Below are 115343 nucleotides of genomic sequence, written 5' to 3' on the forward strand. Positions count from 1 at the left end.
GAGCCCTCGCCCGCCGGATTGGGACGGGCGAGGGCTCGCGCGGCGGCTGCTCAGCGCAGCGCCGCCTCCAGCTGCCGGGCGGTCTCGGCCGCCCGGTGCGGGGGCAGCGCCTTGCCGTCCTTGCCGACGACGTAGAAGGCGTCCACCGCGTTCGCGCCCAGTGTGGAGATCCGCGCCGAGCGCACGGTGACGCCGGTCGCGGCCAGGGCGAGGCCGATGCGGTGCAGCAGGCCCGGGGCGTCGTGGGCGCGGACCTCGATCACGGTGGCGGTCTGCGAGGTGTCGCCGGGCGCCACCGTGACCCGGGGCGGCGGCGGGGTGATGCCGCGCCGCCGCGGGTAGGCGGCCTCCCGCTCGGCGAGCCGGGCCTCGATGTCGAGGGTGCCCTCGAACGCGCGGGCCAGGTCCGCGCGCAGCCGGGCGGCCTCCGGCAGGGCGCCGTACTCCGCCGAGACACGCCAGGTCAGCAGGGCGATCTGGCCCGCCCCCACCGGATCGACGGCCCGCAGGTCCGCCGCCCGCACGCCCAGCCGGTGCAACGCCAGCACACCGGCGGCCAGGGCCAGCAGCGCGGGCCGGTCGGGCACGGCCAGCAGCAGTTCCACGCCCAGCGCCTCGTGCGGCGCCTCGCCCTCCGCGTCGGGCTCGGCGTGCGCGCGCAGCGCCAGCACCGGGCCCCCGGTGCGCGCGGCCTCGACGGCGAGCCGCTCCTCCTCGGCGGTGCTCTCGCGCTCGGCGGCCTCCGGGAGCGCCCCGGTGTCCAGCGCGCCCGCGACCCGGTCGACCAGTTCGGCGAGCAGCGAGGCCCGCCAGGTGCTCCAGGCGGCGGGCCCGGTGGCGAGCGCGTCGGCCTCGGTGAGCGCGGCGAGCAGTTCCAGGGTGGAGGTGTCGCGGACGGTCTCGGCGACCGCGCGGACGGTCTCCGGGTCGTCCAAATCGCGGCGGGTCGCGGTGTCGATGAGCAGCAGGTGGTGGCGGACCAGCAGGGCGAGCGTCTCGGCGTCGGCGGCGGGGAAGCCGATACGGGTGGCGACGTCGCGGGCGATGACCTCGCCCGCCTCGCTGTGGTCGCCGGGCCAGCCCTTGCCGATGTCGTGCAGCAGCGCCGCGGTCAGCAGCAGGTCCGGGCGGCCGACCCGGCGGGTGAGCCGGGCGGCCTGCACCGCGGTCTCGACCAGGTGCCGGTCGACGGTGAAGCGGTGCACGGCGTTGCGCTGCGGGCGGCAGTGCACCCGCTCCCAGTCCGGCAGCAGCCGGGTGACCAGGCCTTCGGCCTCCAGCGCCTCCCACACCTGCACGGTGGACTCCCCGGCCCCCAGCAGCGTCAGCAGCTGCTCACGGGCCTCCGCGGGCCACGGCACGGGCAGCGGCCGCGCGGCGGCGGCGAGCCGCCGTACCGCGTGCGGCGACAGCGGCAGGCCCGCCTGGGCGGCGGCCGCGGCGGCGCGCAGCGGCAGCACGGGGTCGCGGTCGGGCTTGGCGGCGAGCGCGAGCACCGCCTCGCCCTCCTGCTCCACGACGCCCTCGGCGAGCGGCACGCGCTCGGGCACGCCCGCGGCGGGGGTGGTCCGGTTGCGGCCGAGCAGCCTGCGGCGGGGCCGGGACTCGCGGGCCTTGAGCACCCGGGCGACCTCGCGCCAGGTGACGTCGGAGGCGTAGGAGATGCGCCGGGCGGCCTCGTAGACCTGGCGCAGCAGCGCGTCGGCGTCCAGCAGCCCGAGGGCGGCGGCGACCTGGTCCTGCTCCTGGAGGGCGAGCCGGTCGGTGGCGCGGCCGGTGACGAGGTGCAGGGCGTCACGGGTGTCGAGCAGCCGGGTACGGGCCTGCTCCAGGCCGTCGCGGGGGGCGTCGGCGAGCCAGGAGGCGGCGACGGCACGCAGCGCGGTGGCGTCCCGCAGGCCGCCGCGGGCCTCCTTGAGGTCGGGTTCCAGCAGGTAGGACAGCTCGCCCTGGCGCTCGGCCCGCTCCTGGCACAGCTCGCGCAGCGCGGGCAGCCGCTTGGGGGCCTGGTTGCGCCAGTCGGCGAGCACGGTGGTGCGCAGCGCGGAGCCGAGGGCGGGGTCGCCGGCCAGATGGCGGGCGTCGAGCAGGCCGAGCTGCACCTTGAGGTCGTCGGCGGCGGCCTTGCGGGCCTCGTCGGGGGTGCGCACGGAATGGTCGAGCGCGAGGCCGAGGTCCCACACCGGGTACCAGAGCCGGTCGGCGAAGGCGCCGACCGAGCGCTCGGAGTCGTGCAGCAGCACCAGGTCGAGGTCGCTGCGCGGGGACAGCTCGCCGCGGCCGTAGCCGCCGACGGCGAGCAGTGCCCAGCCGGTGGCGCCGGTGGCCTCGGCGGCGGCGCCGGCGAGCCCGGCGAGCCAGCGGTCGGTGAGGGCCGCGAGCTCGGCGCGGCGCGGCGGCCCGGACCGCGCCTCCTGGGTGAGGAGGCGCAGCCGGGCCGCCGCGTAACTGTCGTCCTGCGCTTCGACGCTGTCGGTCACTCGTTCTCCAGCGCTGGTTCGGGGGTCAGAGCGCGTCGGGGCCGCGCTCGCCGGTGCGTACCCGCACGGCCGTGTCGACCGGGAGGCACCACACCTTGCCGTCTCCGATTTTGCCTGTTCTGGCGGCTTTCACCACGACCTCGATGAGCTGGTCGGCGTCGGCGTCCTCCACCAGGACCTCTATGCGGATCTTCGGCACCAGGTCGACGGTGTACTCCGCGCCCCGGTAGACCTCGGTGTGGCCGCGCTGCCGCCCGTAGCCGCTCGCCTCGGTGACGGTCAGGCCCTGGACGCCGAATGCCTGGAGGGCTTCCTTGATCTCGTCCAGCCGGTGCGGCTTGACGACGGCGGTGATGAGCTTCACGCGTCCACCTTCTTCACAGGAGCACCGGCGTCGCTGTCCGAGCCGGTCAGAGCGGTACGGGCGGCGCCGACGACGCCGGTGAAGTCGTAGGCGGTCTCGGCGTGCAGGACCTGGTCGACACCGGCGATCTCCTCGTCCTCGGTGACCCGGAAGCCCATCACCATGTCGACGAGCTTGGCGAGGATCGCCGAGCACACCAGCGAGTAGCCGAGCACCGCGCCGACACCGGTGAGCTGCAGGCCCATCTGGTGCCAGCCGCCGCCGTAGAAGACGCCCTTGGCGGTCTGGCCGACACCGCCGGTGGCCAGCAGGCCGATGGACAGCGAGCCGACGATGCCGCCGACCATGTGGACGCCGACGACGTCGAGCGAGTCGTCGTAGCCGAAGCGGTACTTCAGGCCCACGGCCGCCGCGCAGATGGCGCCGGTGACCAGGCCGAGCGCGATGGCGCCGAGCGGCGAGATCGAGCCGCACGCGGGGGTGACGGCGACCAGGCCGGAGACGGCGCCGGAGGCCGCGCCCAGGGTCGTGAACGAGCCGTGCCGCAGCCGCTCGTAGATCAGCCAGCCGATCATCGCGGCGGCCGTGGCGACCTGCGTGTTGGTGAAGGCGACGGCGGCCACGCCGTCCGAGCCGAGCCACGAGCCGGCGTTGAAGCCGAACCAGCCGAACCACAGCAGACCGGCGCCGAGCATGACCAGCGGCAGGTTGTGCGGGCGCATCGGGTCGCGCTTGAAGCCGTGCCGCTTGCCGATCACCAGGATGACGCCGAGGGCCGCCGCACCGGCGTTGATGTGGACCGCGGTACCACCGGCGAAGTCGATGACGCCCTTCTTGTACAGCCAGCCGTCACCGCCCCACACCCAGTGCGCCACGGGGAAGTAGACGACCGTCGCCCACAGCGTGATGAAGATCGCCCACGCGGTGAATTTGACCCGGTCGGCGAGGGCGCCGCTGATCAGGGCCGGGGTGATGATCGCGAACATCAGCTGGAAGACGGCGAATACGTAGACCGGAATGCCGTAGTTGGGCCACAGCTCGGCGATGCCTATGTTGCGCATGCCGAGCCAGTTGCCGCCGCCGAGGAATCCGTTGCCCGAGTCGAAGGCCAGACTGAATCCGTACAGCGTCCACAGGATGGTGATGATGCCGAGGCTGATGAAGCTCATCATCAGCATGTTCAGGGCGCTCTTCACCCTCACCATGCCGCCGTAGAAGAAGGCGAGACCGGGGGTCATCACCATCACCAGGGCCGCACTGAGCAGCATGAACGCCGTACTTCCGGTGTCGAGCGTGGGCGCATCCGCGGCCAGCGTCGTGATGGCTGGTGCCATCGGCGTCTCCTCGTCGTCCGAACGGCCCGAACGGGCTGTGCAGGGTGGGCCGGTTTTCGCCATGAGATTGGCTGAGCCGGGTTTCCGCCGATGCCGTACGGTGTTTCGCCGCGGTGACGAAGAAGTCGGGTGTGTTACGCCGGGGTGAACCGTCCCCCGGTTCGGTGAATTGTGTATACGGGTGGGAACGCGGGGGATCGGGAGATCACCGGAACACGTCCGCGGGCCGCACACCGGGAAGGCGTGCGGCCCGCGGAAGAGCCGGCCGGAAGGCCGGTCAGGCGGTTTCCGCGACCTCGGGGAGTTCCACCGAGAGGCGGTCGGCGAGTTCGACGACCGCCGGGAGGTCGCCGAAATCACGCACCGCGGTGCGGGTGGTCTTGCGGATGCGCGTGTTGACGCGCTCCGACCGCAGCCGCTTGGCGACGTTCATCGCCTGGTCGGTGCACAGCGCCGCCTCCTCCGGACGGCGCTGCAGCAGGTGGACGCTGGCCAGGCCGACCAGGTTGAGCGCGTACGCCCGCTGGTGGACGTTGTCGTCCCGGAATCCCGCCACGGCCTTCTCCATCACCGGGTGCGCCAGCGAGGCGTACGCGGGGCTGCGGCCCGCGACATAGGCCAGGTCGCGGTAGGAGTGGGCGTTCTCGGCGTGCAGCTCGGCCTCGTTGAAGAAGCTGATCCAGCTGGGGTCCTCACCGGGGCGGGCCTCGGTGAAGGTGTCCTCGGCGGCGCGTACGGCCCGGTGGCACTTGCTGACCTGGCCCATGTTGGCGTAGGCCCGCGCCTCCAGCGCGTAGAGCATCGCCTGGGTGGTGGCGGTCGCCGAGTCGCGGCTGCCGTACTGCGCGAGGTGGATCAGCTCCAGCGCGTCCTCGGGGCGGTCCAGATGGATCATCTGGCGGCTCATGGAGGACAGGATGAAGGCCCCCAGCGGCCGGTCGCCGGCCTCCTTGGCCGCGTGCAGCGCCAGCACCAGGTACTTCTGCGCGGTGGGCTGGAGGCCCACGTCGTAGCTCATCCAGCCGGCCAGCGAGGCGAGGTCGGCGGTGACCCGGTAGAGCCGGCGGGCGACCACCTCCGGGTGCGACTCCTGGAGCAGGTCGGTGACCTCGTGCAACTGGCCGACGACCGCCTTGCGGCGCAGTCCGCCGCCGCACTGGCTGTCCCACTCGCGGAACATGACGGTCGTCGACTCCAGCAGCTGGAGCTCCTGCTCCGACAGCCGCGACGGCCTGCTCGTGGACGCCCTGGGCGGGGCCTCCGGCGCGCCGAACCCGGCGGGCGAGGTCGGCACGAGCCAGCGCTGCATGGGCTCGATCAGCGCGGGTCCCGCCGACAGCGCGAGCGAGGCGCCGAGGAAGCCGCGGCGGCCCAGCATCAGGTCGCTGCGGGAGAACTCGCTGATCATCTCGACGGTCTGCGGGCCCGCCCAGGGCAGGTCCACGTCGCCGCCCGCGGGCGGCTGGTGCGCCGGACGCAGGCCCAGGTCCTCGACCGGGACCACACACCCGAAGCGCTCGGAGAACAGCTCCGACAGGATGCGCGGTATCGGCTCGCGCGGCTGCTCGCCGTCGAGCCAGCGGCGCACCCGTGAGGTGTCCGTACTGACGTGGTGCGCGCCCAGCTCGCGCGCTCTGCGGTTCACCTGACGCGCCAGCTCGCCCTTGGACCAGCCACTGCGTACGAACCATGAATTCAGCTGCGCGTTGGGCTGCTTGTCTGCTGCGCCGCCCACGGTCAAGCCCCCATCCTGGTCTTGCCCGACCCCGACACCCAGTGATTACCAGGGTCCGCCGAGTCCTGTCCTCCGGTTGCCGAAAGTGCCGGGGTCCGGTAGCGCGGCCTCGAACCGCCCGGAAATGCCCGCGGCATAGGCGCGCGGCACGCGCGGACGCATGCGGCCAGCCGCCGGGGACTCACCCACCGAAAGTAGTCCTACGATCACGCACCCCGGCAGCCCCCGTGGCGAAACGCCACCTTTCGCCACCCCAACGAATGAACTCCCCGGCTGCATCAGGCGATTCACTTGACACAGCGCTGGTCAGCGCGTCCCGTGACGGGCGGGCGGACGCGTAACCATCGGCGGCGGCGATCCGTTGGAGGTGCATGGTGTTCACGATCAGCGGGATGCGGGAGTCGCGCGAGTCGCGGCAGCAGCGGACCGGCGTCCGGGACCTTCCCCGGCCGCGCCCCCCAGTGCGCCCTGGCGTACGCCGTCGGTTGCACGCTGGGGTCTGCACCACAGTTGGTGACTACACGGGTCGCTGCGGATGGGCCGTCGTACCCGGCGCCCGGGTCGCCCGCGGCGGCGGTTCGTGCTCCTGCGGTGACGCCTCCTGCCCCGCACCGGGCGCGCATCCGCTGCCCTTCGCCGACGAGATCCCGGCCGGAGCGCCGGCCGCGTGCGCCGCGGAGGCGTGGGCGCGGGTGCCGGGCGCGGCGGTGCTGCTGCCGACCGGGCGGTCCTTCGACGTGATCGAGGTGGCCACCGGACCGGGGCGGCGGGCGCTGGTGCGGCTGGAGCGGATGGGGCTGCGGCTGGGCCCGGTGCTGGCGACCCCGGCCGGGCGGGCGCAGTTCTTCGTCGCCCCGGGCGCGGCGGCCGAGCTCCCGCACCTGCTCTACCGGATGGGCTGGGACGACGCGGACCTCGACCTGCGCTGCCTGGGGCCCGGCGAGCACGTCACCGCTCCCCCGTCGGACCTCGGCGGCCTGGGCCCGGTGCGCTGGCTGCGCGAGCCGCCGCCGGAGGGCGTGCCGCACGCGCCCGAGGCACGGCTGCTGCTGGGCACGCTGGCGTACGTCTGCCACCGCGACCGCTCCCCGGCCTGAGCGGAGCGGTCCGGCCCGGACGCGCGGAGGCCGGGGACATGGGTAAGGGGCACCCCGCCATGGCGGGGTGCCCCTTACACGTCCGGGCCGGCGCTGCTCGCTACTCGCCGATGAGCGCGTCCACGAAGGCCTCGGGCTCGAACGGCGCCAGGTCGTCGGCTCCCTCGCCCAGGCCGATGAGCTTGACCGGCACGCCCAGCTCGCGCTGGACCGCGATCACGATGCCGCCCTTGGCGGTGCCGTCCAGCTTGGTCAGCACGATGCCGGTGATGTCCACCACCTCGGCGAAGACCCGGGCCTGCACCAGGCCGTTCTGACCGGTCGTGGCGTCCAGCACCAGCAGCACCTCGTCGACCGGGCCGTGCTTCTCGACGACCCGCTTGACCTTGCCCAGCTCGTCCATCAGGCCGGTCTTGGTGTGCAGCCGGCCCGCGGTGTCGATGAGGACGGTGTCGGCGCCCTCGGCGATGCCCTCCTTGACCGCGTCGAAGGCGATCGACGCCGGGTCGCCGCCCTCGGGGCCGCGTACGGTGCGGGCGCCGACCCGCTCGCCCCAGGTCTGGAGCTGGTCGGCGGCCGCGGCGCGGAAGGTGTCGGCGGCGCCGAGCACGACGCTGCGGCCGTCGGCGACCAGCACCCGGGCGAGCTTGCCGGTGGTGGTGGTCTTGCCGGTGCCGTTGACGCCGACGACCATCAGGACGGCCGGGGACTCCTCGTGGCTCTCGGTCCGCAGCGCCCGGTCCAGGGTCGGGTCGACGAGCGTGAGCAGCTCGGTGCGCAGCAGGCCGCGCAGCTCCTCCGGCGTCCTGGTGCCGAGCACCCGCACCTGGGTGCGCAGCCGCTCGACCAGCTCCTGGGTCGGGGCCACGCCGACGTCCGCGGTGATGAGGGTGTCCTCGATCTCCTCCCAGGTGTCGTCGTCGAGACGCTCCCGGGAGAGCAGGGTCAGCAGGCCCTTGCCCAGGGTGTTCTGCGAGCGGGACAGCCGCGACCGGAGCCGGACCAGCCGCCCGGCGGTCGGCTCGGGCGTCTCCAGGGGCGGCGCCGGTTCGAGCTCGATCTCCTCGACGGTCTCGGGCGCGACGGTGGCCCCGGGCAGCGGGACCTCTTCGATGGTCCGCCGGGATTCCTCCTGCGGCGGCGCGGTCTCCTCCCCGACCTGCGGTTCCGCGGGCGGAGAGGTGATCGTCGGCGTGCTCGGCGGCTTGCCGGGCGGCAGCTGCTGCTTCCTGCGGCGGCTGCCCACCACCAGCCCGCCGGCCCCGAGGATCACGACCAGGGCGATGACTACGACAAGGATGACGATTTCCATAACCCGACCAGTATCCACGGTCGGGTTATGCCGTGGTGGTGCCCGCGTCGGCCCGCCGCGGGTGTCGGCGGGCTCAGCCCATTTCCTCCAGCGATTTGCCCTTGGTCTCCTTCACGAAGAAGACCACGAAGGGGATGGAGAGAATCGCGAAGCACGTGTAGATCACGTAGGTCGCCGACAGGTTCCAGTCCGCCAGTGTCGGGAAGCTCGCGGTGATCGCCCAGTTGGCGATCCACTGCGCGGAGGCCGCGACGCCGAGGGCCGCGGCACGGATCTTGTTCGGGAACATCTCGCCGAGGAAGACCCACACCACCACGCCCCAGGACAGGGCGAAGAAGAGCACGAAGACATGGGCGGAGGCCAGCGCGACCGCGCCCTGGGCGGTGGGGAGCTTGTCGCCGTGCTTGTACGAGAACGCCCACGCCTCCAGGGCCAGCGCCACGGCCATGCCGGCGGAGCCGATGAGGGCCAGCGGGCGGCGGCCGACGCGGTCGACGAAGACCATGGCGATGGCCGTACCGATGATGTTCACGATCGAGGTGGTGAAGGAGTAGAAGAACGAGCCGGACGGGTTGATGCCGACCGACTGCCACAGCGTCGAGGAGTAGTAGAAGGCGACGTTGATGCCGACCAGCTGCTGGAACATCGACAGGCCGATACCGATCCAGACGATCGGCAGGAAGCCGAAACGCGAGCCGAGCAGGTCGGAGAAGGAGGACTTGTGCTCGCGGCGCATCGCGGTGCGGATCTCGTCGACGCGCGCGTCCAGGTCGGTCTCCTCGCCCTCGACCTCGGCGAGCACCTTGCGCGCCTGGACGTCCTTGCCGACGGTGAGCAGGTAGCGCGGCGACTCGGGGATGGCGAAGGACAGCAGCCCGTAGACCACCGCCGGGATGACCATCACACCGAGCATGAGCTGCCAGGCCTCCAGGCCGATGATCTTGCCGCGCTGGTCGCCGTTCGCACCCTGCAGGATGGCGTAGTTGACCAGCTGCGACACCGCGATGCCGAGCACGATCGCGGCCTGCTGGAAGGACGCGAGCCGGCCGCGGATGGCGGGCGGCGAGACCTCGGCGATGTAGGCGGGGCCGATGACCGAGGCCATACCGATCGCGAAGCCGCCGATGATCCGCCAGAAGGCCAGGTCCCACAGGGCGAAGGGCAGCGCGGAACCGACCGCGCTGATGGTGAACAGGACCGAGGCGATCTGCATGCAGCGGATCCGGCCGATCCGGTCGGCGATCCGGCCCGCGGTGGCGGCGCCGATGGCGCAGCCGATCAGAGCGATGGCGATGACCTGCGCCAGCGTGCCCGAGCCGATGTCGTACTTGTCGCGGATGGCCTCGACGGCGCCGTTGATGACGGAGCTGTCGTAGCCGAAGAGAAAGCCGCCCATGGCCGCGGCGGCGGTGATGAAGATGACGTGGCCCAGATGCTCCGGCGGCGTGCTGTCGCCCGTTCCGGAGGCTCGCTCCGCGCTGGTGGTCACAAGATCTCCTCGCCTTCGGCGTCCGGCCCCCAAAACCGGGGACCGGAGCTTCAAGTGTTGGCGGAGCCCCCTGCGGCCACCACTCGGAGTAGGCCGTCAGGCGGTTTTCCGCTGCCCGTCTCGCAGCCGCTGGCTGATCACCTTGGACACGCCGTCGCCCTGCATCGACACGCCGTAGAGCGCGTCGGCGACCTCCATCGTCCGCTTCTGGTGCGTGATGACGATGAGCTGGGAGCTTTCCTGGAGCTCCCGCATGATCCGGATCAGCCGCTGCAAGTTGGTGTCGTCCAGCGCCGCCTCGACCTCGTCCATCACGTAGAACGGGCTGGGGCGTGCCTTGAAGATCGACACCAGCATCGCCACCGCGGTCAGTGAGCGCTCACCTCCCGACAGCAGCGACAGCCGCTTGACCTTCTTCCCGGGCGGCCTGGCCTCAACCTCGACGCCCGTGGTGAGCATATTGTCCGGATCTGTCAGCAGCAGCCGGCCCTCGCCGCCGGGGAAGAGCCGGGAGAAGACGCCCTCGAACTCCCGTGCGGTGTCGTGGAAGGCGGCGGTGAAGACCTGCTCGACCCGCTCGTCGACGTCCTTGACCACCTGGAGCAGGTCGGCCCGGGTCTTGCGGAGGTCCTCCAGCTGCTCGGTGAGGAACTTGTGCCGCTCCTCCAGCGCCGCGAACTCCTCCAGAGCCAGCGGGTTGACCTTGCCCAGCTGGGCGTAGGCCTTCTCGGCGATCCGCAGCCGCTTCTCCTGCTCGGTGCGCACATACGGGCGGGGCAGGTTGCGCGGGTCCTCCGGATCCTCCGGCAGCACCTCCCCCTCGGCGGGCGGCGAGGGCGGCACGGGCTGGTCCGGGCCGTACTCGGCGACCAGCCCGGCCGGCTCCATGCCGTGCTCCTCCAGCGCCTTGGCCTCCAGCTGCTCGATCCGCAGCCGCTTCTCGGCGCCCAGCACCTCGCCCTTGTGGACGTCGCCGGTCAGCTTGTCCAGCTCGCTCTTCAGTTCGCGTCCGCGGCGCCGCTCCTGCCCCAGCTCCGCCTCCCGCTCGGCCCGCGCCTGCTCGGCGGCGGCGCGTTCGGCCTCGGCCCTGGCCAGCGACACCTGGACGCACTCCAGCAGCCCGCGCGCACCGTCCCGTACGGCCGCGGCCACCGACGCCTCGTAGGCCAGCCGGCGGCGGCGCTGCTCGGCCCGGGCCCGGGTCTCGCGTTCGGCGCGCGCGGCGCGATCCAGGCCGTCGGCCCGGCCGGACAGGCCCTTGACCCGCTCCTCGTGGGTGCGCAGCTGGAGCCGGGCCTCCATCTCGGTCTGCCGGGCGTTGGCACCGTCGGCGGCGAGCCGGTCGCGGGCCGAGGTGTCCGGCTCCTCCTCGCCGGGTTCCTGCTGCGCCTCGCCGAGCCGGTAGGACAGCTCCTCGAACTCCTCGCGGGCCGCCGCGAGCGACTCCCGGCTGCGGCCGACCGCGACGGCGGCCCGGTCGGCCTCCCCCGCCGCCGCCCTGGCCTGCCCGCCGAGCCGGCCCAGCTGCTGGGCCACGGAGGACTTCGCCTTCTCCGCCTCCCGGCGCCGGCGGCCCAGCTCGTCCACGGCGCGGGCCGCGACCGCCCGCCGGTCCTTGGCCCCGGCCTGACGCTCGGCCAGCTCGGCGCACTCCTTGGCGAGCCGCTCCAGCTCCTCGGCCGCCTCGTCCACCTGGGCCTGCACCTCCAGCAGGCTGGGGGCCTTGGCACTGCCGCCGACCGCGGTGTGCGCGGCCAGCAGGTCGCCCTCGGCGGTGACCGCGGTCAGCTCCGGGCGGGCGGTGACCACGGCCTCGGCGTCCTCCAGCGAGCCGACGACCACCACGTCGCGCAGCAGGACGTGCACCGCGGCGGCCACCTCCTCGCCCGCGGTCACCAGCTCAGCGGCCGGACGCGCCCCGGCCGGGAGCCCGGCGGACGGGCGCGGCGCAGGCTCCGGGGCGCCCGCGAGCAGCAGCGCGGCCCGCCCGGCGTCCTCCTTGCGCAGCAGCCGCAGCGCCTCCGCGGCCGAGCCGACCGAGGTGACCGCGACCGCGTCGGCGGCGGCGCCGAGCGCGGCGGCGACCGGGACCTCGTAGCCCGGGGCGACCCGCAGCAGCGTGGCGGCCGGGCCCAGCACCCCGGCGACCGCGCCGCCGAGCAGCGCGCCGCTGCCGTCCTTGCGGCGCAGCGCGGGCTCCAGCGCCTCACGCCGGGCGGCGACCGCGGCGCGGCGGCGCTCGGCGGCGGTGGCGGCCTCGCGGGCGGCGGTGAAGTCCTCGTCGGCGGCGGCCTGCTCGGCGCGCGCGGCCTCGAAGCGCTCCTCCAGCTCGGTGTCGTCCGCCTCCAGGCCCTCGACCTGGGCGGCCAGCTCCTCGTACTCGGCCTGCGCGGACTCCGCGCGCTCGCGGGCCTCCTCCTGGGCCGCCGTCAGCCGCTCTATCTCCGCCTCGGCCGAGAGGGTCCGCGAGCGGGCGGCGTTGACCTGGCCGCCGAGCCGGGCCAGGCCCTCACGCCGGTCGGCGATGGCCTTGGCGGCGGTGCGCAGCCTCGTCTCCTCCTCGGCGAGCCGCCGCTCCAGCTCGGCGCGGTGGCCGACGGTGTCGTCGAGGGCGCGCTGGGCGGCGTCCAGCGCCTCGGTCAGCTCGGCTTCCTGCTCACGGATACGGGCGGCCTCGCGCTCCATGTCCTCCGGGTCGCGGCCGCGCCGCTCCTCGGCGGGCTGGGAGGTGGCGTGCCGGTGGCGCTGCTCGGCCAGGCCCACCGTGCCGCGGACCCGTTCGGTGAGCTGGGACAGCTCGTACCAGGTGGCCTGCGCCTCGTTGACCCGCGGGGTGAGGGCGCGCACCTGCTCCTCCAGCCGGGCCTCGCGCCGGGTGGCGGCGGCGAGTTCGGCCTCGACGGTGTCCCGGCGCTCCTTGAGGGCGGCCTCGTCGGCGACCTCGGCGCGCAGTGCCTCGCGCAGGGTGACCAGGTCGTCGGCGAGCAGGCGCAGCCGGGCGTCGCGCAGGTCGGCCTGGATGACGGCGGCCCGGCGGGCGACCTGGGCCTGCCGGCCGAGCGGCTTGAGCTGGCGGCGCAGCTCGCCGGTGAGGTCGGTGACGCGGGCGAGGTTCGCCTGCATGGCGTCCAGTTTGCGGAGCGCCTTCTCCTTGCGCTTGCGGTGCTTCAGGACGCCGGCGGCCTCCTCGATGAAGGCCCGGCGGCCCATCGGGTCGGCGTGCAGCACGGAGTCCAGCTGGCCCTGGCCGACGATGACGTGCATCTCGCGGCCGATGCCGGAGTCCGACAGCAGCTCCTGGATGTCCAGCAGCCGGCAGGTGTCCCCGTTGATCTGGTACTCGCTGCCGCCGTTGCGGAACATGATCCGGGTGATCGTGACCTCGGCGTACTCGATGGGGAGCACACCGTCGGCGTTGTCGATGGTCAGCGACACCTCGGCACGGCCGAGCGGCGGGCGCCCGGTGGTGCCGGCGAAGATGACGTCCTCCATCTTGCCGCCGCGCAGCGACTTGGCACCCTGTTCGCCCATGACCCACGACAGCGCGTCGACCACATTGGACTTGCCCGATCCGTTGGGGCCGACCACACAGGTGATTCCGGGTTCGAAGCGCAGCGTCGTCGCCGAGGCGAAGGACTTGAAGCCGCGCAGCGTGAGGCTCTTGAGATGCACGCCCGCCGACTCTACTAGCCGCCTGCGGTTTCACCAGGGAATGTGCAGGGCACATCAGACGGTAAGAGCCGGTGACCACCCGGTGACGGGAGGGGGGAGTACCACGACGAAGGGACGCCGAAGCGTCCCTTGGCGGTGCCGCGATGGTGCGAGAACTGCTGATGCCGTACAGCTGTTGAGTGCGTGTGCTGCGCGATGCGTGATACGGCGGCGGCGAAGGCTGCGCCGGCTCAGGCGAGGACGGGCTCCCCGTGAGCGACGTCGATGCTGAGCAGCGACTCTTCGTGCGACGCGACAGTCAGAGCGTCATTCCGGGCCTGCATCCTGACCAGCTCGGCTTCCAGGTCCTGAACGCGCTGCTGCAGCCTTCGCATCTCGGCGAGGAGTCGCGGGTCGGGACCGCCGACGTAACCGAGAAGCGCTTTTGCCATGATGAGTGGTCCTCCACGCTGAGTGACCGACCGAGAGCGGTTTGGGTCGTGGGTGAGGGGGTAAAGCCCACGCGCAGGGTGTATGTCGTGGCTCGCCGTGAGCATTCCATGGAGCCACGTTGCGCTGGGCTTCCAGCGTCTCACCAAATAAGGGGACGGTCAACACGATCACAGCCCAGCCGCGGGATCCGCCTCAGAAAACACGGCGCCGACACGCCGGGGGCCACCCGCCTGGAGTCGAGATCATTCTCGATGGGGGCAGCCTGACACGACATCCGGGATATGGCAACCGGTCGTCCTCATCAGTTCGCAAAACATCGGCCGTCCGGGTACTCCTCCCGCGGTCCGGCCGCGACGGTCAGCGGATCTCGAAGCCGGCGTAGCCGCCGCGCGGCTGCGACCAGATCTCGGTCACCCCGTCGACCCTTCCGGGCGTGTCGCCCTCCCCCAGCCAGTCGAGCAGGCGTTGGCACCGGTCACGGGCCCCCTCGGCGACGACCTGGACCCGCCCGTCGGCGAGATTGCTCGCGTAACCGGACAGGCCGCCGATCTCCAGCGCGGTCGCACGGGTCCACCAGCGGAAGCCGACACCCTGGACCCGGCCGCGCACCCAGGCGGTGAGCCGGACATTTTCGCTCATGCCCGCACGTTATCCGGTTCTCAGGGCCGCGGTTGCGACCGCATCACGGCACGGGCGGGCGCGATTCGCTACAGTCGCCCCGCAGCAGGACTTCACCCGAACGGGTGAGGCACCGTGGAGCATGAGGAGCGCAATCGTGGGCCGACACAGCCGCCACGCGCAGCCTGCCGCGCCGCAGCCGCCCGCCGCACCACGCGGTCACCGCGGTCGGCGCAAGCAGCACCCGCTGCGTACCGGGATGCTGACCACGTCCACCGCGCTCGCGGTCGGCGCGGTCGTCAGCTCCTCCGGGCTGCTGTCCCAGGTCGCCGACCGGCTCGGCTACGACGACGGCTCGGGCACGACCCAGGCCGACGCGCCCGACCGCCCCGCGCAGGACGGCAGCGACTCGCCCTCCCCGCTGAGCACCACCGGCTCCCCGCTGCCGGGCAGCACCACCCCGGCCGCCGGAAAGCCCTCCCCGAGCGCGAGTGCGACCGGCACCAGGACCGCGCCCACGGCGACACCGACCCCGCGGACCACGACCGCGAAACCCACCCCGACCCGCACCAGCGCGGCCCCCACCACCCCGGTGCGCACGGCGCCCGCGACGACCTCTCCGGCCGCCTCACCGAACACGGACAAGCTCACCGCGACCCGGGCCGCGATCCTCTCCCTGGTCAACCAGGAGCGCTCCACCGCCGGCTGCAAGCCGCTCACCGCCAGCGGCTCGCTGGACGGCCTCGCACAGGCCTTCAGCGACGACATGGCCGCCCGCGGCTTCTTCGACCACACCGACCCGGACGGCGACGACCCCTGGGACCGCGCCAAGGCCCGCGGCATCGGCAACCTCGGCGGCGAGAACATAGCCAAGGGCCAGGCCACCGCCGAAGCGGTGATGACCGCCTGGATGAACAGCCCCGGCCACCGCGCGAACATCCTGAACTGCGACTACACGACGCTCGGCGTCGGCGTCCACTTCGGCTCCGGCGGCCCGTGGTGGACCCAGGACTTCGGCTTCTGAACCCGGTGGGCGCGGTGCACCCGGTGCGCCCGGTGTGTCACACCGCGCGCGGCGGGCGCTGGCAGCGCGGGCAGAAGTAGCTCGACCGGTTCATCCACGGACGGCGCCGGATCGGGGTGCCGCAGCGGCGGCAGGGCCGGTCCTCCTGGCCGTAGGCGTCCAGCGAGCGGTCGAAGTACCCGGATTCCCCGTTGACGTTGACGTACATGCTGTCGAAGCTCGTGCCGCCCGCGGCCAGCGCGTCGCCCATCACCTCGCGGATGTGCCGCACCAGCTCGGCCGTACGGGGCCGGGTCAGCGTCGCGGTCGGCCGCTCGTAGTGCAGCCGGGTGCGCCACAGGGCCTCGTCCGCGTAGATGTTGCCGACCCCGCTGATCAGGCTCTGGTCGAGCAGCGCCCGTTTGACGGTGGTGCGCTTGCGGCGCAGCGCCGCGTGGAAGGCGTCCTCGTCGAAGGCGTCGTCCAGCGGGTCGCGCGCGATGTGCGCGAGGGGCTCCGGGAGGCTGTCCGGGTCGTCCGGCACGGTCGGCTGCACCGACAGGCCACCGAAGGTGCGCTGGTCGACGAACCGCAGCTCGGTGCCGAGGTCGTCGGCGAAGGTGAAGCGGACCCGCAGATGCGTCTCGGGCGGGGCGCCCGCGGGCTTGACCAGGAACTGGCCGCTCATGCCCAGGTGGGCGAGCAGGGCCGCGCCCGGCTGGAGGGGGATCCACAGGTACTTGCCCCTGCGGCGGGGCTCGCCGAGCACGGTGCCGCGCAGTCCCGCCGCGAAGTCCGCAGGGCCGGCCGCGTGCCGCCGCACGGCCCTCGGGTGCAGGACGCTCACCGTCTCGACGGTGCGCTCCGCCGCCCAGCGCGCGAGCCCGCGCCGTACGACCTCGACCTCCGGCAGCTCCGGCATGGGCGTCCCTTCTGCGAAGCGCTTGAGGTCAGAGGGTGCGCGTGCCGCGCCGGGCACCCGCCTCCCAGGGGCGCGGGCCACTGTGCGCTCAGCCCGCCAACGGGGCGCGGGCCGTCACGGCCCGAAGGGTCTCTTCGGTCCGATCCGGACCACCGGCCGGTGGCGGGTTGCTCGCGCAGTTCCCCGCGCCCCTTCGGGGCGCCGACCCCTACGCGGTAGCGACGCCCCCCGCGGCGGGCGCGGAGGTCTTGCGGATGGAGCGCCAGGCGGCCTCGGCCGCCTGCTGCTCCGCTTCCTTCTTGCTGCGGCCGGTGCCGGTGCCGTACTCGACACCACCGACGCGGGCGGCAGCCGTGAAGGTCTTCTCGTGGTCGGGACCGGACTCCGAGACGACGTACTCGGGCACGCCGAGGCTCTCGCTCGCGGTCAGCTCCTGGAGGGAGGTCTTCCAGTCCAGGCCGGCGCCGAGGTTGGAGGACTCCTCGATCAGCGGGTCGAAGAGCCGGTGGACCAGCTCGGAGGCGGCGTCGAGGCCGCAGTCGAGGTAGACGGCGCCGATGACCGCTTCGAGGGTGTCCGCGAGGATCGATGCCTTGTCCCGCCCGCCAGTGCCCTCTTCGCCGCGGCCCAGGCGGATGAACGCGCCGAGGTCGAGCCCCCGGCTGACGCCCGCGAGCGCCCGCGAGTTGACCACCGCGGCCCGCAGTTTGGCCAGCTGGCCTTCCGGCAGGTCGGGGTGGGTGCGGTAGAGGGTGTCCGTGACCACCAGGCCGAGCACGGAGTCCCCGAGGAACTCCAGCCGCTCGTTGGTGGGCAGCCCGCCGTTCTCGTACGCGTACGAGCGGTGGGTGAGCGCACGTACCAGAAGGGCGGGCTCGAGTCGGTACCCGAGCCGCCCTTCCAGAAGCGTGTGGGACGAGGCTGTTTCCGTCGCGGCGTCCTTCGCGGCCTGCTTGGGCGCTGAGGCGTCTGACATAAAGCCTGTCACCTGCCGATCAGACGTCGAGGACCTGACGGCGGTTGTAGGTGCCGCAGTTGGAGCACGCGATGTGCTGCAGCTTCGGCTCGTGGCAACGCTCGCACGCCACGAGGCTCACGGGCGCAGCCTTCCACTGCGAACGGCGGTGACGCGTGTTGCTGCGCGACATCTTCCGCTTCGGAACAGCCACGGCTACTTCTCCTGGTCGTCATCGGAGCCGTTTCCGGCACCGTTTTGCTGGATGGTCGGATCCGACGGGTCGAGCGTCAGATCCTGCAAGGCCGCCCACCGGATGTCGGTGGCCTCGTGGTGGTGGCCGGGGTCGTCCGCGAGGCGTGCTCCACAGGTGGAGCACAGGCCCGGGCAGTCGTCCCGGCACACCGGCTGCATCGGCAGTGCGAGCACCACCGCGTCGCGCAGCACCGGCTCGAGGTCGAAGAGATCGTCCTCCAGCACCGGCATGTCGTCGTCCTCGTCGGCCTCGGCGTCGGCACCGGCTTCGCTCTTGCGGGCGGTCCTGGTGTCGGCGTCGGGGTAGGAGAACATTTCCTGGATGTCCGCGTCCAGCTCACGCTCGACGGGCTCCAGACACCTTACGCACTCCCCCTCGGCGGTCGCGTGGGCGGTGCCGCTGACGAGCACGCCCTCCATGACCGACTCCAGGCGGAGGTCCAGTTCGATGGCCGCGCCCTCGGGCACGGCGATGACGTCGCGGATCCCGAGGTCGGCGGGGGCCGGTACCGAGCGGGCGACCTTCTTCATCGCGCCCGGACGCCTGCCCAGCTCGTGTGTGTCGAACACGAGGGGCTTGCGGTGGTCAAGGCGGGTGTTCAGGGCTCCTGCTTTCCTCGGTCACGCCTGCCCTGTCGCTCGATGCGGGTGGGCAGGCAGAAGCGCCGGCGATTCACACGGCTGGAAGTGACAGGATACTGGACCCGCCGCTCCCGCCCAAACGGGGCGGTCTCCCGCCCCTCCTCAGCGGCCCTGCTCCAGCTCGCGCAGCCGGTCGAGGTCGATCATGCCGGTGTCGAAGAAGCTGGTCTCGTCGAGCGCGGCGGGCTGGCCCTGCGGGTATCCCTGCTGGCCCTGCTGCTGGTACGGGATCTGCGGCGGGTACTGCTGCTGGGTGCCGTAGTCGGGCTGCTGCCCGTAGTCGTAGCCCTGCTGCTGCTCCTGGCCGTAAGGCTGCTGCGGGGCGTACGGGTCCGCGTAGCCGGGCTGCTGGGCGTACTCCTGGGGGTAGCCGTCGCCGTCCTGGCCGTAGCCCTGCTGGTAGGTCTCCTGCGGGTAGCCGCCGTAGCCGGGGTCGTGGGGGGCCTGGGCGGCCGGCTCCACGGGCTCCTGCGGGCGGTAGCCGTACTGCGACAGGTCGGCCTGCTCGGCGACGGGGGCGGCCAGGCCCGCGAGGTAGTCGGCGTCGGACTGCCGGTGCGGGCCGTCCTCCCCGCCCTCCCGGTCGGCCGCGGCGATCTGGGCGGCCAGGTCGTCGATGGGGTTGTGCCCGGTGAGCTTGAGCCGGCCGCGGCCGACCGCCTCCAGGGTCTTGCTGAGCACGGCCTCGAAGGCGCCGAGCTTGGCGTCGACGTAGTCGTCCGCGCGGCGGCGCAGCGTCTCGGGGTCGCTGCTGCGCTCGGGGGCCTCCGGGTCGTCCTCGGCGTACTCCTGCTCGTAGCCCTCGTCGTAGCCGGGGCGGCGGCCGAGCAGCTTCTCGCGGCCGCGGTCGACGGAGCCGATGGTCTTGGTGAGGACCACCTCGAAGTTCGCCAGCTTGCTGTCGACGTAGTCGTCGGCCTCGGCGCGGATCTCGTCGGCCTCGCGGCGGGCCTCGGCGAGGATGCGCTCGGCCTCGTCCCTGGACTGCCGGACGACGGCGGTCTCGGCGGTCAGCGAGCCGCGCTCGGCGTGCGCCTGCTCGATGATCCGCTGGGCCTCGCCCCTGGCCTGCTCCACCATCTGCTCACGGTCGCCGAGCAGGTCCTGGGCCTGGGCCAGGGAGTCGGGCAGCGCGGCGGCGAGCTCGTCGAGCAGGGCCAGCAGCTCGGCCCGGTTCAGCACGCAGGAGGCAGACATCGGCATCGACCGGGCGTTCGCCACGGTGGCCGTGATCTCGTCGAGCTTCTTCTGGACGTCCACGTCTCGACTCTAGCGCTGCCGCAGCCGGGAGTTCAGCGCCTCCAGGACGGGAGCGGGTACCAAGTGCGAGATGTCCCCGCCCCATTGGGCCACTTCCTTCACAAGAGACGACGAGAGGAAGCTGTAGGCCGGGTTGGTGGGCACGAAGAGGGTCTCGACGCCCGACAGGCCGATGTTCATCTGGGCCATCTGCAGCTCGTAGTCGAAGTCGCTGACCGCCCGCAGGCCCTTGACGATGGCCGGGATGTCGCGCTGCTTGCAGAAGTCCACCAGCAGGCCGTGGAAGGACTCCACCACCACGTTGTCGAGGTCGGCGGTGACCTCCTGGATGAGCGCGATCCGCTCGTCCACGTCGAAGAGGCCCTGCTTGGACTTGTTGATCATCACGGCGACGTGCACGACGTCGTACAGCCGCGAGGCGCGGGCGATGATGTCGAGGTGTCCGTTGGTGACGGGGTCGAAGGACCCGGGACAGACTGCGCGGCGCATGACAGGCTCCTCGCTCTGCTGACGGGCGTTACCTGTGGGTAACCGGGGCGGCGCGACCGTACCAAAGAGTGGCCTCGCCGTACCGCCGGGAGCGGAGCCCCTCGAAACCGGCCGGCCAGCCGAATTCGCCGCCCCTGGTCCTGCGTTCCACGGTGACCAGTGTGTCGTCGGCGAGCCAGCCGCCCGCACCGAGTGTGAGCAGGATCTCGCGCAGTTCGTCGTCCGGCACGTCGTACGGCGGGTCCAGGAAGACCACGTCGTACGGCTCGGCGGGCGGCGGTCCCGCGGCGATCTTCTCGGCGCGGCCGCCGCGCACCTCGGCGCCGGGCAGGCCGACGGTTGCAGCGTTCTCCCGGATGGCGCGCAGCGCGCGCGGGTCGGACTCGGCGAGCAGGACGTGCGCCGCGCCGCGGGACAGCGCTTCGAGGCCGACCGCGCCGGAGCCCCCGTACAGGTCCATGACGCGGGCGCCGCCGAGGGTGCCGCGCAGCGCCTCCAGGGTCGAGAAGAGGGCTTCCTTGGCGCGGTCCGAGGTCGGCCGGGTGCCGGTGCCGGGCGGTACGGCCAGCCGGCGGCCGCCTGCCGCCCCGGCGATCACACGGGTCATGAGCTGCTCACCCTCGGCACCCTATCCGCCGCCGCGGCGCCACGCGGCTCAGCCCTTGTCCAGGTACTGCTCGCGCTCGGCGTCGAGCAGGCTGTCCAGGGCGCTGCGCAGGTCGGGGTGGCCGGTCAGCTCCGGATCGGCGGCGACCACGGCGACGGCCTCCTGCCGGGCCTCCTCGATGATCTCCCGGTCGCCGATCACGGTGAGCATCCGCAGCGACGAGCGGCTGCCGGACTGCGCCTGCCCCAGCACGTCGCCCTCGCGGCGCTGCTGGAGGTCGATCTCGGACAGCTCGAAGCCGTCCAGCGTGCCGGCCACCGCGTCCAGCCGGCCGCGCGCCGGGCTCGCCTCGGGCGCCTCCGAGACCAGCAGGCACAGGCCCGGGGCGCTGCCGCGGCCGACCCGGCCGCGCAGCTGGTGAAGCTGCGAGACGCCGAAGCGGTCGGCGTCCATGATCACCATCGCGGTCGCGTTCGGCACGTTGACGCCCACCTCGACGACCGTCGTGGCCACCAGGACGTCCAGCTCGGCGGCGGCGAAGCGGCGCATCACGTCGTCCTTGACGTCCGGCGCCAGCCTGCCGTGCAGCACCCCGACGCGCAGGCCGCGCAGCGGGCCCGCCGCGAGCTGCTCGGCCACCTCCAGCACGGCCAGCGGCGGGCGGCGCTCGGCGTCGTCGGCGTCCGCGGCGGGCTTGCCGGACTTCGCGGACCCGGCGGTCTTCTTCGCGCTCCTGCCGCCCGCGGGCTCCTCGTCGTCGCCGATGCGCGGGCACACCACGTACGCCTGGTGGCCGCCCTCGACCTCCTCGCGCACCCGCTCCCACGCCCGGCTCAGGAAGTGCGGCTTCTCCTCGGCGGGCACGACGTGCGTGGCGATGGGCGAGCGGCCGGCCGGGAGCTGGTCGAGGACGGACGTCTCCAGGTCGCCGAAGACCGTCATCGCGACCGTGCGCGGGATCGGTGTCGCCGTCATCACCAGCAGATGCGGCGGTTTGGGCGCCTTGGCGCGCAGCGCGTCGCGCTGCTCCACGCCGAAGCGGTGCTGCTCGTCCACGACGACCAGGCCCAGGTCGTGGAACTTGACCTTGTCCTCGATGAGCGCGTGGGTGCCGATGACGATGCCCGCCTCGCCCGTCACCAGGTCCAGCAGCGCCTGGCGGCGGGCGGCGGTGCCCATCGAGCCGGTCAGCAGCACCACCTTGGTGCCCAGGTCGCCGCCGCCGAGCATCCCCGCGGACTCGGCCAGCTCGCCCATCATCTCGGTGACCGAGCGGTGGTGCTGCTGGGCGAGCACCTCGGTCGGGGCGAGCATCGCGGCCTGGCCCCCGGTGTCGACGACGCCGAGCATGGCGCGCAGCGCGACCAGGGTCTTGCCCGAGCCGACCTCGCCCTGCAGCAGCCGGTGCATGGGGTGGTCGGTGGCCAGGTCGGCGAAGATCTCGGCGGACACCGCCCGCTGGCCCTCGGTGAGGGTGAAGGGCAGCTTGGCGTCGAAGGCCGCGAGCAGCCCGTCCGCACCGGGGCGGCGCGGCACCGCGGGCAGCGCCGACTCCGCGGCGCGGCGCCGGGCCAGCGCGACCTGGAGCACGAAGGCCTCGTCCCAGCGCAGCCGCTGCTTCGCCGTCTCCTCGTCGGCCTTCGTCCGCGGCCGGTGCACCTTCTGGAGCGCCTCGGGCAGGCCCACCAGGCCGCGTTCGGTGCGCAGCTGCTCCGGCAGCGGGTCGCCGACGCCCGCCCAGCCGGTCGCCTCCAGCGAGTTCAGCGCCGTCTCGACGGCCTGGGCGATCTTCCACGAGGTGATCTGCTTGCAGGCCGGGTAGAGCGGCAGGCGGCGGCCCGCGAACGCGTCGGCGGCCTGCTTGCCGTCGTCGTCGGCGTCCAGCAGCTGGTAGTCGGGGTGCGCGAGCTGCCGGACGCGGTTGAAGACCGACACCTTGCCGGAGAACATGCCGCGGCGGCCCGGGATCAGGCGGTGCGCGTGCGCGTGGGCGGCCTTGCTGAAGAAGACCAGGGTGAGCGAGCCGCTGCCGTCGGTGACGACGACCTCCAGGCGCACTCCGGAACCGCCGCCGTACGTCCGCTTGTCGGCCTTGGCGATCTGCGCGACCACCGTCACGTACTCGTCGACGGGCAGGTCGGCGAGGCGGGTCAGCTCGCCGCGCTCGGCGTACCGCCGCGGGTAGTGGTGCAGCAGGTCACCGGTGGTGTGCAGGTCGAGATGCTCGCCGAGCACCTTGGCGGTGCGGTCCCCGACGAGCTTGCGCAGCGGTTCGTCCAACGGATTCGCGGTCATCGCCCCCATCCTCGCGCACCCCACCGACAACCGGGGCCCCGCCGCCCGGGTGCGGGCGCGGCGCTACTCCACACCGATGAGCAGCGGGCAGGACGGGTGGCCGCCCTCGTACATGACGGTGTCCACCGCGAGGTGGGTGTCGCGGACGTGGGCCTCCAGCCGGGTCGCCAGGCCCGCGGGGGCGGTCGCGCCCAGCACGAGGGTGACCATCTCGCCGCCGGCCGCGAGCATGCGGTCCAGGACGCGCGCGGCGGTGTCCGCGACGTCCGCGCCGATCACCGCCACGTCGCCGTCGATCAGCCCCAGGACGTCCCCGGCCTGGCAGACGCCCGCCATCGTCCAGGACTCGTGCTCGGCGACGGCCAGCTCCGCGTAGCGGGTGGCGCCCGCGGCGGACGTCATCGCCACCACGTCCTCGTCGAAGCGGCGGGACGGCTCGTGGACGGCGAGGGCCGCGATGCCCTGCACCGCGGAGCGCGTCGGGATGAGGGCGACGCGCACACCGTCCGCGCGGGCCTGCGCGGCCGCCGCGCCCGCCGCGGGGCGCAGCTCGGCGTCGTTGGGCAGCAGGATCACCTCGCGGGCGCCCGTGCGCCGGACCGCCGCGGAGATCTCGCCGCTGGCCGGGGCCTCCCCCGCGCCGACGGCGACCACCACGGCGCCCGCCTGTGCGCACAGCGCCGCCATGCCCTCGCCGCGCACCAGCGCGACGACCGCGCGCTCGGGCCCCCGGTCGCCCGGCGTGCGCTGGGTCTGGGCGCCGAAGTGGGTGACGCGGATGCGGTGCGGACGGCCCGCCTCGATACCGGCCTCGATGGCCGCGCCCACGTCGTCGACGTGCACATGGACGTTCCACAGCCCGTCGCCGCCGACGACGACGAGGGAGTCGCCGAGCGGGTCCAGCCGGGCCCGCAGCTGCGGGACGGCGGCGGGCGGCGCCTCCAGCAGGTAGATCACCTCGAACGCCGGTCCGCCCGGCGCGGCGTCCCCCTCCGGGCAGGCGGCGGCCTGTTCCGCCCGCGCCGCGGCGGGCCGGGCGGCGGCGCCCACGGCCTCCTGGCGGCGCGGCGCCTCCCCGGTCACGGCGTCGGCCAGCGCGCCCAGCACGGCGACGAGCCCGAGACCCCCGGCGTCCACGACCCCGGCCTCGCGCAGCACGCCGAGCTGCTCCGGCGTCGCGGCCAGCGCCTCCCGCGCCCCGCGGTGCGCGGCCCGCACGACCCGGCCGAGGTCCGCGGCGGCGCCCTGTGCCGGGCCGGCCGCGGTCGCCTCCAGCGCCGTCGCCGCCGCGGTCGCCGCCGCCGCGGCGACCGTGAGCATCGTGCCCTCCGCCGGGTGGGCGACCGCCTCGTAGGCGGAGTCGGCGGCCGTGCGCAGGGCCCGGCACAGGGCGGCGGCGTCCGGCTGGGGCGCCGGGTCGGCGGCGAGGGACTCGTTCATGCCGCGCAGCAGTTGCGCCAGGATCGTGCCGGAGTTGCCGCGGGCGCCGATGAGGGCGCCGTGCGACATCGCGCGGAAGGCCTCCGGCAGGGACGGCCGGGCCGCCGGGTCCGCCGCGGCGTGGGCGTCGCACACCGCGTCCACGGACTGGGCGGCGGATTCCACGGTGAGGTAGAGGTTCGTCCCGGTGTCGCCGTCGGCGACGGGGTAGACGTTGATCGCGTCGATCTCCTCGCGGGCGCGGCCCAGGGCCGCGAGGGCGAGCCGGCACCAAGTGCGCACCGTGGGTGCGTCGAGCGAGGGCGGCACGGATCCTCCAGCGAGCGCGACAACTGCGTCCGAGCCTATCCGGCCCCGCTCGGGCGGGGGTTCGCGGCGGCGCCCGCCCGGGGAGCGGGCCGGGGCGCAGGTCGCGGCGGGGAGGCCGGAGGGCGCGGGGCGGGGGCACCGGGCGGGGCATGGTAATTTCGTAGGAGCCGCGCAGGCGTTGTATGCTGCTCCGGTTGCCTGGGGTCTCTCCGGGCTTTTCCTCGTAAATGCATCTGAAGTCTTTGGAGTGTCCCGTGGCTGCCAACTGCGACGTCTGCGGCAAGGGGCCGGGCTTCGGCAACAGCATTTCCCATTCGCACCGCCGTACCCCGCGTCGTTGGAACCCCAACATCCAGCGGGTGCGCGCGGTCGTGGGGAAGACGCCGAAGCGGCTCAATGTCTGCACCTCGTGCATCAAGGCCGGCAAGGTCTCGCGCTAGCGAGTGGCCCGTTGCCGCGTGGGAACACGCGGCAGTCGTACCGCAGCGGCGCGGCCTTCCGGCTTCGCGAAGCCGGCTCACCAGTGGTGGGCCGGCTTTTTGCGTGCCCAGGTGCCCGGGTGCCGAGGTGCCACCGCGCCCCGCTATCCGCGGAACGCCGGGTCGACCGGACCCGTGCCCGTGCCGAGCGGGTAGCCGGCGGTGATCGCGGCGGTCACGAAGGCCTTGGCAAGCGCGGCCGCCTCGGGGACCGGGCGGCCGTGGGCGAGGTGGGTGGCCAGGGCGGTGGCGAGGGTGCAGCCGGTGCCGTGGGTGTGGGCGGAAGGGTGGCGCGGGGCGCGGAACCAGTGCTCGGTGCGGCCGTCGCTGAGCAGGTCGGGGGCGTCGGCGGCGGGCAGGTGGCCGCCCTTGACCAGGACCCAGCGCGGGCCGAGGGCGAGGACGGCCCGAGCCGCGGCGCGCATGCCGTCCTCGTCGGTGACGGTGACGCCGGTGAGCCGGGCGACCTCGTCGAGGTTGGGGGTGACGACGGTCGCGAGCGGCAGCAGCCGGTCGCGTACGACAGCGGTGGCGTCCTCGTGCAGCAGCGCCTGGCCGTGGCTGGAGACCCCGACCGGGTCGACGACGACCGGTACGCGGACGTCGCGCAGCAGGTCGGCGACGGTGCCGGCCGTCCGCGCCGAGCCGAGCATGCCGGTCTTGACGGCCTGCACCCCGATGTCGTCCACGACCGCGCGGAACTGCGCGCGCACCGCGTCCGGCGGCAGCTCCCAGGTGCCGTGCACGCCGTGCGAGTTCTGCGCGGTGACCGCGGTGACGACGGTCGTGCCGTGGGCGCCGAGCGCGGTCGCCGTCTTGAGGTCGGCCTGGACGCCGGCCCCGCCGCCGGAGTCGGATCCGGCGACGGAGAGCACCCGTACGGGCGTGGGCGCGGTCACGCCCGTCACGCGTCCGGGCCGAAGTGGTCCCAGCCGCCCGCCTTCTCCCAGGGCGCGCCGTCCACGGTGACCTGCGGGGCGCGTCCGGAGGGGGCGCTGACCGCGCCGATGACGCGCCAGCGGGCGGGGAGCTTCACGTCGGGCGGGAAGGTCGCGACGATGGCGTGGTCCTCGCCGCCGGTGAGCACCCAGTGCAGCGGGTCGACGCCGACGGCCTGCCCGATGTCGGTCATCTGGGCGGGTACGTCGATGTCGGCGGAGCGCAGGTCGATGTCGGCGCCACTGGCGGCGGCGATGTGCCCGAGGTCGGCGACCAGGCCGTCGCTGACGTCGGTCATGGCGGTGGCGCCCAGCTCGGCGGCGGCCGGCCCGGCGTGGTACGGCGGCTCGGGACGGCGGTGGGCCTCGACGAAGGCGCGGGGGGAGCGGAAGCCGCGGGAGAGGACGGCGAGCCCGGCGGCGGACCAGCCGAGCCATCCGGTGACGGCGACGACGTCGCCGGGACGCGCCCCCGAACGGGTGACGGCGGAGCGGTTGCGCAGGTCACCCAGCGCGGTGACGGCGACCGTGATGGTGTCGCCGCGGACGACGTCCCCGCCGACGACGGCCGCGCCGGCCACCTGGCACTCGTCGCGGATGCCGTCCATCAGCTCGACCGGCCAGGTGGCGGGCAGCTCGACGGGCACGACGAGGCCGAGCAGCACCGCGGTGGGGACGGCGCCCATGGCGGCGATGTCCGCGAGGTTCTGAGCGGCGGCCTTGCGGCCGACGTCGTAGGCGGTGGACCAGTCGCGGCGGAAGTGCCGGCCCTCGATGAGCAGGTCGGTGGTGGCCACCACCCGCCGGTCGGGGGCGGCGACGACGGCGGCGTCGTCACCCGGGCCGATCTTCACGGCCGGGGTCGAGGTGAGGCGCGAGGTCAGCTCCCTGATGAGCCCGAACTCCCCCAGCTCCCCCACAGTGCCCTTCATCTGTTCCGTCCCCTCTGGTTCTTCCGCTCGCGTGCTACCGCGCGCATCGGCGTCAATCGGCGTTTCTCGGCGTCAATACGGGGGTCAGGTACCGCGCGGGTCTCCCCGCCGTGCGCGACGACGCGATAACGTGGCGTCCCCCTTCCCACATGATCCTCGTAGCCGCCCTGGAGGTTCCGTGGTACAGGCCTACATCCTGATCCAGACCGAGGTCGGAAAGGCCTCGGCAGTCGCGGAGGTGATCTCCAAGATCGACGGCGTCATCCAGGCCGAAGACGTCACCGGACCCTATGACGTGATCGTCCGGGCCCAGGCGGACACGGTCGACGAACTGGGCCGCATGGTGGTGGCCAGAGTCCAGCAGGTGGACGGCATCACCCGGACCCTCACCTGCCCCGTGGTCCATATCTAGCCCCCGATATGCTCGCCCGGTGGCACTCTTCCACCGGGTCGTCCTCGTCAACATCGCTGCCGTCTCCTGCCTCGCGGCGGTGGCGGCGTACGGCTTCGCCGTCTCCGGTAACGGTGACGGTACGGTCGCTGTGCCGGTTCCTGATCCCCTGACGTCGAGCTACTGCCGCGCGCTGCACGAAGCTCTGCCGCAGCGCGTCGGCGGGCTCCCCCGGCATGATCTCAAGCCGGAGTCCGATCTGACCGCCGGGTGGGGTGATCCGGCGATCGTGCTGCGCTGCGGGGTGCCCCGGCCGGCGGTGGACGACGACCCGGAGGCCGACGGCGTCGACGTGGACGAGGTGGGCTGGTCCGTGGAGCACGTCGAGAACGGCGCGCTGCGCCTGACCACGACGTACCGCAAGGCGTACGTCGAGGTGACGCTGCCGGAGAAGTACGCGGGGGACGTCGGTCCGCTGACCGACCTGGCCGGCGCGGTGCAGCGGACCGTCCCCTCCACGGTGTGACGTCCCCGCGGTGCCTCCCGCACCGCGGGCGCTACCGCAGGGACGTTTCCGCGGGTGCGGCGGTTCAGCGAAGGCCGGTGGAGCGGCGCAGCGCCGCCTCGATGAGCCGGTCGACCAGCTCCGGGTACTCCACACCGCTCTCCTGCCACATCCGCGGGTACATCGAGATGGGGGTGAAGCCCGGCATGGTGTTGATCTCGTTGATCACGAACTCGCCGTCCTCCCGCAGGAAGAAGTCGGCGCGCACCAGCCCCTCGCACGACGCGGCCTCGAACGCCGCGACCGCGAGCCGCTGCACCCGCGCGGTCTCCTCGGGGGTGAGCGGCGCGGGCACGATGCCCTCGGCGGAGTCGATGTACTTCGCCTCGAAGTCGTAGAAGGCGTGCTCGGTGACCGGCGGGATCTCGGCGGGCACCGACGCGCGCGGCCCGTCCTCGAACTCCAGCACCCCGCACTCGATCTCCCGGCCGCGCACCAGCGCCTCCACCACGACCTTCGGGTCGTGCCGGCGGGCCTCGGCGATGGCGGCGTCCAGCCCCTCGGGGCCGTCGACCTTGCTGATGCCGAAGGAGGAGCCGCCGCGGGCGGGCTTCACGAACAGCGGCCAGCCGTGCTCGGCGGCGAAGGCCAGCACGCCGTCGCGGGCGGCGGCCCGGTCGCGCTCCCAGTCGCGCGGGCGGATCACCGTGTACGGGCCGACGGTCAGCCCGAACGAGGTGAAGATCCGCTTCATGTACTCCTTGTCCATGCCGATGGCCGAGGACAGGACGCCCGCGCCGACGTAGGGCACGCCGGACAGTTCCAGCAGGCCCTGGAGCGTGCCGTCCTCGCCGTACGGGCCGTGCAGCAGCGGGAAGACGACGTCCACCTCGCCGAGCGCCTTGGGCACCGCGCCCGCCTCGGTGTAGACGACCTCGCGGTTGCCCGGGTCGACGGGCAGGACGACGGCGCCCTCGTGGTCGGTGACCTGCTCCACGGTGGGCATGGTGCGGTCGGCGATGGCCATCCGCTCGGGCTCGTCGGCGGTGAGGGCCCAGCGGCCCTCGCCGGTGATGCCGATCGGCAGGACGTCGTACTTGGTGCGGTCGATGGCGCGCAGCAGGCTCGCCGCGGTCACCACCGAGACACCGTGCTCGGAGCTGCGGCCGCCGAAGACGACGGCGACCCGCGGTTTGCGGACGTACCCGCCCGGGGACGGGGCCGCGGGGGCGGCGGCGTCCGGGCTCTGGCTGTGGGGTGAAGGCAGGTTGGTCATGTCGCGTCGACCTTACCTTTCGGACTTCGCGGACCGTGACATCAATTCCCGCACGGCCACGACCGGCGGCTTTCCGTTGTGCACGATATCGACCACGGTCTCCGTGATCGGCATGTCCACGCCGTGGCGACGCGCGAGTTCGGCCACCGACTCGCAGGACTTGACGCCCTCCGCCGTCTGCCGGGTGACGGCGATGGTCTCGGCCAGGCCCATGCCGCGGCCGAGGTTGGAGCCGAAGGTGTGGTTGCGGGACAGCGGCGAGGAGCACGTGGCCACCAGGTCCCCCATTCCCGCGAGCCCGGCGAAGGTGTACGCGTCGGCGCCCATCGCCAGGCCCAGCCGGGTGGTCTCGGCCAGGCCCCGGGTGATGAGCGAGGCCTTGGTGTTGTCGCCGAGCCCCATGCCGTCGGCGATGCCGACCGCGAGCCCGATGACGTTCTTGACGGCGCCGCCCAGTTCGCAGCCGACCACGTCGGTGTTGGTGTACGGGCGGAAGTAGCCGGTGTGGCACACGGTCTGGATGCGCCGGGCCACGGCGTCGTCCGCGCACGCGACGACGGCGGCGGCGGGCTGCCGCTGGACGATCTCCGGGGCCAGGTTGGGACCGGAGAGCACCGCGACGCGCTCCGGACCCGCCTTGGCGACCTCCTCGATGACCTCGCTCATCCGCTTGGCGGTGCCGAGTTCGATGCCCTTCATCAGGCTGACCAGCACCGCGTCGGGGCGCAGCAGCGGCGCCCACACCGCCAGGTTGCCGCGCAGCGTCTGCGACGGCACGGTGAGGAAGACCATCTCGGCGTCCCGCGCCGCCTCGGCGGCGTCGGCGGTGGCGGTGACGGCGGCGGGCAGTTCGAGCCCGGGGTGGCAGTCGGGGTTGCGCCGCGTGGTGTTGATGGCCTCGGCGACGGACGCCCGGCGGCCCCACAGGGACACCTCGCACCCCGCGTCGGCCAGGATCATGGCGAAGGCCGTGCCCCACGACCCGGTGCCGAAGACCGCGCAGCGTGCCGTCACTTGCCCTCCCGTGCCGCGCGCGGGTCGAACAGCCCCTCGGGGGCGGGTTCGCCGCGCACCTCGGCGAGCAGCTCGGTCACCGCGCGCATGATGACCGCGGTGACCTCGCGCAGCACCTCGGCGGTGGGCTCCTGGTCGTAGTAGGCCGACAGGTCGACGGGCGGTCCGGCCAGCACCCGCAGCGTCTTGCGCGGGAAGAGCCGGACGCGCTTCTCCTTGGCGTAGGGCGGCACGGCCTCGTTGGCGCCCCACTGGGCGACCGGGACGACCGGGGCACGGGTCATGAGCGCGACGCGGGCGATGCCGGTCTTGGCGATCATGGGCCACTGGTCCGGGTCGCGGGTGAGGGTGCCCTCGGGGTAGAAGGCGACGCATTCGCCCTTCTCGATGGCCGCGACGGCGGCCCGGAAGGCGTTGGCGGCGTCGGCGCTGTCCCGGAAGACCGGGATCTGGCCGGTGCCGCGCAGCACCGACCCGACGAACTTCGGCTTGAACAGCGCGGCCTTGGCCAGGAAGCGCGGGACCCGCCCGGTGTTGTACTGGTAATGCGCGTACGACAGCGGGTCGAGATACGAGTTGTGGTTGACGGCCGTGATGAATCCGCCGTCGGCCGGAATGTGCTCCATTCCGCGCCAATCCCGCTTGAACAGCGCAATGAGCGGCGGTTTCACGATGACGGCCGCCAGGCGGTACCAGAAACCGATTCTGCGGCCAGACACCCGGACTCCTCTACGTTGCGGTGGCGCTGCCGCTCAGCATCGCGGCTACCAGAGACTAACGCCAGGGCCGCGGCCGCCGCGGGGCACCTCTGGCACTCGGTGACAATGGAGCGGTGGATGGTCCGGTGGATGTGACGCTGCGGTGGTCGCTGGTCGTGCCGCTCAAGCCGCTCGCGCTGGCCAAGAGCCGGCTCGCGGACGCGGCGGGGCCCGGGCGTCCGGCGCTCGCGCTGGCCTTCGTCCTCGACACGGTCGCGGCGGCGCTGGCCTGCCCGCGCGTGGCGGACGTCACGCTGGTCACCGACGACCCGCTGGCCGGGGCGGAGGCGGCCGCGCTGGGCGCGCTGGTGCTGCCCGACCTGCCGGCGGCGGGGCTGAACGCGGCGCTGCGGCACGGCTCGCGGCGGGTGCGCGACCGGCGGCCCGGTGCGGCGGTCGGGGCGCTCAACGGCGATCTCCCGGCCTTGCGGCCCGCGGAGCTGGACGAGGTGCTGGCACAGGCCGCGGGGGCGCCGGGGCGGGCTTTCCTGGCCGACGCGGCCGGTGTGGGGACAACCTTGCTGACCGCGTCGCCGGGCGTGCCGCTCTCCCCCGGCTTCGGCGGCGCCTCCCGGGCCCGCCACCTGGCGTCCGGGGCGCGGGAGATCACCCTGCCCGCGGTGCCCTCGGTGCGCCAGGACGTGGACACCGGCGCCGACCTGGACGCGGCCCGCGCACTGGGCCTGGGCCCGCGCACCGCGGCGCTCTTCCCGGCCCGTACGGCGTGAGCGGGCGCCCTCCCGGGCCTGCGGGCACCCCGTAGGCTTGGGGCCATGCAAGCCACCGCGTTCACCTTTGACCCCGGCACCCGCGAGGGCAGCGTGCTGCTGGACGACGGGACGCCGGTGCCCTTCGACGCGGCGGCCTTCGACGCGGGCGGCCTGCGGCTGCTGCGCGCGGGCCAGCGGGTGCGGATCCGCACCGAGGGCGAGGGGGCCGCGCGGCGGGTGGTCTTCGTGACGCTCCAGACGTATCCGGACCCGGGCGCGTGACCCGGGCACATAACCCCGGCACGGCGCGGGCCGGGTCACCCTGAGGGTGCCCGGCCCGGTGCGGTTGTCCGGCGGGGTCTTCCGGGAGCCCCCGGGTCCTGCGGGGCCGGCCGTGGCGGCCGCGCGGCCCGGACGGCGCCCCGGCGGCGGTGGAGGCGGCCTACCTGGCGGCCGCGCGCTTGGCGGTCGTCTTGCGGGCCGCGGTCTTCTTGCCCGGGGTCTTCTTGGCGGTCGCCTTCTTCGCCGGGGCCTTCTTGGCGGCGGTCTTCTTGGCCGCGGTGGTCTTCTTCGCCGCGGTCTTCTTGGCCGACGTGGTCTTCTTCGCCGCGGTCTTCTTCGCGGTGGTGGTCTTCTTCGCCGCGGTCTTCTTCGCCGCCGTGGCCTTCTTCGCGGCCGCCTTCTTGGTGGTGGTCCGCGCGGTGCTGGAGGCGCCGCCGGTCAGGCTGCCCTTGGGGGCCTTCTTGACCGAGACCTCGCCGCTGCGCGGGAGCTTCTTCGCGCCGCTGACCAGGTCCTTGAAGCCCTGCCCTGCGCGGAAGCGCGGCACGGAGGTCTTCTTGACCCGGACCCGCTCCCCGGTCTGGGGGTTGCGGGCGTAGCGGGCGGGACGTTCGACCTTCTCGAACGAGCCGAAGCCGGTGACCGACACCCGGTCGCCGGCCACCACCGCGCGGACGACCGCGTCGAGAACCGCGTCAACCGCGTCCGCGGCGTTCTGCCGCCCGCCCACCTTGTCGGCAATCGCTTCTACGAGCTGCGCCTTGTTCACGTCTTCCCCTTCGGAAACTTGCCCGGCGAATGAGTGCGGGCCTTTTCGCACGCTAGGGGGATATATACCGCAAATCAAATACGAAACGGGCGAATCACCCTTGTGCCGCAACACGATCAGGGTTTGGACGATCACCTGTCGGGGATTTTGAGGGCGTCCAACTCGGCGGTCAGCACGTCGAGACGCCGGGCCGCGTCGGCGAGGTCGTGCTTGGCCGCGGCGGTCACCGCGAGCAGCCTGCGGGTCAACTCCCGCCTGGTCTCATCAGGGACTTCGGGATTGGCGACGCGAGTGTGCGCCTGCTTCAGCCGCGCGGCGAGAACCCCGTAGAGCTCGAGTTGGCCGTCGGGTTCCATGCGTCGATTGTGCCATCTGCGGCGAGTTGTCAGGCCTGACAGGGCCAACCGGGTGTTCCGGGACCCGCGGACCGGTCTTTTGGACGAGCGCGCGCACCGCCGCGGGGCGCGCGGGAACGGCAGAGCGCCCCCCGCGGGATCGCGGAGGGCGCTCGGATGGTGCCTGGTGCCGGGGACCGGCAGGTGCTCAGACCCGGACGGTGCTGGGCTTGAAGGACGGCCGGCCGGCCTCGTAGGCGGCGATGTCCGCCTCGTTGGCCAGCGTCAGGCTGATGTCGTCCAGCCCTTCCAGCAGCCGCCAGCGGGCGTTGTCGTCCAGCTCGAAGGACGCGGTCACGCCCTCGGCGCGGACCTCGCGGGCGACCAGGTCGACGGTGATCTCCGCCGCCGGGTCGGCCTCGGTCAGCTTCCACAGCGTGTCGATGGTCTCCTGCGGCAGCACGACCGTGAGCAGGCCGTTCTTGAGCGAGTTGCCGCGGAAGATGTCGGCGAAGCGGGACGAGAGCACGGTCTTGAAACCGTAGTTCTGCAGCGCCCACACGGCGTGCTCGCGGGACGAGCCGGTGCCGAAGTCGGGGCCGGCCACCAGCACGGTGGCGCCCTGCCGCTCGGGGCGGTTCAGGACGAACTCCGGGTCCTTGCGCCAGGCCTCGAACAGCCCGTCCTCGAAGCCGTTGCGGGTGACCTTCTTGAGCCAGTGCGCGGGGATGATCTGGTCGGTGTCGACATTGCCGCGGCGCAGCGGCACGGCCCGGCCGGTGTGGGTGGTGAAGGCTTCCATCGGGGCTCAGACCTCCGTCAGTACGGGCGCGTCGGACAGGTCGGCGGGCGACGCGAGGTGACCCAGCACCGCGGTCGCGGCGGCGACCTGCGGGGAGACCAGGTGCGTGCGGCCGCCCTTGCCCTGCCGCCCCTCGAAGTTGCGGTTGGACGTGGACGCGCTGCGCTCGCCGGGCGCCAGTTGGTCGGGGTTCATGCCCAGGCACATCGAGCAGCCCGCGTGCCGCCACTCGGCGCCGGCCGCGGTGAAGACCTTGTCCAGGCCCTCCTCGACGGCCTGCAGCGCGACCCGTACCGAACCCGGCACGACCAGCATGCGGACACCGTCGGCGACCTTGCGGCCCTGCACGACGGAGGCCGCGGCCCGCAGGTCCTCGATCCGGCCGTTGGTGCAGGAGCCGACGAAGACGGTGTCCACGGCGACCTCGCGCAGCGGCTGCCCGGCGTTCAGGCCCATGTACTCCAGCGCCTTCTCCGCCGACAGCCGGTCGCCGGGGTCGGCGAACGAGGCCGGGTCGGGCACCGACGCGCTCAGCGGCGCGCCCTGGCCGGGGTTGGTGCCCCAGGTGACGAACGGCGACAGGGTCGCCGCGTCGATCCGCACCTCGTGGTCGAAGACCGCGTCCTCGTCGGTGCGCAGCGTCTTCCAGTACGCGACCGCCGCGTCCCAGTCCTCGCCCTGGGGCGCGTGGACACGGCCCTCCAGGTAGTCGAAGGTGGTCTGGTCCGGGGCGATCATGCCGGCCCGGGCGCCCGCCTCGATCGACATGTTGCACACGGTCATCCGGGACTCCATCGACAGCTTCTCGATGGCCGAGCCGCGGTACTCGATGACGTAGCCCTGGCCGCCGCCGGTGCCGATCTGCGCGATCACGGCGAGGATCAGGTCCTTGGCCGTGACGCCCTCGGGCAGTTCCCCGTCGACGGTGACCGCCATGGTCCGGAACGGTGCCAGCGGCAGCGTCTGGGTCGCCAGCACGTGCTCGACCTGCGAGGTGCCGATGCCGAACGCCAGCGCACCGAAGGCGCCGTGCGTGGAGGTGTGGCTGTCACCGCACACCACCGTCGTGCCCGGCTGGGTCAGGCCCAGCTGCGGGCCGACCACGTGCACCACGCCCTGCTCGACGTCGCCCAGCGGGTGCAGCCGCACGCCGAACTCGGCGCAGTTCTTACGCAGCGTCTCCAGCTGCGTGCGGGAGACCGGGTCGGCGATCGGCTTGTCGATGTCGAGGGTCGGGGTGTTGTGGTCCTCGGTGGCGATGGTGAGGTCGGTGCGGCGCACCGGCCTGCCGTTCATCCGCAGCCCGTCGAACGCCTGCGGGCTGGTCACCTCGTGCAGGAGGTGGAGATCGATGAAGAGCAGATCGGGCTCGCCTTCGGCGCGGCGGACGACATGGTCGTCCCAGACTTTTTCCGCGAGTGTCCTACCCATCGCTGTCCCTCCGGCCTGGAGCGTCGTCGACCCCGGCCAACTCGGTGTGGTGTTCCTGCGCTGTCCTCCCAGCCTGCCGGGTTCCGGGAGAAATTGAACTTGCGTTTCAGAGTGTGAGACGCGAATATCGTTGCATGGACAACTCTAGCGGCGTCGGCGTTCTCGACAAGGCCGCTCTGGTGCTCAGCGCACTGGAGTCAGGACCGGCCACCCTGGCCGGGCTTGTCGGCGCCACGGGTCTCGCCCGCCCCACAGCGCACCGGCTGGCGGTCGCGCTCGAACACCATCGCATGGTGGCCCGCGACATGCAGGGCCGCTTCATCCTCGGCCCGCGGCTCTCCGAGCTGGCCGCCGCCGCCGGCGAGGACCGGCTGCTCGCCACGGCGGGCCCCGTCCTCACGCATCTGCGGGACGTGACCGGCGAGAGCGCCCAGCTCTACCGCCGGCAGGGCGACATGCGCATCTGCGTCGCCGCCGCAGAGCGGCTGTCCGGACTGCGGGACACGGTGCCGGTCGGCTCCACGCTGCCGATGAAGGCCGGCTCGGCCGCGCAGGTCCTGATGGCCTGGGAGGAGCCCGAGCGGCTGCACCGCGGGCTGCAGGGCGCGCGCTTCACCGCGACCGCGCTGTCCGGCGTACGGCGCCGCGGCTGGGCGCAGTCGATCGGCGAGCGGGAGCCGGGTGTGGCGTCCGTCTCGGCCCCGGTGCGCGGGCCCTCGAACCGGGTGGTGGCCGCCGTGTCGGTCTCCGGCCCGATCGAGCGGCTGACCCGGCACCCGGGCCGTATGCACGCGCAGGCCGTCGTGGACGCCGCCGCGCGGCTCTCCGAGGCCCTGCGCCGCTCCGGCTGACCCCTCCCCCGTCCTTCCGCCCGCCCGGTCCGCGCCGACGACGCCGTGGACCGGGGGGACGCGTGACACGGGTCACCACGCGCGGGACGGATCCCGCGGACGCCTGTACCCGGCCCCGGAAAACACCGGAGCCCGCCGCGACTGGCGCGACGGGCTCGGTTTCGCATGTTCTGCGGATGCGTACCCCCGACCGGATTCGAACCGGCGCTACTGCCTTGAGAGGGCAGCGTGCTAGGCCGCTACACAACGGGGGCAGGCCTGGCGATCCTGTCATCGTCCTGACCGGGAGCGACCCGATGAGAACGGAGTGAAGGATCAGTACCCCCGACCGGATTCGAACCGGCGCTACTGCCTTGAGAGGGCAGCGTGCTAGGCCGCTACACAACGGGGGCTCGCACGAAACGCGCTGGGGTACCAGGACTCGAACCTAGAACAACTGAACCAGAATCAGCCGTGTTGCCAATTACACCATACCCCACCAAAACGCAACCCCTGCGGGTTTTGTTCGGCTTGCGCTTCCGGTCCGGGCCTTTCGGCCTCTCCGGCGGCGCAGGAAGAACATTACCCGATCAGGGACACCGCACCAAAACGAGTATCGGGACGGAGCATCGCGGCCAGCTCGCCGAGCCCGGTGATGCGGGTCAGGTCGGGGCGGCCGCCGCTGCCGCGACGGTCCAGCCAGATGCCCAGCAGGCCCGCGTCCATGGCCCCGCGGGCGTCGATGTCCGGCTCGTTGCCCACGTACGCGACCTCCTCCGGCGCCAGTCCCAGAGCGTCGCAGGCGGCGTGGAAGGCGCCGGGGTCGGGCTTGTGCAGGCCCAGCTCGGCGGCGCACAGCAGCACCTCGAAGCGGTCGCGTACGCCCAGGGCGCGCAGCTTGCGGTCCTGGTGCGCGAAGGCGGAGTTGGAGAGCACCGCGTGCCGGTAGCCGGCCGCCAGGCCGTCCAGCGCGGGCAGCGCGTCCGGGAAGAGCGCCCAGGCGGCCTCGTAGTGCAGCCGGTGCCGCTCGAACCACTCCTCGGCCTCGTCGTCGGGCAGCGGGGCGCCCAGGAAGTCCCGTACCCGGTCCCAGCGCTGCCCGTCGAAGCCGGTCTCACCGCCGGCGAACCGCTCCCAGTGCAGCACGGTCAGGTCCCGCCAACGGTCGAGGGCCTGCCCGACGTCGTCGTAACCGTCGGGCAGGCCCTCGCGTGCCAGGTGCTGCCGCATGCCGGCGCGCTCGGCACCGGCGTAGTCGAAAAGCGTGTCGTCTATGTCCCACAGCACCGCACGTATCGCCATACCGGCCAATCTAACCGGGCCTGGCGGCGGACGCCGGTGCTGCGCCCGCTGTGCGCCGGTGGCGTGCACCCGGACCGGCCGGGGCACGCCCCCGGTCAGCCCGCGAGCCGGGCCAGGGCGCGGTCGATCCGGGCCAGCGAGCGCTCCCGGCCGAGCACCTGGAGGGACTCGAACAGCGGCAGCCCCACCGTGCGCCCGGTCACCGCGACGCGCACTGGCGCCTGCGCCTTGCCGAGCTTCAGCCCGTGCGCCTCGCCGGCGGCCAGCACGGCCTCCTTGAGCGCCTCGGGGCTCGACCAGTCGGCGTCCGCCAGCTTCTCCCGCGCGGTGGCCAGCAGGGCGTCGGAGCCCTCCTTCATCGCCTTGGCCCAGGACGCCTCGTCGGCGGCGGGCTCGGGCAGGAAGAGGAAGTCGACGTTGGCGGTGATGTCGGACAGCACCGTCAGCCGGGTCTGCGCGTAGGGCGCGATGGCCTGCCAGGCGGCCTCGTCGAAGTCCTCGGGGGCCCAGGGCGCGTACGGGGCCCGCAGCCACGGGCCGCAGGCCTCGGCGAAGGCGGCCGGCTCCAGCAGCCGGATGTGGTCGGCGTTGATCGCCTCGGCCTTCTTCAGGTCGAAGCGCGCCGGGTTGGCGTTGACGTCCCCGATGTCGAACTTCGCGACCATCTCGTCCTTGGAGAAGACGTCGCGGTCGGCGGAGAAGGACCAGCCGAGCAGCGAGAGGTAGTTCAGCAGCCCCTCGGGCAGGAAGCCGCGCTCGCGGTAGAGGTTGAGCGAGGACTCCGGGTCGCGCTTGGACAGCTTCTTGTTGCCCTCGCCCATCACGTACGGCAGGTGCCCGAAGCTCGGGGTGTACTTCGCCACGCCCAGCTCGGTGAGCGCCTCGTACAGGGCGATCTGCCGCGGGGTGGAGGACAGCAGGTCCTCGCCGCGCAGCACGTGGGTGATGCCCATCGCGGCGTCGTCGACCGGGTTGACCAGGGTGTAGAGCGGAGCGCCGTTCGCCCGCACGATGCCGTAGTCGGGGACGTTCTCCGGGCTGAAGGACAGCTCGCCGCGCACCAGGTCGGTGAAGGTGATCGTCTTGTCCGGCATCCGGAAGCGGACGACGGCGCTGCGGCCCTCGGCGGTGTAGGCGGCCACCTGCTCGGCGGTCAGGTCGCGGCAGTGGCCGTCGTAGCCGGAGGGGCGGCCGGCGGCGCGGGCGGCGTCACGGCGGGCGTCCAGCTCCTCGGCGGAGCAGTAGCAGTCGTACGCGTGGCCGGCCTCCTTCAGCCGCCGGACGACGTCGGCGTACAGGTCCATCCGCTGGGACTGCCGGTAGGGCGCGTGCGGGCCGCCGACCTCGGGGCCCTCGTCCCAGTCGAGGCCGAGCCAGCGCAGCGAGTCCAGCAGCGCGGTGTAGGACTCCTCGGAGTCGCGCGCGGCGTCGGTGTCCTCGATGCGCAGTACCAGGGTGCCCTGGTGGTGGCGGGCGAAGGCCCAGTTGAACAGGGCCGTGCGGACCAGCCCGACGTGCGGGTTGCCGGTCGGCGAGGGGCAGAAGCGGACCCGGATGCCGGAGTCCGCGGGAACGGGGGTGGGGGCGCTAGCCACGCGAGATCACCTTGTTGGTGAGAGTGCCGATGCCTTCGATGGTGACGGCGACCTCGTCGCCGGGGGTCAGCGGGCCGACCCCGGCGGGAGTGCCGGTGAGGATGACGTCGCCGGGCAGCAGGGTCATGGCCTCGCTGACGTTGACGACCAGGTCCTCGATGCAGTGGATCATCTGACTGGTGCGGCCGGCCTGCCGCAGCTCGCCGTTGACGGTCGCGGTGATCGCGAGGTCTCCGGCGCCCGCCAGGTCGATGCCGGTCTCGATCCACGGGCCGAGCGGGCACGAGGAGTCGAAGCCCTTGGCCCGCGCCCACTGCTTCTCGGTCCGCTGGGTGTCCCGCGCCGTGACGTCGTTGGCGCAGGTGTAACCGAGGATGACGTCCTTGACCCGCTCGCGCGGCACCTCGCGGCACAGCCGCCCGATGACGACCGCCAGCTCCGCCTCGTGGTGCACCTCGTGCGAGAAGGACGGGTAGACGATGCTGTCGCCGGGCCCGATCACGGAGGTGGAGGGCTTGAAGAAGGCCCAGGGCGCGTCCGGCACCTCGTTGCCCAGCTCGGCCGCGTGGGCGGCGTAGTTGCGGCCGATCGCGACGACCTTGCTGGGGAGCACGGGGGGCAGCAGCCGTACCGAGTCGGACTGGCCCAGCGGCACCTTGGTGCCGGACAGCTCGAAGTCCGCGAAGGGGACGCCTTTGATGATGTCGACGACGAGGCCGTCCAGGCTGCCGGGACCACCCGGGCCGGACGCCGGGTCGCCTTCGACCGCGCCGAAGGCGACATTGCCGTCGATGGAGAACCTGGCGATGCGCATGAGCGCAAGCCTATCGTCCGGGGCCTTCTCGCCGGACGGAGCGTCGCCGCAGGTCAGCCCCGGGGTGCGGGGTTCAGGCGACGGGCGGCTTGGGCAGCTCGTTGAGGATGGTGCGCCGCGGGTTGGCCGTGGTGACGGGCAGCGGGCGCGCGGCGGCGGGGACCTCGGCAGCGACGGAGGTCACAGCCGCGGTGAGTTCCGAGGCGTCCTTCAGGTGCGCGAGAGTGGTACGCCGAGGGTTGGCGATCCGGCGGAACATCTGGGTGGTCTTCATCGGCGCTCGGGACCTCGCGGACTCGGGGACCCGCCGGGCGGGCCGCGGTTGACATACGGACGACTCGTGTAAACCACAACGTTAGCCGCGCCCTTTCCCCGCCCCCGAGGTCGCAGTCATCTGACGGGCTGTGATTTTGCTCACGAAGTGCGTACGTTTCCCGGCATCACGGACACTCCGGCCACGTACCGGAATCCGGCAAGCGGCACCAACGGGCGCAAACCACCCGCACAAGGGGATCATCGGGGGTGGTGCACCACCTGCGTGATCTTGTCCGGAATGCCCGCAACGAGCGGAATCCACAAGATCATCGGTATACCCACCGTGGGAGCGCTGCCACCGTCGGTCACGGATTCCAACAGGTCGGCTACGGGCCTTGTTGGGGGATCCGGCACTGTGCTGGAATCTCCCGGACCGCCGCATCACATCGAGCCGGCGCGCGCAGGGGGCGTGCACGAGTGCCGAGCGGCGGTGAAGGGCCCGCACGGCCTCCTCGACAGTCAGAGCGGGGTGGCCAGGGCCCCCATGACTCGACACCGTCCCTTCTGCCTCACCGCGGGGGACGCCTGGTCCAGAGGTTGCGACGCTAGTGCAGGGACGTTTCAAGAGGGACAGCGGCGCGGCGGGCGACCCGGAGCAGCAGCCCGGCGGGACCGGCAACGGCCCCGCGCAGGCGGCGAGCGACTCCGGGACGGCCACGCCGGGCACGGCCGCGGCCGGCGGACGGACGAGCACGCCCAGCGGTATCGAGGCGGGCCGGATCACCGGTCTGAACGGCAAACCCGGCACCCGAATAGCCATGCGCAACTGGCGCATCAGCACCCGGCTGGTCTCACTGCTGGCCCTGCCGGTGGTCACCGCCGGCGCGCTCGGCGGTATGCGCGTCAACACCACGCTGCAGAACATCGACCAGCTCAAGCGCCTGGACTCGCTCACCGAGATCGCCGAGAAGGCGACCGTGCTGGCCGACGCGCTGGCCGAGGAGCGCGACAGCTCCGCCGGACCGCTGTCCTCCGGCCACACCACGGACGCCGTGGCGCAGACCCGGGCCGCGACCAACCGCGCGGAGAAGGCGTACCGCACGGCGAGCGACAGCCTCAACCTCGCGTCGTCCGACGACCTCCACAGCGGTATCCGCTCCAGCCTCATCGCCATCGACGTCCAGCTCTCCGGCCTCGCGGCGCTGCGCGACAGCGCCTACGACTCCGAGACCTCGTCGATCGCCCAGACCGTCACCACGTACGACAGCTTCATCCAGTCCCTGCTGGGCCTGTCGGTCGACATGGCGCAGGCGACGCAGAACTCCGACATGGTGACCAGCACCCGCGCCCTGGCGGCCTTCTCGTCCGCCAAGGAGTACGAGTCGATCCAGCGCGCGGTGGTCAGCGCGGCGCTCGCCCAGACCAAGACCGGCTCCAAGCCGACCCTGCTGCCTGGTGACTACCAGGAGATGAAGCTGGCCTCGTCGCAGGAGGACCTCAACCTCCAGCGCTTCATGACCATCTACGGCGCCCGCAGCTCCGATCTGCTCAAGCCCATCCAGGGCGACAACGCCACGATCAACCAGCACGACAGCGACGCCGTGCGTGTCGCGCGCTCCCCCGACGGCATCGCGGGCCTGACCGAGTCGTACCTGGACTGGGACGACGCCGCCAAGGCGAAGATCGACGCGATGAAGCGCATCGAGCAGTCGCTGCTGGAGGAGATGCGGCAGAAGTCCCTGGAGCTCCAGGACTCCGCCAAGCAGGACGCGCTCATCTCCGGCGCGCTCATCCTGCTGGTCCTCGGCATCGCCGTGGTCGGCGCCTTCGTCGTCGCCCGCTCGATGATCCGCTCGCTGCGCCGGCTGCAGCAGACCGCCCAGGAAGTCGCCCAGAAGCGGCTGCCCGAGCTGGTCAAGCAGCTGTCCGAGAGCGACCCGCAGGACGTCGACACCTCGGTCGCCTCGATCGGCATCAACAGCCGCGACGAGATCGGCCAGGTGGCCCGCGCGTTCGACGAGGTCCACAGCGAGGCCGTCCGGCTCGCCGCCGAGCAGGCCCTGCTGCGGGGCAACGTCAACGCGATGTTCACCAACCTCTCGCGCCGCAGCCAGGGCCTCATCCAGCGCCAGCTGTCGCTCATCTCCGAGCTGGAGTCGCGCGAGGCCGACCCGGACCAGCTGTCGTCGCTGTTCAAGCTGGACCACCTCGCGACCCGTATGCGCCGCAACGGTGAGAACCTGCTGGTCCTCGCCGGTGAGGAGCCGGGCCGCCGGTGGACCCGGCCGGTCCCGCTGGTCGACGTGCTGCGCGCCGCGGCCTCCGAGGTGGAGCAGTACGAGCGCATCGAGCTGACGTCGGTGCCGTCCGCCGAGGTCACCGGCCGCGTCGTCAACGACCTCGTGCACCTGCTCGCCGAGCTGCTGGAGAACGCCACGTCGTTCTCCTCCCCGCAGACCAAGGTGCGGGTCACCGGTCACGCGCTGCCCGACGGGCGGGTGCTGATCGAGATCCACGACACCGGTATCGGCCTGTCCCCGGAGGACCTGGCCGACATCAACGAGCGGCTCGCCAACCCGCCGACGGTGGACGTCTCCGTCTCCCGCCGCATGGGCCTGTTCGTGGTCGGCCGGCTGTCCCTGCGGCACGGCATCCGCATCCAGCTCCGGCCGTCCGACTCGGGCGGTACGACCGCGCTGGTCATGCTGCCGGTCGACGTCACGCAGGGCGCGGCCAAGGCGAACGCCGCGGCCGGCGGCGGCCAGCGGCCCGGAGCCGCGGCCCCGGCGGGCGGCCAGCCCGCGGCGGGCGCGGTCCCGTCCGGCTCCGGCGGCCCCGGCCTCACCAGCGCGTTCGGCAACTCGCCCCAGGTCGGCCGGGCCGCGCAGCGCGGCCAGGTCGCGGGCGGCGGGCCGCGTCCGGCGCTCAGCCCCGGCAACGCGCCGGGCGGCCCGGCGGGCGGCGCCCCCGGCCGCAGCGGCGGCCCGCAGCAGCCCCCGGCGCCCCGCTGGGCGGCGCAGGACGGGCCGCAGGGCCAGGGCCAGGGCTTCGGCGACGACCGCGGCCTGCCGGACACCCCGCGCGGCCACGAGGACGTCGAGCAGGCGCCCGGCACCGGGGCCCGCGCGGACTTCCGGCAGGGCGGCGCCGACGACCCGTTCGGTGCCCGCGAGGACGGCCGCACCGGGCAGTTCCCGGCCCCGCAGCCGCAGGACACCGGCCCGAGCGGCTTCCGCTCCGATGTCTTCGGCGGCCGTTCCGGCCCGCGCCAGGGCCCCTCGGCCACCCCGAGCACCCAGCCCGGCCAGGGTCAGGGCCAGGGCGGCCGCCCCGGTCAGGGCGGTCCGGGCGACACCGCGCAGTTCCCGGCGATCCGCGCCGAGGACGACTTCGCGCCCGAGGGCTTCGGCCAGGACGCGCCGCGGCGCGAGGACACCGGACAGTTCCCGGTCCGGCGGCAGGGCGGCAACGACCGCGACGACCGGAACGCCCCCCGCGGCCGCACGCCGCAGGAGACGTACGGCACCGGGCAGTTCCCCGTCCAGGGCCGCCCCGGCGACACCGGCCAGTTCCCGGCGCCGAACGCCCCCGACGGCACCGGCCAGTTCCCGGTCCAGGGCCGTCCCGACGGCACCGGCCAGTTCCCGGTCCAGGGCCGCCCCGGCGACACCGGGCAGTTCCCGGCGCCGGGCGCTCCCGCCGACGGCGGGCAGTTCGCCCGCCCCGGCCACGAGCAGGCCGACGGCACCGGCCAGTACCGGCTTCCCGCCGGTCCCGGCGCCCCCGCGGACACCGGCGGCTTCCGGGCCCCGGCGGGTCCGGGCGACACCGCGCAGTTCCCGCCGGTCCCCGCCCCGCCCCGGCCGGTGCAGCCCGGCCAGGGCGGTCCCGGTGACACCTCGCAGTTCCCGGCGGTCCGCGCCGAGGACGGCTTCGGCGGCGCCACCGGCCAGTTCGCGGCCCCCGCCGCACGCCCGCAGGGCGGCCCGGCCGGGCGCGGACTGCCCCCGCAGCAGCCGTACGAGGTGCCGGGGCTCGACGGGCCGGACGGCCGTGACGCCGCCGGGCCGCAGCGCGGGCCGTTCCAGCCGCACCCGGGCCAGCCGCGCCAGGAGCCGCAGCACGCGGAGCCGATGGCGCTGCCGCCGGCCCCGACGCGCGGGGACGAGCCGACGCCGATCTTCTCGGCGATCGAGTCCGACTGGTTCCGCACGGGCCAGGCCGAGCGGATGCAGCAGATCCACGTCGAGCAGAGCGCCCAGGGCCGGCAGGCCCCCGCGCCGCGCCCGGTGGGCCGCACCGCACCGCCGCAGCAGCCCCGCACCACCGAACGCCCGGGTACGTCGGGACCGCAGGCGCGGCCCGCCGCCCCCCAGCAGGCCGCTCCCCCGCAGGCGCAGGCCGCGCCCGCGGGGCCGGTGGCGCAGCCGCTGCCGCGGGAGACGCCGAACTGGCGGACCTCGCCCAACGACGCGCTGCGCCAGCGCGCGGAGTCGGTGCGCGAGCCGTCCGCGGGCGGGGTCACCCCGTCCGGCCTGCCGCGCCGGGTGCCGCGGGCGAACCTCGTGGCCGGCGGCGCCGCCCAGGCGCAGCCGCAGCAGGGCGGTCCGCAGGTCTCCCGTGCCCCGGACGACGTCCGCGGCCGGCTGACCAACCTCCGGCGGGGTATCCAGCAGGGCCGGCAGGCCGGTGGCGGGACCACCGACGGCCGTGGTTTCGGTACGAATCATCAGGAGCGTTAGTTGAGTGCGATGAGCCAGGCGGCACAGAACCTGAACTGGTTGATCACCAACTTCGTGGACAACACCCCCGGGGTGTCCCACACCGTGGTGGTCTCCGCCGACGGCCTGCTGCTCGCGATGTCCGACGGATTCCCGCGTGACCGCGCCGACCAGCTCGCCGCCGTCGCCTCAGGACTGACCTCGCTGACCGCCGGAGCCTCCCGCATCTTCGAGGGCGGCACCGTCAACCAGACCGTCGTCGAGATGGAACGCGGCTTCCTCTTCATCATGTCCGTCTCCGACGGCTCCTCCCTCGCAGTACTCGCCCACCCCGAGTGCGACATCGGCCTCGTCGGCTACGAAATGGCCCTGCTCGTCGACCGCGCAGGCACCGTACTCACCCCCGACCTCAGGGCAGAACTCCAGGGCAGCCTGATGCAGTAGCCCGCTGCGGCGCGGGCGCGCGGACCTCCCTCCGCCGCCCGCGCCACCGTCCGAGATCCCGCCCGCACGTTCCCGTTTTTCCGCACCGCGACACGCACTGCCCGGACACGGAGGACCCTCATGACCCCGCCACCCGCCTCGCCGGGCCAAGGCCCGTACGGCGCGTCACACCACGCGCCGTACGGAGTGGAAGGCGACCAGCCGCTGGTGCGGCCGTACGCCATGACCGGTGGCCGCACCAGGCCCCGCTACCAGCTGGCGATAGAGGCGCTGGTGAGCACCACCGCCGACCCGGTGCAGTACGCGGGACTGCTGCCCGAGCACCAGCGGATCTGCCACCTGACGCGCGAGATCAAGTCGGTGGCCGAGATCTCCGCCCTGCTCGCCATCCCGCTGGGCGTGGCCCGCATCCTCGTGGCCGACCTGGCCGAGGCCGGCATGGTGGCCATCCACCAGCCGGGCAGCGGCGAAGCCGGCGGTCAGCCAGACGTGACACTGCTTGAGAGGGTGCTCAGTGGACTTCGGAAGCTCTAGAGCACAGTCGCAGCCGTCGTACGGCACGCAGTCGTCGGCGCGGTCGACGACCTCCGCGAAGATCGTGGTCGCGGGCGGCTTCGGCGTGGGCAAGACCACGTTCGTCGGCGCCGTCTCCGAGATCAACCCGCTGCGCACCGAGGCCGTCATGACCTCGGCGTCGGCCGGCATCGACGACCTCAGCCACGTCCAGGACAAGACCACCACCACGGTCGCCATGGACTTCGGCCGCATCACGCTCGACGACGACCTGATCCTCTACCTGTTCGGCACCCCCGGCCAGGACCGCTTCTGGTTCATGTGGGACGACCTCGTGCGGGGCGCGATCGGCGCCGTCGTCCTCGTCGACACCAGGCGGCTGGCCGACTGCTTCCCCGCCGTCGACTACTTCGAGAACAGCGGCCTGCCCTTCGTCATCGCCCTCAACGGCTTCGACGGGCACCAGCCGTACCGTCCCGAGGAGGTTCGCGAGGCGCTCCAGATCGGCCCCGAGGCGCCCATCATCACCACCGACGCGCGGCATCGCGCCGAGGCCAAGAGCGCCCTCATCACCCTGGTCGAGCACGCCCTGCTGGCACGTCTCAAGTAGCACATGCCATCGGCACCTTGCCCCTGACGGGGCCCTGGCGGGCCGTCCGTGTCGTACGACACGGGCGGCCCGCCTTCATAACATTTCGAGAGACTTTCCGCCCACGGCGACCACGGGACGCGCTCGATCGGTGCCGCAGCGCGTACACGCTTGCGGGCATATGTCCCGCTATCGGACGATCGTCGGCTCTCCGCACCGCCACCGCCCCTCCCCCGCACCGCCACCACACGTTTGGCTAGTGCCCCCATGACGTGCTGGAATTCGCAGAACCCGAGCGTAGGAACGGCCGTTGTTGCGCCGTCGCCGAGAGGTTGTTGGTCCAGTGAGGAACACCAGGCGAGCCGAGACGGGGACCGAGCACGGCCCGCGGGGGAATTTCACGCCGCCCCGGCGTCCCGGAAACACTCCCCCGGACGGCAGGGCCGAGGTTCCCGCACCGCCCGACCCGGGCGGCCGCTTCAGTGTGCGCAACTGGCGGGTGGCCACCCGGCTGAACGCGATCCTCCTGATACCCGTGCTCGTCGCCCTCGTCTTCGGCGGCTTCCGCGTCAACAGCGCCGTCAGCACCTGGCACCAGGCCGACGACGCGGTACGCACCGCCGAACTGGTCCGCGCGGCGGCGACGTACAGCAACGCACTGATCAACGAGCGGGACAACACGGTTGTTCCGCTGCTCGCCGGAAAGACCTCCGACCCGGCGGTGAAGGCCGCGCGGGCCGCCACCGACACCGCCGCCCAGGCCTTCGACGACGCGGCGGCCCGCATGCCGCACGAGGCCGGGCTGGTGCGCCGGATGGCCACCTTCCGCTCGGTCGAGCCGCAGCTCGCCTCGCTGCGCCAGGCCGCGTACACCAAGAAGCTCTCCGGGGTGCAGACCGAGGAGTGGTACGTCAAGATCCAGCACCCGCTGATGGAGCTGGCCAACGAGCTGGGCTACGGCACCAGCAACATCACCGCCTACGGCCGCACCCTCTACGCCGACTCGCTCTCCAAGGCCGCGGAGTCGCTGACCCGCGCGATCGGCATGCACATCCTGGTCGAGAAGGACCCCTCCCCCGACGAGCTGGCGCTGATGAAGACGGCGCTCGGCTCGTACCAGTACCTGGAGGGCATCGCCCTGGAGGAGTACAACAGCGGTGGCACCACGCAGGACGTGCAGCGGCTGAAGGACGCGCAGAACACCGCGCTCCAGAAGGGCCGGGACGCCACCGCGCAGGCCAAGGACAAGGCGGCCGCGGCCGGGCTGCCGTTCGTGGTGCCGCCGGCGCTGGCCAAGATGGTCACCGAGATCGCCACCCCGGGCCGCACCACCGAGCAGCTCGCCGCCGAGGGCATCACGCCGGAGACCTACTTCGCGGCCTCCACGCTGTCCTTCGACGCCTACCGCACGGTCGAGGTCGCGCTCGCCGACCAGGCGGCCTCGGACGCGTCGAAGATCGCCTCCAACGCCAAGCGGGACGCGATCGTCAACGCCGTGGTCGTGGTGCTCGCCCTGATCGCCGCCTTCGTGGTGGCCGGCATGGTGGCGCGCACGATGAGCCGCAGCATGCGGCGGCTGCGCGGCGCGGCCTTCGAGATCGCCGAGACCCGGCTGCCGGGCATGGTCGACCAGCTCTCGCGCACCGACCCGGGCCGGGTGGACACCGCGGTCGCGCCCATCCCGATCACCACCCGCGACGAGATCGGCGAGGTCGCCCGGGCCTTCGACCAGGTGCACCGCGAGGCGGTCCGGCTGGCCTCGGAGCAGGCGCTGCTGCGCGGCAACGTCAACGCGATCTTCACCAACCTCAGCCTGCGCAACCAGGGCCTCATCCAGCGCCAGCTGGAGCTGATCACCGACCTGGAGAACAACGAGGCGGACCCGGACCAGCTGGAGAGCCTGTTCCGGATGGACCACCTCGCGACGCGTATGCGGCGCAACGGCGAGAACCTGCTGGTGCTCGCCGGCGAGGAGCCGGTCCGGCAGTGGAACCAGGCGGTGCCGCTGGTGGACGTGCTGCGCGCGGCCGCCTCCGAGGTGGAGGCGTACGACCGCATCGAGCTGGTCGGCATCCCGGACACCGACATCCACGGCAGCGCCGTCAGCGACCTGGTGCACCTGCTGGCCGAGCTGCTGGAGAACGCCACCACCTTCTCGTCGCCGCAGACCAAGGTGCGGGTGACCGCGACCCGGCTGCCGGACGGCCGGGTGATGGTCGAGATCCACGACAAGGGAATCGGCCTGACCGCCGAGGACTTCGCCGACATCAACCACAAGCTGGCCGACCCGCCCACCGTGGACGTCGAGGTCGCCAAGCGCATGGGCCTGTTCGTGGTCGGCCGGCTGTCCGACCGGCACGGCATCCGCGTCCAGCTGCGGCCGTCCGGCGAGCAGGCGGGCACCACCTCGCTGGTGATGCTGCCCGAGCCGATCACCCACGGCGGTGGCGGCGAGGAGGAACTGGGCAGCGGCCAGGGCGACTTCACGGTGTCCCGGATCGTGCCGGAGACCTTCGGCACGGCCGAGCCGAGCGCCCGCACCGCGGCCGAGCTGGGCTTCGACGACTCCCGGTACGAGCAGGGCGGCACGGGCCTGGACCACGTGGGCCGCTCGCTGCGGCACGGCGACCGCCGGGCGCAGCTGGAGGCCGCGGTCTCCGGCGACCGCGGCGCCGAGCCGCCGGCCCCGCCGGAGCGGCGCCAGGCGGCCGCGCACGCCGCCCAGGCCCCCGCGGCGCCGCAGCCGGGCCCGGAGGCCCCGTACGAGCCGCACGGCGGTTACGAGGCCGCGCAGGGCTATCCGCAGGGCTACGACGCCGGTTTCCCGCAGCAGAGCTACGAACAGCCCCTCCAGGGCGGCTACGACGCGCAGGGCTACCCGCTGCCGCAGGAACCGGACGGCTACGCCTCCGGCGGCTACGAGCCGGGCTACGGCCAGGGTTACGGGCAGTCCTATCCGCAGGGCTACGAGCAGCAGCAGGGGCAGCCGCAGGAGCAGAACGGATTCTTCGCGCAGGCGTACGACCAGCAGGACACGGGCGCCTCCGCGTCCTACGACGCGGGCGGCGACGGCGGCTACCCGGCGGGCGGTTACCCGCCGGCCGCGGCCGCGGGCGGGCAGCAGAGCGACCCGGCAGACTACCGGCCTGCTCAGAGCGAGTGGCCGGGATCCGACGGGGGTGTAACCGAATCCGTTCCGCCGCTCCCCGAGCAGCCGTCCGACAGCGTAGGCTCCCCCTCGCTGACGGACGCCGGACTGCCGCGCCGGGACCGGAAGCCCCGTACGTCACCGCAGGATCAGCCCGCTCAGGAGTCGCCACAGCCCCACAACCAGCCCCGGTCGGAAGCCTCCGACTGGCGGTCGAACAACGACGAGAACTGGCAGCGGGCCGAGACGGTCCGCGAGCCGAAGGCAGGCGGGGTCACCCCCTCCGGCCTGCCACGGCGGGTGCCCAAGGCCAACCTGGTCCCGGGTGCCGCAACGCAGACCCCGCAGGGCGGCCCACAGGTCTCCCGCGCACCCGAAGACGTCCGCGGCCGGTTGAGTAACCTGCGGCGTGGCGTCCAGCAAGGGCGCACTGCTGGAACTGACACGAACGGACAGGCCTCCGACCCCCACTTCGGCGGCCCACAGAACCAGGAGCGCTAAGTTGAGTCCGATGAGCCAGGCGGCACAGAACCTGAACTGGTTGATCACCAACTTCGTGGACAACACCCCCGGGGTGTCCCACACCGTGGTGGTCTCCGCCGACGGCCTGCTGCTCGCGATGTCCGACGGATTCCCGCGTGACCGCGCCGACCAGCTCGCCGCCGTCGCCTCAGGACTGACCTCGCTGACCGCCGGAGCCTCCCGCATCTTCGAGGGCGGCACCGTCAACCAGACCGTCGTCGAGATGGAACGCGGCTTCCTCTTCATCATGTCCGTCTCCGACGGCTCCTCCCTCGCAGTACTCGCCCACCCCGAGTGCGACATCGGCCTCGTCGGCTACGAAATGGCCCTGCTCGTCGACCGCGCAGGCACCGTACTCACCCCCGACCTCAGGGCAGAACTCCAGGGCAGCCTGCTCGACTAAGCGCGTTACCAGCGAACGGGCGTGCGGGCCCGCGACCGTCCCGGACAGGGCCGGCAGCGGGCGCCGCGGCCGCAAGGAGGAGGACTCGTGAGCACGTCACCCGGCGCGCAGCCGTACGGCAGCTCGCACCAGCCGCCTGCGAACCCGTATCCCCCGCAGCCACCGGCCGCGGGGCGGCGCCCGCAGACGCCGAGCGGATTCGTACGCCCGTACGCGATGACCGGCGGCCGCACCAGGCCGCGTTACCAGCTCGCCATCGAGGCGCTGGTCAGCACCACCGCCGATCCCGAACGGCTGCGCGGGCAGCTGCCGGAACACCAGCGGATCTGCCTGCTGTGCCGTGAGGTCAAGTCGATCGCGGAGATCTCCGCGCTGCTGACGATCCCGCTCGGCGTCGTCAGGATCCTGGTGGCCGACCTGGCCGAGGCCGGACTGGTCACGATTCACCAGCCGGGCGGCGACGAGGCCGCCGGCGGACAGCCAGATGTGACACTGCTTGAGAGGGTGCTCAGTGGACTTCGGAAGCTCTAGCGGCCCGGCGCGCGCCACTACTTCCGCGAAAATCGTCGTGGCGGGCGGCTTCGGCGTGGGCAAGACCACGTTCGTCGGCGCCGTCTCCGAGATCAACCCGCTGCGCACCGAGGCCGTCATGACCTCGGCGTCGGCCGGCATCGACGACCTCAGCCACGTCCAGGACAAGACCACCACCACGGTCGCCATGGACTTCGGCCGCATCACGCTGGACCAGGACCTGATCCTCTACCTGTTCGGCACCCCCGGCCAGGACCGCTTCTGGTTCATGTGGGACGACCTGGTACGCGGTGCGATCGGCGCCGTCGTCCTCGTCGACACCAGGCGGCTGGCCGACTGCTTCCCCGCCGTCGACTACTTCGAGAACAGCGGCCTGCCCTTCGTCATCGCCCTCAACGGCTTCGACGGACACCAGCCCTACAGCCCCGAAGAAGTCCGCGAGGCGCTCCAGATCGGCCCCGAGGCGCCCATCATCACCACCGACGCCCGGCACCGCGCCGAGGCCAAGAGCGCCCTCATCACCCTCGTCGAGCACGCCCTGCTGGCCCGCCTGCGCTGAGCGCGCGACAGCACACGCGAGAGGGCCCCGCACCGTCCGGTGCGGGGCCCTCTCGCGTACGGCGCTCGGCGCGCGGGGCGTGCTCAGCCCTGCCAGGAGTGCGGCGCGCGGAAGCCCGGGGTGCGCTCCAGCCGGCGCCAGCCGGCGGTGGAGCGGGAGGGGCGGTCGGGGGCGGCGTCGCCGCCGGCCGCGGCCCGCGCGAGCAGGATCGCGGTGATCGCGGCCAGCTCCTCCGGGGCGACATGGCCCTTCTCGACGCGCACGAGGGAATCGGCGGGTGTGCTCACAGTGGTCTCCATGGGTGCTGGCTACCGGGTGGGTGCGGTTGCCGGGGTGGCAGGTTCGCGGGTGTGCGGCTGCGGTGCGGGCTACTGCGGCGGGTTGCCGTGCTTGCGCGAGGGTAGGTCCGCGTGCTTGGTGCGGAGCATGGCCAGCGAGCTGATCAGCACCTCGCGGGTCTGCGTCGGGTCGATGACGTCGTCCACCAGGCCGCGTTCGGCGGCGTAGTAGGGATGCATCAGCTCGGCCTTGTACTCCTTGACCATCGCCGCGCGCATGGCCTCGGGGTCGTCGGCACCGGCGATCTGCCGGCGGAAGATGACGTTGGCCGCGCCCTCGGCGCCCATCACCGCGATCTCGTTGGTCGGCCACGCGTAGGTCAGGTCGGCGCCGATGGACTGGCTGTCCATCACGATGTACGCGCCGCCGTAGGCCTTGCGCAGGATCAGCGAGATCCTCGGCACGGTGGCGTTGCAGTAGGCGTACAGCAGCTTGGCACCGTGCCTGATGATCCCACCGTGCTCCTGGGCGACGCCCGGGAGGAAGCCGGGGACGTCCAACAGGGTGATGATCGGGATGTTGAAGGCGTCGCACATCTGCACGAAGCGGGCCGACTTCTCGGACGCCTCGATGTCCAGCACACCGGCGAGCGAGGCGGGCTGGTTGGCGACGATGCCGACCACCTGGCCGTCGAGCCGGGTCAGGGCGCAGATGATGTTGGTGGCCCAGCGCTCGTGGACCTCCAGGTAGTCCCCGTCGTCGACGATCTCCTCGATGACCTTGTGCATGTCGTACGAGCGGTTCGGGTCGGCGGGCACCAGGTCGAGCAGCGCCTCGCCGCGCCGGTCGGAGGGGTCGTGGCTCTCGACGACCGGCGGGTTCTCCCGGTTGTTCTGCGGCAGCAGCGAGAGCAGGTAGCGGACCTCCTCCAGGCAGGTCTGCTCGTCGTCGTACGCGAAGTGCGCGACGCCGGAGACCGCGGAGTGGACGTCGGCGCCGCCCAGGCCGTTCTGGGTGATCTGCTCGCCGGTCACGGCCTGGACCACGTCCGGGCCGGTGATGAACATCTGCGAGGTCTCGCGGACCATGAACACGAAGTCGGTGAGCGCCGGGGAGTACGCGGCGCCGCCCGCGCACGGGCCGAGCATCACGCTGATCTGCGGGATGACACCGGAGGCGCGGGTGTTGCGCTGGAAGATGCCGCCGTAGCCGGCGAGCGCCGAGACGCCCTCCTGGATACGGGCGCCGGCGCCGTCGTTGAGCGAGATCAGCGGGGCGCCGGCCGAGATGGCCATGTCCATGATCTTGTGGATCTTCGTGGCGTGCGCCTCGCCGAGCGCGCCGCCGAAGATCCGGAAGTCGTGCGCGTAGACGAAGACCGTCCGGCCGTGGACCGTGCCCCAGCCGGTGATCACACCATCGGTGTAGGGGCGCTTCTCCTCCAGCCCGAAGCCCGTCGCGCGGTGCCGCCGCAGCGGCTCCACCTCGCGGAAGGTGCCTTCGTCCAGCAGCAGGTCGATCCGCTCGCGGGCGGTGAGCTTGCCCTTGGCGCGCTGTGCCTCGGTCGCCTTCTCACTGGGTCCGGCGACGACCTGGGCGCGGATGGCGAGGAGCTCGGCCACCCGACCCCGGGTGTCGGTCACCTCTGCGGGCACCTCTTCCGATGTGGTCATGCAACGACAGTACGAGCCGGCGGCCGCGAAAAGGGCCATCGACTTCGTACAGTGTCCGTCGCCGCTTCATGGCGGGATCCCACAGACGGTGGTGGACGGCAGCGTTCCGCTACGGCGTACGGGGCCCGCGCGATCCACGGGCCCCGGCCCCGCCTACCAGCCCGTACGGTTCAGCGGCCCTCGACCGCGGCGGCCAGCGCGAGGGTGCGGCGGGCCTCCTCGACATGCAGGTTCTCGATCATGCGGCCGTCCACCGTGACCACCCCGCGGCCCTGTGACGTGGCCTGATCGAAGGCCTCCACGATACGCCGGGCCCTTTCCACGTCCTCGGCCGCAGGCGCGAAGATCCGGTTGCAGGGGTCGATCTGCTTCGGGTGAATGAGGGTCTTGCCGTCGAAGCCGAAGTGGCGGGCTTGGAGGGTTTCCGCCTCGAATCCGGCCAGATCCGTGACGTCGTTGTAGACACCGTCCAAGATGGCCTTGCCCTCGGCGCGGGCCGCGAGCAGCGCCAGGGAGAGCGCCCCGAGCAGCGGGGCGCGGCCCGGCACATGCGCGGCGTGCAGCTCCTTGGCCAGGTCGTTGGTGCCCATGACCAGCACGGTCAGCCGCTCGGAGGCGGCGGCGACCGCGCGGGCGGCGAACATCGCGGCCGGGGTCTCGACCATCGCCCACACCGCGGTGCGGTCCGGGGCGCCGGCCGCCTCCAGCGCCTTCGCCACGGCGACGACGGTCCCGGGGTCGTCCACCTTGGGCACGACGACGGCGTCCGGCCCCGCCTCGGCGGCGGCCCGCAGGTCGTCGGCGTGCCACGGGGTGCCGGGCGCGTTGACCCGTACGGTGACCTCGCGGTGGCCGAAACCGCCGGCCGCGACGGCGGCGGCGACCCGCTCGCGGGCGGCGGGCTTGGCGTCGGGGGCGACGGAGTCCTCCAGGTCGAGGATCAGCGCGTCGGCGGGCAGGGTGCGGGCCTTCTCCAGGGCGCGCTCGTTGGCGCCGGGCATGTAGAGGACGGAGCGGCGCGGGCGCGGGGCGGTCGTCACAGGCCCACCTTCTCGGCGGCCGCGTAGGACGCGGCGAGTTCGGGGTCGCGCGCGGCGAGCGCGTCGGCGAGTTCGGCGACCACCCGGCACTGCTTGTAGGTGGCGTCGTCCTGCATCTTGCCGTCGATCATGACGGCGCCGGTGCCGTCGCCCATCGCCTCGATCACCCGCCGGGCCCAGGCCACGTCCGCCGGGGCGGGTGAGAAGACCCGCTTGGCGACGTCGATCTGCACCGGGTGCAGCGTCCAGGCGCCGACGCAGCCGAGCAGGAAGGCGTTGCGGAACTGGTCCTCGCACGCGGTGAGGTCCTGGATGTCGCCGAAGGGGCCGTAGTACGGCAGGATGCCGTGCGCGGCGCAGGCATCCACCATGCGGGCGATGGTGTAGTGCCACAGGTCCTGCTGGTAGGTGACGCGGGGCGCGTCCCCTTGGGGATCCTCGCGGACGAGGTAGCCGGGGTGGCCGCCGCCGACCCGGGTGGTCTTCATCCGGCGGCTCGCGGCGAGGTCGGCGGGGCCGAGCGAGATGCCCTGCATGCGGGGGCTGGCGCCGGCGATCTCCTCGACGTTGCCGACACCGGCGGCCGTCTCCAGGATCGCGTGCACCAGCAGCGGGCGGTCCAGGCCCGCGCGTGCCTCCAGCTGGGCGAGCAGCCGGTCGACGTAGTGGATGTCCTGGGGGCCCTCCACCTTGGGCACCATGATGACGTCGAGCCGGTCGCCGATCTCGGTGACCAGGGTGACCAGGTCGTCCAGCGCCCAGGGCGAGTCCAGGCTGTTGACGCGGGTCCACAGCTGGGCGCCGCCGAGGTCGGCCTGCCGGGCGACGGAGACCAGCCCCGCACGGGCGGCCTCCTTGCGGTCGGCGGGGACGGCGTCCTCCAGGTTGCCGAGCAGGACGTCCGCCCGTGCGGCGAGGGCGGGCACCTTGGCGGCCATCTTCTCGTTGCCGGGGTCGAAGAAGTGGATCATCCGCGAGGGCCGCAGCGGCACCTCGTGCAGGGGGGCCGGCGCCCCCACGGCCAGCGGGCGGAAGAAGTCCTTCGCCGAGCGCATGCGTTCTCCCGGTGGGTCGGGTCGAGGGTTCGCCGCTCACCCTATGGCCGCCGGGCCGCGGAGGTTACCCGTCAGTATGTGTGCTGTTGGTCACCGGACGTCAAGGTCCGCCGACCCCCATGGTGCGCGATTCCCCGCCCCCGCCGGGCACTGACGCGCGCGGGGCGGACCGCCGAGAGCGGCCCGCCCCGCCGGCAGTCAGCAGCCGCAGCTGTAGTAGAGGGCGTCCCAGTGGCTGCCCTCGTCGGCGTAGATGTTGCCGGAGGCGGCCTGCCACTGCGGGTAGCCGTCGCCGCGCAGGCCGATGTAGGTGAAGGCGTTGTGCACGTAGTTGTTGAGGCAGGTGTTCTTGCCGAAGTCGAGCTTGTAGCCGTTCCAGTGCGAGTAGGTGCCGCTGGCGTGGCCGGTCTCGGTGCCGCCGGTGATGTTGATGGCGCAGCCGCTCGCGTGCTTGAGGGTGACGGCGCCCTGGGCGGTGGCCTGGTTGAGCTGGTCGAAGGAGGTACAGGTCGACACGTTGCGGTTGGAGCAGCCGCCGGACGAGGACCAGGTGATGCCCGCGGCCGAGAACATGGCCGTGGCCTGGGCGTGGGTGAGCTTGGTGACGGCGAAGGCGTCGGTGGACGCGGCCACGCCGACGCCGGGGGCGAAGAGCGCGGTGGCGACGAGGGTGAGGGCGCTCATCGCGGTACGGGCACGCAGTCGCATGCGTTCCTCCTGCTGGTTCGGCTGGGGTGGAAGTGATGCCGGTGGCGCAGCAGGAGTGTGCCCGAGGTCTACGCGCGTCGCCAGACCCTTGAAGTGAACATGTCGTTACTGTGGCGCCCGGCGGGCGGTTTCCCGCCGGGCGCGGCCGTTCCCGGGTGCCGCCTACTCCTGCGGTTCCAGCCCCGCGCGCAGCAGCCCGTAGGCGTAGGCGTCGTCCAGCGCCTGCCAGCTCGCGGCGATGACATTGTCCGCGACGCCGACCGAGGACCACTCGGACTCGCCGTCGGTAGTGGTGATCAGCACCCGGGTCGTGGAGTCGGTGCCGCGGGTGCCTTCCAGGATGCGGACCTTGTAGTCGACGAGCGCGAACTCGGCGAGCTTGGGGTAGATCCGCTCCAGCGCCCCGAGCAGCGCCCGGTCCAGCGCGTTGACCGGGCCGTTGCCCTCGGCGGTCGCGACGATCCGCTCCCCCTTGGCCCACAGCTTGACCGTCGCCTCGTTGGCGTGCACGCCGTCGGGGCGGTCCTCGGTGATGACCCGCCAGGACTCGGTACGGAAGAAGCGCCGCGGGCCGCCGTCCACCGTGCGGTCCATCTCGCCGCGCAGCAGCAGCGCGAAGGACGCGTCCGCCGCCTCGTACGTGTAGCCCTGCAGCTCGCGCTCCTTGACGCGGGCCACCACCCGGCCCACCAGCTCGCGGTCCTCGCCCAGGTCGATGCCCAGCTCGCGGCCCTTGAGCTCGATCGAGGCGCGGCCGGCCATGTCGGACACCAGCATCCGCATGGTGTTGCCGACCAGCTCCGGGTCGATGTGCTGGTAGAGGTCCGGGTCCACCTTGATCGCCGACGCGTGCAGCCCCGCCTTGTGCGCGAAGGCCGACACCCCGACGTAGGGCTGGTGCGTGGACGGCGGCAGGTTGACGGTCTCGGCGACGGCGTGCGAGATGCTCGTCATCTTCGCGAGCGCGCCCTCGGGCAGCACCTCGCGGCCGTGCTTGAGCTCCAGCGCCGCGACGACCGGGAAGAGGTTGGCGTTGCCGACCCGCTCACCGTAGCCGTTGACGGTGCACTGCACATGCGTGGCGCCCGCGTCGACCGCGGCCAGCGTGTTGGCGACCGCGCAGCCGCTGTCGTCCTGCGCGTGGATGCCGAGCCGGGCGCCGGTGTCGGCGAGCACCAGGCCGGTCACCGCCTGCACCTGCGCGGGCAGCATCCCGCCGTTGGTGTCGCACAGCACCACCACCGACGCGCCCGCCTCGTGCGCGGCCCGTACGACCGCGGTGGCGTACTCGGCGTTGGCGCGGTAGCCGTCGAAGAAGTGCTCGCAGTCCACGAACACCCGGCGCCCCTGCGCCACCAGGTGCGAGACGGTGTCGGCGACCATCGCCAGGTTCTCGTCCAGCGTGGTGCGCAGCGCCAGCTCGACGTGCCGGTCGTGCGACTTGGCGACCAGCGTGATCACCGGTGCCCCCGAGTCGAGCAGCGCCTTGACCTGGGGGTCGTCCGCGGCCTTGCCGCCGGCCCTGCGGGTCGCGCCGAACGCCACCAGCGTGGCGTGCTTGAGGTCCAGCTCCTGGGCGGCACGTGCGAAGAACTCGGTGTCCCGTGGGTTCGCGCCGGGCCAGCCGCCCTCGATGAACCCCACCCCGAAGTCGTCCAGGTGCCGGGCGATCGTCAGCTTGTCGGCGACGGTGAGGTTGATCCCCTCGCGCTGGGCGCCGTCGCGCAGCGTGGTGTCGAACACGTGGAAGCTGTCGTGCGGTGCGGCAGTCATGGCTTGAGAAACTCCTGTCGGGTGGTGAGTGGGTTACCGCCCGAGGCTCCGGCCGCGGGCGGATCCAGCTCCACTGCCCCCATCATCCCCCGTGCGTTTCCGCCTCCGGCGCGGGTGGTCCGGAAACGAAAAAACCTCTCGCGGATGCGAGAGGTCTGCACGCGGGTCTGGGACACGGTGACGTTCCACTGGGGTCAGGGCAACGTCACTGCGGACCGGCGTGCTTGCTGCCAATAATGACGGCGAGATGCACGCGGTCAGTGTTGCACACCCCGCCGCCCTGCGGGACGGGGTCTCACGATACGGGCGCTTCTTGCTGCGCAGGGCGGTGCACCAGGGGCGCGGGGAACTGCGCGACCAGCCGAGACGGCGCCGCACTCCGCCACCGGCCCGAAGGGGCAGTTCGGTCCGATCCGGACCACCGGCCGGTGGTGGGTTGCTCGCGCAGTTCCCCGCGCCCCTTCGGGGCGCTACGCGCCGAGTGGATGCATCCAGGCGTGGGGGTCCGGGGCGTGGCCCGTCTGGATGTCGAGGAGCGCGGCCCGCAGCCGCATCGTCACCTCGCCCGGGGTGCCGTCGCCGACCAGCCAGTTCGCCCGGGTGGACTTCACCGAGCCGACCGGCGTGATGACCGCGGCCGTGCCGCAGGCGAAGACCTCCGTGAGGGAGCCGTCCTCCGTGGCGGCGCGCCAGTCGTCGACGCTGATACGGCCCTCGGCCACCTCGTAGCCGAGGTCCGCGGCGATGCGCAGCAGCGAGTCACGGGTGATGCCGGGCAGCAGGGAGCCGCTCAGTTCGGGGGTGACGATGCGGTTGCCGTACACGAAGTACAGGTTCATCCCGCCCATCTCCTCGATCCAGCGGCGCTCGATCGCGTCGAGCCACACGACCTGGTCGCAGCCGTGTTCGGTGGCCTGGGCCTGGGCGACGAGGGAGGCCGCGTAGTTGCCGCCGGTCTTGGCGGCGCCGGTGCCGCCGGGGGCCGCGCGGACGTACTCCTCGGAGAGCCAGACGGACACGGGCTGGACGCCGCCGGAGAAGTACGCGCCGGCCGGGGAGGCGATGACGACGAAGAGGTACTCGTTGGCCGGGCGCACCCCGAGGCCGACCTCGGTGGCGAACATGAAGGGCCGCAGGTAGAGCGAGGCCTCACCGGCGCTGGGGACCCAGCCGCGGTCCTGCCGGACGAGCACGTCGCAGGCCTCGATGAAGGTCTCCACGGGCAGCTCGGGCATGGCCAGGCGGCGGGCGGAGGCCTGGAAGCGCTCGGCGTTGGCCTCCGGACGGAAGGTGGCGACGGTCCCGTCGGGCTGCTGGTACGCCTTGAGGCCCTCGAAGATGGTCTGCGCGTAGTGCAGCGTCATGTTCGCGGGCTCGATCGACAGCGGCGCGTACGGCACCAGCTGCGCGTCGTGCCAGCCGCGGCCCTCGGTCCACTTGATGGTGACCATGTGGTCGGTGAAGTGGCGGCCGAAGCCGGGGTTCGCCAGGATCGCGTCGCGCTCGGCGACGGGCAGCGGGTGGGAGGACGGCTTCAGCTCGATCGTGGGCGTCGTCATGGTGTGTGTCCTTCAGGTGCGTCGTGTTCTGCTGCCGTGTCCCGCTGCCACCTGTGGCGCCCCACTTGCTAGGACGTCCAAGTTTTAGGCCGTAACGCGGCCCCGCCTCCGATTATCGCAGCGGCGGGGCCGGGTACCTACCTCCGGTGCCGGGTCAGCCGGAAACCCGGGCGGCGAGCGCGTCGCCGATCTCGACGGTGGACCGGGCGGGCCCGCCGGTGCGCTCGGCGAGGTCGGCCTGGACGGCGGCGTCGATCCGGTCGGCCTCAGCGTCGTAGCCGAGGTGGCGCAGCAGCAGGGCCACGGACAGCACGGTCGCAGTCGGGTCGGCCTTGGACTGGCCGGCGATGTCCGGGGCCGAGCCGTGGACCGGCTCGAACATCGACGGGAACTCCCGGCCGGGGTTGATGTTGCCGCTCGCGGCGACGCCGATGCCGCCGGAGACGGCCGCGGCGAGGTCGGTGATGATGTCGCCGAAGAGGTTGTCGGTGACGATGACGTCGAACCGCTCGGGCTGCGTGACCAGGAAGATGGTCGCGGCGTCGACATGCAGGTAGTCGGTGCTGACCTCGGGGAACTCGCGGCCGACCTGCTCGAAGATCCGGGTCCACAGGTGGCCGGCGTGCACCAGCACGTTGTTCTTGTGGACGAGCGTGAGCTTCTTGCGCGGGCGGGCCTGCGCGCGGGTGTACGCGTCGCGCACCACGCGCTCGATGCCGAACGCGGTGTTGAGGCTGACCTCGGTGGCGACCTCCTGCGGGGTGCCGACGCGGATCGCCCCGCCGTTGCCCGTGTAGGGGCCCTCGGTGCCCTCGCGGACGACGACGAAGTCGATCTGCGGGCTGCCCGCGAGGGGGGTGCCGACGCCCGGGTAGAGCTTGCTCGGGCGCAGGTTCACATGGTGGTCGAAGGCGAAGCGCAGCTTGAGCAGGAAGCCGCGCTCCAGCACGCCCGAGGGCACGGACGGGTCGCCGATGGCGCCCAGCAGGATCGCGTCGTGCTGCTTGAGCTGCTCCAGGTCCTCGTCGGTGAGGGTCTGCCCGGTGGCGTGGTACCGCTTGGCGCCGAAGTCGAACTCCTTCGTCTCCAGCTTGGTGTCGGAGGGAAGGACGGCGGAGAGGACCTTGAGGCCCTCGGCGACCACTTCCTGGCCGATTCCGTCACCGGGGATCACTGCGAGGCTGAGGCTTCGAGACATGTCCGGCACCGTACTCCCCATCCCAGCCGGTGACATCCGATGTCCGCATGTCGGACATCGGGCGCCGTCGTCCCGGTCAGGGGCCCGAGGTTGTGGAAGGAGGCGGGCTCAGTGGCTCTCGTGGCCGGTGCTGCCGCCGTTGTCACGGCGGTCCAGGCTGCGCTGCAGGGCGCGCAGGGCGTTCTGGCGGGCGGTGTCGTCCATGAGGGATCAACTCCTGGGGAAAGCGGGGCAAGCAGGAAGAACGGGCGGAGGTGCCGCGGGCACTGACGTGGAGGACGCGGAACGGGGCGGGGTCCGGCCGCGGGGGTGACCCGCTCGAAAGGCCTGCTGGACGCATCCGCCGCTCACCGGATGGGCGAGACGTTCGGCTCCTACAAAGCTAGGCCAGCTCGCTCGTCCTGTCGCCACAATTACTCGGACTTCCTACTATCTGAGACAGACGATCACCCGTTCGCGGACTCGGCCGTCGCGAACGGGTGATCGCCTGCCGGGGGCCCGCCCTGCGGCGGCGCCGGTCAGCCCATGTGCGGGTAGCGGTAGTCGGTGGGCGGCACCAGGGTCTCCTTGATGGCCCGGGTGGACGTCCAGCGCATCAGGTTCTGCGCGGCGCCCGCCTTGTCGTTGGTGCCCGACGCCCGGCCGCCGCCGAAGGGCTGCTGGCCGACGACCGCGCCGGTCGACTTGTCGTTGACGTAGAAGTTGCCCGCCGCGTCCCGCAGCCGCTCCATCGTGTACGTCACCGCGGCCCGGTCCCGCGCGACGACCGACCCGGTCAGCGCGTAGTCCGCGACCGACTCCATCTGGTCCAGCATGGCCTCGTAGGCGCCGTCCGCACCGTCGTCGTAGACGTACACGCCGAGCACCGGGCCGAAGTACTCCTGCGTGAAGACCTCGTTGTCCGGGTCGGTGCAGGCGAGCACGGTCGGGCGGACGAACCAGCCCACCGAGTCGTCGTACGTGCCGCCCGCGACGACCTCGATCGTCGGGTCGGCCTTGGCGCGGTCGATGGCGGCCTTGTTCTTGGCGAAGGCACGCTCGTCGATGAGGGCGCCGACGAAGTTGGACAGGTCGGTGACGTCGCCCATCGTGATGCCGTCGATCTCGGCGGCGAAGTCCTCCTTGAAGCCGGACTCCCAGATCGAGCGCGGGATGTACGCGCGCGAGGTCGCCGAGCACTTCTGGCCCTGGTACTCGAAGGCGCCGCGGGTCAGCGCGGTCTTCAGCACCGCCGGGTCGGCCGAGGGGTGGGCGACCAGGAAGTCCTTGCCGCCGGTCTCGCCGACGATCCGCGGGTAGGAGCGGTAGCGCTCGATGTTCTCGCCGATCGTGCGCCACAGGTGCTGGAAGGTCTTCGTGGAGCCGGTGAAGTGGATGCCGGCCAGCATCGGGTGCGGCAGCGCGGCCTCGGAGACGGCCAGGCCGTCGCCGGTCACCAGGTTGATCACGCCGTCGGGCAGCCCCGCCTCCCGCAGCACCCGCATGATCTGCACGGCCGAGTGGGTCTGGGTGGGCGACGGCTTCCACACCACGACGTTGCCCATGAGGGCGGGCGCGGTGGGCAGGTTGCCGGCGATGGCGGTGAAGTTGAAGGGCGTGATCGCGTAGACGAAGCCCTCCAGCGGACGGTGGTCCAGCCGGTTCCACACGCCGGGCGCGTTGGCGACCGGCTGCTCGGCGAGGATCTGCCGGGCGTAGTGGACGTTGAAGCGCCAGAAGTCGACCAGCTCGCACGGGCTGTCGATCTCGGCCTGCTGCACGGTCTTGGACTGCCCGAGCATGGTGGAGGCCACCAGCGTCTCGCGCCACGGCCCGGACATCAGCTCGGCGGCGCGCAGGAAGACCGCGGCGCGCTCGTCGAAGGGCAGCGCCCGCCAGGCCGGGGCGGCGGCCAGCGCCGCGTCGATCGCGTCCCGCGCGTCCTGCGCGGTGGCGTTGGCGTAGCTGCCGAGGACCTGGCCGTGGTTGTGCGGCTGGACGACGTCGAAGCGCTCGCCGCCGCCCATCCGCTCGGTGCCGCCGATGGTCATCGGCAGCTCGGCGGGGTGCGCGGCCAGCTCCTTGAGCTTGGCCTCCAGCCGGGCCCGCTCGGGGCTGCCGGGGGCGTAGGTGTGCACCGGCTCGTTGACCGGGGCGGGGACCTGGGTCACGGCGTCCATGGGGGATGTCTCCTTGGAGGGTCGGGCCGTCAGCGGCCGGCGGCGGGGGCGAAGGAGCGCAGGAAGAAGGCCAGGTTGGCGGGGCGCTCGGCGAGGCGGCGCATGAAGTAGCCGTACCAGTCTGCGCCGTACGGCACGTAGATCCGCATACGCTCCCCTTCGTCCGCGAGCCGCCGCTGCTCGGCGGTGCGGATGCCGTAGAGCATCTGGAACTCGTAACTGCCGGGGGCGCGGCCGTAGCGGGAGGCGAACTCCTGGGCGATGGCGATCATGCGCGGGTCGTGCGAGCCGACCATCGGGTAGCCGTCGCCGGCGAAGAGCGTGCGCAGCGCGCGGACGTACGCCTTGTCGACGTCCCGCTTGTTCTGGAAGGCGACCCGGGCGGGCTCCTTGTAGGCGCCCTTGACCAGCCGCACCCGGGAGCCGGCGACGGCGAGCGCGCGGGCGTCCTCCTCGGTGCGGAACAGGTACGACTGGAGGACCGCGCCGGTGCCCGGGTGCTCCTTGCGCAGCTCGGCGAGGACGGCGAGCGTGGAGTCCACGGTGGTGTGGTCCTCCATGTCGAGCGTCACGGTGGTGCCGGACTGCGACGCCAGCTCGGCGACCGCCCTGACGTTCTCCAGCGCGATGTCGTGGCCGCCGTCGGGGAGCGCCTGGCCGAAGGCGGAGAGCTTGACCGACACCTCGGCGCGGTCGCCGAGCCGCTCGTCGCGCAGCGTCTCCAGCAGCCGCAGGTAGGCGTCGCGGGTCGCGGTGGCGGTGGCCCGGTCGGTGACGTCCTCGCCGAGGTGGTCGAGGGTGACCTCGAGACCGCTCGCGGTGAGGGCGCGCACGGTGTCGAGGGCGGGGTGCAGGGCGTCACCGGCGACGAACCGGTCCACCACCGGACGGGTGACCGGCGCGGCGGCGACGACGCGGCGCAGACGGTCGCTGCGCGAGGCGGCGAGCAACACGGGACCGAACACGGGGTGTCCTCCAGAACACGGCCGAAACAGCGGAATCGTCGGCGGACAGGCTCCGACACCGTGAATCTAGAAGTCTCCTTCCCGCCGGACCATCGACACCTGTCACGCATCGCCCCGCCGTCCCTCATACAGATGTATGAGGGACAATGGCCGGGTGCGAGCTGAGTACGGGGACCACAGCGATCTCCAGGACCTGGTCGACGAGGTGTCGGCGCTGCTCGGCGCCCCCGCCACGCTGGAGGACCGGGACTTCCGGCTGATCGCCTTCGGGGTCCACGACAGCGAGGACGCCGGCGCGCTCGATCCGGTCCGCACCCGCTCCATCCTCACCCGGCACTCCACCGCCGAGGTGCGCGCCTGGTTCGAGCGGTACGGCATCGCGCGCGCCTCCGGCCCCGTCCGGATCCCCGCCGCCCCCGACGCAGGCGTGGTGCGCGGCCGGCTGTGCCTGCCGGTCCGGCACGCCGGGTTCGTCTACGGCTACGTGTGGCTGCTGGACGAGGCCGAGCACTCCCCCGCGCAGCTGTCCGCCGCGATGGCGGTGGCCGGCCGGATGGGCGAGCGGCTCGCCGCGATGTCGCTGGCCGGGGCCGAGACCGGGCGGGCGCTGCGCGGACTGCTGACCGCCGCCGGCCGCGCCGACCGGGACACCGCGGAGGACGCGCTGCGGCTGGCCCTGGACCGCGACGCGGACGAGCCGCACGCGCTGGTGTGCGTGCGCGCGCCCGCCGGGGAGCCGCCGGGCGTGCTGCCGGGGCTGCGGACCATCCCGTCGGGCGCGGCACTGGCCCGGGTTCCGGAGCGGGGCCGCGGCGAGCTGGTCGCGCTGCTGGTGCGGCTGCGGTCCCGGCAGGTGCTGGGCCCGGCCCGTACCGCCGCGGCCCGGCTGCTGGACGCGGTGGGCTCGCCCGGCGCGGTCGCCGGGATCGGCGCGGCGCGCGGCACGCTCGGCGAGCTGCCCGGAGCCTGGCGCGAGGCCACGTCGGCGGCGCGGGCGGCGAACGCGCAAGGGGAGCTGGGTCCGATCGCGAAGTGGTCGACGCTGGGCCCCTACCGGCTGCTGACCGCGCTGCCGTCGGGGGCGCCGCCGGACCCCGCGGTCGCGCCGCTGCTCACCGAGGACCACCAGGAGCTGGCGCACACCGCCGAGGTCTTCCTCGACCACGCGGGCCAGGCCGGGCGGACCGCCACCGCGCTGGCCATCCACCGGCAGACGCTGTACTACCGGCTCTCCCGGATCGAGCAGCTCACCGGCCTGGACCTCGCGGACGGCGAGGCGCGACTGCTGCTGCACATGGCGCTCAAGGCCGCCCGGCTCTGACGCCCGGCCCGCAGAACGCACCGGCGCCGCCCCCCGGTGGAAGGGGGACGGCGCCGGGTCGTACGGGAGGGCTCAGTCGGTCAGGTTGACCGCGCGGGCCGAGGTGGCGCCGATCTCGCCGGCGATGTCGGTGAGCACGCCCGCCGGGATCGTCGAGTCGACGGTGAGGGCGACCAGCGCGTCGCCGCCTGCGGTGGAGCGGGCGACCTGCATACCGGCGATGTTGACGCCGACCTCGCCGAGGATGCGGCCGATGGTGCCGACGACGCCGGGGCGGTCGGTGTAGCGCAGGAAGGCCATGTGGTCGGCGAGCGCGAGGTCCACGTCGTTGTCGTCGACCGCGACGATCTTCTGCAGGTGCTTGGGCCCGGCCAGCGTGCCGGACACCGCGACCGCGGTGCCGTCGGCGAGGGTGCCGCGCACGGTCACCACGTTGCGGTGGTTGGGCGACTCCGAGCTGGTCGTCAGGCGCACCTCGACACCGCGCTCCTGCGCGAACAGCGGCGCGTTGACGTAGCTCACCGTCTCGGCGACGACGTCCTCGAAGACGCCCTTGAGCGCGCTGAGTTCGAGGATCTTGACGTCGTGCTGGGTGACCTCGCCGTAGACCTCGACGTCGAGCCGGGCGGCGACCTCGCCGGCCAGCGCGGTGAAGATCCGTCCGAGCTTCTCGGCCAGCGGCAGCGCGGGCTTGACGTCCTCGGCGATGACACCGCCCTGGACGTTGACCGCGTCCGGGACCAGCTCGCCGGCGAGCGCCAGGCGCACCGACTTCGCGACGGCGATACCGGCCTTCTCCTGCGCCTCGTCGGTGGAGGCGCCCAGGTGCGGGGTGGCCACGACGTTGTCGAACTGGAAGAGCGGCGAGTCGGTGCACGGCTCCTTGGAGAAGACGTCCAGGCCCGCGCCCGCGACCCGGCCCTCCTTGAGCGCCGAGGCCAGCGCCTCCTCGTCGACGATGCCGCCGCGGGCGGCGTTGACGATCCGCACCGAGGGCTTGACCTTGTGCAGCGCCTCGTCGCCGATCAGGCCCAGGGTCTCCGGCGTCTTGGGCAGGTGCACGGTGATGAAGTCGGACTGTTCCAGCAGCTCGTCCAGCGTCAGCAGCTTGACGCCCATCTGGGCGGCGCGCGCGGGCTGCACGTAGGGGTCGTACGCGACGACGTTCATGCCGAAGGCCGACATGCGCTGGGCCACCAGGACGCCGATGCGGCCGAGGCCCACGACGCCGAGGGTCTTCTCGCTCAGCTCGACACCGGTGTACTTGTTGCGCTTCCACTCGCCGTTCTTCAGCGCGGCGTTGGCCGGCGCGATGTTGCGGGCGGTGGCGATCAGCAGACCGCAGGCCAGCTCGGCGGCGGTGACGATGTTGGAGGTCGGCGCGTTGACGACCATCACACCGGCTTTGGTGGCGGCGGCGACGTCGACGTTGTCCAGGCCGACACCGGCCCGGGCGACGACACGGAGTTTGCGGGCGGCGGCGATGGCCTCGGCGTCCACCTTGGTGGCGCTGCGGATCAGGATCGCGTCCACGTCGGCGATGGCGGGAAGCAGTTCGGCTCGGTCGGCACCGTTGCAGTGCCGGATCTCGAAGTCCGGCCCGAGCGCGTCCACCGTGGCCGGCGACAGCTCTTCTGCGATGAGTACGACAGGCTTCTGGCTCACGTGGTCCTCACTTGTCCTTCGTGGGCGGCCGAGTCCCGTACGACCGCTACCAGGGAGGTTTCGGGGGGCTTGCCGCGTGGAAGACGCACGACGCTGTGAGCCTGAACGCGCTTGTCAGAGCAGTGTATCGGCGGGGCGAATCCGCGCCTTTGCCGAAATGGAAGGATCACCCGGAGGGGTTGCGTCGCTTCGTACAAAGTGCGTACCAGATGGCGGTCAGCCACCTGTGCACGGTGCACACGGCACCGTGCGGACGCCACGGAGCGACGCAACCCGGGTGCGCGGCGGACCGCCGCGCGGGAGGCCTTACGCCTCGTCGTCCACCCAGCTCATGAGCTTGCGCAGCTTCCTGCCGGTGGTCTCCAGCAGGTGGTCCTCGTCGGCCTTCTTGTACTCGTTGTACTTCGGCAGGCCGGCGTTGTACTCGGCGATCCAGTTGTTGGCGAAGGTGCCGTCCTGGATCTCGGCGAGGACCTTCTTCATCTCCGCCTTGGTGGCGTCGGTGATGATCCGCGGGCCGGTGACGTAGTCGCCCCACTCGGCGGTCTCGGAGACCGACCAGCGCATCTTCTCCAGACCGCCCTCGTACATCAGGTCCACGATGAGCTTGAGCTCGTGCAGGCACTCGAAGTACGCGATCTCCGGCTGGTAACCGGCCTCGACCAGGGTCTCGAAGCCCGCCTTGACCAGCGCGGAGGTGCCGCCGCACAGCACCGCCTGCTCGCCGAAGAGGTCGGTCTCGGTCTCCTCGGTGAAGGTGGTCTTGATGACGCCGGCGCGGGTGCCGCCGATGCCCTTGGCGTACGACAGCGCGAGGGCGAAGCCCTTGCCCGTCGCGTCCTGCTCGACGGCCGCGATGCACGGCACGCCGCGGCCTTCCTCGTACTGGCGGCGGACCAGGTGGCCCGGGCCCTTGGGGGCGACCATGCACACGTCGACACCGGCCGGCGGCTTGATGAAGCCGTAGCGGATGTTGAGGCCGTGACCGAAGAAGAGGGCGTCGCCGTCCTTGAGGTTGTCCTTGATGGACTCCTCGTAGACCTTCGCCTGGATCGGGTCCGGCACCAGGATCATGATGACGTCGGCCTCGGCGGCGGCCTCGGCGACCGGCAGCACCTTCAGGCCCTGCTCCTCGGCAACCGTCTTCGACTTCGAGCCCTCGTGCAGGCCGACGCGCACGTCCACACCCGAGTCGCGCAGCGACAGCGCGTGGGCGTGGCCCTGGCTGCCGTAGCCGATGACCGCGACCTTGCGGCCCTGGATGATGGACAGGTCGGCGTCGTCGTCGTAGAACAGCTCGGCCACTTGGGGTTCTCCTTGTTTCGGGTTGTGCGGCCCACCGTACGTCGGGCGGGCGGATACGGGTTTTCGGGTCTCGCCATGCGGATCGGCGAGCGCGGGCGGCCGTGCGGCGTTACGCCGAACGGTCCAGCGCGCGCAGCGAGCGGTCGGTGATGGACCGGGCCCCGCGCCCGATGGCGATGGTGCCGGACTGCACCAGCTCCTTGATGCCGAACGGCTCCAGCATCTTGAGCATGGCCTCCAGCTTGTCGGCGGATCCGGTGGCCTCGACGGTGACCGCCTCGGGCGAGACGTCCACGGTCTTGGCGCGGAAGAGCTGGACGATCTCCACGATCTGGGAGCGCGTCTCGTTGTCGGCGCGCACCTTCACCAGGACGAGTTCACGTGCGACCGCCGCGGCCGGGTCCAGCTCGACGATCTTCAGCACGTTGACCAGCTTGTTGAGCTGCTTCGTCACCTGTTCCAGCGGCAGTTCGTCGATGACGTTGACGACGATGGTGATCCGGGAGATGTCCGGGTGCTCGGTGGTGCCGACGGCCAGCGAGTCGATGTTGAAACCGCGGCGCGAGAACAGCGCGGTGATCCGGGCCAGGACGCCCGGCTTGTTCTCCACCAGGACGGAGAGCGTGTGCTTGGACATGTCTGCGTGCTTCCTTCTCTCGCTCTTCCGCGCGGTCAGTCGTCGAGGTCGTCGCTGAAGTCCGGGCGGACGTCCCGGGCGGCCATGATCTCGTCGTTGGAGGTGCCGGCCGCGACCATGGGCCAGACCATCGCGTCCTCGTGGACGATGAAGTCGACGACGACGGGCCGGTCGTTGACGGCGTTGGCCTCGGCGATGACCTTGTCGAGGTCGTCGGCGGACTCGCAGCGCAGGCCCACGCAGCCCATAGCGTCGGCCAGCTTCACGAAGTCCGGGACGCGGGTGCCGCGGTTGGTGATGGAGCCGACGCCCTGGGTGGAGCCGGGGACGTTCTCGGCACCGGAGTGCAGCACGGTGTTGGAGAAGCGCTCGCCGTAGAAGAGGTTCTGCCACTGGCGGACCATGCCCAGCGCGCCGTTGTTGATGACGGCGACCTTGATCGGGATGCCGTTGAGCGCGCAGGTGACCAGTTCCTGGTTGGTCATCTGGAAGCAGCCGTCGCCGTCGATCGCCCACACGGTGGCGTCCGGGCGGCCGGCCTTGGCACCCATCGCCGCCGGGACGGCGTAGCCCATGGTGCCGGCGCCGCCGGAGTTGAACCAGGTGCCGGGCTGCTCGTACTTGATGAACTGCGCGGCCCACATCTGGTGCTGGCCGACGCCCGCGGCGAACAGGGTGCCCTCCGGGGCGAGCTGCCCGATCCGCTCGATGACCTGCTGCGGGGCGAGGCTGCCGTCCTCGGGGACGTCGTAGCCGAGCGGGTAGGTGTTGCGCCAGAAGTTCAGGTGGTTCCACCACTCGGTGTAGTCGCCCTTGTGGCCGGACTCGTGCTCGGCCTGGACGGCCACGATCAGGTCGGCCAGCACCTCGCGGGCGTCGCCGACGATCGGCACGTCCGCGACCCGGTTCTTGGAGATCTCCGCCGGGTCGATGTCGGCGTGCACGACCTTGGCGTTGGGCGCGAAGGTGTCCAGCCGGCCGGTGACGCGGTCGTCGAAGCGGGCGCCGAGCGCGACGATCAGGTCCGACTTCTGCAGCGCGGTGACCGCCGAGACGTCGCCGTGCATACCGGGCATGCCGACGTGCTGCGGGTGGCTGTCGGGGAAGGCGCCGAGCGCCATCAGGGTCGTGGTGACCGGGGCGCCGGTCAGCTCGGCCAGGATCCGCAGCTCCGCGGTGGCGTGCGCCTTGACGACACCGCCGCCGACGTAGAAGACCGGGCGGCGGGACTCGTTGATCAGCCGGGCGGCCTCGCGGATCTGCTTGGCGTGCGGCTTGGTCACCGGGCGGTAACCGGGCAGGTCCTGCTGCGGCGGCCAGGAGAACGTCGTCTGGTTCTGCAGCGCGTCCTTGGCGATGTCGACCAGGACCGGGCCGGGGCGGCCGGTGGCCGCGATGTGGAAGGCCTCGGCGATGGTGTGCGGGATGTCGGCGGGGTCGGTCACCAGGAAGTTGTGCTTGGTGACCGGCATGGTGATGCCGCAGATGTCGGCTTCCTGGAAGGCGTCGGTGCCGATCGACTTCGAGGCGACCTGGCCGGTGATGGCGACGATCGGCACGGAGTCCATGTGCGCGTCGGCGATCGGCGTGACCAGGTTGGTCGCCCCCGGGCCCGAGGTCGCCATGCACACCCCGACCCGGCCGGTGGCCTGCGCGTAACCGGTGGCCGCGTGCCCCGCGCCCTGCTCGTGCCGGACCAGGACGTGGCGGACCTTGGAGGAGTCCATCAGCGGGTCGTACGCCGGCAGGATCGCACCGCCCGGGATGCCGAACACGGTGTCGACGCCTACGGCCTCAAGGGAGCGGATGAGCGCCTGCGCACCCGTCATGCGCTCGGCGGGGGCAGCGGCGGGAACCGCGGTGCGGGTCCGCGGCTGCGGATGGTGGGACCCGGTGGCCTGCTCGGTCATCTGCGTTCTCTTCTCTCGAAGATGAGGGTGGTGAAGTGGGGGCGGTGGGCTCGTCGGCCGGTCGCCGGACAACAAAAAACCCCTCGTGCCGTGAGGCAAGCGAGGGGAGCGCGCCGGTGCGAGTGCGAGGCGGTGATGCCTCGGTCAGCCGACGCGCTTTCCAAGTACGAGAATTCGGGTGCGCATGGCCTCGACCTTCCTCCGGACCCCCGGCGGGTGTCAAGCGGGTGGGACACGCGTCTCACTATGTGATCGACAGGACGGCAGCTGCACGGTGCGCTGCGCAACCTGCTCACGTGCGGTTTCCTGGGATACGGGGCAGGTGCCGTCGGGGCCGCCGCGGCGCTCCGGATCACCCGGCAGTGGGTATCCGCCGCGGGTCAGCGAGCCGCGCAGCCGGTGCTCGTCCAGCAGCCCGGAGAAGGCCATGCCCTGGCCCTGGCCGCAGCCCATCTCACGCAGCGCGTGCACCTGCTCCGGCCGGTCCACCCCGTCGGCGACGGTACGCAGCCCCAGGTCGGTGGCCATCATCAGCAGCCCGCGGGTGATCGTCCGCAGCCGCGGGGAGTCGGCCATGCCCTCGACGAAGAGCCGGTCGAGCTTGACGGCGTCCACCGGGAGGGTGCGCAGCGCGCCGAGCGCCGCGTGGCCGGTGCCGAAGCCGCCGAGGGCGATCCGCACGCCGGTGCGGCGCAGCTGGCGCAGCCGCCGCTCCAGCTCGTCCAGCGCCACGCCGGGGGCGCCGCCGGTCAGCTCCACGACCAGGGCGCCTGGGGGCAGCCCGTACCGCTCCAGCAGGCCCTCGACGGCGCCGGGCGGCAGGTCGCGGTGCAGCAGCCGCAGCGCGGACAGCTTGACGGTGACCGGCACCCGGTGGCCGGCCCCGTGCCGCAGCGCGGCCTGCGCGACCGCCTGCTCCAGCTGCCAGCGGCCCAGCTCGGCGGTGCGGTCGGTGTCCTCGGCGGCCTGCAGGAATTCCGCGGGGGTGAAGAGGATGCCCTGCGAGGAGCGCCAGCGGGCCTGAGCCTCGACGGCCGCGATCCGGCCGCCCGCCAGCTCCACGACCGGCTGGTGCAGCAGCGTGAACTCGCCGTCGTGCAGTGCCTGGTGCAGCCGGGTGGCCATCTCGGTGCGGCGTACGGCGGCGGTCCGCAACTGCGGGGCGTAGACCTCGACGCGGCCCTTGCCCGCTTGCTTGGCGCGGTACATCGCCAGGTCGGCGTCGCGCATCAGCTCGCCCGCGGAGCCGCCGGGCTCGCCGAAGGCGATGCCGATGCTTGCGCCGACGCGCACCTCGCCGCCGTCCACCCGGTAGGGCTCGCACAGGGCGGCGCGCAGCCGCTCGGCGATCTCGGCGGCCTGCTCCTCGTCGGCACCGCACACCAGCACGGCGAACTCGTCGCCGCCGAGCCGGGCGGCGGTGTCACCGGCCCGCAGCGCGCCCTGGAGGCGGCGGGCGGCCTGGGTGAGCAGGTGGTCGCCGGCCTGGTGGCCGATGGAGTCGTTGACGCCCTTGAAGCCGTCGAGGTCGACGTAGAGGACGGCGGCCCGGTCGTCACCGGGGCGGCGGCCGGCCAGTGCCTTGCCGACCCGGTCCAGGAACAGGGCGCGGTTGGGCAGGTCGGTGAGCGGGTCGTGGGAGGCGTTGTGCTGGAGCTGGGCCTGCAGGCGGACCCGCTCGGTGACGTCCCGGCTGTTGAAGATGAGGCCGCCCTGGTAGCGGGTGACGCTGGACTCCACGTTGAGCCAGCCGTCCTCGGCGCCGGGCGGGCCGCCGCGGCGGCCGGACCGGATACGGCACTCGATGCGGGTCGCGGATTCCTCGCCGGGCGGGGCGGCGAGGAAGCGCCGTACCTCGTGCACGACCCGGCCGAGGTCGTCGGGGTGGATGTGGGCGGACAGCTCGGTGCCGACCATCTCCTCCGGGTCGCGCCCGTAGACACCGGCCGAGGCGGGGCTGACGTAGCGCAGCACCCCGGTGGGCGCGGCGATCATGATGACGTCGCTCGACCCCTGGACCAGGGAGCGGAAGTGGTTCTCCTTCTGGGCCAGCTCCTGGGTCAGCGCGATGTTGTCCAGCAGCATGATGGCCTGCCGGACCACCAGGGCGAGGACGACGGTGCTGCCGGTGAGCAGCACGACCTTGTCGCACTTCTCGCCGGTGATCATGTCGTAGAGGATGCCGAGGGTGCAGACGGCCGCCGCCAGGTAGGGCGTGAGGGCGGCGAGCGAGCCGGTCACCCGGCGGGTGGTGACGCTCGGGCGCAGCAGCGGCAGTTCGCCGCGGCCGACCCAGGGCGCGTAGGCCATGAGCATGCTGCCGGCGAACCAGCCGGCGTCCAGGATCTGGCCGGAGTGGTAGTGCTCGCGCAGCAGCGGCGAGGTGAACAGCGCGTCGCACAGCACGGTGAGCGCGAGCGCGGCCAGCGCGGTGTTGACGGCGGCGCGGTTGGCGGCGGAGCGGCGGAAGTGCAGGGCCAGGACCATGCTCACGAGCACGATGTCCAGCAGCGGGTAGGCCAGCGACAGGGCGACCTTGGCGGTGCTCGGCCCGTCGTAGGTGGCGGCGCGGGCGAGCGCGAGGCTCCAGGACAGGGTGAGCAGCGAGCCGCCGATGAGCCAGGTGTCCAGGCCCAGACAGATCCAGCCGGCCTTCGACACCGGCCGTTTGGCGAGCACCAGCAGGCCGATCACGGCGGGCGGCGCGAAGAGCAGGAAGCAGAAGTCGGCGGGCGAGGTCTGCGGGACGGGGCGGTCGAGCACCACCTCGTACCACCCCCACACGGCGTTGCCGAGGGCGGCCATCAGCGAGGACACCGCGAAGAGCACCCAGGCGGCCCGGTGGCCGGAGGCGCATCTGCGGGCGTACAGCAGCATCGAGACGGCGGCGGCCGCGGCGGCGGCCGACAGTCCGAAGTCGCCCATGAAGGCGGCCACCTGGCCGGTGCCCCAGCCGAGCACCGCCCCCGTGGTGTAGCCCGCGCACGCCAGAGTCAGCAGGAGTTGCGGCAGCAGGCCGCCGCCGGCCCGCGCCGGGGTCCGGGTGAGGACCGCGCCGCTGGTGGTCACTTCGGTGTCCCGTACGCCGGGACCGGCGGGCGCGCGGGGCGCCGCCGGTGCGCCGGGCACACCGGACGTCCGGCGCGCGGCCGGCCGGATCGTGCGGCGCGCTGGGTGTGCCCGCCGGGGAACCGCCTCGGTCCGTCCATCGCCCGTCGCCCCCCTCACTCGCTCGTCGTTCCTCCGCCGCGGTCGTCCGCTCCGCACGCGGCGCCCCCGCCTCCGGACGATACACCAGAATCGTCACTCAGCGATAGGGCCTCTCTACTGAGCGTAACCACATGGGGGTGGGCGCACACCCGCCGCAGTCGGCCGGTGCCGATCCGCGGTGGGTGGCTCGCTCAGCCGGTCACCTGGACGACGTTCGCGAGGTCCTCCCCGTTTGCGAACCTGGCCAGTTGGGACCGGATCAAACGCTGGGCGCGCGGCAGGAAGGCCGACGTGCTGCCGCCCACGTGCGGACTGATCAGGACGCCCGGCGCGTGCCACAGCGGGTGCCCGGCGGGCAGCGGTTCGGGGTCGGTGACGTCCAGCGCCGCCGTCAACCGCCCCGACGCGGTCTCGGCGAGCAGTGCCCCGGTGTCGACGACCGGGCCGCGCGCGACGTTCACCAGCAGCGCGCCGTCCTTCATCGCCGCGAGGAACTTCGGGCCCGCCAGGCCCCTGGTCTGCTCGGTCAGCGGGGTGGTGAGGACCACCACGTCGGCGTCCGGCAGCAGCGCGGGCAGGTCGGCCAGCGCGTGCACGGGCCCCCGCGCGGACTCCCGGGCGCTGCGCGCGACCCGGGTGACCTCGACCTCGAAGGGCAGCAGCCGGTCCTCGACCGCGGACCCTATCGAGCCGTAGCCGACGATCAGCACCCGGCGGTCGGCCAGCGCGGGGTAGAAGCCGCTGTACCACTTCTCGTCGTCCTGGCCCCGGACGAAGCGCGGGATGCCGCGCAGCGAGGCCAGGATCAGGGCGAGCGTCAGCTCGGCGGTGCTCGCCTCGTGCACCCCGCGCGCGTTGCACAGGCGCACGCCCGGCGCGAAGTGGTGCAGGTGGGGCGTGATGTGGTCCACACCGGCGCTCAGCGTCTGGATGACGCGCACCGACGTCATGTGCGGCAGCGCGCCGGCCGTCGCCCCCTTCATATAGGGCACGACGTAGAAGACGGCCTGCGCGGGATCGGCGGGGAAGTCCCCGGTGCCGTCCCAGTAGACGTAGTCGAAGGCGTCCGGCAGTCCGTCGATCTCCTCGGGCGGCAGGGACAGCCACACCTGCGGCCGCCGGCCCGCGGCGGAATCCTGGGTGATGTCGTTCATGGTCAGGAGGCTAGGGCACACCCCCGGGCCGCCGGGAGCCCCGGCCCGTGGCGGCGTTCTGCGGGCGGCGCGGTCGGCCGTGTGCTTGGGTGGGACGGGACGGGGGCACCATGATCGCGGCGGACGATTTGCGAGGGCAGACGGTGAGCACAGGGCGTCGCAGGCGCGCGCGCGGGGTCGTACGCGGAGCCGCGGTGGCGGCAGCGGGCGCGCTGCTGGCCGCGGGGTGCTCCGGCGGGAATCCGCCGGGGCTGCAGGCCCCGACGGCCTCGCACTCCAAGGGCGCGCCGACCGCGTCCACCGCCGCGACCACCAGCGCCGCGCCGAGCGCCTCCGCCACGCCGACCACGCCCGCCGCGGCCGCCACCGGCAGCGCCAAGGCCGACGCCACGGTCGCCACGAAGCTCGCCGCGCCCTGGGGCGTCGCCCAGCTCGCCGACGGCACGCTGCTGGTGGGCTCGCGCGACACCGGGAAGGTCAGCCTCGTCGACCCGGAGAAGGGCACGAGCACGCTGGCCGGCACCGTCCCCGGCGTCACCCACACCCAGGGCGGCGAGAACGGCCTGCTCGGGCTCGCCCTCTCCCCCGACTTCGGCACGGACCATTTCGTCTACGCGTACTTCAGCACCGACTCCGACAACCGCATCGCCCGCATGCTGTACGACCCCACGCGGTCGGCCGGCGACCAGCTCGGCGCCCCCGACACGATCCTGCGCGGCATCCCCACCGGCTCGATCCACAACGGCGGGCGAATCGCCTTCGGACCCGACGGCATGCTCTACGCCGGGACGGGCGAGACCGGCAACCGGGGGCTCGCCCAGGACATGTCCTCGCTCGGCGGCAAGATCCTGCGGATGACGCCCGACGGGCAGCCCGCGCCCGACAACCCCGTCTCCGGCTCCCTCGTCTACTCCCCCGGCCACCGCAACGTCCAGGGCCTCACCTGGGACCCCGAAGGGCACCTGTGGGCCTCCGAGTTCGGCCAGGACACCTGGGACGAGCTCAACCTCATCGAACCCGGCAAGAACTACGGGTGGCCCGTGGTGGAGGGCATCGCGCACCGCGCCGGATACGTGGACCCCGTCGCGCAGTGGCACACCGACGAGGCCTCGCCCAGCGGCATCGCCTACGCGGCGGGCTGCATCTGGATGGCCTCGCTCAAGGGCGAGCGGCTGTGGCGGATCCCGCTCGACGGGACGAAGGCGGCGGCCGCGCCGCAGGCGTTCTTCGTCAAGACGTACGGGCGGCTGCGGACGGTGGTGGCCGTCGACGACCACACGTTGCTCGTGACGACGAGCAACACGGACGGGCGTGGGACGCCCAAGCCGGACGACGACCGCATCTTGCGCGTGGCGGTCTCTTAGCGTTTCGCTCCGGGGTGCCACTTGCGGTGGCGTCCGCGACCTTCTGCCGGTGGGGGGTTGCGCGCGCAGTTCCCCGCGCCCCCGGGTGATTGCCACTTGGCGTGGCCGTGCGCCTTACCCCCGGTGGAGGGCTGAGCGCGCAGTCCCCCGCGCCCCCGGGTGATTGCCACTTGGCGTGGCCGTGCACCTTACCCCCGGTGGAGGGCTGAGCGCGCAGTTCCCCGCGCCCCCGGGTGATTGCCACTTGGCGTGGCCGTGCGCCTTACCCCCGGTGGGAGCTGACCTCGCAGTTCCCCGCGCCCCCGGTTTGTTGCCCTGCGTGGCATGAGCGCCCTCTTACCCCGCAGGGCGAGCGTTTTCAGGGGCGCGGGGAACTGCGCGACAAGCCCCCACCGGCAGAAGGTCGCGGGCGCCACCGCGAGTGGCACCCCCGTGGCGGAAAACACTCACCCCGCGGGAGCGAAGAGGTGAAGGCGGTGGGCGAGGGCGGCGGCCTCGCCGCGGGTGGCGACGGCGAGCTTGCCCAGGATGTTCGACACGTGCACACTCGCCGTCTTCGGCGAGATGAAGAGCTCCTCCGCGATCTGCCGGTTCGTCCGGCCGTCCGCGACGAGCCGGAGCACGTCGCGCTCCCGGGCCGTCAGGCCCAGCGCGTCCGCCGGGTCGGCGGGCTCCGCCGGGGCGGGCGCGGGGGCGGCGGGCGCGTCCAGCGGCAGCCGGGCCCGCGCGGCGAGCGCGGCCACCTCCGCGGCCAGCGGCTTCGCCCCCGCGTCGGTGGCGGCCTGGTACGCGAGGGCCAGCAGGCACCCGGCGGCCTCGCGGGTGTCGGGTCCGCGGCCGAGCAGCGCCTCGGCGTGCCGGTAGCGCACCGCGGCGAGTTCCAGGGGCCGTTCCTCCGCCGCGAAAGCAGCTTCCGCGGCGGCCCACAGGTCGGGCTCGTGGCGTCCTTCCGCGCGGGCGAGTTCCGCTTCGACGCGCAGCGCGTACGCCTTGTGGACGCCCGCGGGCCGCGGGGTCTCGCGGGCGGCGGCGCGGATCCGTTCCAGGACGTGCCCGCGCGCGGGGTCGCCGGTGAGCGGCCACGGCCCGTCGGCCTCGGCGGCGGCGCCGTCGGCGAGCAGCGGCCAGGCGTAGCGGGCGGTCCCGTTGGGGAATCCGGCGTCGATCGCGGCGAGCAGCCGGTGCCGCGCCTCCTCGTAGCGTCCCTGGGCGGCGGCGAGCCGCAGGCCGAGGCCGCGCAGCGGGATCTGGTGCTGCGGCTGGGTGTCGTAGCGCAGCCCGTCGGTGGCGAAGGCGAGGTGCCGGACGGCGGCCTCGGTGTCGCCGACGGCGAGCGCGAGGAAGCCCTGGAACATCTCCACGCCCGCGCACTGCACGCTGCGCTCGACGTTCTGGGCCTGGCGGGCGGCGGCGAGCTTGACGGCGGCCTGGTCGAAGCAGCCCTGCATGAACAGGGATTCGCCTTCGTTGCCGAGCAGCCAGGAGTTCGTGGCGTTGGCGACGTGGCCCGCGACGCGTTCCTGGCCCTCGCGGCTGACGCGCACCGCGTCGCTGGAGCGGCCGGCGCCCTCCAGGACGGAGGACAGGTTTCCGTAGGTGCGGGATATGAGCCGGGGCACGCCCCAGTCGGCGATCTGCCGGCGCACCTCCTCGACGACGGCGATGCCGCCGGCGACGTCACCGGCGTCGGCCTGGAGGAGGCCGAGGGTGATGCGGGCGTGCAGTTCGGTGTCGCGGGCCCCGGCGGACTTCGCCAGTTCGGCGGCCTGCCCGGCGATGGCGGTGCCCTCGGCGCCGGACTTGTGGACCATGATCCATCCGGCGATCCGCACCAGCACCTCGGCGTGCGTCGCCGACGGCGGCAGCCCGCGGACGAGTTCGCGGGCCCGGTTCAGTTCTTCCCAGCCGTCGCCGCGGCCCAGGTTCTCCGTGGCGGTGGCGCGCTGCGCCCAGAACCAGGCGGCGCGCAGCGGATCGTGGCTGCCGAGGCGCTCCATGAGCCGCAGGGCCCGCTTGGCCATCGTGTAGGAGCGCTCCTGCTCACCGCTGAGCCGGGCGGCGACGGTGATCTCGGCGAGCAGGTCGACGAGGTCGAGCGGCTGGTCGGTGGGGCAGTCGCAGGGCGGGTAGGCCTCGGCGTAGTCGGTGGGGCGCAGCGCGGCGCGTACCTCCGCGGGCGCGTCGTCCCACAGTTCGAGCGCGCGTTCCAGCAGCCGGTACTGCTCGGCGTAGGCGTGGCGGTGCCGCGCCTCGACGGCGGCGCCGAGCGCCGCGGGCAGCGCGCGGCCGGTGTCGTGGGCGGCGTACCAGTAGTTGGCCAGCCGCGCGGCGCGCTCGTCGGCGGGCACCAGTGCCGGGTCGGCCTCGACGGCCTGTGCGTAGCGCCGGTTGATCCGGCTGCGCTCGCCGGGCAGCAGGTCGTCGCCGACCGCCTCGCGGACCAGGGAGTGGCGGAAGCGGTAGCCCTCGCCGCTGTCGGTGGGCAGCAGGAGGTTGGCGCCCACGGCGGTGCGCAGCGCGTCCAGCAGATCGTCCTCGCACAGCCCGGTGACGGCGGCGAGCAGTTTGTACTCGACGGTGCTGCCGCCCTCGGCGACGAACTTCGCGACCCGCTGGGCGTCCTCGGACAGCGCCTCGACGCGCACCAGCAGCAGGTCGCGCAGCGAGTCGCTCAGGCCCGTCGCGCAGCCCAGGCCCAGGCTGCACGCCAGTTCCTCGACGAAGAACGGGTTGCCGTCCGAGCGGGTGAAGACCTGGTCGACGACCGATTCGTCCGGCGCGTCCGGCAGGATCGCCGTCAGCTGGCTGCGGACCTCGGCGCGGGTGAAGCGCGACAGCTCCAGGCGCTCGACGCGGCGCAGCCGGTCGGTCTCGGCGAGGAAGGGGCGCAGCGGGTGCCGGCGGTGGATGTCGTCCGCCCGGTACGTGGCCGCGACCAGCACCCGGCAGCGCTGGAGCGAACGGAAGAGGTACGCGAGCAGTTCGCGGGTGGAGCGGTCGGCCCAGTGCAGGTCCTCGACGACCACGACGACCGTGCGGTCGGCGCCGAGGCGTTCCAGCAGGCGGGCGGTGAGTTCGAAGAGCCGGGCGCGGCCGTCCTCGTCGTAGGCCTCGCGCAGCGCGCTGTCCGGGCTCGCCAGCTCCGGGAGCAGCCGGGAGAGTTCGGCCTGCTGGCCGGCCGCCGCGGCGGTCAGCTCGGGCCCGAGCTGGCGGTAGAGGTCGCGCAGCGCGCCGGAGACCGGGGCGAAGGGCAGGCCCTCGGCGCCGATCTCCACGCAGGCGCCGAGCGCGGTGACCGCTCCCGCGGTACGGGCCGCGGCGAGGAACTCCTCGGTCAGCCGCGTCTTTCCGACCCCGGCCTCACCGCCGATCAGCACGGCCTGCGACTCGCCGGTGTCCGCCGCCGCCAGCGCCGAGGCCAGCCGCGTCAGCTCGGTGTCCCGGCCGATGAACACGGGGCTGAACGACTGCGTCTGCACGCCCCCGAGCATGTCACGCCCGGGGGCTGTACCGACACCCAATACTTTGTGCGCTTCGTCCGCCGGATCCGCTCCGGCGGCCGGGGTGGAGGCCCCGGCCCCCGGCGGGGCCTCCACGGGCGCGGCCGTCATGACGCGCTGTGCGGGCGCAGGTGACGGTGGGGGGTGGGACTCTCCGCGGACTCCCGGTCGGTTCGTACCGCCGGTCTCGCGGCGGAGCGGCGGGCCGCCGCGCGGCGCTCGGCCCGGGCCGCCTTGGCCTGCTGGGCGAGGCGCCACTGGTCGGCCTGCTCCGTGAGGTCGGCCCTGCGGGCCTGGTGCAGTTCGTACGCGAACATCTTGTTCTCCTTGGAAGGGGATCTCTTTCTCGGTGCCTCAAGCTTCGTCCGTGAGGCACCCCCCTCACATCGGGCACCTGCCCGAACCTGCGCCCCGCGGGGGCCTTAGCCCGCGCCGTCACGTCCTTAGGTCCGTGCCGTACGCCGCGACGGCGCGCGGGATGCCTAAGGCACCGGCGTACAGGGCGCGTTCGTGGGTGCGGCGTTCGTCGTGGCGGAAGGTCGCGGGCACCTCCGGAAGGGCAGCCCGGGGCGTACCCCCGGCGGTAAGTTGAGGTGCGTGGACACCGCCTCGTACATAGGGCCGGACGACGCGCCGGACAGATACCGCCTGCGGCGGTCGATCGGCCGCGGCGGCGAAGCCGTGCTGTATCTCGCCGAGTTGGAGCTGGGCGGCGCGACGGAACCGGTCGTCGTCAAGATGCTCGACGACCGGCAGGCCCTCTCCCCGGAGCTGTTCGCCCGGGTCAGCGCGAAGTGGCGGGAGCAGGCCGAGCTGCTGCGCTTCGTGCACCGTCCGGGCGTGGTGGGGATCAGGGAGCATTTCGAGGGCCCGTCCGCGCATCCGGCGGGGGTCTTACCGGAGACCGGCGGCCGGGCGCTCTACCTGGTGATGAACCATGTGCGGGGTCTGGACCTGCGCGACTGGCGCGCCGAGCGGACGCTGGAGTCGGCGGAGGAGCGCCGCGCGGCGGTGCGCTGCCTGGAGCAGCTCGCCGAGGTGCTGGACTGGCTGCACAGCGGCGCGGCCACCCCGTCCGGCCGCCGGGTCGTGCACGGCGACCTCTCCCCCGGCAATGTGATGATCGACGAGCACGGCCAGGCGACCCTGGTGGACTTCGGTCTGAGCAAGCTCGCCGCCGAGCACCAGACCGCCGAGGTGTGGTTCACCCCCGGCTTCGCCGCGCCCGAGGTCTTCGACGGCATCCGCAGCCCCGCCACGGACCGCTACGCCTTCGGCGCCATCGCGTACTTCCTGCTGAGCGGCGAGTCCCCGGCGACCGTGCCGGAGACGCTGCGGGCGGCGCTGCTCGCGCTCCCGGCCCTCTCGGCGCTGCGCCCGGACAAGGCCGCCCGGGTCGCGGCCGTCTTCGCGGCCGACCCGGAGTCCCGGCCCGTCTCGCTCACCGCGTGGGTGCGGGAGCTGCGCTCCTCCGTCGTGTCGGCCACCCGCGCCGAGCAGCCGCAGGTGGCCGCGGCCGCGCCCGTACCCCCGCCGCCGGCCGGGCCGCCCGGGCCGCAGGGGCCGTCCGCCGTGCCGGTGCCGCCGCCTCCGGTGCACGCGCCGCAGCCGGTCTTCCGCTCACCGGTCCCGGTGCTGCCGCCCACCGTCCCGGAGCCGCGGGCCCGGCGGCGGGGCTTGCGGATCACGCTGGTCGCCGTCGTCGCGGCGGCGCTCGTCGGCGGTGGGGCGGCGCTCGGCACCGTCCTTGCCGGCGGGGGCAAGAGCGACGGCGAGGCCAAGCAGCCCCCGGCCACGACCGGGGCGCCCGGCTCCCACGCGCCCGACGCCGACACCCCCACGAGCGCCCCGGCGACCACCCCCGCGGACGCCCCCACCGACAGCACGGACTCCGGCGGCGGCGACACCGGCGGTGACGCCCCGGACCCCTCCGGCGCCGACCAGACCTCGCTCGCCGACCTCACCCCGACCGACCAGAGCCTCTTCCCGGTGGAGCGCAAGACCGCGGCCGTCGACGGCGTGCAGTACCAGGACTCGCTGACCGCGTCGTACTGCTACCGCGACGCCGCCGGGCTCGACGGCTTCGTCGAGTACAACCTCGGCAAGAAGTACCGGACGCTCGACGTCGTCCTCGGTCTGGACGACAACAGCCCGAACACCGGCGAGACGTTCACCGTCTTCGCGGACGGCAAGCGGATCTTCCGCGACCACGCCACGGTCGGGAAGCCGTTTCACCCGAAGTTCGACGTCTCCGGTGTGCTGCGGCTGCGGGTGGAGTGGGTCTCGGACGACGAGGGGAACTGCCCGACCGCCGTGCTGGGTGACCCGACGCTCATCCCCTGAGACACCAGCACCGGCGCCGTCCGCACCGCGGCCGGGACGGGCGCCTGGGCGGGGCCCTCGATGCTGATCCGCGGCAGCCTGCGGTCCAGCCAGCCGGGCAGCCACCAGTTGGCGTCGCCGAGGACGTGCATGAGCGCGGGCACCAGCAGGGTGCGCAGCACGAACGCGTCGAGCGCGACGGCGGAGGCCAGGCCGATGCCGAACATCGCGATGACCCGGTCGCCGCTGAGCACGAAGGCCAGGAAGACCGCGATCATGATCACCGCCGCCGAGGTGATGACGCGGCTGGTCTCGGCGAGCCCGACGCGTACCGCCCGGCAGTTGTCGCGGGTCTCGCGCCACTCCTCGTACATCCGGCTGACCAGGAAGACCTGGTAGTCCATGGACAGCCCGAAGAGCACCGAGACCATGATCACCGGCAGGAAGGGCTCGATCGGGCCCGCCCTGCCCAGGCCCAGCCACTCGTCGCCCCACCCCCACTGGAAGACCGCGGTGACGACACCGAAGGACGACGCGACCGCTGCGACGTTCATCACCGCCGCCTTGACGGGGATGCCGACCGAGCGGAAGGCGACCAGCAGCAGCACGCAGCCGAGGCCGACGACGCTGCCGACGAACAGCGGCAGCTTGCCGACCACGACGTCCGCGAAGTCGTCGTAGCTCGCGGTCGGGCCGCCGACGTAGACGCGCAGCCCGCTGCCCTGCTCGGCGGCGGGCAGGACGTCGTGCCGCAGCCGGTTCACGAGCTGCGAGGTGGCGCCGTCCTGCGGGGCGCTGGTGGGGGTGACGGTGATGACGCCGGTGCCGCCGGACAGCTCGACGGGGCTGACCGCGGCGACGCCCGGGGTGTCGCGCAGCGTCTCGGGCAGATGGTCCAGGGCGATCCTGGCCTGCGCGCCGTCCGTGGTGGCGACGAGGGTGAGCGGGCCGTTGCTGCCCGGCCCGAAGCCCTTCGCCAGCAGGTCGTACGCCTGCCGCGTGGTGGCCTTGGCCGGGCCGTTGCCCTGGTCGGAGGTGCCGAGGTGGAGGGTGAGCGCGGGCAGCGCCAGGACGGCCATGAGCACCGCGGCGGCCACCCCGAGCAGCCGGGGGTGCCGCTCGACGAAGGCCGACCAGCGCGCGGCGAATCCCGCGGGCGGCTCGGGACGCGGGCCGTGCTCGGCCAGCGCGCGGCGCTCGCGGCGGCTGAGGGCGCGCTCCCCGATGAAGCCGAGCAGCGCGGGCAGCAGCGTGACGGACGCGGCGACGGTGAGCAGCACGGTGAGCGCGGCGGCCACCGCGACCCCGTTGAGGAAGCTCAGCCGCAGCACCAGCATGCCGAGCAGCGCGACGCACACCGTCCCGCCCGCGAAGACCACCGCGCGTCCGGTCGTGGCCACCGCCTGCTGCGCGGCCTCGGCGACGTCCAGGCCGCGTTTGAGGCCTCTGCGGTGTCTGCTGACGATGAAGAGGGCGTAGTCGATGCCGACGCCGAGCCCGATGAGCATGCCCAGCATGGGTGCGAAGTCGGCGACGGTCATGGCGTGGCCGAGCAGCACGATCGCCATGTAGGCGGTGCCGCAGCCGACCAGCGCGGTCGCGATGGGCAGCAGCATCGCGGCGAAGGAGCCGAAGGCGACCAGCAGCACCACGGCGGCGGCGCCGATCCCGACGATCTCGCTGAGGTGCGCACCCGCGCTCTCGGTGCTGCCGACCGCCTGGCCGCCCAGCTCCACCTGGAGGTCGCCGTGCCGGGCGGCGGTGGCGGTGTCCACCAGGGCCTGGGCCTGGCCGCGCGGTATCGCGTCGGCGTCCGCGGCGAAGCCGACGACGGCGTAGGCGGTCCGTCCGTCGGCGCTGATCTGCGTCTTTCCGTCGGCGGCGTAGGGGCTGTCAACGGAGGCGACACCGGGCAGATGGCGGGCCCGGTCCAGGACCGAGGTCATGGTCTGCCGAACGCCGGAGTCGGTCACGGCGCCGTGCGCGGTGTGCCAGACGATGGTGTCGCTGTCGCCCGCCTGCCCGGGGAAGGCCTCGCGCAGCAGCGCGGTGGCGTGCCCCGACTCGGTGCCGGGGGCCTCGTAGTGCCGGGAGTACGCCGAACCCGCGACGCCCGCGGCGGCGGTGAGGCCGACGAGGACCGCGAGCCACAGCAGCACGGCGGTGAGGCGGCGGCGCAGACACCACCGTGCGAGTGCGGCCATGAACCAGCTGCTCCTGTGTGCTCGGACGTCGCCCCACTCTGACAGGAGAAAATGATCCTTTGGGACTTTCGTGCCCTTCCTCACAAGCGGTAAAAGCCGGATAAGGAATACACCGGAAAACGCCGGAGGACGGCACCCCGGGTGGGGTGCCGTCCTCCGTGCGGTGCTCCGTGCGGCGCTTCACGCAATGCTCCGTGCATTGCTTCGCGCAATGCTCCGTGCGGCGCCGCGTGTTCGTCAGCCCTGGACGCCCAGCTTCTCCAGGACCAGTTCACGGACCCGCTTGGCGTCCGCCTGGCCCCGGGTGGCCTTCATGACCGCGCCGATGAGCGCACCGGCCGCCGCGAGGTTGCCGCCGCGGATCTTGTCGGCGATGGCGGCGTTCGCCGCGATCGCGTCGTCCACGGCCTTGCCGAGCGCGCCCTCGTCCGAGACGACCTTCAGACCGCGCCTGTCGACGACCTCGTCCGGGCCGCCCTCGCCCGCGAGCACGCCCTCGATGACCTGGCGGGCCAGCTTGTCGTTGAGGTCGCCCGCGGCGACGAGCGCCGCGACCCGGGCGACCTGCGCCGGGGTGATCGGCACCGCGGCCAGCTCGGTGCCCGACTCGTTGGCGTGCCGGGCCAGCTCGCCCATCCACCACTTGCGGGCGGCCGCGGAGTCCGCGCCCTCCGCGATCGTGGCGAGGATCAGGTCGAGCGCCCCGGCGTTGAGCACCGACTGCATCTCGTGGTCGGCGATGCCCCAGTCCTCCTGGAGCCGCTTGCGGCGCAGCCGCGGCAGCTCCGGAAGCCCGGCGCGCAGCTCCTCGACCCACTCGCGGGACGGGGCGACCGGCACCAGGTCGGGCTCGGGGAAGTAGCGGTAGTCCTCCGCCTCCTCCTTGATGCGCCCGGAGGTCGTCGAGCCGTCCTCCTCGTGGAAGTGCCGGGTCTCCTGCACGATCGTGCCGCCGGAGGTGAGCACCGCGGCGTGCCGCTGGATCTCGAACCGGGCGGCGCGCTCGACGCTGCGCAGCGAGTTGACGTTCTTGGTCTCGCTGCGGGTGCCGAACTTCTGCTCGCCGCGCGGGCGCAGCGACAGGTTGACGTCGCAGCGCATCTGGCCCATCTCCATACGGGCCTCGCTCACCCCGAGCGCCTTGATCAGCTCGCGCAGCTCCGCGACGTACGCGCGGGCCACCTCGGGGGCGCGGTCGCCCGCGCCCTCGATCGGCTTGGTGACGATCTCGATGAGCGGGATGCCGGCCCGGTTGTAGTCCAGCAGCGAGTGCGAGGCGCCGTGGATACGCCCGGTGGCACCGCCGACGTGGGTGGACTTGCCGGTGTCCTCCTCCATGTGGGCGCGCTCGATCAGCACCCGGAAGACCTCGCCGTCCTCCAGCTGGACGTCCAGGTAGCCGTCGTACGCGATGGGCTCGTCGTACTGCGACGTCTGGAAGTTCTTCGGCATGTCCGGGTAGAAGTAGTTCTTCCGGGCGAAGCGGCACCACTCGGCGATGGAGCAGTTGAGCGCGAGGCCGATCTTGATGGCCGACTCGACGCCGGTCTCGTTCACGACCGGCAGCGAGCCGGGCAGGCCCAGGCAGGTCGGGCAGACCTGCGAGTTGGGCTCGGCGCCCAGCGCGGTGGAGCAGCCGCAGAACATCTTCGTCCTGGTGCCCAGCTCGACATGGACCTCCAGGCCCATCACCGGGTCGTAGGCCGCGAGCGCGTCCTCGTAGGACAGCAGTTCCGTGACGGTCACGTGGTTTCTTCCTCCTGGCCTGTCAGTCCGTCAGCACGTCGTCGTCCGGCCGGCGCAGCTCGCGGACGAGCAGGGCCACGCCGGTGGCCACCGCGGCCACCCGGATCAGACCGTCGATGAGCTGGAGGTTGTCGTGCTCGCCGCGTGCGGTGCGGACCTTCTTGACGTTGCTGAAGGCGGCGAAAAGCGTGCTGCCGATGGCCAGGTACGTACCGGCCTTGCCCTTCTTCTTGCCCTTGGTGCTCATAGCTGCGGTGCCTCCTCAAGGAGCGGGTGGCCCCACTTCGTCACGAAGGCGGCCTCGACGGCGGCGCCGACCCGGTAGAGCCGGTCGTCCTGGAGTGCGGGAGCGATGATCTGCAGGCCCACCGGTAGACCGTCCTCCGGCGCGAGCCCGCAGGGCAGCGACATCGCCGCGTTGCCCGCGAGGTTGACCGGGATGGTGCACAGGTCGACCAGGTACATCGCGAGCGGGTCGTCGACCCGCTCGCCCAGCGGGAAGGCGGTGGTCGGCGTGGTCGGCGACACCAGCACGTCGACCTGCTCGAAGGCCTTCGCGAAATCGCGGGTGATCAGCGTGCGGACCTTCTGCGCCGAGCCGTAGTAGGCGTCGTAGTAGCCCGAGCTGAGCGCATAGGTGCCGAGGATGATGCGGCGCTTGACCTCGGCCCCGAAACCGGCCTCGCGGGTCAGCGCGGTGACCTCCTCGGCGGACTTCGTGCCGTCGTCCCCGACCCGCAGGCCGTAGCGCATCGCGTCGAAGCGGGCCAGGTTGCTGGAGCACTCCGACGGCGCGATCAGGTAGTACGCGGCCAGGCCGTACACGAAGGACGGGCAGGAGATCTCCACGACCTCCGCGCCCAGCTCGCGCAGCGTCTCGACGGACTCCTGGAAGCGCTGGACCACACCGGGCTGGAAGCCCTCGCCGCCCAGCTCCTTGATGACGCCGACACGCATCCCGCGCACGTCGCCGCTGCGGGCCGCCTCGACGACCGGCGGCACCGGCGCGTCGATCGACGTCGAGTCCAGCGGGTCGTGGCCGCCGATCACCTCGTGCAGCAGCGCGGCGTCCAGCACCGTACGCGCGCACGGGCCGCCCTGGTCCAGCGATGACGAGAAGGCCACCATGCCGTAGCGGGACACCCCGCCGTAGGTGGGCTTCACACCGACCGTGCCCGTCACCGACGCGGGCTGCCGGATGGAGCCGCCGGTGTCCGTACCGAGCGCGAGCGGGGCCTCGTACGCCGCGAGCGCCGCGGCACTGCCGCCGCCGGAACCGCCCGGGATACGCGTCAGGTCCCACGGGTTGCCGGTCGGGCCGTAGGCGCTGTTCTCGGTGGAGGAGCCCATCGCGAACTCGTCCATGTTGGTCTTGCCCAGGATCACCACGTCGGCGGCCTTGAGCTTCTTGGTGACCGTCGAGTCGTACGGCGGGATCCAGCCTTCGAGGATCTTCGAGCCGACCGTGGTGGGCACGCCCTCGGTGGTGAAGATGTCCTTCATCGCCAGCGGCACCCCGGCCAGCGGCCCCAGCGGCTCACCCGCGGCACGCTTGGCGTCGACCGCGCGGGCCTGCGCGAGGGCGCCCTCCCGGTCGATGTGCAGGAAGGCGTGCACCTTCTCGTCCACGGCCTCGATCCGGGCCAGGTGCGCCTCGGCGACCTCGACCGCGGTCAGCTCGCCGGACGCGATCTTCTCCGCCGTCTGCGCGGCGGTCAGCCTGATGATGTCCGTCATCGTGGTCAGTCCTCCCCCAGGATCTGCGGCACCTTGAAGCGCTGCTGCTCCTGCGCCGGGGCGCCCGACAGCGCCTGCTGCGCGGTGAGCGACGGCCGGACGGTGTCCGGGCGCATCACGTTCGTCAGCGGCAGCGGGTGCGAGGTCGGCGGGACGTCCTCGCCGGCCACCTCGGAGACGCGGGCGACCGCGCCGATGATGTCGTCAAGCTGTCCGGCGAAGTGGTCCAGCTCATCGGCGGACAGCTCCAGCCGTGCCAGCCGGCCGAGGTGGGCTACCTCCTCGCGCGTGATGCTCATTCGATCCTCTGCGGGTGAGACAACGGTGTGAGCCCCAATCCTATGGGGCTCCGCCCCGCCCCCGCGAAGCCGTTCCTCTGCGGGGGGCGCGGGGGGCTCGGGCCTTCACCCCCGAGGGGCCGCGCAGGCCGCGCCGGGCGGGCGTTTTCAGGGGCGCGGGGAACCCGGCGGGCCGGCCGCAGGCTACAAGCGCTCGACCGGCGCGACGGCCGGGACCGTCGAATGCGTGCCCGGCGCGGGCGGGAGGGCGCGGCGTGCGGCGAAGGCGGCGGGGAGGGCGCCGCGCTCACCCCGGGCGAGCAGCCACTTCGTGGCTTCCTCGGGCGGCATCGCCGCGGCGACCAACCACCCCTGCACCGCATCGCACCGCAGGTCCCGCAGCCGCTCCCACGTCTCGTCGTCCTCGACGCCCTCCGCGACGACCATGAGGCCCAGCGAGTGGGCCAGGTCGACCGTGCAGCGCACGATCTCCGCGTCCTCGGCGTCGACGACGAGCCGGGCGACGAAGGAGCGGTCGATCTTCAGTTCGCTGACGGGCAGCCGGCGCAGGTGGACGAGCGAGGAGTAGCCCGTGCCGAAGTCGTCGAGCGACATCTTGACGCCGTGGCCGGTGAGGCCGAGCAGGGTGTCGGCGGCGCGCTGCGGGTCCTCCAGCAGGACGTGCTCGGTGATCTCCAGCTGGAGGGAGTGGGCCGGGACCTGGTGCCGGGCGAGCCGGGCGGCGACCGTACCGGCGAAGCCGGGGCTGTGGACGTCGCGGGGCGAGACGTTGACGGCGACGGGCACGTCGAGGCCCAGCTCGCGCCAGCGGGCGACCTGGGCGAGCGCGGTGTCCAGGACGTATTCGGTGAGCAGCGGCATCAGGCCGGACGTCTCGGCCATGGTGATGAACTCGTCCGGGCTGACCCGGCCGCGCTCCGGGTGCTCCCAGCGGACCAGGGCCTCCAGGCCCGCGACCCGGCCGTCGAAGCGCACCTTGGGCTGGTAGTGGAGCTCGACGTCGCCCGCGTCCAGCGCCCGGCGCAGATCGCCGAGCAGGCCGAGCCGGTCGGGGGTGTTGCCGTCGCGCGTGGCCTCGTAGACCTCGACGCCGCTGCGGTCGCGTTTGGCCTGGTACATCGCCACGTCGGCGCGGCGCAGCAGCCCTTCGGCGTCCAGCGCGTGGTCGGGGAAGACGGCGACGCCCGCGCTGGCCTCCAGCACGAGGGACAGCCCGTCCAGGCTGAGCGGCGAGGCGAGGGCGGCGACGAGGGTGCGGGCGACGCGCTGGGCGCGGGTGGTGGAGTCGCAGCCCGGCAGCAGGACGGCGAACTCGTCGCCGCCGAGCCTGGCCGCCTCGGCGCCGCGCGGCAGCGCGGTACGCAGCCGGTCGGCGACCTGGAGCAGCAGCCGGTCGCCGGCGCGGTGGCCGAGCGTGTCGTTGACGGAGCGGAACTTGTCGAGGTCGATGAGGATCAGCCCGACGCGGCCGCAGCCGGCCGGCGGGTGCGTGCCCGTACCGCCGGACGCGGCCAGGAAGCCGGGCTCGGCGCGCTCGCAGTCCTCCTGCGCCTCGTCCAGCGCGCTCCAGGCGCGCTCCAGCAGCCACTGGCGGTTGGGCAGTCCGGTGAGCGGGTCGCGCAACTGCTCCTCGGCGCGGGCGTGGGCGATCCACAAGGTGGAGTCCAGCGCGATGAGCGGTACGGAGAAGAGCGGCAGCAGCGCGGGCTTGTCGCACGCGACGACCAGGATGAGCGGCGAGATGCCGAGCAGCGCGCAGCCGAGCATGCCCTGCCGCATGAGGGCGGAGCGGGCGACGGTCGGCAGGCCGTCACCGCGCGGTGCGAAGGCGCACCACAGCAGGGCGCGGGTGGCGGCCAGGTACGCGAGCGCGGCGATCGTGACGATCGGGACGGCGGTCATCGACCAGACGTCGGGGGCCCAGGGGTGCTCGACCGAGGGGTGCGCGCCGCACAGGCTGAGCACGGCGGCACCGGCGCCGATGCCGAGGATGTCGATGGAGCCGTAGAGCGCGGCCTGCCGCCATCGGTGCCGGCGGGCGGCGCCGACCAGGGTGACCACGGCGAGGCTGACCAGCAGGGCCGACACCCAGCCGTGCACCAGCAGCATGGCGAGCGTGAGGGCGGCACCGGATCCGGTGCCGCCCCACCAGCGGTCGCGGCCGATGGCCACCAGATGGCCGACGATGATGCCGGTCAGGATCGCGAAGCCCCAGCCTCCGGTGCCGGCCGGGAAGAGCGCGTGGCCGTGCTTGAGCACCCGGCAGATGCCGACGGCCAGGCAGATCGCCGCGGCGGGCGGTGCCGCGGTCCGTACCAGCGAGCGGGAGAGGGACGGGGCGAGGGAGGGCAGCGCGGCGGCGGGCGCGCGCGGGGGCAGCGGCGCCGCTGCGGCACTCTCCGTCGGATGCATGCCCGTCCCTCTTCCAGCCCGGTGAAGCAAGCAGGTCGCACCGCCCCCTGCGCGCCGGGGAGTTCCGTCGGAGCTGACGGAACGTATCGCCGCGGTGGGGACGCGTCTCAACACTAGGCCGCCCGGCGCCGTCCCGGGCACCGATCGAACGGGGTTGCCCGAATGCGACCAGGCACATCGACGTATTCTGATATAGGCCGATCGAGTGACATCTCCGGGCCATTCAGCCGGATTCGGCGGCCGAATCGGCGGTACCGGAGTCTTCCGCGGAGCCGTCCGCCGCCCCGTCGGCGGCGTCCTGCGCGGGCTCCACGGGATTCACCGCCATTGCGCGGGCGGCCTCCGGACCGTCCGTGAGCAGCGCGGTGAAGCCCGCCTCGTCCAGAACCGGCACTTTGAGCTGCACGGCTTTGTCGAACTTGGATCCGGGATTGTCACCGGCGACCACGAAGTCCGTTTTCTTGGACACCGAGCCGGTGACTTTCGCACCTCGGCTGCCCAGGGCCTCTTTTGCGCCATCCCGGGTATATGCCAAGAGCGTTCCGGTCACGACGACGGTCACTCCTTCGAGTGGCCTCGGCCCTTCGTCCGAGCCCTCCTCGGTGAAGGTGACGCCGGCCTCCCGCCACTTGCGGATGATCTCCTGGTGCCAGTCCTCGGCGAACCACTGCTTGACCGACGCGGCGATGGTGGGCCCCACGCCGTCGACCGCGGCCAGCTCCTCCTCGGCCGCCGTCATGATCCGGTCGAGGTCACGGAACTCGCGGGCCAGCGCGGCGGCGGCGACCGGACCCACATGGCGGATGGACAGTCCGGTGATGACCCGGGCGAGCGGGCGCTCGCGGGCCGCCTTGATGTTGTCCAGCATCGCCAGCGCGTTCTTCTTCGGCTCGCCCTTCTGGTTGGCGAAGAAGGTGACGATCTTGGGCTCGCCCGTCTCCGGGTCGCGCTTGGGCAGGCCGCTGTCCATGTCCAGGACGTAGGAGCGGATGGGCAGCAGGCTCTCGATGTCCAGCGAGAACAGGTCGCCCTCGTCCCTGAGCGGCGGCGCGGCCTCCAGCGGCTGGGTCAGCGCGGTCGCGGCGACGTAGCCGAGCGCCTCGATGTCCAGGCTGCGGCGGCCGGCCAGATAGTAGACGCGCTCGCGCAACTGGGCGGGGCAGTAGCGGGCGTTGGGGCAGCGCAGGTCGATGTCGCCCTCCTTCATCGGCTGCAGGGGGGTGCCGCAGTCCGGGCACTCGGCGGGCATCACGAACTCCCGCTCCGTCCCGTCCCGCAGATCCACCACCGGGCCGAGGATCTCGGGGATGACGTCACCGGCCTTGCGCAGCACCACGGTGTCGCCGATCAGGACGCCCTTCTTCTTGACCACGTCCTGGTTGTGCAGCGTCGCGAACTCGACCTCGGAGCCGGCCACCGTGACCGGTTCGACGACCGCGAAGGGCGTGACCCGGCCCGTGCGTCCGACGCCGACCCGGATCTCGACCAGCTTGGTGTTGACCTCCTGCGGCGGGTACTTCCAGGCGATGGCCCAGCGCGGCGCGCGGGAGGTCGAGCCGAGCCGGCCCTGCAGCGGGATCTCGTCGACCTTGACGACGACGCCGTCGATCTCGTGCTCCACGTCGAGCCGGTGGTCGCCGTAGTAGGCGACGAAGGCGCGCACCTCGTCGAGGGTGCCGACGACCTTGTTGTGCCGTGCGGTGGGCAGGCCCCATTCGCGCAGCAGCTCGTAGGCGTGCGACTGGCAGTCGATGGTGAAGCCCTCGCGGGCGCCGATGCCGTGCACGACCATCTGCAGCGGGCGGGAGGCGGTGATCCGCGGGTCCTTCTGGCGCAGCGAACCGGCGGCGGCGTTGCGCGGATTGGCGAACGGCTTGTCACCGGCCCCGACCAGCCGGGCGTTGAGCTCCTCGAACTTCTCGCCGGGGAAGTACACCTCGCCACGGACCTCGACCAGCTCCGGGACGCGGTCGCCGGAGAGCCGCTCCGGGATGCCGGCGATCGTCCGGACGTTGGGCGTGATGTCCTCGCCCGTGCGGCCGTCGCCGCGGGTCGCGCCGCGGGTCAGCCGGCCGTTCTCGTACGTCAGGTTGACCGCGAGGCCGTCGACCTTGAGCTCGCACAGGAAGTGGTAGGGGCTGTGGGCGTTGTCGGGCGGGCCCAGCTCGGCGGCGACGCGGTCGGCCCAGGTCGTCAGCTCCTCGTCGGTGAAGGCGTTGTCCAGCGACAGCAGCCGCTCCCGGTGCTCGACGGAGGTGAACTCCGTCTCGTACGCACCGGCGACCTTCTGCGTCGGCGAATCCGGGGTGCGCAGCGCGGGGTGCGCGTCCTCGACCGCCTCCAGGCGGCGCAGCAGCCGGTCGAACTCGGCGTCGCTGACGACCGGCGCGTCCTTGACGTAGTAGCGGAAGCGGTGCTCTTCGACCTGCTCGGCGAGACGCGCGTGCTCCTCGCGGGCCTCCGCCGGAATCTCCGTGTCCTCCACGACCCCGTCCTTCCTCACTACTCAGGGTTGTCGACGAGCGAGCGGGCCGCCTTCGCGCAGTGCACGAGAGCGGCTCTGGCGTAGGCCGGTGAGGCCCCCGCCAGACCGCAGGACGGGGTCACGGCGACGGAGGACCCCAACGCCCCCGGTGCCAGCCCCAACCTGCGCCACAATGCCCGAACACCACTCACGCTACCGGCAGGGTCCGACAATGGGGTGTCGGTGCCCGGCACGACACCGGCCAGCAGTGCGGTGCCCGCCTCGGCCGCCTCGCCCACCGCGTCCCAGTCACGTTCGGTGAGCAGGGCGAAGTCGAAGGACACACCGGCGGCGCCCGCGGCGCGCAGCAGTCCGAAGGGGACGTCGGGGGCGCAGGAGTGGACGACCACCGGCACCCCGGCCGCCGCGATCAGCTCGCGCAGCGTCTGCTCGACGACCGCGCGGTCCACCACCCGGTAGGTGCGGTAGCCGCTGGCGGTGCGGATCCGTCCGGCCAGCACGGCGGTCAGCGACGGCTCGTCCAGCTGCAGCACCGGCTGCGCGCCCGGCACCCGGCGGCGGACGTCCGCGAGATGCGCGGCCAGGCCCTCCGCGAGCGATCCGGCCAGGTCACGGCGGGCGCCCGGGTCGCCCAGCGCGGCCTCGCCGTGCCGGGTCTGCACGGACGCCGCGAGCGTCCACGGGCCGACCGCCTGGAGCTTGAGCGGGCCCTCGTACCCTTGCGTGAACTCCTCCAGGGCGTCCAGGTCCTCCCCCAGCCAGGAGCGGGCCCGCCGGGTGTCCCGGCCCGGGTGGTCGCCGAAGCGCCAGCCGCTGGGCTCCAGCCGGGCGTACAGCTCCGCGAGCAGGCCCACGCTGCGGCCGATCATGTCCGCGCCGGGTCCGCGCGCGGGCAGCTCGGGCAGGAACGGGAGGCCCTGCGGGGCCTCGGTGGCGACACGGGCCGCCTCACGGGCGTCGGTGCCGGGCATCGAGCCGACGCCGGTGGCGGTGGCCGGGGGGAGGTGCAGGTCGCTGATCACGCCCGAAGGGTAGCCCGCGGGCCGCGCCTCACCGGCCGGGGCGGACGGTGAGGTCGGTCAGCTCGGCGTCCCGCGGCAGGTCCAGAGCGGTCAGGACGGTGGTGGCCACCGACTCCGGGTCGATCCAGCGGGACGGGTCGTAGGGCTTGCCCTCCTGCTGGTGGACCTTCTGCTGCATGGGCGTCGCGGTGCGGCTCGGGTAGACCGACGTCACGCGGACGCCCGCGGCGTGCTCCTCGGCGCGCAGCGCGTCGGCGAGCGCGCGCAGTCCGAACTTGCTCGCCCCGTACGCGCTCCACTCGCCGCTCACGCTCAGGCCGGAGGTGGAGTTGACGAACACCACGCTGCCGCGGGACAGCCGCAGCTGGGGCAGCAGCAGCCGGGTCAGCTCGGCGGGGCCCATGAGGTTGACCGCGAGTGTCTCCTGCCAGATCTTCGGCGTGAGGTCGCCGACCGGGCCCAGCTCGACCGTGCCGGCGATGTGCAGCAGCGAGTCCAGCCGGTCGGGCGGCGACTGGTGGCCGATCGCCCAGGACAGCCGGGCCGGCTCGGCGAGATCCCCGACGAGTGTGCGTGCGCCCTGGTGGATCTCCGCGAGCTGCCGGGCCCGTGCGGCGTCCCTGGCCAGCAGCCAGACCTCGTCCCCACGCTCCAGCAGCCGCCGCGCGACCGCGCTGCCGATCCCGGATCCGGCCCCGGTGACGAGATGCACGCCGCTCACAGCTGCTCCTCCAGGTAGGCCAGCGCGTCCGCGCCGTCGGAGGCGAAGTGGACGAGCTGGGACAGCGGCATGGGCAGGAAGCCCTCCGCGTCCATCCTGCGCAGCTGGAGCTCCAGGCCGTCGTAGAAACCGGCGCTGCCCAGCAGGACCACCGGTTTGGAGTGCAGCCCGTGCTTCTTGAGCTCCAGGATCTCGGTGGCCTCGTCGAGCGTGCCCGTGCCGCCGACCATCACGACCAGGGCGTCGCTGCGGCGCAGCAGCTCCGCCTTGCGCGCCGCGAGGTCGGCGGTGACGACCATCTCGTCGGCGTTCTTGCGCGCCTTGTGCTGGAGGAATTCCACCGAGACGCCCACGAGCCGCCCGCCGGCCTCCTGGACGCTGTCGGCGAGGACCTTCATCAGGCCCGACTCGGAGCCGCCCCACACCAGCGTGTGGCCGCCGGCGCCCATCAGCTTGCCGAACTCGCGGGCCGGTTCGGTGTACTGCTCGCCGAGGTCGGCGGCCGACAGGAACACTCCGATGTTCATACGTTCACCGCGGGCTTCTCCTCGTGACGGGTCGCGGCCGTGGCACGGTCGGTGGTGGCACGGTCGGTCGTGGCGATGGTGGCCGAGCCGACGACGCGGGTGCCGTCGTAGAGGACGACCGCCTGGCCGGGGGCGACCCCGCGGACCGGGGCGGCGAAGCGGACGTGCAGCTCGCCTTCCCGGGACTCCGCGGTCACCGCGACGTCCTCCCCGTGGGCGCGCAGCTGCGCCGTGTACGCCGCGGGGCCGGCTGGCGGGGTGCCGCACCAGCGGGGGCGGATCGCGGTGAGCGACGTGACGTCGAGCGCCTCGGCGGGCCCGACCGTCACGGTGTTGTCGACCGGTGAGATGTCCAGCACGTAGCGCGGCTTGCCGTCGTCGGCGGGGACGCCGAGCCGCAGGCCCTTGCGCTGGCCGATGGTGAAGCCGTAGGCGCCCTGGTGGGTGCCCACCCGCTCGCCGTCCTGGTCGACGATCGCGCCCTCGGCGCTGCCGAGCCGCTTGGCGAGGAAGCCCTGGGTGTCGCCGTCGGCGATGAAGCAGATGTCGTGGCTGTCGGGCTTGCGCGCGACGGCCAGGCCGCGCCGCTCGGCCTCGGCGCGGATCTCGTCCTTGGTGGTCAGGGTGTCGCCGAGCGGGAACATCGCGTGGGCGAGCTGCCGCTCGTCGAGCACGCCGAGCACGTAGGACTGGTCCTTGGCCGCGTCGCTCGCGCGGTGCAGCTCGCGGGTGCCGTCCGGGCGGGTGACGACCGTGGCGTAGTGGCCGGTGCAGACCGCGTCGAAGCCCAGCGCGAGCGCCTTGTCCAGCAGCGCGGCGAACTTGATCTTCTCGTTGCACCGCAGGCACGGGTTGGGGGTGCGGCCGGCCGCGTACTCGCTGACGAAGTCCGCCACCACGTCCTCGCGGAAGCGCTCGGCGAGATCCCACACGTAGAAGGGGATGCCGATGACGTCGGCCGCGCGCCGCGCGTCCCGCGAGTCCTCCACCGTGCAGCAGCCGCGGGCGCCGGTACGGAAGCTCTGTGGATTCGCCGACAGGGCCAGATGGACACCGGTCACGTCGTGCCCGGCCTCGGCGGCACGGGCGGCGGCCACCGCGGAGTCGACACCGCCGCTCATCGCGGCGAGCACGCGCAGCCGGCGGGGCTCGGCGGGCTGGGAGAAGTCGTTCACCTGTCCAGGGTAACCGTCGGCTCCGCGCGGGCCCGTGGGTTGTCCACAGGGCCGCGCAGGGCCCGGCCGCGGCGGCGGAAGAGGCCCGCGGGTCCGGGTGTTGCACGGCACGGCGGCAACGCGGGCCGGCGCGGACCGTCCGGCGGGGCGGTGGCGCCGCCCACCCTCCGGAGGACTGGACAACCGGCGACTACCGATGGGTAACATCACTCCATGGCAGATGCAACGGCCCGCGCGGCCATCGGGGACAGCGAGTTCGACCGCGACACCGCCGTGATCGCGCGGCCGGACGAGCCGGGCACGTACGACGCCGCGCTCTCCGCGGGCTGGACCATCATCAGGGCCGTCAACGGCGGCTACCTGCTCGCCGTCGTGGCCCGCGCGCTGCGCGACGCGCTTCCGCACCCCGACCCGCTGACCGTCACCGCGCACTACCTGACGGCCTCCGAGCCCGGCCCCGCCGTCGTCAGGACGCAGACCGTACGGGCCGGGCGGAGCATGTCCACCGGTCAGGCGTCGCTCTACCAGCGCGACGCGCAGGGACGCGAGGTCGAGCGGATCCGGGTGATCGCCGGATACGGCGACCTCACCGCGCTCCCCGACGACGTCCGCACCGCCGCCAAGCCGCCGCTGATGCCGTCCTACGCCGACTGCGTCGGCTCGGAGGACGCGCCGTCCGGCGCCGGGCCGGTCAGCGGCTCCACCGCCATCCTCGGCCGCCTCGACCTGCGCCTGGACCCGGCGACCGCCGGCTGGGCGGTCGGCGCGCCCTCCGGCTCGGGCGAGATGCGCGGCTGGCTGGGCCTGGCCGACGGGCGCGACCACGACGCGCTGTCGCTGCTGCTGGCCGTCGACGCCCTGCCGCCGACCGCCTTCGAACTCGGCCTGGCCGGGTGGGTGCCGACGGTCGAGCTGACCGTGCATGTGCGGGCCGTCCCGGCGCCCGGGCCGGTGCGCGTGGCGATCTCCACCCGCAACCTCGCGGGCGGCCTCCTGGAGGAGGACGCCGAGGTGTGGGACTCCCAGGACCGGCTGGTGGCGCAGTCCCGCCAGCTGGCGCGCGCCCCGCGCACCTGACCGGGGCACGTCCCCCGTCGGCGCGCCCCGCCGGGCGGTGCCGAAAGGGCGTGCGGAGAGCGCCGGGAACCGGACGGCCCGCGGACCGTAGAATCGACGGACCATGGCCTACTTCGATCACGCCGCCACGACGCCCATGCTGCAGGAGGCGGTCGAGGCGCTGACCGCGCACCTCACGGTGACCGGGAACGCCTCGGCACTCCACGCCGCGGGCCGCAGGGCCCGGCGGACGGTCGAGGAGTCCCGCGAGGCCCTGGCCGAGGCGCTCGGCGCCCGGCCGAGCGAGGTCGTCTTCACCGGCGGCGGCACCGAGTCGGACAACCTGGCCGTCAAGGGCCTGTTCTGGGCGCGCCGGGCGGCCGATCCGCGCCGGGTCAGGGTGCTGGCGAGCCCGGTGGAGCACCACGCCGTGCTGGACGCGGTGCACTGGCTGGCCGACCACGAGGGCGCCGTCGTGGAGTGGCTGCCGGTCGACTCCTACGGCAGGGTGCACCCCGACGCGCTGCGTACCGCGCTGGCCGCGCACCCGGACGAGACCGCCCTGGTCACCGTGATGTGGGCGAACAACGAGGTCGGCACCATCCTGCCGGTCGCCGATCTCGCGGCTGTCTGCGCCGAGTTCGGGGTGCCGATGCACTCCGACGCGGTGCAGGCCTTCGGCCAGGCCGACGTGGACTTCGCGGCCTCGGGTCTGGACGCGATGACCGTCACCGGGCACAAGGTGGGCGGCCCGTACGGGGTCGGCGCGCTGCTGCTGCGCCGCGACGACACCCCCGTGCCGCTGCTGCACGGCGGCGATCAGGAGCGCAGCCGCTCGGGCACCCTCGACGTACCGGCCATCGCCGCCTTCGCCGCGGCGGGCACCCTGGCGGCGCGGCACCGTACGGAATTCACCGCGGCGGTCGGCGCGCTGCGCGACGAGCTGGTGCGCGGGGTGCGGGCCGCGGTGCCCGACGCGGTGCTCAACGGCGACCCGGACGCCGGCGGCCGCCTCGCCTCGATCGCGCACTTCACCTTCCCCGGCTGCGAGGGCGACGCGCTCCTGCTGCTGCTGGACGCCCAGGGCATCGCCTGCTCCACCGGCTCGGCCTGCACCGCGGGCGTGGCCCAGCCCAGCCATGTGCTGCTCGCGATGGGCAGCCCCGCCCCGGACGCCCGCGCGACGCTGCGCTTCTCGCTCGGCCACACCACGACCGCCGGGGAGGTCGCCGAGCTGGTCCGGGCGATCGGCCCGGCCGTGGAGCGCGCCAGGACCGCCGGCCAGACCTGAGCCGCCCTCCGGGGCGACCCGACTCGCCCGCCCCGCGGGCAGACGGGCGGCGCGGGCAACGCTACGGTCGGAGCATGGATGATCGGCTCCGCGCCGTCTGCGACCTGATGATGCCCACCGTCCGGGAGATGGCCGGGCTGCACGAGTACGACGGCCGCGTGCAGGACCTCTCCCCCGACGGAATACGCCGCGCCCTGGCCGCGGTCGACACCGCCCGGCGCAATACGCCACGCCTTCCCGACCCGCACGACGAGGCGCACCTGAGCGTCTTCGAGGAGTCGGTGCGGGTGCAGTACGGCGAGCTGGAGATGCACCGGCGCGACCCCTACCCCCATCTGTCCAACCTCGAACTCGCCTGCTACGACCGGGAGTACGCCCCCCGCAAGGAGCGCGCCGCGGCGCGCCGCAGGCACCTCGCGCAGTGGCCCGACGCGGTGGACGCCGCGCTGGCCTCGCTCGACCGGGTGAGCGCGCCCGTCGCGTCCGCCCTGCTCGGCTCCGCCCACGGACTCGCCTTCGGCCTCGACCCGGACGAGGGCGTGGAGGCCGACGCCCTGGACGCGCACGCCCGGCTGATCGCCCACCTGGAGCACGCCGCCGAGCACGGCGACCCCGACCCGCGGCTCGGCGGCCCCGGGCTGGCCGCGCTGATGGGCTCCCAGGAGGGCATGCACGTCGATCTGACGGCGCTCGCCGAGACGGCCGACCGGGAGCGGGTACGGCTCGGACAGCTGCTCGCCGACTCCTGCCGCGCCCTCGACCCGCGCCGGTCGGTCGACGACCTGATCCCCGAGCTGCTCGCCGACCACCCGGGCGCAGACGGCGTCATCCCGGCCGCCGCCCGGCTCACCGAGGAGGTCATCGCCTTCACCCGCGAGCGGCAGCTCGCCCCCTACCTGGACGGCGAGTGCCTGGTGGGGCCCGCGCCGCCGTCGCGGCGCTGGGCGATGGCCATGATGACCTGGGCGGGTCCCGGGGAGCCCGAGACGCCGTCCTGGTACCACGTGACGCCGCCGGAGCCGGACTGGCCCGCACAGGACCGCGAGGAGTGGCTGACGGTCTTCAGCCGCACCAGCCTGCCCTCGATCACCGTCCACGAGGTGGCGCCCGGCCACTTCGCGCACGGCCGTGCCCTGCGCCGGGCGGCCGGACCGGTCCGCCGGGTGCTGCACAGCCTCGCCTTCTGCGAGGGCTGGGCACATTACGTCGAGGAGGTCTGCCTCGACGAGGGCTTCCGGGCCCGCGACCCGCGCTTCGCGATCGGCGTGGCCCTGGAGGCGCTGGTCCGGGTGACCCGGCTGACCTGCGCGATCGGGCTGCACACCGGGGCGATGGACGTCGCCGACGCCACGCACCTGTTCGTCCGGGACGCGCACCTGGCACCGGCGGGAGCCGCCGCCGAGGCACGCCGCGGGACCTTCGACGCCGGGTACGGGCGGTACACGTGGGGGAAGCTGGAGATCATGCGGGCCCGTGAGCGGGCGGAGCGCTCGCCGGGCTTCTCGGTGCCGGGCTTCCACGCCGACCTGCTGGCGCTCGGGGCGCCCCCGCTGGGCCTGCTGGACGCCGGGGCGCCGGCGTAGGCGGGCGGGCTCAGTAGCGCGGCGGCGGGCCCCAGGCGGGCGGGCTGCTGAAGGCGTCGCGGTCGAAGATCGGCTGGGCGTTGGCACGCAACCACATCGCCACCGGGTCGTGCGGGTCGGACATGGCGACCGTGGAGACCGGCAGCCCCTCCGGGACGCCGGGCACGGCCTGCTGCATCATCAGCCGTACGGCCTCCACCGCCTGCGGCGAGGAGTCGTAGACCTCGACGCCGACGGCGAGGTACGCCTCCCCCAGCGCGGGCTGTACCCACGCCTGCCGCAGCGCGCGTACCGCGGGCGTACGCTGCGCCGCCGTGGCCAGCAGCGCGTAGAACTGCGGCATCTGCACGGCGGGCTCGCCGATCCGCAGCGGGCCCGCGGGCAGCAGGTCCAGGCCCGCGGCGACACGGCGCAGGTCCGGCCAGGGGATGCCGACGCCTCCGCCGGGGGCGTGCGGGTTGAGCCACAGGCCGCAGTGGTCGGGGAAGAGGGTGAGCGCGATGTCCCGGCCCGCGGCGATCTCGTGCTCGCGGTTCCAGCCGCTGGCGCCCAGCTCGCGCGGGGACGTGCAGGCGGGGGCGTAGCGGTGCCCCGCGACCTCCATCGCGGCGTACTGGGCGTCGTGGGTGCCGGGCGCGCCCTGCCAGAGCAGCATCCATACCTGACCCTCGGCCAGTGACGCGAGCAGGTTCTCGTATGCGTCGAAGCGGCCCGGCGCCACCTGGAGCAGCATCTGCTCCACATGGCCGGCCGCCGCGCCGCCGTGCGCGCCCGCGATCACGTCGGACCGCCCCTTTCCCGTCAGATTCGTCTTACGCCGTCATTACGCCATCAAACCAGGTCGGCTCTGGCCATCGGAACGCTGACCGACTCAAGCGGCACGGGCTAAATGGCTCGTATACGGCTCGTATACGCCCGCACCGGGCATCCGCCGGGTCAGTCCCTGGCGTAGAAGGGCCGGACGGTCTCCAGCATCCAGTCGGCCACCGGGTCCTGGGCGACGTCGAGCAGGATCAGATGGACCGGCCAGGGCAGCGGTGCGGCGCCCAGCGCCCGGCCGAGGGCGTCCATGGCGGCGGCGCGGTCACCCTCCTGCCAGCCGTCCAGCTCGACGCCGACGAAGAGCGCGGGCGGTTCCTCCTCGACGGCCGCCATGGCGCGGCGGGCGCTCAGCACCACGGGGGTGACGGCGTACTCGGCGGCGGCGATGGCCAGGAAGTCGACGGGCTCCTCGTCCGGAGCGGGCTCCCACAGCCGCACCCTGGCGCCACCGGGGACCTGCTCGCCGTACGCGCCCGGCGGCCGGGTGCCGCGGCACAGCTCGGCGACCGCGGCAGGCGGCAGCGGCACGCCCACGGCACCGCCGGGGTTGACCGCGATGCCGACCATCGGGGGCAGGCCGCGGGCGAAGTCGCGGACGGGGGCGACCGCGCAGGACATGCCCTCGGCGGCGAGCCGGTACTGCTGCTCCGAGCTGAAAACCGGCACATAGGGTGCGCCGCCCAGCTCCACGGTGGGCAGGTCGAGGTCGGTGGACGCGGACGAGCCGCCGTTGGGCAGCGGCACCCACACGTGGGAGCGGCCGAGCACCTCCAGCAGCCGGGGCGTCGCGGCGGGGTTGCCGAGGCTGGCCGCGAGCACCTCCTCCAGCTCGTTCGCCGGCCATATGTACGGTGCCGGATTGTCCATGTCCATCCTCGTCCGCGCTGTGTGCCGCCGTCGGCGGCCACCCGTTGCCTGCCGGGAAACCCTATCGGCTGGCCGCCGCGCCCGTCCGGGCATGCGATGATGGCGGCGCGTACCGGCGGCGGGAAGGGCATGACCTGCGCCGACGGCACGAGCAGCACCCACAATTCGCATACCGGCCGTTTGGAGGCCGCGCGGGAGAGTCCCGCCCCACCGGAGACGGCGGGGGCCGGGCGCCGAAGGAGCAAGTCCTCCCTTGAATCTCTCAGGCACAGATACCGCGCGGACGAGGCAGATCTGAAAAGCGGGCGGGCCGCGTTCACCGGTCCCGCCCCACCCAAGGTGCAAGCCGCGGCCCGCGGGGTCACGGTGAACCTCTCAGGTTCCGATGACAGATGGGGAGGCCGGGGTCAGTCCCGGCCGGCAGTCCACGACCCGTCCGCCGCTTTTGGGAGCACCTTCGATGAGCGCAGCACCGAGTCCTTCCCCCGCCGCACCGCGCCGCACCGCGCTCGACGCGGTCCACCGCGCGCTGGGCGCCACCATGACCGACTTCGCCGGCTGGGACATGCCGCTGCGCTACGGCAGCGAGCGCGAGGAGCACCAGGCCGTCCGCACCCGGGCCGGGCTCTTCGACCTCTCCCACATGGGCGAGATCACCGTGAGCGGCCCGCAGGCCGGGCAGGCGCTGGACCACGCGCTGGTGGGCCACCTGTCCGCGCTCGCGGTGGGCCGGGCCCGCTACACCATGGTGTGCGCCCCGGACGGCGGCATCCTGGACGACCTGATCGTCTACCGGCTCGGCGAGGAGCGCTATCTGGTGGTGGCCAACGCCTCCAACGCGCAGACGGTGCTGGACACCCTCGCGCTGCGGGCCGCGGACTTCGACGCCACCGTGACCGACGACCGGGACGCGTACGCACTGCTCGCCGTGCAGGGGCCGGAGGCGCCCGGCATCCTCGGGTCGCTGACCGACGCGGATCTGCCGGCCCTGCGCTACTACGCGGGGCTGCCGGGCACGGTTGCGGGCGTGCCCGCGCTCATCGCCCGCACCGGCTACACCGGCGAGGACGGCTTCGAGCTGTTCGTCGCGCCCGCGGACGCCGAGCGGCTGTGGGAGGCGCTGCTGACCGCCGGGGCCGACGCCGGGCTCGTGCCCTGCGGCCTGTCCTGCCGCGACACCCTGCGCCTGGAGGCCGGGATGCCGCTCTACGGGCACGAGCTGACGGCGAACGTGACGCCCTTCGACGCCGGGCTCGGGCGGGTCGTGAAGTTCGACAAGCCGGGCGACTTCGTCGGCCGCGAGGCGCTGCTCGCGGCCGCGGCCCGAGCCGCCGAGCAGCCGCCGCGCACGCTCGTCGGGCTCGTCGCCGAGGGCCGCCGGGTGCCGCGCGCGGGCTTCGCCGTCACGGGCCCGGACGGTGCGGTCGTCGGCGAGGTCACCTCGGGGGCGCCGTCGCCGACCCTCGGGGTGCCCATCGCGATGGCGTACGTCGACGAGTCGGCCGCCGCGCCGGGGACGCCGGACGTCGCCGTCGACATCCGGGGCAGCCGGGAGCCGTACCGGGTCGTGGCCCTTCCCTTCTACCGCCGCGAGCGCTGAGCCGGCCGTCGCCGCCGTCCGGACCAGGTCGACCACGACGACCACGATCCACGCCGATCCGCACGGCGCGGGCGCCCGGGGTGACGAAGTTATCCACAGGCTGCCGCGCCGCCTCCACCAGCAACCCTTCGCATCCGGGAGAATTTCCGTCATGAGCATCAATCCTGAGCACCTGCGTTACAGCAAGGAGCACGAGTGGGTCTCCCCCGCCGAGGCGGGAGTGTCCACCGTGGGCATCACCTCGCACGCCGCCGACGCGCTCGGTGACGTCGTCTTCGTCCAGCTGCCCGAGGCGGGCGCGACGGTCACCGCGGGCGAGACCTGCGGTGAGCTGGAGTCCACCAAGTCCGTGAGCGAGCTGTACGCCCCGGTGTCCGGCGAGGTCACCGAGGTCAACCAGGACGTGGCCGACGATCCCTCGCTGGTCAACTCCGCGCCCTTCGAGGGCGGCTGGCTGTTCAAGGTGCGGGTCGCCGACGAGGACGCGGAGCTGCTCACCGCTGCCGAGTACGACGACTTCACCGCGGCCTGAGCCGTCGCCCCCACCCCGTACCCGAGGGAAGATCCCATGTCGCTCCTGAACCAGTCACTGCACGACTTCGACCCCGAGGTCGCCGCCGAGGTCGATGCCGAGCTGCGCCGCCAGCAGTCCACCCTGGAAATGATCGCGTCGGAGAATTTCGCGCCGGTCGCGGTCCTGGAGGCCCAGGGCTCGGTGCTGACCAACAAGTACGCCGAGGGCTACCCCGGACGCCGCTACTACGGCGGCTGTGAGCACGTCGACGTCATCGAGCAGCTGGCCATCGACCGGATCAAGGCGCTCTTCGGCGCCGAGGCCGCGAACGTCCAGCCGCACTCGGGCGCGCAGGCGAACGCCGCGGCGATGTTCGCCCTGCTCAAGCCGGGCGACACGATCCTCGGTCTGGATCTCGCGCACGGCGGGCACCTGACCCACGGCATGAAGATCAACTTCTCCGGCAAGCTCTACAAGGTCGCCGCCTACCACGTCGACGCCGAGACCGGCCGGGTCGACATGGACGAGGTGGAGCGGCTGGCCAAGGAGCACCGGCCGCAGCTGATCATCGCCGGCTGGTCGGCGTATCCGCGGCAGCTGGACTTCGCGGCCTTCCGCCGGATCGCGGACGGGGTCGGCGCCTACCTCATGGTCGACATGGCGCATTTCGCCGGGCTGGTCGCGGCGGGGCTGCACCCCTCGCCCGTCCCGCACGCGCACGTCGTGACGACCACGACGCACAAGACGCTCGGCGGGCCACGCGGCGGCGTCATCCTGTCCACCGCCGACCTGGCCAAGAAGATCAACTCCGCGGTCTTCCCCGGTCAGCAGGGCGGTCCGCTGGAGCATGTGATCGCCGCCAAGGCGGTCGCCTTCAAGGCCGCGGCGACCGAGGAGTTCCGCGGCCGCCAGGCCCGTACGCTGGAGGGGGCGGCCGTCCTCGCCGAGCGGCTGGGCCGGGAGGACCTGGCGGCGGTCGGCGTGAAGGTGCTGTCCGGCGGCACGGACGTCCACCTGGTGCTGGTCGACCTGCGTGACTCCGCCCTCGACGGGCAGCAGGCCGAGGACCGGCTGCACGACGTCGGCATCACGGTCAACCGCAACGCGATCCCGAACGACCCGCGCCCGCCCATGGTCACCTCGGGGCTGCGCATCGGCACCCCGGCGCTGGCCACCCGCGGCTTCGACGCCGACGCCTTCCGGGAGGTGGCCGACATCATCGCGGCCGCCCTCCAGCCGGTCTTCGACGCCGACAGCCTGCGGGGCAGGGTGAGCGCGCTCGCCGAGCGCTTCCCGCTCTACCCGGGGCTCGGCGCCTGACCGCCCGCGGCCGCGGGGCACACCCGCCCCGCGGCCGCGGACCGCACCACGAGCAGGACAACGGCGGCCTGGCCGCCCGAGCAGCACCCCGCGCGACCCGCGGGGCCCGTACCACCCGGCAGCACCCCGCGGACAACGGCGTCCGCGGAAACCAGGGAGCACACGACCCATGGCCATCTCCGTATTCGACCTCTTCTCCATCGGCATAGGCCCCTCCAGTTCGCACACCGTGGGGCCGATGCGCGCTGCCCGGATGTTCGCGCAGCGGCTGAAGAACGAGGATCTGCTCACCGCCACCGCCGGAGTCCGCGCGGAGCTGTTCGGTTCGCTCGGCGCGACCGGGCACGGCCACGGCACCCCCAAGGCGGTGCTGCTGGGCCTGGCCGGTCACTCCCCGCGCTCGGTCGACGTCGAGACGGCCGACGACGAGGTGGCAGCGGTGCACACCACGCGGCGCCTCGCACTGCTCGGCGCGCACGAGGTGCCCTTCGACCCGGCGGCCGACCTGGTGCTGCACCGCCGCCGCTCGCTGCCCTACCACGCCAACGGCATGACGCTCAGCGCCCGCGGGCACGACGGCGAGGTGCTGCTGGCCAAGACCTACTACAGCGTCGGCGGCGGCTTCGTGGTGGACGAGGACGCGGTGGGCGCGGACCGCATCAAGCTCGACGACACGGTGCTGCGCCACCCCTTCCGCACCGGCGACGAGCTGCTGCGCCGCTCCCGCGAGACGGGCCTGTCGATCTCCGCGCTGATGCTGGAGAACGAGAAGGCCTGGCGCACCGAGGCCGAGATCCGCACCGGCCTGCTGGAGATCTGGCAGGTCATGCAGAGCTGCGTCGAGCGCGGCCTGTCCCGCGAGGGCATCCTCCCCGGCGGCCTGAAGGTCCGCCGCCGGGCCGCCGTCTCGGCCCGCCAGCTGCGCGCGGAGGGCGACCCGGCCGCGCACGCCACCGAGTGGCTGACCCTCTACGCGATGGCGGTCAACGAGGAGAACGCCGCGGGCGGCCGTGTCGTCACCGCCCCCACCAACGGCGCCGCCGGCATCATCCCGGCCGTCCTGCACTACTACCAGCGCTTCGTCCCCGGCGCCGACGACGACGGCATCGTCCGCTTCCTCCTCGCGGCGGGCGCCATCGGCATGCTCTTCAAGGAGAACGCCTCGATCTCCGGCGCCGAGGTCGGCTGCCAGGGCGAGGTCGGCTCGGCCTGCTCGATGGCCGCCGGCGGCCTCGCCGAGATCCTCGGCGGCACCCCCGAACAGGTCGAGAACGCCGCGGAGATCGGCATGGAACACAACCTCGGCCTGACCTGCGACCCGATCGGCGGCCTCGTCCAGATCCCCTGCATCGAGCGCAACGGCATGGCGGCGGTCAAGGCGGTGACGGCGGCGAAGATGGCGATGCGCGGCGACGGCCGCCACCATGTGTCTCTCGACAAGGTCATCCGCACGATGAAGCAGACCGGCGCGGACATGAAGGTCAAATACAAGGAGACCGCCCGCGGCGGGCTGGCCGTCAACGTCATCGAGTGCTGACCGCGTAGCGCCTGAGCTGGTGTTTCTCTCCTTTCAGCTCTGTCGGAGCCTTCCGTGCTTGTACAACGGAAAGTCCCTCGGAAGTCCCTCCGACAGAGCTGAAAGTCCCTGTAAAGTCCCTGGCTCCGAGTGGTTGCTACCCCCGCTGGGGGCGATGCGGACCCGGACGCGATCGACCAGATGGTCCTCGGGACACGTTGCGACCCCCGCTGGGGGGCGATGCGGACGGCAGGGGCCTCGGTATGGAGGTACGGGTGACGGAGGTGTTGCGACCCCCGTTGGGAGGCTATGCGGACCTACCCGCTCCCGCCGGTTGCCCCGCCGTCCGTGGTGTTGTGACCCCCGCTGGGGGCGACGTGGACCAGCGTCGGGATCGCCGGCATCAACCCGGTCGTGAAGTTGCGACCCCCGCTGGGGGCGATGCAGACCCGCGGCGTTCCGTGAGTGGGCCGCCTCGGTGGTCGGGTTGCGACCCCCGCTGGGGGCAATACGGACGTGCCGGGTGGCGGGGTACGTCGGGCAGCTCCTGGTGTTGCGACCCCCGCAGGGGCTGTGTGGACGACCAGGGTCCACACCACCCGCCGGGCACGCCGCATGTTGCAACCCCCGCTGGGGGTGTTGGGGACGCCTGCGCGCGGTCACCTTCTGGACGGTGCTGAAGCGGTTGCGACCCCTGCTGGGGGCGATGCGGACAACCTGTTCTCCTTCTGGGCCATGGCCCGCTACAGGTTGCGACCCCCGCTGGGGGCGATGCGGACCTGGTGTCCCGTGTGCAGGGCTGGACGGACATCAAGTTGCGACCCCCGCTGGGGGCGATGCGGACGCTTCGAGGACGTCGGCGCTGCTGGCCTTGCTGGACACGTTGCGACCCCCGCTGGGGGCGATGCGGACCTCATGCCGCCCTCACCCCGCGCCACGTCAGGCACAGGTTGCGACCCCCGCTGGGGGCGATGCGGACACCACGGCGGCCGCCGCCCCGCTGGTCCCCGCCACGTTGCGACCCCCGCTGGGGGCGATGCGGACGTCCGGACGGTCCGGATTGACCTGTAACCCTCCGCCGTTGCGACCCCCGCTGGGGGCGATGCGGACGCGGGCCCGCTGCTCACCCAGGCGCCGCCGTTCGTGTTGTTGCGACCCCCGCTGGGGGCGATGCGGACGACTGCCGTCACCGCGTGGCTCCGCGAAGTCGAGGAGTTGCGACCCCCGCTGGGGGCGATGCGGACTCGCGGGCGGCCGCGAGGATCACCTCCTTGACACGGTGTTGCGACCCCCGCTGGGGGCGATGCGGACAAGCTGGGCCGTCCGACTCGCAAGCGCGGGGTGAAGGTGTTGCGACCCCCGCTGGGGGCGATGCGGACGCGCTCCGCCGGGTGGGCGATGCGGAGCGCAACCTCGCGTTGCGACCCCCGCTGGGGGCGATGCGGACCGCGAAGTCCGACCTGTCCCAGGTGCAGGCCCTACTGTTGCGACCCCCGCTGGGGGCGATGCGGACGGATGTGCGGGGCACGCCGGTGGCGGATCCGATCAAGTTGCGACCCCCGCTGGGGGCGATGCGGACTTTCAGGAGGAGGTGTACGACGATGCCCGCCCCCCGCGTTGCGACCCCCGCTGGGGGCGATGCGGACCCGATCGTATCGACCCGGCCGCCCCCGCGCCGTCCACGTTGCGACCCCCGCTGGGGGCGATGCGGACCCAGCGTCGCCGCCCCGCGCCCCTCGCGCTTCTTCACGTTGCGACCCCCGCTGGGGGCGATGCGGACTGGGGTGGGTGGTGTACGGGGTGTGCGCGGCGAGAGTTGCGACCCCCGCTGGGGGCGATGCGGACTGCACCCCATGGTCGCCATCACCGGGGTGCACGTCATGTTGCGACCCCCGCTGGGGGCGATGCGGACCCGTGCCCATCGGCGCCCTCACCGGGGTGCACGTCATGTTGCGACCCCCGCTGGGGGCGATGCGGACCGCGGAAAGGCCTGGGGGAAACGGGCCGGAATTCCCTGTTGCGACCCCCGCTGGGGGCGATGCGGACCGCCGCCCGCATCGCCTACCGCATCCGCCACGGGCGGTTGCGACCCCCGCTGGGGGCGATGCGGACGCTGGTGCGGTGAATCCGGTTCCTTCTACAACCTGACGTTGCGACCCCCGCTGGGGGCGATGCGGACCTCGTCACGTCCAGGACGTCAAAGCCGCGATCCCATTGTTGCGACCCCCGCTGGGGGCGATGCGGACCTTGCGGTTCAGGCCGGTCCGTTCGGCCACGTCATGTTGCGACCCCCGCTGGGGGCGATGCGGACGTGCGCCACGCCTTCTTGCTGTGCCACATGAGCTGCGGTTGCGACCCCCGCTGGGGGCGATGCGGACCTCGTCTTCGCGATGCTGGGCGGCGCCGCAGTGTGGGGTTGCGACCCCCGCTGGGGGCGATGCGGACACCGGCGGCACACCCGGATCGCCTACCAGATCCTCACGTTGCGACCCCCGCTGGGGGCGATGCGGACCGTCGTCCTGATCGCCGCCGGCCACGTCCTGCTGATGTTGCGACCCCCGCTGGGGGCGATGCGGACAATTCTGCAGGAGGGCTGCCTGATGGGCCTGTTCAGGTTGCGACCCCCGCTGGGGGCGATGCGGACGCCGGCGCTTGGGGCTGTGCTCGCCGCACAGCCAGTCGTTGCGACCCCCGCTGGGGGCGATGCGGACCCGCCACGACTCGGGTTCTCGCGGACGCGGTCGCAGCTGTTGCGACCCCCGCTGGGGGCGATGCGGACACCCGGGTCCGCGGTGATGTCGCTGGTCCATCTGACGTTGCGACCCCCGCTGGGGGCGATGCGGACCGCCGCGCGCGGGCGGGCCTGGACTCCTCCGCCCCGACGTTGCGACCCCCGCTGGGGGCGATGCGGACCCGCGCGCCCGCCACTGACGTGCACCTCTGCCGTCACGTTGCGACCCCCGCTGGGGGCGATGCGGACCTGCCGCCCGCGGTGTCGGCCGCCTGGAACACACTGCGTTGCGACCCCCGCTGGGGGCGATGCGGACCCATCTGGGGCGTTGTCCCCCGCCGGGCTCTGATCGGTTGCGACCCCCGCTGGGGGCGATGCGGACCGGTGCTGCTCGCCGCTCTCAACGCCGCGGCGAAGACGTTGCGACCCCCGCTGGGGGCGATGCGGACCGGAAGCCGCATTCGGTGGCGAGGGAGTTGATGACACGTTGCGACCCCCGCTGGGGGCGATGCGGACGCGGTTCTCCGCGCCCGCCTTCGTCACGTCGATCATGTTGCGACCCCCGCTGGGGGCGATGCGGACCGCAGCAGCAGGCCGCCCGCGCCCGCGCCGCCGAGGAGTTGCGACCCCCGCTGGGGGCGATGCGGACCTGCCGGACCCTCTACACCATCCTGGTCACCTATGCGTTGCGACCCCCGCTGGGGGCGATGCGGACACAGGGTAGCGGTGGCTGTGCGCGGGAATTGAAGGCGTTGCGACCCCCGCTGGGGGCGATGCGGACCGCGCTGGCGGTGGCCGCACTGTGGGAGTGGCAGGCCGTTGCGACCCCCGCTGGGGGCGATGCGGACGCGTTGTACGGCTCGTCGGTGTGGTCGCAGAAGTACGGTTGCGACCCCCGCTGGGGGCGATGCGGACGGGCAACATCCAGTTCGGCGTCACCGAACTCCGCCGGTTGCGACCCCCGCTGGGGGCGATGCGGACCAGGGAGTCCGCGTTCCACGGCATCCACCACGTCGTGTTGCGACCCCCGCTGGGGGCGATGCGGACCTGGCGGCCCCGCTGGCGGCCCGGTGGGACACCGAGGGTTGCGACCCCCGCTGGGGGCGATGCGGACTCGCCTTCGGCAACCCGACCTCGGCGGCGCCGGCCAGTTGCGACCCCCGCTGGGGGCGATGCGGACACGTGGGAGTCCGCGGCGGGCTGTTCGAAGACGGCGGGTTGCGACCCCCGCTGGGGGCGATGCGGACCCCCGGACTCGATCTCTCCGGGCAGCCGCAGGACACGTTGCGACCCCCGCTGGGGGCGATGCGGACCCCACGGTAAAGCCCCAGGTAGACGGTTGTCCCGTCCTGCGCCCTGGGGCCTGTTTTTCAGCGGACCGCCGGTTGTGCTCGAAACCCCGGTGTGGCGCTGAAATCGTGGTGCGGAATGGCTGTTCAGGTTGCTCAGATTACCTCTCCTGGCTGGTAGGTGTGCTGGGCGTCGCGGTGGATGGTCTGGAGGCCGAGTCGTTCGTCGTAGTCGGCGTCGATGATGCGGATGCGGAGGCGTTTGTTGTAGCGGGCGAGGGGGCTGGCCCAGTGGGGCAGGGGGATGAGGTAGCGGTCGGCCTGGAGGCGGCCGGTCGCTTTGCTCGGGGCTTCGTTGAGATCTGCTTCGTAGTCGTCGAGGTCGGTGCGGAGGACGGCTTCGGTGCCATCGAATTGGGAGTCGAAGGCTTCGGTGAGTTCAGTGCGGTCGTCGAAGGGCTCGGCGAAGGTGAGGAAGGCCTCGTGAAACCGGTCGCGGGCCGCGAGGACGTTCATGCGCCACTGGTTGCCCCACTCGGAGGCGTAGATCTCGTCGAGCCAGGTGGTGACCTGTTGTTCGTTGACGGTCTGGCCGTCGTGGCGGGTGAGGATGTCCCAGCCGCGGCGGACGGGGTCGGCTTCGTAGACGCCGTCGGCCCATTCGTCGGGGCCGCCGCGGCGGCGGGGTGCGTAGGCGGGGGCGTGGACGATGACCGGGGCCGGCTTTCGGGCGGCGAGGCGGTTGACGCGGCCGAAGCGCTGGAAGAGGGCTTCGAGGTCGGCTGCGGAGGTGTGGCAGACGTCGAGGTCGAGGTTGAGGGAGACCTCCAGGGCCTGGGTGCCGACGAGCAGGCCGGGAAGGCGGCGGCTCCCCGCGGCGAAACGGTCGAGCAAGGCGGTTTCGATGAGGTCCCGGTCCATGCGGCGGAAGCGGGAGTGGAGCAGGTGTGCGGAGTCGTCGCCGTGGAGTTGGCGGCAGTGGGGGGCGAGGGTTTCGTAGAGGGCGACGGCGTCGCGGACGTTGTTGGCGACGACGAGGACGGAGCGGCCGTCGGCGAGTTCGGTGCGGATCTCGGCGAGCGCGGTGTCGCTGGTGAGATGGTGGTCGCGGAGGTGAAGGCGGTGGCGTACGGGGGCGGGTGTGCCGGGCGGGGGCTCGACGGTGGTCATGGGTCCGACGGTCTGGGTGACCAGGTCGGCCAGGACGTGGGGAAGGGTGGCGGACATGACGGCGATGCGCCCGCCGGTCTCGTGCCAGAAGCGCATCATCGCGAGGATCATGCCGAGGCGTTGCGCGTCGTAGGCGTGGAGTTCGTCGAAGACGAAGACGGAGTTGGCGCTGTCGGTGAGGATCCCGGCGTGGATGGGGCCGGCAAGGGCGCCGCGCATCAGCTGGTAAGGGGTGCCGACGCGTAGGAGTTCGCGGAAGTTGCGGGTGGCCTGGGCGCGGGAGTTCGCCTTGGCGGCGGCAGCCTGCGGGTGGACGGGGGCGCCGGGGGTGGGGTCGTCGTCGGTGGGGCAGCCCTCGTCGAGAGATCGGGCCAGGTGGTAGGAGGCGGCTTTGGAGTGGGCGACGCCGATGCGTTCGCGGGCGCCGAATTCGGTTTCGAGGCGGGCGGTCATCGCGTTGATGCTGGCGAGGTAGGGAAGTACATAGAACACGCGTGGTTGGCAGTGGAGCTGGGTGGCCAGGTCGGTGGTCTGGCGCAGGGCCCACAGCAGTGCGGCTTCGGTCTTGCCGCTGCCGGTCCATGAGCGCAGCAGGAGGTGGCCGCCGACGTCAGCGGCGGTCTGCTGCTGGGGGCGCAGGGTGTGGCCGTCGGCGGCGAGGCGGCGGCGCAGCACGTCGGGGTAGTCGGCGCGGAGGGGGTGGTCGGTCTCCAGCGGGGAGTGGGCGGAGGACAGGTGGTCGGCCATGGTGACCGCCCCCAGGAGCAGGGTGGCGATACGCCCGTCGGCCTTGCCCGGGCCCGGGGGCTCCCAGCGGTCCATGAGGCGGTCGAACGCGTCGTAGGCGGCGTCGGTGAGGTCCCGGATGCCGAGGGCGGGCACCCCGGGGCGTATGGGGAGGTGGTGGTGCAGTGCGGTGGCGTGCAGCCAGTCCAGCAAGGTGGTGAGGTGGTCGGGCTCGGCGGGGGTGAAGCGGCCGAAGAAGTCGTCGGCGGTGTCCGTGCCGTGCAGGGCCAGCAGGGTTCGGGTGGATTGGCCGCCGGTGTAGGGGCGGTGGTGTCCGGCGACCGCGGCGGCAATCCATAGCCGGTCCTCGTCGGGCAGGGGCGCGAGGAGGTGCTCGACGAAGCCGAGCGAGAGGACCTCGTGCCGTTCGCCCCAGGCGCGGGCGGCTTCTGCGGTGTTGCCGATCATGCGCTGGAAGCCGTGGGGGAGCTTGCCCGTGTCGTGGAAGAGGGCGGCGAGGGCCGCCCAGGTCCAGAAGCTCTCGGGCATGGCGGGGATGTCGCCGACGCGGGCGCGGATCTGCTCCACGGCGAGCAGGGTGTTGCGCAGGTGGTCGGTGAGGAGTTCGCCGGGCTGCCCGGGGCGCAGCGGGCTCTTGGCGCGCAGCGGCCGCAGCGGTGGTGTGGCGGGCATCGTGGTCGCCGTCCGGTCAGGCGGCGAGCAGCTGGTCGGGGTGGACGGCGGGCAGCGGGACGACCGCCTGGCCCGAGGCTGTGGTCAGCACGTCGACGAGGGCGGCGGTGGAGCCGTCGGGCTGGTAGCGGTAGCCCTCCCAGCGCGTACGGGCCCGGTCATGGGCGACGGCGGTGGTCAGTCGCAGCCGGGTGCCGGTGGCGCCGGGGAGGTCCTCGGGGACGACGGCGTGCCGCTGGGTCCCGGTGCCAAGGCGAAGGTGGACGCGGTCGGTGCGGACAGCGACGAGGTCCTGACTGCGGCCGAGCCGCAGCGGCCAGGCCGGGCGGCGCAGGACGTGCTCCCAGGGGTAGGGGTGCGTGCCGTCGGCCTGGTCGACGAGCCAGAGGGTGAGCGTGACGCGGGCGAGGAAGTCGCGGTCCTTGATCGTGGTGTTGGTTTCGACACCGGGGCCGGCGACGGGGTGGTAGGTCTCCAGGTCCACGCCGTGTCCGGCGGCGTGGAAGGCCATGGCGAACCGGGTGGTGGGAGGGACGCGGTCCCAACCTCCCGCGGCAGCGGCGAGCAGGCCGCCGACGGTGGAGGGAGGAGGGCAGGGCAGGCCGACCTGGAGTCCGTCGTAGAGGGGGTTGCGGAAGCTGACGATCGGGGCGGTGACGGTGACTTCGAGGGCTTCGGGCATCGCGGTTCGCTTCCTCACAATCGGGGTGCGTTTGGCGGATGGGCGTCCCCTTCGAGGGGCGATCGGCGGGGGTGGGCGGTCAGCCGGCGGCGGGGTCGTCGAACCAGCCGTCGTGGTCACCGTTCTCGATCTCGCTGGCGAGGTCACCCAGAACGGTGCGGGGGTGTCCGATGAGGACCTTGTTGTCCTTGATCAGCTCAGCCAGCTCGGCGCGCGCCCGGTCGCGCTGGTCGCCGAGGTAGCCGGGGGCCCAGCCGATGCGTACGGGCCCGTCCAGCTCGTCCTGCCAGGCACCAACCTCTTCGATGAGGACGTCGCTGTCGAAGTAGGTGGTGCGCTGGCGGCTGCGTACGACGCGGGTGAACGGGTTGGTGCCGCCCTTCACCGGCGCCAGGATGATCAGGCCCGGCGTGCGGTCACCGTAGTGCGCGGACTGCTTCGCGCCGCCCTTGACCACGGCCATTGTCCGCAGCAGCACCGCGACCCGGCGGCGGCGCTCGGCCAGGGGCATGCGCACGCACTGCACTCCGCGCAGCGTGACGTTCTCACCGCCCGACTCCACCAGCTCGGCCGCCGTCGATGCCGGGAGCGCGGACTTGGTGGTCTTGCCGCCGATCTCGAAGGTGCCGACCCGGGGCAGGTCCAGCAGCAGGTCGCCGGCGAGGTCGGCGGTGTACATCTCGTGCTCGTGGATGACCGGGTGGGTGCCGGGCTCGAAGTCGCGGCTCATCGTCCCGAAGTCCATCTCTGGCTTGTTCGGCACCACTGCGACGTAGGTGCCGGTCGCCAGGACGGTGTCG

Annotated in this window: 91 protein-coding genes, 3 tRNA genes, 1 CRISPR repeat array and 1 riboswitch (1 of these 96 running past the window's edge); of the genes, 26 read left to right on the top strand and 68 right to left on the bottom strand. The window is 73.0% G+C overall.

The window, feature by feature from the left end; translation table 11 throughout:
- Positions 1–50: 50 nt before the first annotated feature.
- The 4 genes from ACH4PY_RS24660 to ACH4PY_RS24675 form a co-directional block, all read right to left on the bottom strand.
- On the bottom strand, positions 51–2480 hold the full coding sequence (locus tag ACH4PY_RS24660) for a [protein-PII] uridylyltransferase (protein WP_398186766.1): 2430 nt from the start codon (positions 2478–2480) through the stop codon (positions 51–53).
- Between the two features lie 25 nt (positions 2481–2505).
- Complete coding sequence (locus tag ACH4PY_RS24665) at positions 2506–2844, bottom strand: P-II family nitrogen regulator (protein WP_031519019.1); 339 nt, start codon at positions 2842–2844, stop codon at positions 2506–2508.
- Positions 2841–4178: an ammonium transporter gene (locus ACH4PY_RS24670; RefSeq protein ID WP_398186770.1), complete on the bottom strand. Its 1338-nt coding sequence runs from the start codon at positions 4176–4178 to the stop codon at positions 2841–2843. The genes ACH4PY_RS24665 and ACH4PY_RS24670 overlap by 4 nt, the downstream gene beginning before the upstream one ends.
- A gap of 277 nt (positions 4179–4455) precedes the next feature.
- Positions 4456–5913 (bottom strand): hypothetical protein, encoded by a 1458-nt coding sequence (locus ACH4PY_RS24675; RefSeq protein ID WP_398186773.1) that lies wholly within the window; start codon positions 5911–5913, stop codon positions 4456–4458.
- Between the two features lie 371 nt (positions 5914–6284).
- Here ACH4PY_RS24675 and ACH4PY_RS24680 point away from each other — a divergent pair, with 371 nt between their 5' ends.
- Complete coding sequence (locus tag ACH4PY_RS24680) at positions 6285–7010, top strand: bifunctional DNA primase/polymerase (protein WP_398186776.1); 726 nt, start codon at positions 6285–6287, stop codon at positions 7008–7010.
- 100 nt (positions 7011–7110) lie between these two features.
- On the opposite strand, the gene ftsY is transcribed toward ACH4PY_RS24680, so the two are convergent.
- The 5 genes from ftsY to ACH4PY_RS24705 all read right to left on the bottom strand — a co-directional run bounded on the left by ftsY (position 7111) and on the right by ACH4PY_RS24705 (position 14554).
- A complete protein-coding gene (gene ftsY / locus ACH4PY_RS24685) occupies positions 7111–8322 on the bottom strand; it encodes a signal recognition particle-docking protein FtsY (protein ID WP_398186779.1) in 1212 nt (403 codons plus the stop codon).
- Between the two features lie 73 nt (positions 8323–8395).
- Entirely contained in the window at positions 8396–9811 is a 1416-nt protein-coding gene (locus tag ACH4PY_RS24690; RefSeq protein WP_398186783.1) for a sugar porter family MFS transporter, read from the bottom strand.
- 96 nt (positions 9812–9907) lie between these two features.
- Positions 9908–13483, bottom strand: coding sequence for a chromosome segregation protein SMC (smc, locus tag ACH4PY_RS24695; RefSeq protein ID WP_398186786.1), 3576 nt, complete (start codon positions 13481–13483; stop codon positions 9908–9910).
- 230 nt (positions 13484–13713) lie between these two features.
- Entirely contained in the window at positions 13714–13914 is a 201-nt protein-coding gene (locus ACH4PY_RS24700; protein WP_031518990.1) for a hypothetical protein, read from the bottom strand.
- A 358-nt stretch (positions 13915–14272) separates the two neighbouring features.
- The gene (locus ACH4PY_RS24705) at positions 14273–14554 is read right to left on the bottom strand and encodes an acylphosphatase (protein ID WP_398186790.1); all 282 of its coding nucleotides are present in this window, start codon (positions 14552–14554) and stop codon (positions 14273–14275) included.
- Between the two features lie 136 nt (positions 14555–14690).
- Here ACH4PY_RS24705 and ACH4PY_RS24710 point away from each other — a divergent pair, with 136 nt between their 5' ends.
- Positions 14691–15557, top strand: coding sequence for a CAP domain-containing protein (locus ACH4PY_RS24710; protein WP_398186793.1), 867 nt, complete (start codon positions 14691–14693; stop codon positions 15555–15557).
- 37 nt (positions 15558–15594) lie between these two features.
- On the opposite strand, the gene mutM is transcribed toward ACH4PY_RS24710, so the two are convergent.
- From mutM to ACH4PY_RS24755, 9 genes are all read right to left on the bottom strand, one after another.
- Positions 15595–16458, bottom strand: coding sequence for a bifunctional DNA-formamidopyrimidine glycosylase/DNA-(apurinic or apyrimidinic site) lyase (gene mutM / locus ACH4PY_RS24715; RefSeq protein ID WP_398186796.1), 864 nt, complete (start codon positions 16456–16458; stop codon positions 15595–15597).
- 208 nt (positions 16459–16666) lie between these two features.
- Entirely contained in the window at positions 16667–17434 is a 768-nt protein-coding gene (rnc, locus tag ACH4PY_RS24720) for a ribonuclease III (RefSeq protein ID WP_398186799.1), read from the bottom strand.
- Between the two features lie 19 nt (positions 17435–17453).
- On the bottom strand, positions 17454–17627 hold the full coding sequence (gene rpmF / locus ACH4PY_RS24725) for a 50S ribosomal protein L32 (RefSeq protein ID WP_398186802.1): 174 nt from the start codon (positions 17625–17627) through the stop codon (positions 17454–17456).
- A gap of 2 nt (positions 17628–17629) precedes the next feature.
- Complete coding sequence (locus ACH4PY_RS24730) at positions 17630–18238, bottom strand: YceD family protein (RefSeq protein WP_398186804.1); 609 nt, start codon at positions 18236–18238, stop codon at positions 17630–17632.
- A 174-nt stretch (positions 18239–18412) separates the two neighbouring features.
- Complete coding sequence (locus ACH4PY_RS24735) at positions 18413–19570, bottom strand: ATP synthase F0 subunit B (RefSeq protein WP_398186807.1); 1158 nt, start codon at positions 19568–19570, stop codon at positions 18413–18415.
- 9 nt (positions 19571–19579) lie between these two features.
- Positions 19580–20059, bottom strand: coding sequence for a pantetheine-phosphate adenylyltransferase (gene coaD / locus ACH4PY_RS24740; protein ID WP_398186810.1), 480 nt, complete (start codon positions 20057–20059; stop codon positions 19580–19582).
- Positions 20060–20087: 28 nt separating this feature from the next.
- Complete coding sequence (gene rsmD, locus ACH4PY_RS24745) at positions 20088–20666, bottom strand: 16S rRNA (guanine(966)-N(2))-methyltransferase RsmD (protein ID WP_398186813.1); 579 nt, start codon at positions 20664–20666, stop codon at positions 20088–20090.
- A 48-nt stretch (positions 20667–20714) separates the two neighbouring features.
- Entirely contained in the window at positions 20715–22970 is a 2256-nt protein-coding gene (gene recG, locus ACH4PY_RS24750) for an ATP-dependent DNA helicase RecG (protein WP_398186816.1), read from the bottom strand.
- A 54-nt stretch (positions 22971–23024) separates the two neighbouring features.
- Complete coding sequence (locus ACH4PY_RS24755) at positions 23025–24710, bottom strand: DAK2 domain-containing protein (RefSeq protein ID WP_398186819.1); 1686 nt, start codon at positions 24708–24710, stop codon at positions 23025–23027.
- 254 nt (positions 24711–24964) lie between these two features.
- Here ACH4PY_RS24755 and rpmB point away from each other — a divergent pair, with 254 nt between their 5' ends.
- Positions 24965–25150 (top strand): 50S ribosomal protein L28, encoded by a 186-nt coding sequence (gene rpmB / locus ACH4PY_RS24760; protein WP_033173090.1) that lies wholly within the window; start codon positions 24965–24967, stop codon positions 25148–25150.
- Between the two features lie 143 nt (positions 25151–25293).
- Here the strand turns inward: rpmB and thiD are convergent, their stop codons facing one another.
- Both thiD and ACH4PY_RS24770 read right to left on the bottom strand, forming a co-directional pair.
- Complete coding sequence (gene thiD, locus ACH4PY_RS24765; protein WP_398186824.1) at positions 25294–26088, bottom strand: bifunctional hydroxymethylpyrimidine kinase/phosphomethylpyrimidine kinase; 795 nt, start codon at positions 26086–26088, stop codon at positions 25294–25296.
- A 5-nt stretch (positions 26089–26093) separates the two neighbouring features.
- Positions 26094–27059 (bottom strand): thiamine-phosphate kinase, encoded by a 966-nt coding sequence (locus ACH4PY_RS24770; protein WP_398186827.1) that lies wholly within the window; start codon positions 27057–27059, stop codon positions 26094–26096.
- A gap of 178 nt (positions 27060–27237) precedes the next feature.
- Here ACH4PY_RS24770 and ACH4PY_RS24775 point away from each other — a divergent pair, with 178 nt between their 5' ends.
- The gene (locus tag ACH4PY_RS24775) at positions 27238–27471 is read left to right on the top strand and encodes an Lrp/AsnC family transcriptional regulator (RefSeq protein WP_205043521.1); all 234 of its coding nucleotides are present in this window, start codon (positions 27238–27240) and stop codon (positions 27469–27471) included.
- Positions 27472–27490: 19 nt separating this feature from the next.
- Positions 27491–27976 (top strand): DUF3515 domain-containing protein, encoded by a 486-nt coding sequence (locus ACH4PY_RS24780; protein WP_398186831.1) that lies wholly within the window; start codon positions 27491–27493, stop codon positions 27974–27976.
- A gap of 64 nt (positions 27977–28040) precedes the next feature.
- On the opposite strand, the gene ACH4PY_RS24785 is transcribed toward ACH4PY_RS24780, so the two are convergent.
- The 3 genes from ACH4PY_RS24785 to ACH4PY_RS24795 are packed head-to-tail and all read right to left on the bottom strand — an operon-like array spanning position 28041 to position 30964.
- Positions 28041–29231 carry a D-alanine--D-alanine ligase family protein gene (locus ACH4PY_RS24785; protein WP_398186834.1) on the bottom strand — a complete coding sequence of 397 codons (1191 nt, stop codon included), beginning with the start codon at positions 29229–29231 and terminating at the stop codon, positions 28041–28043.
- Between the two features lie 12 nt (positions 29232–29243).
- Positions 29244–30245 carry an NAD(P)H-dependent glycerol-3-phosphate dehydrogenase gene (locus tag ACH4PY_RS24790; RefSeq protein WP_398186836.1) on the bottom strand — a complete coding sequence of 334 codons (1002 nt, stop codon included), beginning with the start codon at positions 30243–30245 and terminating at the stop codon, positions 29244–29246.
- Positions 30242–30964 (bottom strand): lysophospholipid acyltransferase family protein, encoded by a 723-nt coding sequence (locus ACH4PY_RS24795; protein ID WP_398186839.1) that lies wholly within the window; start codon positions 30962–30964, stop codon positions 30242–30244. The genes ACH4PY_RS24790 and ACH4PY_RS24795 overlap by 4 nt, the downstream gene beginning before the upstream one ends.
- Before the next feature lie 113 nt (positions 30965–31077).
- On the opposite strand from ACH4PY_RS24795, the gene cofC reads away from it, so the two are divergent.
- Both cofC and ACH4PY_RS24805 read left to right on the top strand, forming a co-directional pair.
- The gene (gene cofC, locus ACH4PY_RS24800; RefSeq protein ID WP_398186842.1) at positions 31078–31731 is read left to right on the top strand and encodes a 2-phospho-L-lactate guanylyltransferase; all 654 of its coding nucleotides are present in this window, start codon (positions 31078–31080) and stop codon (positions 31729–31731) included.
- Positions 31732–31776: 45 nt separating this feature from the next.
- Positions 31777–31995: a hypothetical protein gene (locus ACH4PY_RS24805; RefSeq protein ID WP_398186844.1), complete on the top strand. Its 219-nt coding sequence runs from the start codon at positions 31777–31779 to the stop codon at positions 31993–31995.
- A gap of 160 nt (positions 31996–32155) precedes the next feature.
- Here the strand turns inward: ACH4PY_RS24805 and ACH4PY_RS24810 are convergent, their stop codons facing one another.
- The 4 genes from ACH4PY_RS24810 to leuC all read right to left on the bottom strand — a co-directional run bounded on the left by ACH4PY_RS24810 (position 32156) and on the right by leuC (position 35332).
- The gene (locus tag ACH4PY_RS24810) at positions 32156–32764 is read right to left on the bottom strand and encodes an HU family DNA-binding protein (RefSeq protein WP_398186847.1); all 609 of its coding nucleotides are present in this window, start codon (positions 32762–32764) and stop codon (positions 32156–32158) included.
- Between the two features lie 131 nt (positions 32765–32895).
- Complete coding sequence (locus tag ACH4PY_RS24815) at positions 32896–33120, bottom strand: hypothetical protein (RefSeq protein ID WP_398186850.1); 225 nt, start codon at positions 33118–33120, stop codon at positions 32896–32898.
- Positions 33121–33307: 187 nt separating this feature from the next.
- Complete coding sequence (gene leuD, locus ACH4PY_RS24820) at positions 33308–33901, bottom strand: 3-isopropylmalate dehydratase small subunit (RefSeq protein WP_398186853.1); 594 nt, start codon at positions 33899–33901, stop codon at positions 33308–33310.
- 6 nt (positions 33902–33907) lie between these two features.
- The gene (gene leuC, locus ACH4PY_RS24825; RefSeq protein ID WP_398186856.1) at positions 33908–35332 is read right to left on the bottom strand and encodes a 3-isopropylmalate dehydratase large subunit; all 1425 of its coding nucleotides are present in this window, start codon (positions 35330–35332) and stop codon (positions 33908–33910) included.
- A 134-nt stretch (positions 35333–35466) separates the two neighbouring features.
- Between leuC and ndgR the strand changes: the two genes are divergently transcribed.
- Positions 35467–36183 (top strand): IclR family transcriptional regulator NdgR, encoded by a 717-nt coding sequence (gene ndgR, locus ACH4PY_RS24830; RefSeq protein WP_031518929.1) that lies wholly within the window; start codon positions 35467–35469, stop codon positions 36181–36183.
- A 181-nt stretch (positions 36184–36364) separates the two neighbouring features.
- On the opposite strand, the gene ACH4PY_RS24835 is transcribed toward ndgR, so the two are convergent.
- The 7 genes from ACH4PY_RS24835 to ACH4PY_RS24865 all read right to left on the bottom strand — a co-directional run bounded on the left by ACH4PY_RS24835 (position 36365) and on the right by ACH4PY_RS24865 (position 40147).
- Positions 36365–36437 (bottom strand) — tRNA-Glu (locus ACH4PY_RS24835).
- Positions 36438–36502: 65 nt separating this feature from the next.
- A tRNA-Glu gene (locus ACH4PY_RS24840) sits at positions 36503–36575 on the bottom strand.
- A 14-nt stretch (positions 36576–36589) separates the two neighbouring features.
- Positions 36590–36661: transfer RNA gene (locus tag ACH4PY_RS24845), tRNA-Gln, on the bottom strand.
- A gap of 83 nt (positions 36662–36744) precedes the next feature.
- Entirely contained in the window at positions 36745–37464 is a 720-nt protein-coding gene (locus tag ACH4PY_RS24850; RefSeq protein WP_398186860.1) for an HAD family hydrolase, read from the bottom strand.
- A gap of 95 nt (positions 37465–37559) precedes the next feature.
- Positions 37560–39059 carry a glutamate--tRNA ligase gene (gene gltX, locus ACH4PY_RS24855; protein ID WP_398186864.1) on the bottom strand — a complete coding sequence of 500 codons (1500 nt, stop codon included), beginning with the start codon at positions 39057–39059 and terminating at the stop codon, positions 37560–37562.
- A complete protein-coding gene (locus ACH4PY_RS24860) occupies positions 39052–39873 on the bottom strand; it encodes a fumarylacetoacetate hydrolase family protein (RefSeq protein ID WP_398186867.1) in 822 nt (273 codons plus the stop codon). The genes gltX and ACH4PY_RS24860 overlap by 8 nt, the downstream gene beginning before the upstream one ends.
- Before the next feature lie 73 nt (positions 39874–39946).
- The gene (locus tag ACH4PY_RS24865; protein ID WP_398186870.1) at positions 39947–40147 is read right to left on the bottom strand and encodes a hypothetical protein; all 201 of its coding nucleotides are present in this window, start codon (positions 40145–40147) and stop codon (positions 39947–39949) included.
- Positions 40148–40736: 589 nt separating this feature from the next.
- On the opposite strand from ACH4PY_RS24865, the gene ACH4PY_RS24870 reads away from it, so the two are divergent.
- The 8 genes from ACH4PY_RS24870 (at position 40737) to ACH4PY_RS24905 (ending at position 51558) form a co-directional block, all read left to right on the top strand.
- Positions 40737–44870 (top strand): nitrate- and nitrite sensing domain-containing protein, encoded by a 4134-nt coding sequence (locus tag ACH4PY_RS24870; RefSeq protein ID WP_398186873.1) that lies wholly within the window; start codon positions 40737–40739, stop codon positions 44868–44870.
- A 9-nt stretch (positions 44871–44879) separates the two neighbouring features.
- Positions 44880–45293 carry a roadblock/LC7 domain-containing protein gene (locus ACH4PY_RS24875; protein ID WP_398187096.1) on the top strand — a complete coding sequence of 138 codons (414 nt, stop codon included), beginning with the start codon at positions 44880–44882 and terminating at the stop codon, positions 45291–45293.
- A 120-nt stretch (positions 45294–45413) separates the two neighbouring features.
- The gene (locus ACH4PY_RS24880; RefSeq protein ID WP_031526299.1) at positions 45414–45827 is read left to right on the top strand and encodes a DUF742 domain-containing protein; all 414 of its coding nucleotides are present in this window, start codon (positions 45414–45416) and stop codon (positions 45825–45827) included.
- The gene (locus tag ACH4PY_RS24885) at positions 45808–46416 is read left to right on the top strand and encodes a GTP-binding protein (protein ID WP_398186878.1); all 609 of its coding nucleotides are present in this window, start codon (positions 45808–45810) and stop codon (positions 46414–46416) included. The genes ACH4PY_RS24880 and ACH4PY_RS24885 overlap by 20 nt, the downstream gene beginning before the upstream one ends.
- A gap of 322 nt (positions 46417–46738) precedes the next feature.
- Positions 46739–50044 carry a nitrate- and nitrite sensing domain-containing protein gene (locus ACH4PY_RS24890; RefSeq protein ID WP_398186881.1) on the top strand — a complete coding sequence of 1102 codons (3306 nt, stop codon included), beginning with the start codon at positions 46739–46741 and terminating at the stop codon, positions 50042–50044.
- A gap of 10 nt (positions 50045–50054) precedes the next feature.
- On the top strand, positions 50055–50468 hold the full coding sequence (locus ACH4PY_RS24895; protein ID WP_398186884.1) for a roadblock/LC7 domain-containing protein: 414 nt from the start codon (positions 50055–50057) through the stop codon (positions 50466–50468).
- 21 nt (positions 50469–50489) lie between these two features.
- Positions 50490–50999 carry a DUF742 domain-containing protein gene (locus ACH4PY_RS24900; RefSeq protein WP_398186887.1) on the top strand — a complete coding sequence of 170 codons (510 nt, stop codon included), beginning with the start codon at positions 50490–50492 and terminating at the stop codon, positions 50997–50999.
- On the top strand, positions 50980–51558 hold the full coding sequence (locus tag ACH4PY_RS24905; protein WP_398186889.1) for a GTP-binding protein: 579 nt from the start codon (positions 50980–50982) through the stop codon (positions 51556–51558). Before ACH4PY_RS24900 ends, ACH4PY_RS24905 begins: the two co-directional genes overlap by 20 nt.
- Before the next feature lie 83 nt (positions 51559–51641).
- On the opposite strand, the gene ACH4PY_RS24910 is transcribed toward ACH4PY_RS24905, so the two are convergent.
- The 10 genes from ACH4PY_RS24910 to ACH4PY_RS24955 form a co-directional block, all read right to left on the bottom strand.
- On the bottom strand, positions 51642–51857 hold the full coding sequence (locus tag ACH4PY_RS24910; protein WP_398186892.1) for an acyl-CoA carboxylase subunit epsilon: 216 nt from the start codon (positions 51855–51857) through the stop codon (positions 51642–51644).
- A 69-nt stretch (positions 51858–51926) separates the two neighbouring features.
- Positions 51927–53510 (bottom strand): acyl-CoA carboxylase subunit beta, encoded by a 1584-nt coding sequence (locus ACH4PY_RS24915; RefSeq protein WP_398186894.1) that lies wholly within the window; start codon positions 53508–53510, stop codon positions 51927–51929.
- 170 nt (positions 53511–53680) lie between these two features.
- Positions 53681–54550 carry an HpcH/HpaI aldolase/citrate lyase family protein gene (locus tag ACH4PY_RS24920; protein ID WP_398186897.1) on the bottom strand — a complete coding sequence of 290 codons (870 nt, stop codon included), beginning with the start codon at positions 54548–54550 and terminating at the stop codon, positions 53681–53683.
- Entirely contained in the window at positions 54547–55605 is a 1059-nt protein-coding gene (locus tag ACH4PY_RS24925) for an HpcH/HpaI aldolase/citrate lyase family protein (protein ID WP_398186900.1), read from the bottom strand. Before ACH4PY_RS24925 ends, ACH4PY_RS24920 begins: the two co-directional genes overlap by 4 nt.
- Before the next feature lie 198 nt (positions 55606–55803).
- Positions 55804–56313 carry a hypothetical protein gene (locus ACH4PY_RS24930; RefSeq protein ID WP_398186903.1) on the bottom strand — a complete coding sequence of 170 codons (510 nt, stop codon included), beginning with the start codon at positions 56311–56313 and terminating at the stop codon, positions 55804–55806.
- 162 nt (positions 56314–56475) lie between these two features.
- Positions 56476–58086: a citramalate synthase gene (gene cimA / locus ACH4PY_RS24935; RefSeq protein WP_398186905.1), complete on the bottom strand. Its 1611-nt coding sequence runs from the start codon at positions 58084–58086 to the stop codon at positions 56476–56478.
- Between the two features lie 470 nt (positions 58087–58556).
- Positions 58557–59645 carry a branched-chain amino acid aminotransferase gene (locus ACH4PY_RS24940; RefSeq protein ID WP_398186908.1) on the bottom strand — a complete coding sequence of 363 codons (1089 nt, stop codon included), beginning with the start codon at positions 59643–59645 and terminating at the stop codon, positions 58557–58559.
- A 154-nt stretch (positions 59646–59799) separates the two neighbouring features.
- Positions 59800–60843, bottom strand: a complete 1044-nt coding sequence (locus tag ACH4PY_RS24945; protein WP_398186911.1) for a 3-isopropylmalate dehydrogenase — start codon at positions 60841–60843, stop codon at positions 59800–59802.
- A 518-nt stretch (positions 60844–61361) separates the two neighbouring features.
- Entirely contained in the window at positions 61362–63002 is a 1641-nt protein-coding gene (pruA, locus tag ACH4PY_RS24950; RefSeq protein WP_398186914.1) for an L-glutamate gamma-semialdehyde dehydrogenase, read from the bottom strand.
- Between the two features lie 29 nt (positions 63003–63031).
- Positions 63032–63967, bottom strand: a complete 936-nt coding sequence (locus tag ACH4PY_RS24955) for a proline dehydrogenase family protein (protein WP_398186917.1) — start codon at positions 63965–63967, stop codon at positions 63032–63034.
- A gap of 136 nt (positions 63968–64103) precedes the next feature.
- On the opposite strand from ACH4PY_RS24955, the gene ACH4PY_RS24960 reads away from it, so the two are divergent.
- Positions 64104–65288: a PucR family transcriptional regulator gene (locus ACH4PY_RS24960; protein WP_398186920.1), complete on the top strand. Its 1185-nt coding sequence runs from the start codon at positions 64104–64106 to the stop codon at positions 65286–65288.
- A 72-nt stretch (positions 65289–65360) separates the two neighbouring features.
- On the opposite strand, the gene serA is transcribed toward ACH4PY_RS24960, so the two are convergent.
- From serA to ACH4PY_RS24990, 6 genes are all read right to left on the bottom strand, one after another.
- Entirely contained in the window at positions 65361–66953 is a 1593-nt protein-coding gene (gene serA, locus ACH4PY_RS24965) for a phosphoglycerate dehydrogenase (RefSeq protein WP_031523231.1), read from the bottom strand.
- A gap of 306 nt (positions 66954–67259) precedes the next feature.
- Positions 67260–68258 (bottom strand): ketol-acid reductoisomerase, encoded by a 999-nt coding sequence (ilvC, locus tag ACH4PY_RS24970; protein WP_398186923.1) that lies wholly within the window; start codon positions 68256–68258, stop codon positions 67260–67262.
- A 109-nt stretch (positions 68259–68367) separates the two neighbouring features.
- On the bottom strand, positions 68368–68895 hold the full coding sequence (gene ilvN / locus ACH4PY_RS24975; protein WP_398186926.1) for an acetolactate synthase small subunit: 528 nt from the start codon (positions 68893–68895) through the stop codon (positions 68368–68370).
- Positions 68896–68930: 35 nt separating this feature from the next.
- Positions 68931–70805 (bottom strand): acetolactate synthase large subunit, encoded by a 1875-nt coding sequence (locus ACH4PY_RS24980; protein ID WP_398186929.1) that lies wholly within the window; start codon positions 70803–70805, stop codon positions 68931–68933.
- Positions 70806–71024: 219 nt separating this feature from the next.
- Positions 71025–73874: a putative bifunctional diguanylate cyclase/phosphodiesterase gene (locus ACH4PY_RS24985; RefSeq protein WP_398186932.1), complete on the bottom strand. Its 2850-nt coding sequence runs from the start codon at positions 73872–73874 to the stop codon at positions 71025–71027.
- Positions 73875–74206: 332 nt separating this feature from the next.
- Positions 74207–75169, bottom strand: coding sequence for a 2-hydroxyacid dehydrogenase (locus tag ACH4PY_RS24990; protein ID WP_398186935.1), 963 nt, complete (start codon positions 75167–75169; stop codon positions 74207–74209).
- Positions 75170–75279: 110 nt separating this feature from the next.
- On the opposite strand from ACH4PY_RS24990, the gene ACH4PY_RS24995 reads away from it, so the two are divergent.
- Positions 75280–76533, top strand: a complete 1254-nt coding sequence (locus ACH4PY_RS24995) for a PQQ-dependent sugar dehydrogenase (protein ID WP_398186938.1) — start codon at positions 75280–75282, stop codon at positions 76531–76533.
- Between the two features lie 446 nt (positions 76534–76979).
- Here ACH4PY_RS24995 and ACH4PY_RS25000 read toward each other — a convergent pair whose 3' ends face one another.
- Together ACH4PY_RS25000 and ACH4PY_RS25005 are read right to left on the bottom strand one after the other, a co-directional pair.
- Positions 76980–80012 (bottom strand): BREX system ATP-binding domain-containing protein, encoded by a 3033-nt coding sequence (locus tag ACH4PY_RS25000; protein ID WP_398186940.1) that lies wholly within the window; start codon positions 80010–80012, stop codon positions 76980–76982.
- 128 nt (positions 80013–80140) lie between these two features.
- Positions 80141–80350, bottom strand: a complete 210-nt coding sequence (locus ACH4PY_RS25005; RefSeq protein ID WP_398186943.1) for a hypothetical protein — start codon at positions 80348–80350, stop codon at positions 80141–80143.
- A gap of 280 nt (positions 80351–80630) precedes the next feature.
- Between ACH4PY_RS25005 and ACH4PY_RS25010 the strand changes: the two genes are divergently transcribed.
- Positions 80631–82376 (top strand): protein kinase, encoded by a 1746-nt coding sequence (locus ACH4PY_RS25010; protein ID WP_398186946.1) that lies wholly within the window; start codon positions 80631–80633, stop codon positions 82374–82376.
- Here ACH4PY_RS25010 and ACH4PY_RS25015 read toward each other — a convergent pair.
- From ACH4PY_RS25015 to mnmA, 11 genes are all read right to left on the bottom strand, one after another.
- A complete protein-coding gene (locus ACH4PY_RS25015) occupies positions 82265–84559 on the bottom strand; it encodes an MMPL family transporter (RefSeq protein WP_398186949.1) in 2295 nt (764 codons plus the stop codon). The two genes, ACH4PY_RS25010 and ACH4PY_RS25015, sit on opposite strands and share 112 nt — an antisense overlap.
- A 237-nt stretch (positions 84560–84796) precedes the next feature.
- Positions 84797–86305 carry an Asp-tRNA(Asn)/Glu-tRNA(Gln) amidotransferase subunit GatB gene (gene gatB / locus ACH4PY_RS25020; RefSeq protein ID WP_398186952.1) on the bottom strand — a complete coding sequence of 503 codons (1509 nt, stop codon included), beginning with the start codon at positions 86303–86305 and terminating at the stop codon, positions 84797–84799.
- Positions 86306–86327: 22 nt separating this feature from the next.
- On the bottom strand, positions 86328–86552 hold the full coding sequence (locus tag ACH4PY_RS25025; protein ID WP_398186955.1) for a hypothetical protein: 225 nt from the start codon (positions 86550–86552) through the stop codon (positions 86328–86330).
- Positions 86549–88042: an Asp-tRNA(Asn)/Glu-tRNA(Gln) amidotransferase subunit GatA gene (gene gatA / locus ACH4PY_RS25030; RefSeq protein WP_398186958.1), complete on the bottom strand. Its 1494-nt coding sequence runs from the start codon at positions 88040–88042 to the stop codon at positions 86549–86551. Before gatA ends, ACH4PY_RS25025 begins: the two co-directional genes overlap by 4 nt.
- A 5-nt stretch (positions 88043–88047) precedes the next feature.
- Positions 88048–88341 (bottom strand): Asp-tRNA(Asn)/Glu-tRNA(Gln) amidotransferase subunit GatC, encoded by a 294-nt coding sequence (gene gatC, locus ACH4PY_RS25035; protein ID WP_398186961.1) that lies wholly within the window; start codon positions 88339–88341, stop codon positions 88048–88050.
- Positions 88342–88524: 183 nt separating this feature from the next.
- Positions 88525–90753 carry a putative bifunctional diguanylate cyclase/phosphodiesterase gene (locus ACH4PY_RS25040; RefSeq protein WP_398186964.1) on the bottom strand — a complete coding sequence of 743 codons (2229 nt, stop codon included), beginning with the start codon at positions 90751–90753 and terminating at the stop codon, positions 88525–88527.
- 223 nt (positions 90754–90976) lie between these two features.
- Complete coding sequence (gene ligA, locus ACH4PY_RS25045) at positions 90977–93238, bottom strand: NAD-dependent DNA ligase LigA (protein WP_398186967.1); 2262 nt, start codon at positions 93236–93238, stop codon at positions 90977–90979.
- A 17-nt stretch (positions 93239–93255) separates the two neighbouring features.
- Positions 93256–94209, bottom strand: coding sequence for a methionine synthase (locus ACH4PY_RS25050; protein WP_398187099.1), 954 nt, complete (start codon positions 94207–94209; stop codon positions 93256–93258).
- Between the two features lie 79 nt (positions 94210–94288).
- Positions 94289–94981 carry an SDR family oxidoreductase gene (locus ACH4PY_RS25055; RefSeq protein WP_398186970.1) on the bottom strand — a complete coding sequence of 231 codons (693 nt, stop codon included), beginning with the start codon at positions 94979–94981 and terminating at the stop codon, positions 94289–94291.
- Complete coding sequence (locus ACH4PY_RS25060) at positions 94978–95508, bottom strand: TIGR00730 family Rossman fold protein (RefSeq protein WP_398186972.1); 531 nt, start codon at positions 95506–95508, stop codon at positions 94978–94980. The genes ACH4PY_RS25055 and ACH4PY_RS25060 overlap by 4 nt, the downstream gene beginning before the upstream one ends.
- Positions 95505–96683: a tRNA 2-thiouridine(34) synthase MnmA gene (mnmA, locus tag ACH4PY_RS25065; RefSeq protein ID WP_398186976.1), complete on the bottom strand. Its 1179-nt coding sequence runs from the start codon at positions 96681–96683 to the stop codon at positions 95505–95507. Before mnmA ends, ACH4PY_RS25060 begins: the two co-directional genes overlap by 4 nt.
- A 213-nt stretch (positions 96684–96896) precedes the next feature.
- Here mnmA and ACH4PY_RS25070 point away from each other — a divergent pair, with 213 nt between their 5' ends.
- The 3 genes from ACH4PY_RS25070 to ACH4PY_RS25080 all read left to right on the top strand — a co-directional run bounded on the left by ACH4PY_RS25070 (position 96897) and on the right by ACH4PY_RS25080 (position 100613).
- Positions 96897–97760 (top strand): thioesterase family protein, encoded by an 864-nt coding sequence (locus ACH4PY_RS25070; protein WP_398186978.1) that lies wholly within the window; start codon positions 96897–96899, stop codon positions 97758–97760.
- Between the two features lie 103 nt (positions 97761–97863).
- Complete coding sequence (locus tag ACH4PY_RS25075) at positions 97864–99030, top strand: cysteine desulfurase family protein (RefSeq protein WP_398186982.1); 1167 nt, start codon at positions 97864–97866, stop codon at positions 99028–99030.
- A 74-nt stretch (positions 99031–99104) separates the two neighbouring features.
- Positions 99105–100613 carry a DUF885 family protein gene (locus ACH4PY_RS25080; RefSeq protein WP_398186985.1) on the top strand — a complete coding sequence of 503 codons (1509 nt, stop codon included), beginning with the start codon at positions 99105–99107 and terminating at the stop codon, positions 100611–100613.
- Between the two features lie 10 nt (positions 100614–100623).
- Here the strand turns inward: ACH4PY_RS25080 and ACH4PY_RS25085 are convergent, their stop codons facing one another.
- Together ACH4PY_RS25085 and ACH4PY_RS25090 are read right to left on the bottom strand one after the other, a co-directional pair.
- Positions 100624–101394: an enhanced serine sensitivity protein SseB C-terminal domain-containing protein gene (locus ACH4PY_RS25085; protein WP_398186988.1), complete on the bottom strand. Its 771-nt coding sequence runs from the start codon at positions 101392–101394 to the stop codon at positions 100624–100626.
- Between the two features lie 155 nt (positions 101395–101549).
- Entirely contained in the window at positions 101550–102302 is a 753-nt protein-coding gene (locus ACH4PY_RS25090) for an enhanced serine sensitivity protein SseB (RefSeq protein ID WP_398186991.1), read from the bottom strand.
- A gap of 182 nt (positions 102303–102484) precedes the next feature.
- Positions 102485–102590: riboswitch (glycine riboswitch) on the top strand.
- 172 nt (positions 102591–102762) lie between these two features.
- Here ACH4PY_RS25090 and gcvT point away from each other — a divergent pair.
- From gcvT to ACH4PY_RS25110, 4 genes are all read left to right on the top strand, one after another.
- On the top strand, positions 102763–103902 hold the full coding sequence (gcvT, locus tag ACH4PY_RS25095) for a glycine cleavage system aminomethyltransferase GcvT (protein WP_398186994.1): 1140 nt from the start codon (positions 102763–102765) through the stop codon (positions 103900–103902).
- A 151-nt stretch (positions 103903–104053) separates the two neighbouring features.
- Positions 104054–104434 (top strand): glycine cleavage system protein GcvH, encoded by a 381-nt coding sequence (gene gcvH / locus ACH4PY_RS25100; protein ID WP_398186997.1) that lies wholly within the window; start codon positions 104054–104056, stop codon positions 104432–104434.
- Between the two features lie 36 nt (positions 104435–104470).
- Positions 104471–105736, top strand: a complete 1266-nt coding sequence (gene glyA / locus ACH4PY_RS25105) for a serine hydroxymethyltransferase (RefSeq protein WP_398187000.1) — start codon at positions 104471–104473, stop codon at positions 105734–105736.
- A gap of 169 nt (positions 105737–105905) precedes the next feature.
- Positions 105906–107273 (top strand): L-serine ammonia-lyase, encoded by a 1368-nt coding sequence (locus tag ACH4PY_RS25110; protein ID WP_398187003.1) that lies wholly within the window; start codon positions 105906–105908, stop codon positions 107271–107273.
- A 132-nt stretch (positions 107274–107405) separates the two neighbouring features.
- Positions 107406–111296: a CRISPR direct-repeat array (repeat unit 20 nt; unit sequence GTTGCGACCCCCGCTGGGGG).
- A 132-nt stretch (positions 111297–111428) separates the two neighbouring features.
- On the opposite strand, the gene cas3 is transcribed toward ACH4PY_RS25110, so the two are convergent.
- From cas3 to cas7i, 3 genes are all read right to left on the bottom strand, one after another.
- Complete coding sequence (cas3, locus tag ACH4PY_RS25115; RefSeq protein ID WP_398187006.1) at positions 111429–113861, bottom strand: CRISPR-associated helicase Cas3'; 2433 nt, start codon at positions 113859–113861, stop codon at positions 111429–111431.
- Positions 113862–113877: 16 nt separating this feature from the next.
- Positions 113878–114543, bottom strand: a complete 666-nt coding sequence (gene cas5, locus ACH4PY_RS25120) for a CRISPR-associated protein Cas5 (RefSeq protein WP_398187009.1) — start codon at positions 114541–114543, stop codon at positions 113878–113880.
- Positions 114544–114622: 79 nt separating this feature from the next.
- On the bottom strand, positions 114623–115343 hold the 3' portion of the coding sequence (gene cas7i / locus ACH4PY_RS25125) for a type I-B CRISPR-associated protein Cas7/Cst2/DevR (RefSeq protein WP_398187012.1). Its footprint extends 338 nt past the window's final position; only the last 721 of its 1059 coding nucleotides appear in the window; the start codon falls outside the window, past its right edge — the gene reads right to left on this strand; its stop codon occupies positions 114623–114625.

The sequence above is a fragment of the Streptomyces sp. NPDC021224 genome, assembly GCF_044332905.1.
Lineage (GTDB): Bacteria > Actinomycetota > Actinomycetes > Streptomycetales > Streptomycetaceae > Actinacidiphila.

Bases quoted from the DNA above. Each gene is read 5' to 3' on its own strand.
- ACH4PY_RS24670 (WP_398186770.1), bottom strand. From the start codon at position 4,178: ATGGCACCAGCCATCACGACGCTGGCCGCGGATGCGCCCACGCTCGAC.
- ACH4PY_RS24680 (WP_398186776.1), top strand. From the start codon at position 6,285: ATGGTGTTCACGATCAGCGGGATGCGGGAGTCGCGCGAGTCGCGGCAG.
- ftsY (WP_398186779.1), bottom strand. From the start codon at position 8,322: ATGGAAATCGTCATCCTTGTCGTAGTCATCGCCCTGGTCGTGATCCTC.
- ACH4PY_RS24700 (WP_031518990.1), bottom strand. From the start codon at position 13,914: ATGGCAAAAGCGCTTCTCGGTTACGTCGGCGGTCCCGACCCGCGACTC.
- ACH4PY_RS24705 (WP_398186790.1), bottom strand. From the start codon at position 14,554: ATGAGCGAAAATGTCCGGCTCACCGCCTGGGTGCGCGGCCGGGTCCAG.
- mutM (WP_398186796.1), bottom strand. From the start codon at position 16,458: ATGCCGGAGCTGCCGGAGGTCGAGGTCGTACGGCGCGGGCTCGCGCGC.
- rnc (WP_398186799.1), bottom strand. From the start codon at position 17,434: ATGTCAGACGCCTCAGCGCCCAAGCAGGCCGCGAAGGACGCCGCGACG.
- coaD (WP_398186810.1), bottom strand. From the start codon at position 20,059: ATGCGCCGCGCAGTCTGTCCCGGGTCCTTCGACCCCGTCACCAACGGA.
- rsmD (WP_398186813.1), bottom strand. From the start codon at position 20,666: ATGACCCGTGTGATCGCCGGGGCGGCAGGCGGCCGCCGGCTGGCCGTA.
- recG (WP_398186816.1), bottom strand. From the start codon at position 22,970: ATGGGGGCGATGACCGCGAATCCGTTGGACGAACCGCTGCGCAAGCTC.
- ACH4PY_RS24770 (WP_398186827.1), bottom strand. From the start codon at position 27,059: ATGAAGGGCACTGTGGGGGAGCTGGGGGAGTTCGGGCTCATCAGGGAG.
- ACH4PY_RS24785 (WP_398186834.1), bottom strand. From the start codon at position 29,231: ATGACCAACCTGCCTTCACCCCACAGCCAGAGCCCGGACGCCGCCGCC.
- ACH4PY_RS24805 (WP_398186844.1), top strand. From the start codon at position 31,777: ATGCAAGCCACCGCGTTCACCTTTGACCCCGGCACCCGCGAGGGCAGC.
- ACH4PY_RS24815 (WP_398186850.1), bottom strand. From the start codon at position 33,120: ATGGAACCCGACGGCCAACTCGAGCTCTACGGGGTTCTCGCCGCGCGG.
- leuD (WP_398186853.1), bottom strand. From the start codon at position 33,901: ATGGAAGCCTTCACCACCCACACCGGCCGGGCCGTGCCGCTGCGCCGC.
- leuC (WP_398186856.1), bottom strand. From the start codon at position 35,332: ATGGGTAGGACACTCGCGGAAAAAGTCTGGGACGACCATGTCGTCCGC.
- ndgR (WP_031518929.1), top strand. From the start codon at position 35,467: ATGGACAACTCTAGCGGCGTCGGCGTTCTCGACAAGGCCGCTCTGGTG.
- ACH4PY_RS24850 (WP_398186860.1), bottom strand. From the start codon at position 37,464: ATGGCGATACGTGCGGTGCTGTGGGACATAGACGACACGCTTTTCGAC.
- ACH4PY_RS24860 (WP_398186867.1), bottom strand. From the start codon at position 39,873: ATGCGCATCGCCAGGTTCTCCATCGACGGCAATGTCGCCTTCGGCGCG.
- ACH4PY_RS24865 (WP_398186870.1), bottom strand. From the start codon at position 40,147: ATGAAGACCACCCAGATGTTCCGCCGGATCGCCAACCCTCGGCGTACC.
- ACH4PY_RS24875 (WP_398187096.1), top strand. From the start codon at position 44,880: ATGAGCCAGGCGGCACAGAACCTGAACTGGTTGATCACCAACTTCGTG.
- ACH4PY_RS24880 (WP_031526299.1), top strand. From the start codon at position 45,414: ATGACCCCGCCACCCGCCTCGCCGGGCCAAGGCCCGTACGGCGCGTCA.
- ACH4PY_RS24895 (WP_398186884.1), top strand. From the start codon at position 50,055: ATGAGCCAGGCGGCACAGAACCTGAACTGGTTGATCACCAACTTCGTG.
- ACH4PY_RS24910 (WP_398186892.1), bottom strand. From the start codon at position 51,857: ATGGAGACCACTGTGAGCACACCCGCCGATTCCCTCGTGCGCGTCGAG.
- ACH4PY_RS24915 (WP_398186894.1), bottom strand. From the start codon at position 53,510: ATGACCACATCGGAAGAGGTGCCCGCAGAGGTGACCGACACCCGGGGT.
- ACH4PY_RS24925 (WP_398186900.1), bottom strand. From the start codon at position 55,605: ATGCGCTCGGCGAAGGACTTCTTCCGCCCGCTGGCCGTGGGGGCGCCG.
- ACH4PY_RS24930 (WP_398186903.1), bottom strand. From the start codon at position 56,313: ATGCGACTGCGTGCCCGTACCGCGATGAGCGCCCTCACCCTCGTCGCC.
- cimA (WP_398186905.1), bottom strand. From the start codon at position 58,086: ATGACTGCCGCACCGCACGACAGCTTCCACGTGTTCGACACCACGCTG.
- ACH4PY_RS24940 (WP_398186908.1), bottom strand. From the start codon at position 59,645: ATGACGACGCCCACGATCGAGCTGAAGCCGTCCTCCCACCCGCTGCCC.
- ACH4PY_RS24945 (WP_398186911.1), bottom strand. From the start codon at position 60,843: ATGTCTCGAAGCCTCAGCCTCGCAGTGATCCCCGGTGACGGAATCGGC.
- pruA (WP_398186914.1), bottom strand. From the start codon at position 63,002: ATGGACGCCGTGACCCAGGTCCCCGCCCCGGTCAACGAGCCGGTGCAC.
- ACH4PY_RS24960 (WP_398186920.1), top strand. From the start codon at position 64,104: ATGAGGGACAATGGCCGGGTGCGAGCTGAGTACGGGGACCACAGCGAT.
- ilvN (WP_398186926.1), bottom strand. From the start codon at position 68,895: ATGTCCAAGCACACGCTCTCCGTCCTGGTGGAGAACAAGCCGGGCGTC.
- ACH4PY_RS24980 (WP_398186929.1), bottom strand. From the start codon at position 70,805: ATGACCGAGCAGGCCACCGGGTCCCACCATCCGCAGCCGCGGACCCGC.
- ACH4PY_RS24990 (WP_398186935.1), bottom strand. From the start codon at position 75,169: ATGAACGACATCACCCAGGATTCCGCCGCGGGCCGGCGGCCGCAGGTG.
- ACH4PY_RS24995 (WP_398186938.1), top strand. From the start codon at position 75,280: ATGATCGCGGCGGACGATTTGCGAGGGCAGACGGTGAGCACAGGGCGT.
- ACH4PY_RS25005 (WP_398186943.1), bottom strand. From the start codon at position 80,350: ATGTTCGCGTACGAACTGCACCAGGCCCGCAGGGCCGACCTCACGGAG.
- ACH4PY_RS25015 (WP_398186949.1), bottom strand. From the start codon at position 84,559: ATGGCCGCACTCGCACGGTGGTGTCTGCGCCGCCGCCTCACCGCCGTG.
- ACH4PY_RS25025 (WP_398186955.1), bottom strand. From the start codon at position 86,552: ATGAGCACCAAGGGCAAGAAGAAGGGCAAGGCCGGTACGTACCTGGCC.
- gatA (WP_398186958.1), bottom strand. From the start codon at position 88,042: ATGACGGACATCATCAGGCTGACCGCCGCGCAGACGGCGGAGAAGATC.
- gatC (WP_398186961.1), bottom strand. From the start codon at position 88,341: ATGAGCATCACGCGCGAGGAGGTAGCCCACCTCGGCCGGCTGGCACGG.
- ACH4PY_RS25040 (WP_398186964.1), bottom strand. From the start codon at position 90,753: ATGCATCCGACGGAGAGTGCCGCAGCGGCGCCGCTGCCCCCGCGCGCG.
- ACH4PY_RS25050 (WP_398187099.1), bottom strand. From the start codon at position 94,209: ATGCCCGGCACCGACGCCCGTGAGGCGGCCCGTGTCGCCACCGAGGCC.
- ACH4PY_RS25060 (WP_398186972.1), bottom strand. From the start codon at position 95,508: ATGAACATCGGAGTGTTCCTGTCGGCCGCCGACCTCGGCGAGCAGTAC.
- ACH4PY_RS25070 (WP_398186978.1), top strand. From the start codon at position 96,897: ATGGCAGATGCAACGGCCCGCGCGGCCATCGGGGACAGCGAGTTCGAC.
- ACH4PY_RS25075 (WP_398186982.1), top strand. From the start codon at position 97,864: ATGGCCTACTTCGATCACGCCGCCACGACGCCCATGCTGCAGGAGGCG.
- ACH4PY_RS25080 (WP_398186985.1), top strand. From the start codon at position 99,105: ATGGATGATCGGCTCCGCGCCGTCTGCGACCTGATGATGCCCACCGTC.
- ACH4PY_RS25090 (WP_398186991.1), bottom strand. From the start codon at position 102,302: ATGGACAATCCGGCACCGTACATATGGCCGGCGAACGAGCTGGAGGAG.
- gcvT (WP_398186994.1), top strand. From the start codon at position 102,763: ATGAGCGCAGCACCGAGTCCTTCCCCCGCCGCACCGCGCCGCACCGCG.
- gcvH (WP_398186997.1), top strand. From the start codon at position 104,054: ATGAGCATCAATCCTGAGCACCTGCGTTACAGCAAGGAGCACGAGTGG.
- glyA (WP_398187000.1), top strand. From the start codon at position 104,471: ATGTCGCTCCTGAACCAGTCACTGCACGACTTCGACCCCGAGGTCGCC.
- ACH4PY_RS25110 (WP_398187003.1), top strand. From the start codon at position 105,906: ATGGCCATCTCCGTATTCGACCTCTTCTCCATCGGCATAGGCCCCTCC.
- cas3 (WP_398187006.1), bottom strand. From the start codon at position 113,861: ATGCCCGCCACACCACCGCTGCGGCCGCTGCGCGCCAAGAGCCCGCTG.
- cas5 (WP_398187009.1), bottom strand. From the start codon at position 114,543: ATGCCCGAAGCCCTCGAAGTCACCGTCACCGCCCCGATCGTCAGCTTC.